109 protein-coding genes and 1 tRNA gene (2 of these 110 running past the window's edge) are annotated in these 111,716 nt (G+C 65.3%); 55 read left to right on the forward strand and 55 right to left on the reverse strand.

Annotated features, from left to right (window positions below; all coding sequences use genetic code 11):
• The 3 genes from Cte04_RS03600 to bamC form a co-directional block, all read left to right on the forward strand.
• Window positions 1–1,462, forward strand: partial view of a DUF6630 family protein gene (locus tag Cte04_RS03600; RefSeq protein WP_066472177.1) — the 3' portion only. 677 nt of this gene lie to the left of the window's left edge; 1,462 of the gene's 2,139 nt are visible here — the last part of the coding sequence; the start codon falls outside the window, past its left edge; its stop codon occupies window positions 1,460–1,462.
• Window positions 1,463–1,649: 187 nt separating this feature from the next.
• Window positions 1,650–2,546: a 4-hydroxy-tetrahydrodipicolinate synthase gene (dapA, locus tag Cte04_RS03605; RefSeq protein ID WP_066472180.1), complete on the forward strand. Its 897-nt coding sequence runs from the start codon at window positions 1,650–1,652 to the stop codon at window positions 2,544–2,546.
• Window positions 2,547–2,609: 63 nt separating this feature from the next.
• Window positions 2,610–3,728: an NlpB/DapX family lipoprotein gene (bamC, locus tag Cte04_RS03610; protein ID WP_066472182.1), complete on the forward strand. Its 1,119-nt coding sequence runs from the start codon at window positions 2,610–2,612 to the stop codon at window positions 3,726–3,728.
• Between the two features lie 253 nt (window positions 3,729–3,981).
• Here the strand turns inward: bamC and Cte04_RS03615 are convergent, their stop codons facing one another.
• From Cte04_RS03615 to Cte04_RS03625, 3 genes are all read right to left on the reverse strand, one after another.
• Window positions 3,982–4,254 (reverse strand): hypothetical protein, encoded by a 273-nt coding sequence (locus Cte04_RS03615; protein ID WP_083526491.1) that lies wholly within the window; start codon window positions 4,252–4,254, stop codon window positions 3,982–3,984.
• Between the two features lie 373 nt (window positions 4,255–4,627).
• Window positions 4,628–5,758 (reverse strand): JmjC domain-containing protein, encoded by a 1,131-nt coding sequence (locus Cte04_RS03620; protein WP_066472188.1) that lies wholly within the window; start codon window positions 5,756–5,758, stop codon window positions 4,628–4,630.
• Between the two features lie 186 nt (window positions 5,759–5,944).
• Window positions 5,945–6,919 carry an AraC-like ligand-binding domain-containing protein gene (locus Cte04_RS03625; RefSeq protein WP_066472192.1) on the reverse strand — a complete coding sequence of 325 codons (975 nt, stop codon included), beginning with the start codon at window positions 6,917–6,919 and terminating at the stop codon, window positions 5,945–5,947.
• A gap of 226 nt (window positions 6,920–7,145) precedes the next feature.
• Between Cte04_RS03625 and Cte04_RS03630 the strand changes: the two genes are divergently transcribed.
• From Cte04_RS03630 to Cte04_RS03655, 6 genes are all read left to right on the forward strand, one after another.
• Window positions 7,146–8,393, forward strand: coding sequence for an amino acid ABC transporter substrate-binding protein (locus Cte04_RS03630; protein ID WP_066472195.1), 1,248 nt, complete (start codon window positions 7,146–7,148; stop codon window positions 8,391–8,393).
• 143 nt (window positions 8,394–8,536) lie between these two features.
• Window positions 8,537–9,412 carry a branched-chain amino acid ABC transporter permease gene (locus Cte04_RS03635; protein WP_066472198.1) on the forward strand — a complete coding sequence of 292 codons (876 nt, stop codon included), beginning with the start codon at window positions 8,537–8,539 and terminating at the stop codon, window positions 9,410–9,412.
• Entirely contained in the window at window positions 9,409–10,338 is a 930-nt protein-coding gene (locus Cte04_RS03640) for a branched-chain amino acid ABC transporter permease (RefSeq protein WP_066472201.1), read from the forward strand. Before Cte04_RS03635 ends, Cte04_RS03640 begins: the two co-directional genes overlap by 4 nt.
• Window positions 10,335–11,102, forward strand: coding sequence for an ABC transporter ATP-binding protein (locus Cte04_RS03645; protein ID WP_066472204.1), 768 nt, complete (start codon window positions 10,335–10,337; stop codon window positions 11,100–11,102). The genes Cte04_RS03640 and Cte04_RS03645 overlap by 4 nt, the downstream gene beginning before the upstream one ends.
• Complete coding sequence (locus Cte04_RS03650) at window positions 11,095–11,808, forward strand: ABC transporter ATP-binding protein (RefSeq protein ID WP_066472206.1); 714 nt, start codon at window positions 11,095–11,097, stop codon at window positions 11,806–11,808. Before Cte04_RS03645 ends, Cte04_RS03650 begins: the two co-directional genes overlap by 8 nt.
• A gap of 64 nt (window positions 11,809–11,872) precedes the next feature.
• The gene (locus Cte04_RS03655; RefSeq protein WP_066472208.1) at window positions 11,873–13,324 is read left to right on the forward strand and encodes an aldehyde dehydrogenase; all 1,452 of its coding nucleotides are present in this window, start codon (window positions 11,873–11,875) and stop codon (window positions 13,322–13,324) included.
• A 73-nt stretch (window positions 13,325–13,397) separates the two neighbouring features.
• Here Cte04_RS03655 and Cte04_RS03660 read toward each other — a convergent pair whose 3' ends face one another.
• Window positions 13,398–14,141, reverse strand: coding sequence for a DUF2076 family protein (locus tag Cte04_RS03660; protein ID WP_066472211.1), 744 nt, complete (start codon window positions 14,139–14,141; stop codon window positions 13,398–13,400).
• Window positions 14,142–14,349: 208 nt separating this feature from the next.
• On the opposite strand from Cte04_RS03660, the gene Cte04_RS03665 reads away from it, so the two are divergent.
• The gene (locus tag Cte04_RS03665; protein WP_066472214.1) at window positions 14,350–14,871 is read left to right on the forward strand and encodes an FKBP-type peptidyl-prolyl cis-trans isomerase; all 522 of its coding nucleotides are present in this window, start codon (window positions 14,350–14,352) and stop codon (window positions 14,869–14,871) included.
• 73 nt (window positions 14,872–14,944) lie between these two features.
• Here Cte04_RS03665 and Cte04_RS03670 read toward each other — a convergent pair whose 3' ends face one another.
• The gene (locus Cte04_RS03670) at window positions 14,945–15,505 is read right to left on the reverse strand and encodes an outer membrane lipoprotein (protein WP_066472216.1); all 561 of its coding nucleotides are present in this window, start codon (window positions 15,503–15,505) and stop codon (window positions 14,945–14,947) included.
• A gap of 215 nt (window positions 15,506–15,720) precedes the next feature.
• A complete protein-coding gene (locus Cte04_RS03675; RefSeq protein WP_066472218.1) occupies window positions 15,721–16,089 on the reverse strand; it encodes a PepSY domain-containing protein in 369 nt (122 codons plus the stop codon).
• Between the two features lie 169 nt (window positions 16,090–16,258).
• On the opposite strand from Cte04_RS03675, the gene Cte04_RS03680 reads away from it, so the two are divergent.
• Genes Cte04_RS03680 through Cte04_RS03690 form a run of 3 tightly spaced genes read left to right on the forward strand, consistent with a single transcriptional unit; the run spans window position 16,259 to window position 18,823 of the window.
• Window positions 16,259–16,618 (forward strand): PepSY domain-containing protein, encoded by a 360-nt coding sequence (locus Cte04_RS03680; RefSeq protein ID WP_066472220.1) that lies wholly within the window; start codon window positions 16,259–16,261, stop codon window positions 16,616–16,618.
• Between the two features lie 19 nt (window positions 16,619–16,637).
• On the forward strand, window positions 16,638–17,342 hold the full coding sequence (locus tag Cte04_RS03685) for a response regulator transcription factor (protein ID WP_066472235.1): 705 nt from the start codon (window positions 16,638–16,640) through the stop codon (window positions 17,340–17,342).
• Window positions 17,339–18,823 carry a sensor histidine kinase gene (locus Cte04_RS03690; protein ID WP_066472243.1) on the forward strand — a complete coding sequence of 495 codons (1,485 nt, stop codon included), beginning with the start codon at window positions 17,339–17,341 and terminating at the stop codon, window positions 18,821–18,823. Before Cte04_RS03685 ends, Cte04_RS03690 begins: the two co-directional genes overlap by 4 nt.
• Before the next feature lie 137 nt (window positions 18,824–18,960).
• Here Cte04_RS03690 and dut read toward each other — a convergent pair whose 3' ends face one another.
• From dut to coaBC, 3 genes are all read right to left on the reverse strand, one after another.
• Window positions 18,961–19,410, reverse strand: a complete 450-nt coding sequence (gene dut / locus Cte04_RS03695) for a dUTP diphosphatase (RefSeq protein ID WP_066472245.1) — start codon at window positions 19,408–19,410, stop codon at window positions 18,961–18,963.
• A 129-nt stretch (window positions 19,411–19,539) separates the two neighbouring features.
• Window positions 19,540–20,088, reverse strand: coding sequence for a hypothetical protein (locus Cte04_RS03700; RefSeq protein ID WP_066472248.1), 549 nt, complete (start codon window positions 20,086–20,088; stop codon window positions 19,540–19,542).
• Window positions 20,085–21,332 (reverse strand): bifunctional phosphopantothenoylcysteine decarboxylase/phosphopantothenate--cysteine ligase CoaBC, encoded by a 1,248-nt coding sequence (gene coaBC / locus Cte04_RS03705; RefSeq protein WP_066473883.1) that lies wholly within the window; start codon window positions 21,330–21,332, stop codon window positions 20,085–20,087. Before coaBC ends, Cte04_RS03700 begins: the two co-directional genes overlap by 4 nt.
• A 136-nt stretch (window positions 21,333–21,468) precedes the next feature.
• Here coaBC and pyrG point away from each other — a divergent pair, with 136 nt between their 5' ends.
• The 7 genes from pyrG (at window position 21,469) to Cte04_RS03740 (ending at window position 27,005) form a co-directional block, all read left to right on the forward strand.
• On the forward strand, window positions 21,469–23,127 hold the full coding sequence (pyrG, locus tag Cte04_RS03710) for a CTP synthase (protein ID WP_066472250.1): 1,659 nt from the start codon (window positions 21,469–21,471) through the stop codon (window positions 23,125–23,127).
• Window positions 23,128–23,239: 112 nt separating this feature from the next.
• Complete coding sequence (kdsA, locus tag Cte04_RS03715; RefSeq protein ID WP_066472252.1) at window positions 23,240–24,097, forward strand: 3-deoxy-8-phosphooctulonate synthase; 858 nt, start codon at window positions 23,240–23,242, stop codon at window positions 24,095–24,097.
• A 2-nt stretch (window positions 24,098–24,099) separates the two neighbouring features.
• A complete protein-coding gene (locus Cte04_RS03720; protein WP_066472255.1) occupies window positions 24,100–24,390 on the forward strand; it encodes a DUF1330 domain-containing protein in 291 nt (96 codons plus the stop codon).
• A gap of 20 nt (window positions 24,391–24,410) precedes the next feature.
• A complete protein-coding gene (locus Cte04_RS03725) occupies window positions 24,411–24,671 on the forward strand; it encodes a hypothetical protein (protein WP_157081826.1) in 261 nt (86 codons plus the stop codon).
• A gap of 46 nt (window positions 24,672–24,717) precedes the next feature.
• Entirely contained in the window at window positions 24,718–26,004 is a 1,287-nt protein-coding gene (eno, locus tag Cte04_RS03730; RefSeq protein WP_066472259.1) for a phosphopyruvate hydratase, read from the forward strand.
• 139 nt (window positions 26,005–26,143) lie between these two features.
• Window positions 26,144–26,422 carry a cell division protein FtsB gene (gene ftsB, locus Cte04_RS03735; protein ID WP_066472263.1) on the forward strand — a complete coding sequence of 93 codons (279 nt, stop codon included), beginning with the start codon at window positions 26,144–26,146 and terminating at the stop codon, window positions 26,420–26,422.
• Between the two features lie 121 nt (window positions 26,423–26,543).
• Window positions 26,544–27,005, forward strand: a complete 462-nt coding sequence (locus Cte04_RS03740; RefSeq protein ID WP_066473885.1) for a hypothetical protein — start codon at window positions 26,544–26,546, stop codon at window positions 27,003–27,005.
• Between the two features lie 62 nt (window positions 27,006–27,067).
• Here the strand turns inward: Cte04_RS03740 and hslO are convergent, their stop codons facing one another.
• Window positions 27,068–28,075, reverse strand: coding sequence for an Hsp33 family molecular chaperone HslO (hslO, locus tag Cte04_RS03745; RefSeq protein ID WP_066472266.1), 1,008 nt, complete (start codon window positions 28,073–28,075; stop codon window positions 27,068–27,070).
• A gap of 38 nt (window positions 28,076–28,113) precedes the next feature.
• Entirely contained in the window at window positions 28,114–28,638 is a 525-nt protein-coding gene (locus Cte04_RS03750; RefSeq protein ID WP_066472269.1) for a gamma carbonic anhydrase family protein, read from the reverse strand.
• Between the two features lie 138 nt (window positions 28,639–28,776).
• Here Cte04_RS03750 and Cte04_RS03755 point away from each other — a divergent pair, with 138 nt between their 5' ends.
• The 3 genes from Cte04_RS03755 to Cte04_RS03765 all read left to right on the forward strand — a co-directional run bounded on the left by Cte04_RS03755 (window position 28,777) and on the right by Cte04_RS03765 (window position 32,312).
• Window positions 28,777–29,583 (forward strand): ferritin-like domain-containing protein, encoded by an 807-nt coding sequence (locus Cte04_RS03755; RefSeq protein ID WP_066472271.1) that lies wholly within the window; start codon window positions 28,777–28,779, stop codon window positions 29,581–29,583.
• A gap of 211 nt (window positions 29,584–29,794) precedes the next feature.
• Complete coding sequence (locus Cte04_RS03760) at window positions 29,795–30,997, forward strand: EAL and HDOD domain-containing protein (protein WP_245633306.1); 1,203 nt, start codon at window positions 29,795–29,797, stop codon at window positions 30,995–30,997.
• 40 nt (window positions 30,998–31,037) lie between these two features.
• The gene (locus tag Cte04_RS03765; RefSeq protein WP_066472277.1) at window positions 31,038–32,312 is read left to right on the forward strand and encodes an EAL and HDOD domain-containing protein; all 1,275 of its coding nucleotides are present in this window, start codon (window positions 31,038–31,040) and stop codon (window positions 32,310–32,312) included.
• Between the two features lie 113 nt (window positions 32,313–32,425).
• Here the strand turns inward: Cte04_RS03765 and Cte04_RS03770 are convergent, their stop codons facing one another.
• Entirely contained in the window at window positions 32,426–33,421 is a 996-nt protein-coding gene (locus Cte04_RS03770; protein WP_066472280.1) for a Bug family tripartite tricarboxylate transporter substrate binding protein, read from the reverse strand.
• A 268-nt stretch (window positions 33,422–33,689) separates the two neighbouring features.
• On the opposite strand from Cte04_RS03770, the gene Cte04_RS03775 reads away from it, so the two are divergent.
• Window positions 33,690–34,331, forward strand: a complete 642-nt coding sequence (locus Cte04_RS03775) for a molybdopterin-dependent oxidoreductase (protein WP_066472283.1) — start codon at window positions 33,690–33,692, stop codon at window positions 34,329–34,331.
• A gap of 16 nt (window positions 34,332–34,347) precedes the next feature.
• On the opposite strand, the gene xerD is transcribed toward Cte04_RS03775, so the two are convergent.
• Window positions 34,348–35,271 carry a site-specific tyrosine recombinase XerD gene (xerD, locus tag Cte04_RS03780; protein ID WP_066473888.1) on the reverse strand — a complete coding sequence of 308 codons (924 nt, stop codon included), beginning with the start codon at window positions 35,269–35,271 and terminating at the stop codon, window positions 34,348–34,350.
• Between the two features lie 282 nt (window positions 35,272–35,553).
• A complete protein-coding gene (locus tag Cte04_RS03785) occupies window positions 35,554–36,534 on the reverse strand; it encodes a tripartite tricarboxylate transporter substrate binding protein BugE (protein ID WP_066472285.1) in 981 nt (326 codons plus the stop codon).
• A 224-nt stretch (window positions 36,535–36,758) separates the two neighbouring features.
• Between Cte04_RS03785 and Cte04_RS03790 the strand changes: the two genes are divergently transcribed.
• Window positions 36,759–37,439, forward strand: coding sequence for a GDSL-type esterase/lipase family protein (locus Cte04_RS03790; RefSeq protein ID WP_245633285.1), 681 nt, complete (start codon window positions 36,759–36,761; stop codon window positions 37,437–37,439).
• 8 nt (window positions 37,440–37,447) lie between these two features.
• Here the strand turns inward: Cte04_RS03790 and queG are convergent, their stop codons facing one another.
• Entirely contained in the window at window positions 37,448–38,506 is a 1,059-nt protein-coding gene (gene queG, locus Cte04_RS03795; RefSeq protein ID WP_066472288.1) for a tRNA epoxyqueuosine(34) reductase QueG, read from the reverse strand.
• A 12-nt stretch (window positions 38,507–38,518) separates the two neighbouring features.
• On the opposite strand from queG, the gene tsaE reads away from it, so the two are divergent.
• The 3 genes from tsaE to Cte04_RS03810 all read left to right on the forward strand — a co-directional run bounded on the left by tsaE (window position 38,519) and on the right by Cte04_RS03810 (window position 40,974).
• A complete protein-coding gene (gene tsaE, locus Cte04_RS03800; protein WP_066472291.1) occupies window positions 38,519–39,040 on the forward strand; it encodes a tRNA (adenosine(37)-N6)-threonylcarbamoyltransferase complex ATPase subunit type 1 TsaE in 522 nt (173 codons plus the stop codon).
• On the forward strand, window positions 39,037–40,530 hold the full coding sequence (locus tag Cte04_RS03805) for an N-acetylmuramoyl-L-alanine amidase (protein ID WP_066472294.1): 1,494 nt from the start codon (window positions 39,037–39,039) through the stop codon (window positions 40,528–40,530). Before tsaE ends, Cte04_RS03805 begins: the two co-directional genes overlap by 4 nt.
• Before the next feature lie 213 nt (window positions 40,531–40,743).
• Window positions 40,744–40,974: a YMGG-like glycine zipper-containing protein gene (locus Cte04_RS03810; RefSeq protein ID WP_066472297.1), complete on the forward strand. Its 231-nt coding sequence runs from the start codon at window positions 40,744–40,746 to the stop codon at window positions 40,972–40,974.
• 67 nt (window positions 40,975–41,041) lie between these two features.
• On the opposite strand, the gene Cte04_RS03815 is transcribed toward Cte04_RS03810, so the two are convergent.
• Window positions 41,042–41,701 (reverse strand): DedA family protein, encoded by a 660-nt coding sequence (locus tag Cte04_RS03815; RefSeq protein WP_066472299.1) that lies wholly within the window; start codon window positions 41,699–41,701, stop codon window positions 41,042–41,044.
• Between the two features lie 401 nt (window positions 41,702–42,102).
• On the opposite strand from Cte04_RS03815, the gene Cte04_RS03820 reads away from it, so the two are divergent.
• The 7 genes from Cte04_RS03820 (at window position 42,103) to Cte04_RS03850 (ending at window position 49,889) form a co-directional block, all read left to right on the forward strand.
• The gene (locus Cte04_RS03820; protein ID WP_066472301.1) at window positions 42,103–42,342 is read left to right on the forward strand and encodes a YMGG-like glycine zipper-containing protein; all 240 of its coding nucleotides are present in this window, start codon (window positions 42,103–42,105) and stop codon (window positions 42,340–42,342) included.
• A gap of 138 nt (window positions 42,343–42,480) precedes the next feature.
• Window positions 42,481–44,634 (forward strand): DNA mismatch repair endonuclease MutL, encoded by a 2,154-nt coding sequence (gene mutL / locus Cte04_RS03825; protein WP_066472303.1) that lies wholly within the window; start codon window positions 42,481–42,483, stop codon window positions 44,632–44,634.
• A 162-nt stretch (window positions 44,635–44,796) separates the two neighbouring features.
• Entirely contained in the window at window positions 44,797–45,708 is a 912-nt protein-coding gene (locus Cte04_RS03830; RefSeq protein ID WP_174522887.1) for a MurR/RpiR family transcriptional regulator, read from the forward strand.
• A gap of 503 nt (window positions 45,709–46,211) precedes the next feature.
• The gene (gene gdhA / locus Cte04_RS03835; protein ID WP_066472306.1) at window positions 46,212–47,558 is read left to right on the forward strand and encodes an NADP-specific glutamate dehydrogenase; all 1,347 of its coding nucleotides are present in this window, start codon (window positions 46,212–46,214) and stop codon (window positions 47,556–47,558) included.
• A gap of 325 nt (window positions 47,559–47,883) precedes the next feature.
• A complete protein-coding gene (locus Cte04_RS03840; RefSeq protein ID WP_370671019.1) occupies window positions 47,884–48,897 on the forward strand; it encodes a porin in 1,014 nt (337 codons plus the stop codon).
• A 147-nt stretch (window positions 48,898–49,044) separates the two neighbouring features.
• A complete protein-coding gene (locus Cte04_RS03845) occupies window positions 49,045–49,413 on the forward strand; it encodes a cupin domain-containing protein (protein WP_066473910.1) in 369 nt (122 codons plus the stop codon).
• A gap of 104 nt (window positions 49,414–49,517) precedes the next feature.
• Window positions 49,518–49,889, forward strand: a complete 372-nt coding sequence (locus Cte04_RS03850; RefSeq protein WP_066472314.1) for a YfeK family protein — start codon at window positions 49,518–49,520, stop codon at window positions 49,887–49,889.
• Between the two features lie 39 nt (window positions 49,890–49,928).
• Here Cte04_RS03850 and Cte04_RS03855 read toward each other — a convergent pair whose 3' ends face one another.
• A complete protein-coding gene (locus Cte04_RS03855; protein WP_066472317.1) occupies window positions 49,929–50,801 on the reverse strand; it encodes a methylglyoxal synthase in 873 nt (290 codons plus the stop codon).
• Between the two features lie 172 nt (window positions 50,802–50,973).
• On the opposite strand from Cte04_RS03855, the gene Cte04_RS03860 reads away from it, so the two are divergent.
• The 6 genes from Cte04_RS03860 (at window position 50,974) to Cte04_RS03885 (ending at window position 58,762) form a co-directional block, all read left to right on the forward strand.
• Window positions 50,974–51,891, forward strand: coding sequence for an alpha/beta hydrolase (locus tag Cte04_RS03860; protein ID WP_066472319.1), 918 nt, complete (start codon window positions 50,974–50,976; stop codon window positions 51,889–51,891).
• Window positions 51,892–52,010: 119 nt separating this feature from the next.
• Entirely contained in the window at window positions 52,011–53,015 is a 1,005-nt protein-coding gene (miaA, locus tag Cte04_RS03865; protein ID WP_066472321.1) for a tRNA (adenosine(37)-N6)-dimethylallyltransferase MiaA, read from the forward strand.
• Window positions 53,016–53,037: 22 nt separating this feature from the next.
• Window positions 53,038–53,781, forward strand: coding sequence for an ABC transporter ATP-binding protein (locus Cte04_RS03870; RefSeq protein ID WP_083526493.1), 744 nt, complete (start codon window positions 53,038–53,040; stop codon window positions 53,779–53,781).
• A gap of 9 nt (window positions 53,782–53,790) precedes the next feature.
• Window positions 53,791–56,439 (forward strand): ABC transporter permease, encoded by a 2,649-nt coding sequence (locus Cte04_RS03875; protein ID WP_066472323.1) that lies wholly within the window; start codon window positions 53,791–53,793, stop codon window positions 56,437–56,439.
• 82 nt (window positions 56,440–56,521) lie between these two features.
• Window positions 56,522–57,598 carry a PLP-dependent cysteine synthase family protein gene (locus Cte04_RS03880; protein ID WP_174522889.1) on the forward strand — a complete coding sequence of 359 codons (1,077 nt, stop codon included), beginning with the start codon at window positions 56,522–56,524 and terminating at the stop codon, window positions 57,596–57,598.
• A 6-nt stretch (window positions 57,599–57,604) separates the two neighbouring features.
• Window positions 57,605–58,762 carry a lipocalin-like domain-containing protein gene (locus tag Cte04_RS03885; protein WP_083526494.1) on the forward strand — a complete coding sequence of 386 codons (1,158 nt, stop codon included), beginning with the start codon at window positions 57,605–57,607 and terminating at the stop codon, window positions 58,760–58,762.
• 203 nt (window positions 58,763–58,965) lie between these two features.
• On the opposite strand, the gene Cte04_RS03890 is transcribed toward Cte04_RS03885, so the two are convergent.
• From Cte04_RS03890 to rpsO, 28 genes are all read right to left on the reverse strand, one after another.
• Complete coding sequence (locus Cte04_RS03890) at window positions 58,966–59,259, reverse strand: DUF4279 domain-containing protein (protein WP_245633308.1); 294 nt, start codon at window positions 59,257–59,259, stop codon at window positions 58,966–58,968.
• A gap of 201 nt (window positions 59,260–59,460) precedes the next feature.
• Window positions 59,461–60,453: a branched-chain amino acid ABC transporter permease gene (locus Cte04_RS03895; RefSeq protein ID WP_066472331.1), complete on the reverse strand. Its 993-nt coding sequence runs from the start codon at window positions 60,451–60,453 to the stop codon at window positions 59,461–59,463.
• 12 nt (window positions 60,454–60,465) lie between these two features.
• Window positions 60,466–61,350, reverse strand: a complete 885-nt coding sequence (locus Cte04_RS03900) for a branched-chain amino acid ABC transporter permease (protein ID WP_066472336.1) — start codon at window positions 61,348–61,350, stop codon at window positions 60,466–60,468.
• A gap of 59 nt (window positions 61,351–61,409) precedes the next feature.
• A complete protein-coding gene (locus Cte04_RS03905; protein WP_066472340.1) occupies window positions 61,410–62,606 on the reverse strand; it encodes an ABC transporter substrate-binding protein in 1,197 nt (398 codons plus the stop codon).
• Window positions 62,607–62,684: 78 nt separating this feature from the next.
• Entirely contained in the window at window positions 62,685–63,404 is a 720-nt protein-coding gene (locus Cte04_RS03910; protein ID WP_066472342.1) for an ABC transporter ATP-binding protein, read from the reverse strand.
• An 88-nt stretch (window positions 63,405–63,492) separates the two neighbouring features.
• Entirely contained in the window at window positions 63,493–64,263 is a 771-nt protein-coding gene (locus Cte04_RS03915) for an ABC transporter ATP-binding protein (RefSeq protein ID WP_066472346.1), read from the reverse strand.
• 671 nt (window positions 64,264–64,934) lie between these two features.
• Window positions 64,935–65,429 carry a DUF1178 family protein gene (locus Cte04_RS03920; protein ID WP_066472352.1) on the reverse strand — a complete coding sequence of 165 codons (495 nt, stop codon included), beginning with the start codon at window positions 65,427–65,429 and terminating at the stop codon, window positions 64,935–64,937.
• Window positions 65,430–65,487: 58 nt separating this feature from the next.
• Window positions 65,488–65,793 (reverse strand): DUF2818 family protein, encoded by a 306-nt coding sequence (locus tag Cte04_RS03925; protein ID WP_066472355.1) that lies wholly within the window; start codon window positions 65,791–65,793, stop codon window positions 65,488–65,490.
• Between the two features lie 54 nt (window positions 65,794–65,847).
• A complete protein-coding gene (gene nuoN, locus Cte04_RS03930) occupies window positions 65,848–67,341 on the reverse strand; it encodes an NADH-quinone oxidoreductase subunit NuoN (RefSeq protein ID WP_066472361.1) in 1,494 nt (497 codons plus the stop codon).
• Window positions 67,342–67,365: 24 nt separating this feature from the next.
• On the reverse strand, window positions 67,366–68,841 hold the full coding sequence (locus Cte04_RS03935) for an NADH-quinone oxidoreductase subunit M (protein WP_066472363.1): 1,476 nt from the start codon (window positions 68,839–68,841) through the stop codon (window positions 67,366–67,368).
• Between the two features lie 16 nt (window positions 68,842–68,857).
• A complete protein-coding gene (nuoL, locus tag Cte04_RS03940; protein ID WP_174522890.1) occupies window positions 68,858–70,897 on the reverse strand; it encodes an NADH-quinone oxidoreductase subunit L in 2,040 nt (679 codons plus the stop codon).
• Window positions 70,898–70,927: 30 nt separating this feature from the next.
• On the reverse strand, window positions 70,928–71,236 hold the full coding sequence (gene nuoK / locus Cte04_RS03945; RefSeq protein WP_066472374.1) for an NADH-quinone oxidoreductase subunit NuoK: 309 nt from the start codon (window positions 71,234–71,236) through the stop codon (window positions 70,928–70,930).
• Window positions 71,233–71,907 carry an NADH-quinone oxidoreductase subunit J gene (locus Cte04_RS03950; RefSeq protein ID WP_066472376.1) on the reverse strand — a complete coding sequence of 225 codons (675 nt, stop codon included), beginning with the start codon at window positions 71,905–71,907 and terminating at the stop codon, window positions 71,233–71,235. Before Cte04_RS03950 ends, nuoK begins: the two co-directional genes overlap by 4 nt.
• A gap of 34 nt (window positions 71,908–71,941) precedes the next feature.
• Window positions 71,942–72,451 (reverse strand): NADH-quinone oxidoreductase subunit NuoI, encoded by a 510-nt coding sequence (nuoI, locus tag Cte04_RS03955; RefSeq protein ID WP_066472379.1) that lies wholly within the window; start codon window positions 72,449–72,451, stop codon window positions 71,942–71,944.
• A gap of 12 nt (window positions 72,452–72,463) precedes the next feature.
• Complete coding sequence (gene nuoH, locus Cte04_RS03960; RefSeq protein WP_066472382.1) at window positions 72,464–73,540, reverse strand: NADH-quinone oxidoreductase subunit NuoH; 1,077 nt, start codon at window positions 73,538–73,540, stop codon at window positions 72,464–72,466.
• Window positions 73,537–75,657 carry an NADH-quinone oxidoreductase subunit NuoG gene (gene nuoG, locus Cte04_RS03965; protein ID WP_066472385.1) on the reverse strand — a complete coding sequence of 707 codons (2,121 nt, stop codon included), beginning with the start codon at window positions 75,655–75,657 and terminating at the stop codon, window positions 73,537–73,539. The genes nuoH and nuoG overlap by 4 nt, the downstream gene beginning before the upstream one ends.
• Window positions 75,658–75,680: 23 nt before the next feature.
• Complete coding sequence (nuoF, locus tag Cte04_RS03970) at window positions 75,681–77,045, reverse strand: NADH-quinone oxidoreductase subunit NuoF (protein ID WP_066472393.1); 1,365 nt, start codon at window positions 77,043–77,045, stop codon at window positions 75,681–75,683.
• Entirely contained in the window at window positions 77,042–77,533 is a 492-nt protein-coding gene (nuoE, locus tag Cte04_RS03975) for an NADH-quinone oxidoreductase subunit NuoE (protein ID WP_066472396.1), read from the reverse strand. Before nuoE ends, nuoF begins: the two co-directional genes overlap by 4 nt.
• The gene (locus Cte04_RS03980) at window positions 77,530–78,783 is read right to left on the reverse strand and encodes an NADH-quinone oxidoreductase subunit D (RefSeq protein ID WP_066472402.1); all 1,254 of its coding nucleotides are present in this window, start codon (window positions 78,781–78,783) and stop codon (window positions 77,530–77,532) included. The genes nuoE and Cte04_RS03980 overlap by 4 nt, the downstream gene beginning before the upstream one ends.
• 29 nt (window positions 78,784–78,812) lie before the next feature.
• Window positions 78,813–79,424: an NADH-quinone oxidoreductase subunit C gene (locus tag Cte04_RS03985; protein WP_066472405.1), complete on the reverse strand. Its 612-nt coding sequence runs from the start codon at window positions 79,422–79,424 to the stop codon at window positions 78,813–78,815.
• Between the two features lie 9 nt (window positions 79,425–79,433).
• A complete protein-coding gene (locus tag Cte04_RS03990; protein ID WP_066472408.1) occupies window positions 79,434–79,913 on the reverse strand; it encodes a NuoB/complex I 20 kDa subunit family protein in 480 nt (159 codons plus the stop codon).
• 22 nt (window positions 79,914–79,935) lie between these two features.
• Window positions 79,936–80,295, reverse strand: a complete 360-nt coding sequence (locus tag Cte04_RS03995; protein ID WP_066472410.1) for an NADH-quinone oxidoreductase subunit A — start codon at window positions 80,293–80,295, stop codon at window positions 79,936–79,938.
• Between the two features lie 74 nt (window positions 80,296–80,369).
• Window positions 80,370–80,454: transfer RNA gene (locus Cte04_RS04000), tRNA-Leu, on the reverse strand.
• Between the two features lie 121 nt (window positions 80,455–80,575).
• A complete protein-coding gene (secG, locus tag Cte04_RS04005) occupies window positions 80,576–80,959 on the reverse strand; it encodes a preprotein translocase subunit SecG (RefSeq protein ID WP_066472414.1) in 384 nt (127 codons plus the stop codon).
• A gap of 57 nt (window positions 80,960–81,016) precedes the next feature.
• Window positions 81,017–81,763 (reverse strand): triose-phosphate isomerase, encoded by a 747-nt coding sequence (tpiA, locus tag Cte04_RS04010; RefSeq protein ID WP_066472422.1) that lies wholly within the window; start codon window positions 81,761–81,763, stop codon window positions 81,017–81,019.
• Window positions 81,760–82,767: an NAD(P)H-quinone oxidoreductase gene (locus tag Cte04_RS04015; protein ID WP_066472425.1), complete on the reverse strand. Its 1,008-nt coding sequence runs from the start codon at window positions 82,765–82,767 to the stop codon at window positions 81,760–81,762. Before Cte04_RS04015 ends, tpiA begins: the two co-directional genes overlap by 4 nt.
• A 114-nt stretch (window positions 82,768–82,881) precedes the next feature.
• On the reverse strand, window positions 82,882–85,128 hold the full coding sequence (gene pnp / locus Cte04_RS04020; protein ID WP_066472427.1) for a polyribonucleotide nucleotidyltransferase: 2,247 nt from the start codon (window positions 85,126–85,128) through the stop codon (window positions 82,882–82,884).
• A 204-nt stretch (window positions 85,129–85,332) separates the two neighbouring features.
• The gene (gene rpsO / locus Cte04_RS04025; protein WP_011804393.1) at window positions 85,333–85,599 is read right to left on the reverse strand and encodes a 30S ribosomal protein S15; all 267 of its coding nucleotides are present in this window, start codon (window positions 85,597–85,599) and stop codon (window positions 85,333–85,335) included.
• Between the two features lie 616 nt (window positions 85,600–86,215).
• On the opposite strand from rpsO, the gene Cte04_RS04030 reads away from it, so the two are divergent.
• From Cte04_RS04030 to Cte04_RS04070, 9 genes are all read left to right on the forward strand, one after another.
• A complete protein-coding gene (locus Cte04_RS04030) occupies window positions 86,216–86,803 on the forward strand; it encodes a GspH/FimT family pseudopilin (protein WP_083526495.1) in 588 nt (195 codons plus the stop codon).
• A 54-nt stretch (window positions 86,804–86,857) separates the two neighbouring features.
• Window positions 86,858–87,442, forward strand: a complete 585-nt coding sequence (locus Cte04_RS04035; RefSeq protein WP_174522891.1) for a GspH/FimT family pseudopilin — start codon at window positions 86,858–86,860, stop codon at window positions 87,440–87,442.
• On the forward strand, window positions 87,430–88,086 hold the full coding sequence (gene pilV, locus Cte04_RS04040; RefSeq protein WP_083526496.1) for a type IV pilus modification protein PilV: 657 nt from the start codon (window positions 87,430–87,432) through the stop codon (window positions 88,084–88,086). Before Cte04_RS04035 ends, pilV begins: the two co-directional genes overlap by 13 nt.
• A gap of 2 nt (window positions 88,087–88,088) precedes the next feature.
• A complete protein-coding gene (locus Cte04_RS04045; protein ID WP_066472437.1) occupies window positions 88,089–89,021 on the forward strand; it encodes a PilW family protein in 933 nt (310 codons plus the stop codon).
• Between the two features lie 18 nt (window positions 89,022–89,039).
• A complete protein-coding gene (locus Cte04_RS04050; protein WP_066472440.1) occupies window positions 89,040–89,807 on the forward strand; it encodes a pilus assembly PilX family protein in 768 nt (255 codons plus the stop codon).
• 92 nt (window positions 89,808–89,899) lie between these two features.
• Window positions 89,900–93,439 (forward strand): pilus assembly protein, encoded by a 3,540-nt coding sequence (locus Cte04_RS04055; RefSeq protein ID WP_066472443.1) that lies wholly within the window; start codon window positions 89,900–89,902, stop codon window positions 93,437–93,439.
• A 31-nt stretch (window positions 93,440–93,470) separates the two neighbouring features.
• The gene (locus tag Cte04_RS04060) at window positions 93,471–93,944 is read left to right on the forward strand and encodes a type IV pilin protein (RefSeq protein WP_083526498.1); all 474 of its coding nucleotides are present in this window, start codon (window positions 93,471–93,473) and stop codon (window positions 93,942–93,944) included.
• Between the two features lie 21 nt (window positions 93,945–93,965).
• The gene (gene ribD, locus Cte04_RS04065; protein ID WP_066472446.1) at window positions 93,966–95,075 is read left to right on the forward strand and encodes a bifunctional diaminohydroxyphosphoribosylaminopyrimidine deaminase/5-amino-6-(5-phosphoribosylamino)uracil reductase RibD; all 1,110 of its coding nucleotides are present in this window, start codon (window positions 93,966–93,968) and stop codon (window positions 95,073–95,075) included.
• 108 nt (window positions 95,076–95,183) lie between these two features.
• The gene (locus Cte04_RS04070; RefSeq protein WP_083526527.1) at window positions 95,184–96,983 is read left to right on the forward strand and encodes a phospholipase D-like domain-containing protein; all 1,800 of its coding nucleotides are present in this window, start codon (window positions 95,184–95,186) and stop codon (window positions 96,981–96,983) included.
• On the opposite strand, the gene Cte04_RS04075 is transcribed toward Cte04_RS04070, so the two are convergent.
• Complete coding sequence (locus Cte04_RS04075) at window positions 96,943–97,989, reverse strand: tRNA dihydrouridine synthase (RefSeq protein WP_066472449.1); 1,047 nt, start codon at window positions 97,987–97,989, stop codon at window positions 96,943–96,945. The genes Cte04_RS04070 and Cte04_RS04075 overlap by 41 nt on opposite strands.
• A 273-nt stretch (window positions 97,990–98,262) precedes the next feature.
• On the opposite strand from Cte04_RS04075, the gene Cte04_RS04080 reads away from it, so the two are divergent.
• The gene (locus Cte04_RS04080) at window positions 98,263–98,805 is read left to right on the forward strand and encodes a hypothetical protein (protein ID WP_066472452.1); all 543 of its coding nucleotides are present in this window, start codon (window positions 98,263–98,265) and stop codon (window positions 98,803–98,805) included.
• A 7-nt stretch (window positions 98,806–98,812) separates the two neighbouring features.
• On the opposite strand, the gene Cte04_RS04085 is transcribed toward Cte04_RS04080, so the two are convergent.
• The 6 genes from Cte04_RS04085 to Cte04_RS04110 form a co-directional block, all read right to left on the reverse strand.
• Entirely contained in the window at window positions 98,813–99,973 is a 1,161-nt protein-coding gene (locus tag Cte04_RS04085; protein ID WP_066472457.1) for a methyltransferase, read from the reverse strand.
• Between the two features lie 72 nt (window positions 99,974–100,045).
• Window positions 100,046–100,567: a GNAT family N-acetyltransferase gene (locus Cte04_RS04090; RefSeq protein WP_083526499.1), complete on the reverse strand. Its 522-nt coding sequence runs from the start codon at window positions 100,565–100,567 to the stop codon at window positions 100,046–100,048.
• 320 nt (window positions 100,568–100,887) lie between these two features.
• Window positions 100,888–102,339, reverse strand: coding sequence for a coniferyl aldehyde dehydrogenase (locus Cte04_RS04095; RefSeq protein ID WP_066472463.1), 1,452 nt, complete (start codon window positions 102,337–102,339; stop codon window positions 100,888–100,890).
• A gap of 178 nt (window positions 102,340–102,517) precedes the next feature.
• A complete protein-coding gene (locus Cte04_RS04100) occupies window positions 102,518–102,886 on the reverse strand; it encodes a hypothetical protein (protein WP_066472465.1) in 369 nt (122 codons plus the stop codon).
• 105 nt (window positions 102,887–102,991) lie between these two features.
• On the reverse strand, window positions 102,992–105,604 hold the full coding sequence (clpB, locus tag Cte04_RS04105) for an ATP-dependent chaperone ClpB (RefSeq protein WP_066472467.1): 2,613 nt from the start codon (window positions 105,602–105,604) through the stop codon (window positions 102,992–102,994).
• A gap of 170 nt (window positions 105,605–105,774) precedes the next feature.
• Window positions 105,775–106,698, reverse strand: a complete 924-nt coding sequence (locus Cte04_RS04110) for a helix-turn-helix domain-containing protein (RefSeq protein ID WP_066473924.1) — start codon at window positions 106,696–106,698, stop codon at window positions 105,775–105,777.
• Window positions 106,699–106,859: 161 nt separating this feature from the next.
• On the opposite strand from Cte04_RS04110, the gene Cte04_RS04115 reads away from it, so the two are divergent.
• Entirely contained in the window at window positions 106,860–107,753 is an 894-nt protein-coding gene (locus Cte04_RS04115) for a DMT family transporter (protein ID WP_066472469.1), read from the forward strand.
• Window positions 107,754–107,841: 88 nt separating this feature from the next.
• Here Cte04_RS04115 and Cte04_RS04120 read toward each other — a convergent pair whose 3' ends face one another.
• Entirely contained in the window at window positions 107,842–108,300 is a 459-nt protein-coding gene (locus tag Cte04_RS04120) for a molybdenum cofactor biosynthesis protein MoaE (RefSeq protein ID WP_066473926.1), read from the reverse strand.
• 53 nt (window positions 108,301–108,353) lie between these two features.
• Here Cte04_RS04120 and Cte04_RS04125 point away from each other — a divergent pair, with 53 nt between their 5' ends.
• The gene (locus Cte04_RS04125; protein ID WP_066472471.1) at window positions 108,354–108,608 is read left to right on the forward strand and encodes a hypothetical protein; all 255 of its coding nucleotides are present in this window, start codon (window positions 108,354–108,356) and stop codon (window positions 108,606–108,608) included.
• Window positions 108,609–108,619: 11 nt separating this feature from the next.
• Window positions 108,620–108,943, forward strand: coding sequence for a hypothetical protein (locus Cte04_RS04130; RefSeq protein WP_066472474.1), 324 nt, complete (start codon window positions 108,620–108,622; stop codon window positions 108,941–108,943).
• A gap of 102 nt (window positions 108,944–109,045) precedes the next feature.
• On the opposite strand, the gene Cte04_RS04135 is transcribed toward Cte04_RS04130, so the two are convergent.
• Window positions 109,046–109,396 carry a recombinase family protein gene (locus tag Cte04_RS04135; RefSeq protein WP_066472478.1) on the reverse strand — a complete coding sequence of 117 codons (351 nt, stop codon included), beginning with the start codon at window positions 109,394–109,396 and terminating at the stop codon, window positions 109,046–109,048.
• Window positions 109,393–110,817, reverse strand: a complete 1,425-nt coding sequence (locus Cte04_RS04140; protein ID WP_066473928.1) for a short-chain fatty acid transporter — start codon at window positions 110,815–110,817, stop codon at window positions 109,393–109,395. Before Cte04_RS04140 ends, Cte04_RS04135 begins: the two co-directional genes overlap by 4 nt.
• Window positions 110,818–111,275: 458 nt before the next feature.
• Between Cte04_RS04140 and Cte04_RS04145 the strand changes: the two genes are divergently transcribed.
• Window positions 111,276–111,716, forward strand: the start of a protein-coding gene (locus Cte04_RS04145; RefSeq protein ID WP_217997566.1) for a hypothetical protein. It continues 780 nt past the right edge of the window; only the first 441 of its 1,221 coding nucleotides appear in the window; the start codon lies at window positions 111,276–111,278; the stop codon falls past the right edge of the window.

Consider the following 111,716-nt stretch of genomic DNA (forward strand, 5'->3'; position numbering starts at 1 on the left):
AGGCGAGAAACTGCCCGGCGAAAACGAGCGCGGCAACTGGCCTGTGGGTCTGGTCACGCCCTATGGCCGCTGGCTGGTCAAGCCTGTCGAAGGCGCTTGCGGTGCCTACACATCAGGCGGCCACATCAATGTCCGCTACCCTGAAGCCAGGGAAGGCGAAGGCGAGAAATCCGGCATCAAGGACTTGAACGGCAACTGGCTGGTACCGCCATCCGCGGGCTACCTCAATGCCTATGCCATCACGCCGCGGGTCATGGCCTGCCAATCGGCACTGGGCCAGGGCGAAGACCTGCGCAGCCTGCCGGGCCTGGAGCTGTTGCACGAGGGCGTCTACAACATCCTCCACAACGAGGAGCAGGACGCCTTCATCCGCGCGCTCGCCGGCCCGCAGGAGGCGCCGCGCATGCTGCTGCTGGACCTCCACGGCAAGCCCGTCTTCGACAGCAGCCGCTACGAGCACGTGAGCGACTTCAACGCCAAGACCGGCCTGGCCGTGGCCCGCATCCGCGTGCCCTGCACCGACGACAACGGAGAGGGCAGCTGCCGCATCCATGAAGGCGTGGTCCACATCAGCGGCAAGGAAATCATTCCCTGCGAATACGAGCTGATCGAGCGCGGCTTCTCGGACTCTCCGCCCAGGGTGCTGCCCGGCGGCAAGCTGCTGGCCTTCACCCACCAGGGCCAGCCCCGCGTCTACAGCACCCGGGGCAAACTGCTGGCCGCACCCGACATCTGGTGCCCGCCGCTGCACCGCGACCTCAGGAAGAACGAACTGCTGTGCTTCATGGGCGAAGGCGACGAGGCCGAAATGGGCATGTTCTCCATCAAGGACTTCGACTTCGTGCGCACGGGCGAGACCTGGCAGGACTACCGCGCTGCCCTGAAGGGCATGTTCAGAGGCCTGGACGGCCAGGCCGTGGAAACCCGCAGCATGACCCGCAAGGAACTGCTGGAGGCCGAGGACCATGACTGGATGCAGGACCTGGCCCGCATGCTGTGCCTGGACAACGCGGACGAGGCCGCCGAGCTGTTGCAGCAGTGGCGCGACTGCGTGGCCGACCCCGATCCTGCCGAACTGGGCTGGGATGAGAATGCGGAGGAATTCGACCCCGAGCTGATGCAGATCAGCGGCGACGAGAACGCGCTCACGCTGTACTGGGTGCACCTGCTGGCCGTTGCCACGCAATTCGCGCGCTTCGACTGGAAGGATGCCGACGGCATGGCCGACACCCGCTGGCTGCCCGGCACCGACGACTGGCACTGGGACACGCCGGCCGACGGCATGGAAGCGGGCCTGGAGCACATGGCCGAACACCTGGCCGCGCGCGGCCTGGCCCTGGTCAGGCTGGCCACCGATGACGACAGCCTGCGCATCACCGTGGTGCGCGCAGGCGACGCCGAGGCCTTCATCGAGCGCCTGGCCCAGGCCGGCATCCGTGCCTGGAGCCATGCCTGCGCCTGACGAACGTCGTCTTCCACATCACAACAATATGACGCAATAACATTTAGAATTCATACATATCGTCATTTATTAACAACATATCGGCGAAAAATCATATTTGCTCTCAGCATGCACCGGCAAACCACACAAGCCGGTGCAAGCCTGTTTGTAGAATGGCTTTTTCCTGTTTCAGCCTCAGATTGCGGACATGACATCTTCCTCCGTCGCCCTCACTGGCAGCATTGTTGCCCTCATCACGCCCATGCACGAGGACGGTAGCGTCGACTACCCGAGTCTGCGCAAACTGATCGACTGGCACGTTGCCGAGGGCACCGACTGCATCGGCGTGGTGGGCACCACCGGCGAATCGCCCACGGTCAACGTGGAAGAGCACTGCGAGATCATCCGCGTGGCGGTGGAGCAGGCTGCCGGCCGCGTCTCCATCATGGCCGGATGCGGCGCCAACAGCACGCACGAAGCCATCGAGCTGGCCCGCTACGCCAAGAAAGTCGGCGCCGACAGCCAGCTGCAGGTTGTGCCCTACTACAACAAGCCCACGCAGGAAGGCCAGTACCAGCACTTCAAGGCCATTGCCGAAGCCACCGGCGATCTGCCCGTGGTCCTGTACAACGTGCCCGGCCGTTCCGTGGCGGACATGCAGCACGACACTGTGCTGCGCCTGGCCCGGGTTCCCGGCATCGTGGGCATCAAGGAGGCCACGGGCAACATCGAGCGCGCGCAGTGGCTGATCCGCGAAGTTCCCGAGGGTTTCGGCGTCTACTCGGGCGACGACCCGACCGCCGTGGCCCTGATGCTGTGCGGCGGCCACGGCAACATCAGCGTGACAGCCAACGTGGCGCCGCGGCTGATGAGCGAGCTGTGCAAGGCGGCACTGGCCGGCGACGTCAAGCGCGCCATGGAAATCCAGTTCAGGCTCATGCCGGTGCACAAGAGCCTGTTCGTCGAAGCCAATCCCATTCCCGTGAAGTGGGCAGCGGCGCGCATGGGCCTCAGTGGCCCTACCATGCGCCTGCCCATGACGCCCTTGAGCCAAAATCTTGAGCCTGTCGTTGAGGGTGCTCTACGCGAAGCCGGGCTGCTGTAATCAGCTTGAGATAAGCTAGCGGCTTTTCGCTCACTGCATGAACGCTACCCAAGGACAATCCGCGTGAAACAACACACTGCACGTTTAGGCCTGCTCAGCATCGCCCTGGGCCTTTCGGCTTGTACGACGACGTTTCAAGAAACCAAGATCGACTACAAGAGCGCTGGCAAGTCGCAGACTCCCAGCCTGGAAGTGCCACCGGACCTGACCCAGCTGTCCCAGGACTCCCGCTACACCGTCCCCGGCGGTGTGGTTTCCGCAGCAGCCATGCAGGCCAATGCCCAGGCCGCCAAGCCCACCAGCAGCAACACGGCCACCAATGCCATTGGCGATGTCCGCATCCAGCGCGACGGCAACCAGCACTGGCTGGTGGTCAGCCGGCCTGCCGACAAGCTATGGGAGCCCGTGCGCGATTTCTGGCTGGAAAACGGCTTCATCTTCGTGAGCGAAGATCGCCAGCTGGGCATCCTGGAGACGGACTGGGCCGAAAACCGCGCCAAGCTGCCGCAGGACATCATCCGCAAGACCCTGGGCAAGGTGTTCGACTCCCTGTACTCCACCAGCGAGCGCGACAAGTTCCGCACCCGCCTGGAGCGCGAATCCGACGGCACGACCCATATCTATGTGACCCACCGCGGCATGGAGGAGGTCTACACCAGCAGCCAGAAGGACAACACCATCTGGCAGCCCCGGGCGCGCGATCCCGAGCTGGAAACAGAATTCCTGCGCCGCATGATGGTCAAGCTCGGCGTGAGCGAAGAGCAGGCAGCTGCCGTGGCCAAGGCCGACCGTGCTGCTGCCGTGACGGCCGTCAACGGCGGCGTGCGCATGGATACGGTCAACGGCCAGCCCGTGCTGCAGATCGACGAAGACTTCGACCGCGCCTGGCGCCGCGTGGGCGTGGCTCTGGACCGCACCGGATTCACCGTGGAAGACCGCGACCGCAGCCGCGGCATCTACTTCGTGCGCTACGTGGATCCCAACGCCAAGGTCGAAGCCAAGGGTTTCTTCAGCAAGATCTTCAGCCGCGGTGCCGAAGCTGCGGCTCCGGTCAAGTACCAGGTGCAGGTCAAGGGCGAAGGCAGCAAGTCCAGCGTCACGGTGCTCAACACGCAAGGCCAGCCCGAGACATCGGCCAATGCCCAGCGCATCATCCGCGTGATCACCGACGACCTCAAGTAAGCGGCCCGCATCGCTTCATAGAGCAAAGCCACCTGCCTGCGCAGGTGGCTTTTTGCTTTCCCGATCCAGGTTGCGAAAGCCGGCACCGGCACGCAACGTCACGTCCTTGAAACCTGAAACACAGACCCATTCCAGTCCGCAGCGCCGTCAATTGCCATGACGCAAGCCCCTGCGATGAAGAGCCGCCAAAAACAAAAAACCGCACCAGGGTGCGGTTTTTTTTGCTGGGCCTGAGCCCGCTGCAAGCAATGGATTACTTGGCGGTAGCTTGGCCGGCAGCGGCGTCAGCGTTGGCCTTGGCAGCGTCGGCATCAGCAGCGGGGGCAGCGGGAGTTTCGGCAGCGGGAGCGGCAGGTGCTTCGGCAGCGGGAGCGGCAGGAGCTTCGGCAGCAGGAGCGGCGGGAGCAGCAGGTGCGGGAGCTTCAGCAGCAGGTGCGGGTGCGGGAGCAGGTGCTTCTTCCTTCTTGCCGCAAGCGGCCAGAGCTGCAGCAGCGATCACGGTAGCCAGAATGAGAGAGTTCTTCATCACAATTTCCTCAAGTAGGTTCAGCAGACAGTATTTGCATCGCCATTACGGTCAGCCTGTTGCAGCTATTGATCGCTTTGGCAGATCACGTCAAACAGTAAATTCGACTCGGAACGCATTATAGGGAAGTTTTGTCAATGCTGACTAATACTGACAGCATCTGAACAATTCCGCACAAATCGGTCCTGCTCCGATTCACCGGGACAGGCGGGGCCTGTCTTGGGTAACACTGTGAACCACAAATAGTTTTCTGTCAATTTACTGACGGACAGTACGCAATTCTTTACACAATCTTTGCGTACTCCAGCATGTCAGCAAAAATCATGACGCCAGCGGATATGCGAACTTAGCATTCGCGCCCGCTTGATGTCTGTCAGACAGCATCTGCTGAGCGCACCCAGCCGGCATCGAACCACGATGACAGCAGCTCCAGGGCATCGTCGCTGGCCCGCGCCAGATCGGTGCGCGAAAGACGGCGCGTGTCGGCCAGCTTGCGCATCAGCGTGGCATCCCTGCCTGCGGCCAGGTAGCTCTCGCCATTGATAAAGATGTGTTTGGCGTCATACATCATGCGCGTGCGGCGGTCGAGCACCACGCTTTCGAACATGCCGTTTTCCTCGCCATGCTCGAACCAGACATTGGATTTGGGTTCTGTCAGGTATTCGCCCAGCGCACGCTCCAGCGCCAGCGGCTCGGCCAGCGCACGCTCCAGCGCAGACCGCGCGAAATCGTGCAGGGCCCGGGGGATCTCGCCGGGCGTTTCCACGGCGGGCTGGTCCGCATCGCGATAGACCACGGGGGCTTCCGGTTCATCGGGCTCGTCGGACAGGCGCAGCAGCAGCTCGCGCGCCAGCTCTTCGCGGGCCGGCGAGCGAAAGCCGATGGAGTAGGTCATGCACTCGCCTTCGGCCACGCCGTCGTGCGCCCACTTGGGCGGCAGATACAGCATGTCGCCAGGTTCGAGCACGAACTCTTCTTCGGGCTCGAAGTGCGAAAGTATCTTGAGCGGGACATCGGGCTGCAGCGACAGATCCTTTTGCCTGCCGATGCGCCAGCGGCGCTTGCCGTGGGTCTGCAGCAGGAAAACGTCGTAGCTGTCGAAGTGCGGGCCGACACCGCCCTGGTCGGTGGCGAAGCTGATCATCAGGTCGTCCAGGCGCGCTTCGGGGACGAAGCGGAACTGCTGCAGCAGCTGGTGGACTTTGTCGTCGTGCAGGTCCACGCCCTGCACCAGCACCGTCCAGCCCGGCGTGTCCAGCGAAGGCAGGCCGCGGCGCGACAGCGGGCCGTGCTTCATCCTCCAGCTGCCGTCGTCCTGGTGCTGGATCAGGCGCGATTCCACGCCGTCCTCGCCGGCCATGGCCAGCAGCCTGGCGCGTGGTATCAGGGGTTTCATGCCCGGGATGGCCTGGCGCACCAGCAGCGGTTTTTTGTGCCAGTGGCGGCGCATGAATTGGGAAGCTGTCAGCCCGCCCAGCAGGGGCAGCGGTTGGTTGATGTCCATGGGAAAGGCAGTCCGCTCGTCAAGAGCAATAAAAAGCGATGGGGCGCATTGTCCTATGAGTGCCCGCGCCCGGCAGCGGCGGCGGGCAAGGCCAGGTGGCAAGGCCAGGTGGCAACGCCAGCCAGCCGCTTTCATTTCGATAGCCTTCAGCGCTTCCCCATCAAGGGGAAAAGGCATATTCAAGGCTCAGTTGAGCGAGGTCATCCCGGCCGCACTCTGCGCAGCGCGGAACTGCGCCGGCGTCAGGCCCGTGTGCTGCTTGAACAGACGGCTCAGGTGCGCGCCGCTGGCAAAGCCGCAGGCCAGCGCCAGCTCCGTCAGCGTGCAATGCTGCAGCCCGGGCTGCAGCAGCTCGCGCTGGAACAGGGCCACGCGCTCGGCCCAGATGAACTGGCCGATGGAATGCGGCTCGTCGGCAAACGCGTTGTAGAGATGGCGCTTGCTGCAGTTGAGCGCTGCGGCGATGCCCTCCACGCTCAGGCCGGGGTCTCGCAGATGCTGGCGCACATAGGCCTTGATGCGGCTGCGCAGCAACTGCGCGGGCGTGAGCATGGCGGCCCGGCCGCAGGCATCGAGCAGCGACAGCTGGATGAGCTGCACCAGCGTGTCCGCCACATGCAGGGCCAGGCCCTCGCCCATGGTCCGGCATTCGGCAAAGGTGCCGCGCATCACGTCCAGCGCAATGCGCGAGACCCCCTCGCTGCCGCCCACATAGCTGCCGACCAGGGCGTCGACGGCGCGGCCGTGGTCCTGGAAACGGCTCTTGGGCAGGGTGATGATGAGGTGCTCGCTCCACTCGGGGTTGAGCACCTCGTATTCCTGCGTGGTGTCGTAGATCAGCCACTGGCCGCTGCGCGCGCGGGCCTCGCGGCCGTTCTGGCGCACGGTGGCGCAGCCCTGCCAGGGCGCCACGATCTTGAGGAAGTCCGTGCGGCGGCTGGCCATGGCGTCCGAAGTGCGGCGCACGCGATGGCGGCCGGCCTCGATCTTGGTCATGCCCACGCGCCCTAGCGCCAAAGTGCCCAGCCGCGCGCAGAAATGCGCATCGCCATAGGCGTCGCTCTCCAGTCCGTAAAGCGTGGACATCCATTGCTGCCACGCGCCAATGGCCCGGGCGCCCTGCATCTCGGTCATCTGGTAGGCGGGTGAGGCGTGAGGCATGGCTTCTCCTGAAGCGGCAACAGGATGCTTCATTATCCATAGCACCTGCCATGCTGGCGCAGCAGAGACCGGCGGCAACCGGGGAAATCGGTGTTTACCCATATGCGACTGCACTGCGGGACAAGACGTTGTGCACGCCCAGACAAACCCCTGCCGGCGCGATTTCCTAGGATGAGGCGACAAACGGCCAGCCCATGAGCCGGACCGATCCACCGAGGAGACATCCATGCCACCGTCGAACAAGCGCCTTGTCCTCAAACGTCGTGCCCTCAAGGGCCTTGCCGCCGCCATGGCCCTGGCAGGCCTGGGCGGCCTTTCCGCCAGGGCTGCCGCCCAGGAGGCACCCAAATCCGTGCGCATTGGCTGGGCCATTGCCAAGACCGGCGTGAACGCGGGCGGCACGGCCGCCACCGTCACGCCCAACTACAGGCTCTGGGTCAAGGAGATCAACGACGCGGGCGGCATTTTGCTCAAGGCCTACAACAAGCGCGTGCCCGTCGAGGTCGTCGAATACGACGACCGCTCCAGCACCGAGGAAGCCGTGCGCGCCACCGAGCGCCTGATCACCCAGGACAAGGTGGACTTCGTGCTGCCGCCCTGGGGCACGGGCACCAACCTGGCCGTGGGCCCCACCTACGAAAAGCACAAGTACCCGCTGCTGGCCGCGACCTCGGTGACCGACAAGGCGCCCGAGCTGGCCAAGCGCTGGAAGCACGCCTTCTTCCTGCTGGGCACGGGCGGCGAATATGCCGAGGACCTGGTCGCCACGCTGGAAAAGGCCAAGACCGAGGGCAGGATCAACAACAAGATCGCCATGGTCAACATCGCCGACGGCTTCGGCGTGGAGCTGGCCAATGCCACGCGCAAGGCCGCCAAGAAGCACGGTTTCGAGCTGGTCTACGACAAGAGCTATCCCATCGGCACGCAGGACATGACGCCCGTGATCAACGAGGCCAAGGGCAAGGGCGCGGACACCTTCGTCGCCTACTCCTACCCGCCCGACACCATGCTGATCACCGAACAGGCGCGCACGCTGGGCCTGGCGCCCAAGGTGATGTTCACCGGCGTGGGCACGCAGTTCCCCATGTTCAAGGGCAAGTTCGGCAAGGCCGCCGAAGGCATCATGGCGCCCGGCGGCATCGACGCGGCCAGCCCGCAGATGCAGGCCTACCTTCAGCGCTTCAAGGAAGCCACGGGCCAGGAATCCGACCGCTTTGCCAGCCCCATCGTCTACGCCTCGCTGCAGATGCTGCAGCAGGCCCTGGAGCGCGTGGGCAGGATAGACCGCGCGGCCGTGACCGAGGAGATCCGCAGCGGCAGCTTCGAGACCGCGATCGGCACCGTCAGGCTCGAAAACCAGATGCTCACCAGGCTGTGGCATGTGGGCCAGTGGCAGGGCGGCGAGTTCAATGCCATCGCTCCGACGAACCGCGCCGGCGCCAGGCCGGCCGTGATTCCCAAGCCCGGCTGGTGATGCACGCCACGGCCTCCTGCTGCTGCGCGGGTGCCGTGCAAGCGGCTCATGGACTATCAAAAAAAATAGCTGCCAGCGCACGCCTGCAATTATTTCTGAAATGAATAAATCACAAGAACCATGAATTGCCAGCGTCAAGCGCTATGAATCTGATAGACATTCTTCTCGCGGGCGCCATGCTGGGCGGGCTCTACGGGCTGGTGGCCATGGGGCTGACGCTGCAGTACGGCGTGGCCCGCATCATGAATCTCTCGTATGGAGAATTCCTGATCGCGCCGGCCTTTCTCGCCTACTTCGCCGTCACCTCCCGGGGCCTCTCGCCCCTGTGGCTGCTGGTGCTGGCCGTGCCCCTGGGCTTTGCCGTGCAGTGGCTGATCTACCAGTTGCTGCTCACGCCCCTGGTGCGCCGCGCCCGCGGCGGCCCGGCGCTGGAGGCGGACTCCATACTCGCCACCTTCGGCATGCTGTTCGTGGTGCAGGGCCTGATGCTGGCGGGCTTCGGCGGCGACTACCACAGCTACACCTATCTGGCCGATCCCGTGGAGGTCCTGGGCAGCAAGGTCGCCGCCAACCGGCTGCTGGTGCTGGCCGTGGCCCTGGTGCTGGGCGGCGGCCTGTACCTGCTGCTCACGCGCACCCGCGCCGGCGCCGTGGTGCGCGCCGTCGCTGTGGCGCCGCAGTTCGCGCACCTGGTGGGCATCAACGTGCGCCAGACGGCGGCCCTGGCCTTCGGCCTGGGCGGCGCCCTGGTGGCCGCCAGCGGCGTGCTGGTCAGCATGTTCCTGCCGTTCTCGGCCAGCATGGGCACCATGTTCGCGATGAAGGCGCTGATCGTCGTCATCATGGGCGGCGTGGGCAATCTCCTGGGCTGCCTGGCCGCAGGCATGCTGCTGGGCTTTGCCGAGACGCTGGTGGCCTCCTTCGTCGATCCCGGCCTGACGCTGGCCGTGAACTACGGCGTCTTCCTGCTGGTGCTGCTGCTGCGGCCCACGGGCCTGTTCGGGAGGAGCGCGCGATGAGCCGCAAGGAAATCCTGGCCTGGGCCGCCGGTACCTGCGTGCTGCTGGGCCTGGCCCTGCTGCCGCGCTGGCTGGAGGACGACTACTACCTGTCCCTGCTGATCAGCATCCTCATGTACTGCGTGCTGGCCACGTCCTGGGCGCTGTTCTCGGGCCCCACGCGCTATGTGTCGCTGGCCACCGTGGCCTTCTTCGGCCTGGGCGCCTATGTGACGGCCGTGTTCGGCGAGCAGTTGCCCTGGGCCGCGGTGCTGGCCATCGCCGCGGGCGCGGGCCTGGCTGTGGCGCTGGTCGTGGGCCTGTCCACGCTGCGCCTGTCGGGCGTGTACTTCGTGATCTTCAGCTTCGGCCTGGCCGAACTGGTCAAGCAGCTGGTGACCTGGTGGGAGGTGAACGTCACCAAGGACCTGGGCCGCTACGTGTTCGTGGACATCACCCAGCTCGACATCTACTGGCAGCTGCTGGCCCTGCTGGCCCTGGTGCTGGGCCTGCGCGCGCTCATCCACCGCTCGCGCCTGGGCCTGGCCCTGCGCGTGATCGGCGAGGACGAGACCGTGGCCAAGCACGTGGGCATCAACACCACGCATGCCAAGGTGCTGCTGTTCACCGCCAGCGCCGTGTTCATGACGGTGACCGGCGCCATCATGGCACCGCGCTGGACCTATATCGACCCCAGCATCGCCTTCGCGCCCGTGATCTCCTTCCAGACGCTGATCATGGCCCTGCTCGGCGGCGCGGGCGCGCTGCTGGGACCCGTGCTCGGCGCCGTGCCGCTGGTGCTGCTGTTCGAGTACCTGGGCGCGCACTTTCCCAACCACTTCTCCATCCTGCTGGGCCTGGTGTTCATCGTGATCGTCTACTTCGTGCCCCAGGGCCTGTCGGGCTGGACCACCCGGTTCTCCCGCCGCAAGAAAGGGCGCCCATGACTGCGGCCCACACCTGCACGCTGCTGTCCGTGCGCTCGGCCACCCGGCGCTTTGGCGGCCTGGTCGCCGTCAACCAGCTGAGCTTCGACCTCTACCCCGGCGAGGTCGTGGGCCTGCTCGGCCCCAACGGTTCGGGCAAGACCACGGCCATGAACCTGATCTCGGGCGCCCTGCCCGCCCATGGCGGACAGATCCTGTTCAACGGCCAGCCCATACACGCGCTCAAAAGCCACCAGATCGCCCGCCTCGGCATTGCGCGCACCTTCCAGCTGGTGCGGGTGCTGGGCCCGCTCAGCTGCCAGGACAACGTCATCGCCGGCATGGCCTTCAAGCCGCGGCCGCTGTTCGGCAAGGCCGCCGCGGCGCACGCGCAGGAGCTGCTGCAGCGCGTGGGCCTGGAGCGGCACGCCGCCCTGCCCGCCGGCGAGCTGACCTATATCGACCAGAAACGCCTGGAGCTGGCCCGCGCCCTGGCGCTGGAGCCGCGCCTGCTGCTGCTGGACGAGTGGCTGGCCGGCCTCAACCCCACCGAGCTGCAGCAGGGCATCGCGCTGATCCGCCAGCTGCAGGGCAGCGGGCTGACGATTCTCATGGTCGAGCACGTGATGGACGCCGTGCATGCGCTGTGCAGCCGCTGCGTGGTGATGCATGCCGGCACCCGGATCGCCGAGGGCGCAACCGCCCAGGTGCTGCGCGACCCCGAGGTCGTGCGCGCCTATCTGGGCGGCGAAGAGGACGACAGCCGGGAGGCCGCCCATGCTTGAGGTACGCCATCTGTCCGTGCGCTACGGCAAGCACCAGGCACTGCACGAGGTGGCGCTGCAGGTCCAGCCGGGCGAACTGGTCGTGATGCTGGGGGCCAACGGTGCCGGCAAGTCCAGCCTGCTCAAGGCCCTGGGCGGCATGGTCGCGGCCGATGCCGGCGCCAGCGCCCGCCTGGCCGGCCAGGAGCTGATGCAGCTGCCCGCGCATGCCATCGTGCAGTCGGGCCTGGCCCTGGTGCCCGAAGGGCGCGGCGTGTTCGGCGACCTGAGCGTGAAGGAAAACCTGCAGCTGGGCGCCCAGCCGCGGCGCGCCCGCGTCGGCGAGGCGCAGAATCTGGAGCGCGTCTTCACCCTGTTTCCCAAGCTGCGCGACCGGCTGGCCCAGACCGTGCGCACCATGAGCGGCGGCGAGCAGCAGATGGTGGCCGTGGGCCGCGCGCTCATGAGCCAGCCGGATATCCTGCTGCTCGACGAGCCCTCGCTGGGCCTGTCGCCACTGATGTGCAGGGAGCTGTTCGCGGCGCTGGCGCGCATCAAGACCCTGGGCATGGGCGTGCTGCTGGTGGAGCAGAACGCGCGCCAGAGCCTGGCCATCGCCGACCGCGGCTATCTGCTGGAGACCGGCCGCATCGTGGGCGAGGGCTCGGCCCGGGAGCTCAGCGGCAGCCCCGCCGTGCGCCGCGCCTACCTGGGCGGCTCACACTGAAAAGCATTCATGGCGCCCGGATGGACGGGCGCCCACTTCTGAACCTTCCCAAGGAGATATGGCAATGATTGAACAGAAAATGCTGATTGCCGGAGCGGCATGCGAAGCCGGCAACGGCGCCACTTTCGAGCGCCAGAACCCGCTCGACGGCTCGGTGGCCACGCGCGCGCCTGCCGCCACCACCGAGGACGCCGTCCGCGCCTGCAACGCGGCCGCGGCCGCGTTTCCCGCCTGGTCCAGGCTGGGGCCCACGGAGCGCCGCCAGATGCTGATGAAGGCGGCACAGGCGCTGGAGGCCAAGGCCGAGGCCTTTGCCGCCGCCATGGCCGCCGAGACCGGCGCCTCGGGCATCTGGGCCGGCTTCAACGTGCACCTGGCCGCCAACATGTTCCTCGAAGCGGCTTCGCTGACCACACAGATCAGCGGCCAGATCATTCCCTCGGACGTGCCCGGCAGCGTGGCCATGGCCGTGCGCCAGCCCGCCGGCGTGGTGCTGGGCATCGCGCCCTGGAACGCCCCGGTCATCCTGGCCACGCGCGCCATCGCCACGCCGCTGGCCTGCGGCAACACCGTGATCCTCAAGGGCTCGGAGCTGTGCCCCGCCACCCACGGCCTCATCATCGAGGCCCTGCAGGAAGGCGGCCTGCCGCCGGGCGTGGTGAACTTCGTGACCAATGCGCCCGAGGATGCGGGCGCCGTGGTCGAGGCCATGGTGGCCCACCCTGCCGTGCGCCGCGTGAACTTCACGGGCTCCACGCGCGTGGGCCGCATCATCGGTCAGACTTGCGCCAAATACCTCAAGCCGGCCATCCTGGAGCTGGGCGGCAAGGCGCCGTTCCTGGTGCTGGACGACGCCGACATCGACGCCGCCGTGGCCGGCTGCACCTTCGGCGCCTTCGCCAACTCGGGCCAGATCTGCATGTCCACCGAGCGCATCATCGTGGACGAGGCCGTGGCCGAGGAATTCATCGCCAAGCTGGTGGCCCGCGCCCAAACCCTGCCCCTGGGGGATCCTCGCCAGGGCCCGGTGGTATTGGGTTCGGTAGTGGACATGAACACCGTCACCCGCGTCAACGCGCTCATCGACGATGCTGTGAGCCAGGGAGCCCGGATCCTCTGCGGCGGCAAGGCAAGCAACACGCTGATGCCCGCCACGCTGATCGACGGCGTGACGCCCGGGATGCACATCTTCCGCGAGGAAACCTTTGCGCCCGTGAAGGCCATCGTGCGCGTGCGCGGCGAAGACCAGGCCATTGCCATGGCCAACGACAACGAGTTCGGACTGTCCTCGGCCGTCTATACGCGCGACACGGCCCGCGGCTGGCGCGTGGCCGCGCGCATCGAGGCCGGCATCTGCCATGTCAACGGCCCCACGGTGCACGACGAGGCGCAGATGCCGTTCGGCGGCGTGAAGAACTCGGGCTACGGCCACTTCGGCGGCCAGGCCGGCATCGACGCCTTCACCGACACGCGCTGGATCACCCTGCAGACCGAACCGCGCCATTACCCGTTCTGACGCCGCGCGCCATGAAAAAGCCGCCTTTTCAGGCGGCTTTTTCGATCAGGCACGGCCCCCGGGGCCGCCTTGCTCAGGCAAAGCTGTCGTCGTCGAAATAATCGCCGCCGTCCAGGCTGTTGCTGCTGGCGGTGTCGAAGATGCTGTCGATGCCGGCATCGCGCGCCAGCTGGTCGGAACCGCCGCTGTCGCCATAGAAGTTCTGCGTGATGTTCTCCTGCACGGCCGGCTGGCCCGCGCTGCCGCCGCCGAAGAGCCCGCTGCCCGCTCCGCGGTGGCCGCCCAGCAGGCTTTCCAGCCCGTTGAACAGGAACATGCCGCCGGCCACGCCGGCAGCCGACGCGGCGGCGCTGCTCAGAAAACTGCTGCCTGCCGAGGCGGCCGGGGCCGGCGCATAGGTCGGCGCGGGCGCAGCCGCAGGCCTGGGCGCGGCGCCAAACCAGCGCTCGCGCCAGCCCGAAGGCTGCTGGGGCGGGGCGCCGCGGTAGCCCGCATATTCGGATTCCTGCTCATAGCCTCGCTCAGGCGTGCGGCCGAACTGCGTGCCCAGCCCCCCCGAAAGAAAGCTGCCGGCGCCTTGCTGCGTGCCAGCGCCGGCCTGGGCCGCCTGCTGCTGCAGCTGGGCAATCTGCTGCTGCGCCTGCTGCAGTCCCTGCTCCAGCAGCAAGGTGCGCTGGGCCAGCCAGTAGGCTGCGTCGGGCACCGCCGCCAGACCCTGGCGGATTTCCGCCTCGGCCTGCGGGTCCTTGGGAGTGCCCTGGGCCTGTGCCAGGCGCTGGAACAAATCGTGCAGCAGTTGCTGTTCTTGAGAGGTCATGGTCCTTGTCCTTTCTGCCGAGCAGATAGGGTCAGTATGCGCGGCAGCAAGAGCCCATTTGTGAAGGCTTCCCGCATGCTGGTTGCACGGTGTAACAGCGCCTGCGCCCCGCCCGCAGCGCAGGCTGCTGCGGGGCGCTGCAAGGCTTTGGTCCACATGGGACAATGGCGGCCATCGCGCCCCGGGCGCCAATGCACAAGCAACAACCATGGAAGTTACCGAACAATGCGTGGTCGCACTGACCTGGACGCTGAAAGACACACTGGGCGAAGAGCTGGACGTGCTCGACGAACCGGTCGAATTCCTGGTCGGCGGGGATGACCTGCTCAAGCGCGTGGAGGATGCGCTGCAGGGCCATACCGCGGGCCAGACGCTGGACCTGCACCTGGAGCCCGAAGAGGCTTTCGGCGACTACGACGAGAACCTGATCTTCCTCGAGCCGCTGGCACTTTTCCCCAAGGAAATCGAGGAAGGCATGACCTTCGAGGCCAGCGCCCTGCCCAAGGGCTGCAGCCAGGTGCCGGCGGACCTGCTCTATACCGTGAGCGAGATCTACCCCGAGCATGTGGTGCTGGACGGCAACCACCCGCTGGCCGGCATCGCCCTGCGCCTGCACCTGAAGATCGAAGGCGTGCGCGAAGCCACCGAGGAAGAGATCGGCCGCGGCACCGTGGGCACGGGCTTTTTCCGCATCGCCCCCATGGCGCCGGGCAACGACACGCTGCACTGAGCGGACGGACCGCGCCCATGAAAAAGGGACTCCGCCGGAGTCCCTTTTTGCTGCGCCGCGCCGGCCCTGTGGATCAGCGGTAGATCTGGTTGCCGTCCACGCGCACGTATTCGCCGATGTTGAGCTGGGGCGGCTGCTGGTAGTCGAAGGCGCGCACGCTGCCGTCGTTGAGCTGCACGGTCACGCGGTAGATGTCGCGCACGCTGCCGCCGCCCATGCCGTTTTGCACGGCATTGCCCGCCAGTGCGCCGCCGACCACGCCGGCAATCGTGGCCAGCGTGCGGCCCGAGCCCTTGCCCACCTGGTTGCCCAGGACGCCGCCGATCACGCCGCCGGCAATGGCGCCGCCGGCACCCACGCCGCTGGAGTCCTGCACGCGCACGGTCTCGATGTTGAGCACGCGGCCCTGCTGGGCATAGTTGCCGTTCTGGTAGCCGTAGCCGCCGTTGTTCGCGGGATAGGCGGGGTAGGTGCTGGCCTGGTAGCCGCCGGTCTGATAGCTGCCTGTCTGGTAGGTGTTGGTCTGGTAGCCCTGGGCGGGATAGCGGCCCTGGGGATAGGCAACACATGCCGAGAGCATGGCCACCACGGCACCTGCAGCGGCAAGACGGCTCCAGCGTTGAATGGCTTGCATCGAGAAATCTCCTGTGGTCGAAAGTAGCGGACAGGCCCCTGGCAGCTGCGCCGGTGCAGATGCGCGGGAATCCGCTGTTCCCGGCTTCTACGGCACCCGGCCGCGATCCTGTCCCGATGATGCTCTATCAACGCGGCCTCTGCCGTAGGCGACGACAGCGCTCACATTTGCTCACCAAAAAGGCGCGCTGCAACACCTGCCTGCACAAGCGGCACTCAGCGGCGCGTGTGCACATCCACCAGCGTGCCGCTGCGGGCGTCCACATAGAGCTTGACCGCCCGGCCGTCGGCGCTCGTGGCCTTGAGCTTGTACAGGCCGTCGGCCCAGCGGATCTCCTGCAGATCGCGGTATCCGATATGCACCAGGCGGTCGCGGATCTCGCTGGCCGGTAGCGTGCTGGCTGCGGCCCCTGCCGGTGCGCCGGTTGCGCCGCTCTGTGCCGGGGAAGGCGCCGCCTCGGCCTGGACCGCGGCCGAAGCCAAGAGCATCAGCGCCGCGCCGGTGGCCAGCACCGCGCGGCGCAGCTGCTGCGCCAGGGTGCCGCAATGGGTATCGATGCGCGCGGTGCAGGTCTGGAAATCCATAGGTCTCCTTCAGGGACGTGTTGCGGGTGAAAGACAGCCCCAATGCCGCAATGCCAAAAAGGCCGGGAAGCCGGGCTGCATGGGTGCCATTGTTCGAAAACCTGCCTGAACGCCGCCTGAAGCGCCTGTTCAGCCTGCGTTCATCCTGGCTCCGCTATAAGCCTGAACCATGACTGCCTGCCCGCCTTCCCGCCTTGCCCCACCCACCTGCCGTGTCCGCCGGCTCGTGCAGGCCGCCGCTCTGGCCTGCGCCCTGCTGCCGTCCGCCTGGCTGCAAACGGCCCAGGCCGGCAGCGACGACCACGAACTGGCCCGCCAGGCCCTGCAGCAAGGCAAGATACTGCCTTTGCGCACGGTGATGGACCGCGTGGAGGAGCAATACCGGGGCCAGGTGATCAAGGTGGAATTCGAGCGCGACGACGGCCTGTTCGTCTACGACATCCGCCTGCTGCAGAACGACGGCAAACTGGTCAAGCTCAAGCTCGATGCACGCGACGGCAGCCTGATCAGCATGAAGCGCAAGAACTGAGCCGCGAAGAGAGGAAAGCATGCGAATCCTGTTGGTCGAGGACGAACCCACGCTGCGCGGGCAGCTGCTGCAGGCGCTGCAGCAGGCAGGGCACACGGTGGAAACCGCCGCGGACGGCGCCACGGCCCAGTACCTGGGCGAAGTCGAGGACTTCGACGCCGCCGTGCTGGACCTGGGCCTGCCCGTGCGCGACGGGCTGACCGTGCTGCGCGCCTGGCGCGAGCAGGGCCGGCCCATGCCGGTACTCATCCTCACGGCCCGCGCGGCCTGGCACGAGAAAGTGGCCGGCATGGACGCCGGGGCCGACGACTATCTGGCCAAGCCCTTCCACATGGAGGAACTGCTGGCGCGGCTGCGCGCGCTGCTGCGGCGCCTGAGCCCGCATGCCAGCGCACACTGGCAGTGCGGCCCCATCGTGCTCGATTCGCGCCAGGCCCGCGTCACCGTGGACGGCCGGGCGCTCACGCTCACCAGCCATGAATTCAAGGTGCTGGCCCTGCTCATGCAGCGCGCCGGCGCCGTGGTCTCGCGCACCGAGCTGTCCGAGCACATCTACCCGCAGGACAGCGACCGCGACTCCAACACCATCGAAGTCTTTGTAGGCCGCCTGCGCAAGAAGCTGCCCCCCGGCAGCATCGCAACCGTGCGCGGCCTGGGCTACCGGCTCGTGGACACCGCCGGGGCCGGCCAAGCCTGGGCCGCCGGCACGCCGCTGAGCGCATGAGCGGCGCCCCCGGCTTCGCGCCCTGGCGCCTGGCGGGCTGGCGCGGCTCGCTGCGCCTGCGCCTGTTCGTGGGCACGCTGGTCTGGGTGCTGATGGCCATTGCCGTGGCCGGCTGGGGCCTGCGCGCGCTGTTTGCCGAGCACATCGCCCAGCAGCTGCGCAGCCAGCTCGTGCTGCAGCTGGACCGGCTCAGCGCCGGCGTCAACCTGCAGGGCGACGGGCGCATCGGCGTCCAACCCGCGCCCAGCGACCAGCGCCTGCAGCAGCCGTTGTCGGGCCTGTACTGGCAGATCGACCAGCTCGATGCCGCGGGCCGCGGCACCGCGCATGCGGGCGTGCAGCGCTCGCGTTCGCTGTGGGACCAGACGCTGGACTGGTCGCGCTTCGCGCCGCAAGGCGGCGCGGCAGCGCTCGTCCACGGGCGCCTGCCCATGGCGCAAGGCCAGCCCGGCAAGGCGGACCGGTGGCTGGAAGTGGTGTCCCGCGAGCTGCAGCTGCCCGAGGCCGGCGCGCCGCCGCTGCGCCTCATGGTCGCGGCCGACGGCAGCCTGCTGGCCGAGCCGCTGCAGCGCTTCACGCGCATGCTGGCCATGGCCCTGGGCACGCTGGCGCTGGGGCTGATCGCGGCCGTGGCCATCCAGCTGCAGCTGGCGCTGGCGCCGCTGGCGGCCATCCGCCGGCAGCTGGCGGCGATACGCCAGGGCGACGCCGCCGAGCTGCAGGGCCGGCACCCGAGCGAGCTGATGCCGCTGGTGCAGGAGTTCAACCATGTGCTGCAGACCAATGCCGAGATGGTGCAGCGCGCGCGCACCCAGGCCGGCAACCTGGCCCACGCGGTCAACACGCCGCTGACCATTCTGGCCAATGCCGCCGCGCAGCAGGACTCTGCGCTGGCCGAGCTGGTGCGCGAGCAGGTGGCCAGCGCCAGCCGCCAGGTGGAGCACCATCTGGCGCGCGCGCGCGCCGCAGCCACCCAGGCCGCCGGCCTGCGCACGCCGCTGCAGCCGCCGCTGCAGTCGCTGGTGCGCACCATGGCGCGGCTGCATGCGGGCCGCGGCATCCGCTTCGAGATCGAGGGGAGGCCCGAGGACTGGGACTTTCGCGGCGATGTGCAGGATCTGATGGAGATGCTGGGCAATCTGCTCGACAACGCGGGCAAATGGGCGCGCTCCACGGTGCGGCTGCAGGTGCAGGGCCAGGACCAGTGCGTGGTGCTGTGCGTGGACGACGACGGCCCGGGCATAGAGCAGCAGGCGCGCGAGCGCATTTTCGAGCGCGGCCGGCGCCTGGACGAAAAGCGCCCGGGCACGGGCCTGGGCCTGGATATCGTGCGCGATCTGGTGCAGTCGTATGGCGGCCGCATCGAAGCCCGCACCGCCCCGCTGGGCGGCCTGCGCATGCGGCTGGAGCTGCCCGCCATTCCGCATGCGGATACGCCAGCCAGGCCGTCTATCCAAGGGCAGGACTCAACAAAAGCATAGCTGCTTGCGCTTTCTGCACCTTGGATTCATGCAGAAACTTGGTTGTTTCTTATGTCCATCAGGCGCTGCAAGCTCCTTGAAGCATAGCAACCCGGCATGGGCTGCCCGACGCTTTCCTTGGTCAGCGGCTCTGGCCCCTACTGCTTGCCGGTCGAGCCGTAGCCACCCTCGCCGCGCTCGCTGGCATCGGCGAATTCCTCGACCAGATTGAAGCGGGCCTGCACCACGGGCACGATGACCAGCTGGGCCAGGCGGTCCATGGGCTGCAGCGTGAAAGCGGTCTGCGAGCGGTTCCAGGCGCTGACCATGAGCTGGCCCTGGTAGTCCGAATCGATCAGCCCGACCAGGTTGCCCAGCACGATGCCGTGCTTGTGGCCCAGGCCCGAGCGCGGCAGGATCATGGCGGCATAGCCGGGGTCCTGCAGATGCATGGCCATGCCGGTGGGGATCAGCTGCCACTGGCCGGGCTCCAGCACCACGGGCGCGTCGATGCAGGCGCGCAGGTCCAGGCCGGCGCTGCCGGGCGTGGCATAGGCGGGCATGTTCTCGCGCAGGCGCGCATCCAGAATCTTGACATCTACTTTCATAACAACCTTTGCTGGCGCGCCGCCGCTGCGGCGCGCTCTCGGATCTGCAAACGCCTTTCCCGCCACGGCCCGCAGGGCGGGCGGAAAGGCAAAGGGCGCCATTGTGCCTGCCGCCGGGAGCCGAATCGCTTATCTGCCCCGGAGCTTGGCGATCAGATTGCCCAGCAGCGAGAACCAGGCCATCAGCGACACCGCGGTGCCCAGGGCCGGCGAGACCCGCGTCAGCATCGCGCCCGCCACGACCATGAACAGCACGAACGGCGAAACCCAGGGACGCCGCCGGGGGGCGGCCTGCGCCTTGCGGCTGTCGATCTCACGCTCGATTTCCTGAAAGCGGCGCCTGGCCTCGGCTTTGGACAGGCGGGCGGCGGAGTTGCGGTCCGCGCCCTGCGCGGCGGGCCGGGCGCGCGCCGCGCTGGCGACGGCTCCTGCAGCGCCCAGGCGACGGGCCTGATCCGGCTGAGCCGGCTGCAATGGCTGGGCGGCCTCGCGGGCCTGCTGCAGCTTCTCTCGCATCTGGGCCAGCGGGGATTCCGACTGGCTGCCCGGCGTGGCCGAGGCCTGCATCACGGCACTGGCAATGCTGTGGCTCGTGCGGCGGAACTCGGGACTGGCGCGCAGCAGCTTGTCGACATAGGCCACATAGTCGCCATTGCGCGGGCCTTCGTAGGGGTTCACGGGCGCTCCTCCTTGCGCGCTGCCCCCCGGGCGGCGAGGCGCTGCGCAATGTCCTCGACCAGCTGGCGCGCCAGCACGGCCTTGGACGCATGGGGCAGCTCCTTGCTGCCGTGCTCGTCGATCAGCAGCAGGGCGTTGTCGTCCTTGCCGAAGGTGGCCGGCCCGATATTGCCCACCAGCAGCGGCACGCCCTTGCGCTTGCGCTTGGCGCTGGCGTGCTGCAGCAGGTCATGGCTCTCGGCCGCGAAGCCCACGCAGTACAGCTGGCCGCTGCGCGCGCGTTCGGACTGGGCGACCGTGGCCAGGATGTCGGGGTTCTCGACAAAGGCCAGGGCCGGCACGTCGCCCGATCCGTCCTTCTTGATCTTCTGGTCCGAGAATTCCGCCGGGCGCCAGTCGGCGACGGCCGCCGTGGCGACGAACACCGAGGCATCGCCGACGCGCGCCTGCACCGCCTCCAGCATCTGCCGGGCGGACTGCACATTGACGCGCGCCACGCCGCGCGGCGTGGCCAGGTGCACGGGGCCGGCCACCAGCGTGACCTCGGCCCCCGCCTCGCGCGCCGCGCGCGCAATCGCAAAGCCCATCTTGCCGCTGGAATGGTTGGTGATGCCGCGCACCGGATCGATGGCCTCGAAGGTCGGGCCGGCCGTCACCAGCACATGCTGGCCCTGCAGGCGCTTGGGCGTGAAGAAGGCTGCCAGTTCCTCCATGATCTCCTCGGGCTCCAGCATGCGGCCGTCGCCGGTCTCGCCGCAGGCCTGGCTGCCGTTGCCCACGCCCAGCACGGTGGCGCCGTCCAGCGCCACGCGCGACAGATTGCGCTGCGTGGCCGGGTGGGCCCACATCTCGCGGTTCATGGCCGGCGCCAGCAGCAGGGGTACGCGCTCCATGGGGCGGGCCAGGCACAGCAGGCTCAGCAGCTCGTCCGAGCGGCCCTGCACCAGGCGCGCGATGAAGTCCGCGCTGCACGGCGCGATCAGGATGGCGTCGGCTTCGCGGCTCAGGTTGATGTGGGGCATGTTGTTGGGTTCGCGCACATCCCACTGGGAGGTGTAGACTGCGCGGCCTGAAAGCGCCTGCATGGTGACCGCAGTCATGAACTGCTCTGCCGCCTCGGTCATCACCACCTGCACGGTGGCGCCGGCCTGCACCAGCAAACGGCACAGCTGCGCCGATTTGTAACAAGCCACGCCCCCGGAGAGACCCAGCACCAGATGTTTGCCTGCGAACACTTCAGTCATGGCGCGCAATTTAGCAGACCCGCGCCGCCGCCGCTGCAGCGCGAAAAGGCTTTGAACGGCCCGCTAGCACCCCTGCGCGCCACGCCGAAATTGGCGGCGCACCTATAATCCTGTTTTACCACCACCAAAAAAAGACATGACCAAGTTCGTCTTCGTCACCGGCGGTGTGGTGTCTTCCCTGGGCAAGGGAATCGCCTCAGCCTCCCTTGCAGCGATTCTGGAATCGCGCGGCCTCAAAGTCACCCTCATCAAACTGGACCCCTACATCAACGTGGACCCGGGCACCATGTCGCCCTTCCAGCACGGTGAGGTGTTCGTGACCGACGACGGTGCCGAGACGGACCTGGACCTGGGCCACTACGAGCGTTTCATCGAAACGCGCATGCGCCAGACCAACAACTTCACCACGGGCCGCATCTACCAGTCCGTGCTGGAAAAGGAGCGCCGCGGCGACTACCTGGGCAAGACCGTGCAGGTCATTCCCCACGTCACCAACGAAATCCAGGAGTTCATCAAGCGCGGCGCCGGCATCGGCACCGAGCATGAAGTGGATGTGGCCATCTGCGAGATCGGCGGCACCGTGGGCGACATCGAGTCCCTGCCCTTCCTCGAAGCCGTGCGCCAGCTGGCGCTCAAGCTGGGCCCCAACAACTCGGCCTTCGTGCACCTGACCTACCTGCCCTTCATCGAGACGGCCGGCGAGCTCAAGACCAAGCCCACCCAGCACACCGTGCAGAAGCTGCGCGAGATCGGCATCCAGCCCGATGCGCTGCTGTGCCGCGCCAAGCACCAGGTGCCCGGCGAGGAGAAGGAAAAGATCTCCCTGTTCACCAACGTGCCCGAATGGGGCGTGATCTCCATGTGGGACGTGGACACCATCTACAAGGTGCCGCGCATGCTGCACGAGCAGGGCCTGGACGGCCTGATCTGCGACAAGCTGCGCCTGAACACGCCGCCCACCAACCTCAAGCGCTGGGACGACCTGGTCTACGAGACCGAGCATCCGCAGGGCGAGGTCAAGATCGCCATGGTGGGCAAATACGTGGAGCTGTCCGACGCCTACAAGTCGGTCAACGAAGCGCTCAAGCACGCCGGCCTGCGCAACCACACTGGCGTGAAGATCACCCATGTGGACTCGGAGACCATTACCGACGCCAACGCCAAGCAGATGCTCAAGGAGTACGACGCCATCCTGGTGCCCGGCGGCTTCGGTTCGCGCGGCGTGGAGGGCAAGATCTCCACGGCCCGGTTCGCCCGCGAGAACAAGGTGCCCTACCTGGGCATCTGCCTGGGCATGCAGGTGGCCACCATCGAATATGCGCGCCATGTGGCCGGACTCGAGCAGGCCAACTCCACCGAGTTCGACCCCAAGACGCCCAACCCCGTGATCGCGCTGATCACCGAGTGGAAGGACGCCGACGGCACGATCAAGACCCGCGACGAGAACTCCGACCTGGGCGGCACCATGCGCCTGGGCGCCCAGTCCTCGGACGTGCAGCCCGGCACGCTGGCGCACAGCATCTACGGCGACGTGGTGACCGAGCGCCACCGCCACCGCTACGAAGCCAATACACAGTACCTGGGCAAGCTGCGCGAAGCAGGCCTGGTGATCTCGGCTCTGACCCAGCGCGAGCAGCTGACCGAAATCGTCGAGCTGCCCAAGGAAGTCCACCCCTGGTACATCGGCGTGCAGTTCCACCCCGAGTTCAAGTCCACGCCCTGGAACGGCCACCCGCTGTTCAATGCCTTCGTGAAGGCCGCGATGCAGCATCGCCAGGCCGCCAAGAAGGCATAAAAAAGAGAGCGGATCGCGCTTGATGAGTCACACTTGTCAAGCGCTTTTACATTGAGAGCGGCTTGCAGCAAGCGCAGGCCGCTACCATTTCCAAGTTTCCGAGGAACCCACCATGAAACTCTGCGGCTTCGACATCGGCCTTGACCAAAGCTTTTTCCTGATTGCCGGCCCCTGCGTGGTCGAGTCCGAGCAGCTGCAGATGGACGTGGCCGGCCAGCTCAAGGAAATCACCTCTTCGCTAGGCATTCCCTTCATCTTCAAAAGCAGCTTCGACAAGGCCAACCGCTCCTCGGGTACCAGCTTTCGCGGCCCGGGCATGGAAAAAGGCCTGGAGATCCTGGCCAAGGTGAAAAAGGAAATCGGCGTGCCCGTGCTCACCGACGTGCACACCGAGGCCGAAGTGCCCCATGTGGCCGCCGTGGTGGACGTGCTGCAGACGCCGGCCTTCCTGTGCCGCCAGACCGACTTCATCCGCGCCTGCGCCCAGTCCGGCAAGCCCGTGAACATCAAGAAGGGCCAGTTCCTCGCACCGCACGACATGAAGAACGTCATCGACAAGGCCCGCGCCGCCGCCAGGGAAGCCGGCCTGCCCGAGGACAGCTTCATGGCCTGCGAGCGCGGCGCCAGCTTCGGCTACAACAACCTGGTCAGCGACATGCGCTCGCTGGCCATCATGCGCGAGACCGGCGCCCCCGTTGTGTTCGACGCCACCCACAGCGTGCAGCTGCCCGGCGGCAACGGCACCAGCAGCGGCGGCATGCGCGAGATGGTGCCCGTGCTCTCGCGCGCGGCCGTGGCCGTGGGCGTGGCGGGCCTGTTCATGGAAACCCACCCCGATCCCTGCAACGCCCTCTCGGACGGCCCCAACGCCGTGCCGCTCAGGCACATGAAGGCGCTGCTCGAAACCCTGGTGGCGCTGGACGGCATCACCAAGAAGAACGGCTTCCTCGAAAACAGCTTCGGAGTCTGAACATGGCCAGCGGCTACATCATCGCCCACGTGGATATCACCCGGCCCGAGCAATACGACGAGTACCGCAAATGGAGCACCGCCGCCATGCAGGCGCATGGCGCCGAAGTCTGCGTGCGCGGCGGCCGGATGGCCGTGCTCGAAGGCGACTTCGCGCCGCAGCGCGTGGTCGTGCTCAAGTTTCCCAGCTTCGAGGCGGCCCAGGCCTTCTACGACACGCCCGAGTACCGCAAGGCGCGCCAGGCGCGCGAAGGTGCGGCCCTGATGCGCATGATCTGCGTGGAAGGCGTCTGAGACAAAGAATGCAGGCAGGCATGGCAGACACGATCAACCGTGGCGTCATGCCTTTTTTGCGCCGGCTGCCTGTAACCGTTGTTTCGCAAAACATGAAACTCGATTACAGCCTCACGTCAAGGCTAAAGCGGCCTGTCAAATTTGTGCACAATAGCCGCCACTGCCTCTTTCATACTGTTCGCGTGCATGGCGCGCGCAGCCGGCGGAAGGCAACCAGCTTCACCAGTTTTAGTAGCAGCTTGCGCTTGATGCACAAGCGCTTGGGCGAGATTTCACGGTAGAAATCAGCCTGCACGTACCGATTTCAGAAACCTCAAAGGAAATGCAATGAGTGCCATTGTTGACATCGTAGGCCGCGAAGTGCTGGACAGCCGCGGCAACCCCACCGTCGAATGCGACGTGCTGCTGGAGTCGGGCGTGATGGGCCGCGCCGCCGTGCCCTCGGGTGCCTCGACCGGTTCGCGCGAAGCCATCGAGCTGCGCGACGGCGACAAGAGCCGCTACCTGGGCAAGGGCGTGCTCAAGGCCGTCGAGCACATCAACACCGAAATCTCCGAAGCCGTGCTGGGCCTGGATGCTTCCGAGCAGGCTTTCCTGGACAAGACCCTGATCGACCTGGACGGCACCGACAACAAGAGCCGCCTGGGCGCCAACGCCATGCTGGCCGTGTCCATGGCCGTGGCCCGCGCCGCCGCCGAGGAAGCCGGCCTGCCGCTGTACCGCTACTTCGGCGGCATGGGCGGCGTGCAGCTGCCCGTGCCCATGATGAACGTGATCAACGGCGGCGCCCACGCGAACAACACGCTGGACCTGCAGGAATTCATGATCATCCCCGTGGGCGCGCCGAGCTTCCGCGAAGCCGTGCGCTGGGGTGCCGAGGTGTTCCATGCACTGAAGGCCATCATCCACCACAAGGGCATGTCCACCGCCGTGGGCGACGAAGGCGGTTTCGCGCCTTCCGTGGAAAACCACGAAGCCGCCATCCAGCTGATCATCGAAGCCATCGAGAAGGCCGGCTACAAGCCCGGCGAGCAGATCGCCCTGGGCCTGGACTGCGCCGCCTCCGAGTTCTACAAGGACGGCATGTACGTGCTGGAAGGCGAGGGCAACCTGACGCTGACGGCCGCCCAGTGGACCGACATGCTGGCCGGCTGGTGCGACAAGTACCCCATCATCTCCATCGAGGACGGCATGGCCGAAGGCGACTGGGATGGCTGGAAGGTGCTGACCGAGCGCCTGGCCTCCAAGGTGCAGCTGGTGGGTGACGACCTGTTCGTGACCAACACCAAGATCCTGAAGGAAGGCATCGAAAAGCGCATCGCCAACTCGATCCTGATCAAGATCAACCAGATCGGCACGCTGACCGAGACCTTCGCCGCCATCGAGATGGCCAAGCGCGCCGGCTACACTGCCGTGATCTCGCACCGTTCGGGCGAAACCGAGGACAGCACCATCGCCGACATCGCCGTGGGCCTGAACGCCGGCCAGATCAAGACCGGCTCCATGAGCCGTTCGGACCGCATCGCCAAGTACAACCAGCTGCTGCGCATCGAGGAAGACCTGGGCGACGTGGCCGAGTACCCGGGCCGCGCGGCCTTCTACAACCTGCGCTGATAAGGAGCACCCCCTGAGCCGCTTCGCGCCTTCCCTCTTGAAAGGGGACGACACTCTCGCTGCGGGGCGGCGCGGCCTGCCCATGCCCTTGCTCGGAGTCCCTCACTTGGACCGCGCCACTTTCTGAGTGCCCTTTCCTATGGTCAATCGCGTCGTTTCCGTTGTCTTGCTGGCCCTGCTGGCCGCCATCCATGCCCAGCTCTGGCTGGGCCATGGCAGCGTGGCCTACGTCAAGGAACTGCAGCAGCAGATCAAGGACCAATACGCCGCCAACGCCCTGGAAAAGGCCGAGAACGACCGGCTGGCCTCCGAGGTCAACGACCTCAAGGACGGCCTGTCGACCGTGGAGGAAAAGGCCCGCAGCGAGCTGGGCATGGTCAAGTCCAACGAGATCTTCGTCCAGGTGACCAAGCGCTGACAGTCCGCAGCCTGTGCTCCTGTCACCCAGCCAGCGTACGCTGGCTTTTTTGTTGAAACCGATGCGCGCCTGCCCTCCTCCCGTCGTCCTGCTGTCAGTGCCCCCCGCCCTGGCCCGCTCCATGGCGCATGCACTGATGCGGGCGCGCCAGGCGCATGGCGAGCAGGAAAATGGTTCGCCGGCAGCCCTGCAGGACTGGCAATGCCTGGCGCCGCAGCCGGGCCAGGCCTGGCCGGCCGGCGCGCTGGTCTACCTTCTGGGCCGCGACTGGCGGGAACAGGGCAAGGATCCGGCTGCAGACGAGGCGCTGGCACGCCAGCTCTCGGACTGGCGCCAGCAGCTGCATGCGCAGAACCGGCCCTATGTGGTGCTGTACGGCTCGCCGGCCGCGCAATGGCAGCAGCTTGCGGACTCTCTCAAGACCCTCGCTGCAGACGCCGACTGGAGCTGGATTTCCGCCCAGAATCCCTGGAAGCCCAGCGCACGCATGCGGCGCCCCGGATGCGAGCAATGCTCGGACCCCGATTGCGAGCGCCGCCTGTTTGAGGGCCTTTCCCTGGGGCGCTGCGCACCGTCCTCCTGAGGAGGGTGTCTTCGCCTGGCGCAGCTCGGGCTGCGGGACTGCGCCACGGACTTGCCAGGCGCCTATTGCACCGAAGACGAGCTGGGCGGCTGGATGCCCGCGGCGGTGAACAGCTGCGCGGCATCGATGGCGTCGAAAAGATACTGCTGGCCGCAGAAATCGCAGCCCACGTCGATCTGGCCGCGCTCGGCGATGATGGACTCCACCTCTTCCTCGCCCAGCGAAGTGAGCATGGAGGCCACGCGGTCGCGGCTGCAGGTGCAGGCAAAGCGCGGGGCCTGCTCGTCGGCCTGGGGCGCGAAGCGCAGCAGCTTCTCCTCCCAGAACAGGCGCCGCAGAATGGTTTCCACATCCAGGGTCAGCAGCTCGTCCTGGGTCAGGCTGGCGGCCAGCGTGGCGATGCGGTTGTATTCCTCGTTCAGGCCCAGCGCATCCTGCTCGGCCTCGCCGCTTTCCGTCGCGGCTGCCAGATTGGCCTCGCCCTTCACCGGCATGCGCTGCACCATCAGGCCGGCAGCCACCTGGTCATTGGCGGCCAGCACCATCACCGTGTCCAGCTGCTCGGACTGCATCATGTAGAACTGCAGCGCATCCGACAGGCGCTCGAAGCGACCGCCGGCGGCATCGTTGAGCGGTACCACGCCCTGATAGGGACTCTGGCCGGGCTGGCGGTCCTTGGGGTCCAGCGTGACGGCGCAGCGGCCGCTGCCATGGGCATTGACCAGCTCCGCCAGCGGAGCCAGCTGCCCGCGCAAAGGCCGGTTCGCCTCGCCCACCAGCGATGCCGTGGCGCGCAGGCTCAGATCCGACTGCACTTCAGCCACGGCCAGCTTGACCGGGCCGTCGCCCATGATCTGGAAGACCAGCGCGCCGTTGAACTTGATGTTGGACTGCATGAGCACGCCGGCAGCCGTCATCTCCCCGAGCAGGGCACGCACGGCCTGCGGATAGGCGCCGGTGTCGTTGTTGCCGGCGCGGCGCTGCAGGATCTCCTGCCAGGCATCGGTGAGGCGGACAATGGCACCGCGCACCGGCAGGCCGTCGAAAATGAATTTATGCAGTTCAGACACGCAAAAGGTTCCAGTAAAGCACCGGGCCGAACGGCGGTTCAGCCCAGCTTGCGCAGGCCGCTCTTGAAGCGGCGCGCATTGTCGATATAGTGCCGTGCGCTCTGGCGCAAGCCCTCGATCTGCTCGGGGCTCAGCTGGCGCACCGCCTTGGCGGGGCTGCCGATGATCATGGAGCCGTCGGGAAACTCCTTGCCCTCGGTCACCAGCGCACCCGCCCCCACCAGGCAGTTCCTGCCGATCCTGGCGCCATTGAGCACCACGGCACCGATGCCGATCAGCGACTCGTCGCCGATCGTGCAGCCATGCAGCATTACTTGGTGGCCCACCGTCACATTGCAACCCACGACCAGCGGTTTTCCGAAATCCGCGTGCAGCACGCTGGCGTCCTGGATGTTGCTGCCCGCGCCGATGGTGATGCTCTCGGTATCGCCGCGCACCACGGTGCCGAACCAGACGCTGGCATCCTCGCCCAGCGTCACCCTCCCCATCACTTCGGCGCTGTCGGCCACCCAGGCGGACTCGGCGATCTTCGGCGCCACACCATCGAGTTCGTAAATTGCCATCTGCTCGGTCTCCGTGGATTGTTGCCAGAGCCGGCACGCACGGGAAGGCACAAGGCATTGCCGCGGGGCAAACGCCTTGCCGCCGCCCGATTCGCGTCGGCCGTGGCTGGTTATGTCAGCAAACCTACAATTGTAGGGATGGAGCTACGTCACCGCGCACTAGAGGTCTTGTGCCTTTCCGATCCCGAGGAAAAAGCCGCTGCAGCCATCGACCTGCATACGCGCAAGGCCCTTTATTCCATCGCCGAGCAGGCACCCGCGCTCCCCCTTCCCGAAACCGGGCTGCCCGGCCGCCCGGCGCGCCCCGAGCTGCGCCACCATACCGCGGTGGCACGCCGCTCGCCGGCCACGCCCGAGGGCCGTGCCGTGCTCATGCATGCGATCGCGCATATCGAATTCAACGCCATCAACCTGGCGCTGGACGCCGTCTGGCGCTTTGGCGGCATGCCGGCGCAGTACTACCACGACTGGCTGCAGGTCGCGGCAGAGGAGGCCAAGCACTTCAGGCTGCTGCGCGACCACCTGCGCACGCACCTGGGTCACGACTATGGCGACTTTCCCGCCCACCAGGGGCTGTGGACCATGTGCGAGAAGACCGCGGGCGACATCGTGGCCCGCATGGCGCTGGTGCCGCGCACGCTGGAGGCACGCGGGCTCGATGCCACGCCGCAGATCCAGCACAAGCTGCGCAACGTGGCCACGCCGGACGCGCTGGCCGCCGTGGCCATCCTGGACATCATCCTGCGCGAGGAAGTGGGCCATGTCGCCATCGGCAACCACTGGTATCGCTGGCTGTGCGAGCGCAACGGGCTGGAGCCCGAATCCCACTACCAGGAACTGACCGCCCGCTACGAGGCGCCGCGCCTGAAGCCTCCGTTCAACGAGCGCGCCCGCCGCGCGGCCGGTTTCACCGAAGCCGAGCTGGCCTGGCTGCAGCAGGTCTGAGGCCCGCGCCGTGCGGCTTGAGGCCGGGCAGCCAATCCCGGCAAACCGGCGACACCATTTTTCTGACAGCATGCCCGCTTCATTCTTACAATCAAACACAGCTCACATTCCTGATGCCCGCGCTTGAGGCTTCACACACTGCATGAATTCCATCTCGGTTGGCTCGACCTCCAGGACCGCCTCCTCCACGGCAAGCGCCGCGGGCAGGGGCATGATCGCGCGCCAGCCCATCGTCAACGACAGGCATCAGGTCGTCGGCTATGAACTGTTCAACCGTGCGCGCGCACCCTACGGCCATACGGCGGACTCCGATGTCACGCTGGTGTTCACCGCGCTGTCGCATGCGGGCGAGGAGGAGCTGGTCGGCACCAAGCTGATCTTTGTCAACTGCACGCACGAAAGCCTGTCGGGCGAGCACCTGGACCTGCTGCCGCCGGAGCGCGTGGTGCTCGAGGTTCCGCCGCTCGGGCATACCGCGGCCAGCGAAGTCAATGCCCGCCTGCCGATCCTGCAGTCGCTGCGCGAGCGCGGCTTCTCGCTGGCCTTCAACCACTCGGTGCTGGAATCGGCCTATGCCGCCTGGCTGCCGCTGGCCGACTACATCAAGCTGGACCTGTCCCTGCTCGCGCCGGACCAGCTCACCGTCATGGTGCGCTTCGCCAGCCGCCACAGCCATGCCGAGCTGATTGCCGAGAAGGTGGAAAGCGCCCAGCAGCACGAGCTGGCCTCGCGGCTGGGCGTGGCGCTGTTCCAGGGCTACTGGTTCGCACGCCCCTCCGTCATGCAGACCAAGCTGCTGACGCCCGCGCAGCAGAACATCGTCCAGCTCATCACGCTGGTGCGCGAGCAGGCCAGCACCGAGGCGATCGAGGAAGTGCTCAAGAAGGACGCGGGTCTGGCCTTCAATCTGCTGCGCCTGATCAACTCGGCCAGCTTCGGCATGCAGCGCGAGATCACCTCGTTCAAGCAGGCGGTGCTGCTGCTGGGCATGAAGAAGCTGTTCCGCTGGGCCGCCATGCTGCTGACCGCCTCGCGCGAGGGCGGGCCGCCGCCGGCCATTGGCCAGACCGCCGTGATCCGCGGGCGCCTGATGGAGCTGCTGGCCCGGGATTCGCTCAGCCATATCGACACCGACCAGGCCTTTGTCTGCGGCATGTTCTCCATGCTGGACCACATGCTGGGCCTGCCGCTGCCGACCGCCATGGCGCTGATTCCCGTGCCCGATGCCGTGGCCGCCGCCGTGCTGCACCGCGAAGGGCCGCTGGGCGAGCTGCTCATCCTGGCCGAAGCCTGCGAGAGCCGCGACAACCTGCTGTACCAGCGCAGCGCCGAGGCGCTGCAGCTGGACCTGGAGCGGATCAACGGCGCGCACCTGCAGGCCATGGCCTGGACCGATCATCTCGCAGACCTCTAGGCCATGGCGGCCGGGCTGCACTCACATCATTTGCGACACCATGGGCACTCCTGACGAAACCCTAGTCCCCCCCGCCAGCGGCAAAGACGAAGCCAACGTGGCCCGCATCGCGCGCCAGGCCATCGTGGACGAGGCGCGCAATGTCTACGGCTACGAGCTGTTCGACCGCTCCACGGCCGTCAACGCCCATACCGCGGCCACCGATGCGGCCCTGCTGTTCAACGCACTGTCCTACGCCGGCACGGAGGCCCTGGTCGGCAAGAAGACCGTCTTCATCAACTGCACGCACGAGAGCCTGACCGGCGGCCACCTGGAGCTCATCCATCCGGACAAGGTGGTGCTGGAAGTGCCGCCGCTGGGCGAGAGCGCCACGGCGCTGGACATCGAAGCCAGCCTGGCGACCTTCAATGCGCTGCGCCAGCGCGGCTTTCGCCTGGCCTTCGACCAGAATCTGCTGCGCCGCGCCTATGCGAGCTGGCTGCCCATGGCCTCCTTCATCAAGCTGGACATGCGCAGGCTCTCGCCGGCCGATGCCGAAGCACTGGTCAAGTTCGCCCGCAGCTACACGCACGCCCAGATCGTGGCCGAGAAGGTGGAAACGGCCGAGCAGTTCGAGCACATGCGCAGCCTGGGCATCAAGCTGTTCCAGGGCTTCTGGTTCGCGCAGCCCCAGCTGGTCGAGGCGCGCACCATCCGCCCCACGCAGGCCACCATCATCCAGCTGATCAACCTGGTGCGCCAGCAGGCCAGCACCGACGAGATCGAGGAGCTGCTCAAGAAGGACCCGACGCTGTCGTTCAACCTGCTGCGCTTCATCAACTCCTCGGGTTTCGGCCTGTCCTGCGAGATCACGTCCTTCCGCCACGCAGTCATGATCCTGGGGCTCAAGAAGCTGTTCCGCTGGGCCGCCCTGCTGCTGACCACCTCGCGCACGGACGGCTCGCCGCCGGCCGTGGGCCAGACTGCCGTGGTGCGCGGCCGCCTGATGGAGCTGCTGACCTCGGAGCTGCTGCCGCCCGAGGAATGCGACAACGCCTTTGTCGTCGGCGTGTTCTCACTGCTGGACGTGATGCTGGGCCAGCCCATGGAAAAAGCCCTGGCCTCCGTCGCCCTGCCACAGCCCGTGATCGATGCGCTGGTGCACAACAGCGGCGTTTTCGCACCGTTCCTGGAACTGACACGGGCCTGCGAATCCGGCGACGAGGAAAGCTTTGCCCGCGCGGCCAATGCGCTGCAGCTGTCCAACCACCAGGTCAACTGGGCCCACCTGCAGGCCCTGGCCTGGGCCGACAACCTGGCGCTGGACGTGGCCTGACTCCCGGCCGGCCGGGTCATGGCGCTGGCTTATCGGATCCGGGAGCGTGCGACGCAAACAGCACAAGGGCTGGCAGCCCATCGGGTTGCCAGCCCTTGTACATTCGGCCGCACTCAGTTGAGCTGAATGTGCGCGGCGCGGATGATGCGCGCATTGGCCTGCGATTCGGCCTCGATCTGCCGCGCGAAATCCACGCCCTTGCCGCCCGTGGGCACGTTGTCCGTGGCTTGCAGGCGCTGGCGGATGTCGGGCTGGGCCAGGGCCTTGTTCACCTCCGCATTGAGGCGCTCCACGATGGCGACCGGCGTGCCGGCAGGCGCGAAGATGCCGAACACCGAGGTCATGTTGGCGCTCTTGTAGCCGAGCTCGGCCAGGGTGGGCACATGGGGCAGCGATTCCAGGCGCGCCGGCGCGCCGACGGCCAGCGCCTTGAGCTTGCCGGCCTTGATGTGCTGGATCACGGCCGGGCCGGCATTGGTGGACAGCACCTCGAACTGGGCGCTCAGGCCGTCGTTGAGCTGCTGGCCGCCACCTTTGTAGGGAATGTGGGTGATCTGGACCTTGCCCTGGTCGGCAATCTGCTCGAGCATGATGTGGCCCAGGGAAGCCAGACCGGCCGTGGCCCAGCGCACCTCTCCGGGATGGGCCTTGGCCTGGGCCATCAGCTCCGCAAAGCTTGCGGCCTGGGTGCGGGCCGTGCCCAGCAGCAGCACGGGCGAATACATCACGCTGACCACGGGCACCAGATCCTTGTGCGGGTCGAACAGGGGCTTGCCCAGGTGGGGGCTCAACGTCAGCGGGCTGATGGAGGAAAATCCCAGCGTATAGCCGTCCGCAGCCGCCTTGGCCACCTGGTCCAGGCCGATGGCGCCGCCGGCGCCGGCCTTGTTGTCCACCACCACCGACTGGCCCAGCGCGGCCGAGAGCTTCTCGCCCAGGGCGCGAGCCACCACATCGCTGACGCCGCCCGCCGGGTAGGACACCACCATGCGTATCGGGCGCTGAGGCCAGTCCGCCTTGTCGGCAGCCTGCACGTTCGCGGTCATCACGGCAGGCATCAGCGCCGCCGCAGCACAGGCCAGCAAATGCCGGCGCAGAAAATCAGTCATTACCAATGAACCTATCAACAACAATCCCGCCATTCTTGCCCATCCGCCAAACCCCTGGCAGGCCCTGCAATGCTTCGTCGCAAGCAAGCTCCAGCCCTTGCATTCCGATGAGGCATTTCGACTGATTGAGTACGCCAAAGCAATCAATCATCCAATCGGCGCTTGCACCAGACGGAACGGCGGCAGCCGCACCCCGAAGAAGGCCACGGTGAAAGCGCCGTGCAGACAAGCCACTACACTGCATGCATCCGTAGAACAAAGCACCGCCATGACCGATCGCCCAACGATTTCACGCCGCGCCCTGTTCGCCGCCACCGGCGCAGCCACTCTGGCGCCCCTGGCACAGGCTACCCCCGTGGCCACGCGCACCTGCTTCTTCAACGGCCTGCAGCCCGTGGTGCTCACCGTCAGCGGCCAGGGCATCGAGCCCAACCGCGGCGGACTCGATGCCGCGCGGGACCGCATGCTGGTGCAGCATGGCAACCGGTTCGATGCGGCCTGGTCCTGCAGCCTCGACGCGATTGCCAGCCTGCAGGAGCACAGGATGCGCATCCGCATCGAATACGACGAAGCCATGCACGAACTGGGCGGCCCCCGGCTGGAGACCGTGCTGCAGGCCGCCGGCATCGACATCGCCAGGGCCATGCGCGACGGCCACTGGATCACCATGCAGGCCATAGACGGCTACCGCGTGCAGATGCCGCTGGTCCAGGCCATGCGCTGGGGCTTTCTGGTGGCCACGCAGATGGACGGCCAGCCGCTGTTCACGGGCGGCCTGGGGCCGCTATGGGGCATCTATGACGCCCAGGCCATCGCCGAACTGACCGACACGCCCTTCAAGAGCCGTTTTGCCAAGGCGGCCTGGGGCCTGTACTACATCCACATCAGCGAACGGCAGCCCCAGGGCTGAGCCACTGCTGCGGGGATCAGCCCCGGGGATGATGCCTGGCGTGCAGGGCCTTGAGCCTCTCGCGCGCCACATGGGTGTAGATGGTGGTGGTCGAGATGTCGGCATGGCCCAGCAGCATCTGCACCACGCGCAGGTCCGCGCCGTGGTTGAGCAAATGCGTGGCGAACGCGTGGCGCAGCGTGTGCGGCGACAGCGGAGCGGTGATGCCCGCCATCCGCGCGCATTTCTTGACGATGACCCAGAACATGACCCGGCTCATGCCCGCGCCGCGCTGGGTCACGAACACGGCATCGCTGTGCTGGCCGTTCAGGATCAGGGCCCGCGCCTCGCGCAGATAGCGCTCCAGCCACCACTGGGCTTCCTGCCCGAACGGCACCAGCCGTTCCTTGCGCCCCTTGCCGGTCACGCGCAGCACGCCCGAGCGCAGGTCCAGCTCATGCATGCGCACGCCCACCAGCTCGCTCACGCGCAGGCCGCTCGCATACATCAACTCCAGCATGGCGCGGTCGCGCAGGCCCAGCGGCGTGTCGGCATCGGGCGCCTGCAGCAGGGCTTCGACCTGCGCCTGGGTCAGCGTCTTGGGCATACGCGGCGCCTGCCGGGCCGCCAGCAGGCGCACGGTGGGATCGGCCGCCACGCGTTTTTCGCGCAGCGCCCAGCGGTAGTAGCGGCGCAGTACGGTCAGGCGCCGGTTCGACGATGTGGCCTTGGTGTCGTCCACCCGGGCCGCGAAATAGCCCTGCAAATGAACCTCGGCCGTCGCATCCAGCGCCAGCGGCGGCTGCTCGCGCGCCAGCCAGCGCGCGAAGGCCACCATGTCGCGCCGGTAGGCGGCCAGCGTGTTGCGCGACAGGCCATCCTCCAGCAGCAGCGCATCGACGAAGGCGTCGATGGCGTCCAGACTCTCGGGCAGCGGCTGCGGCCAGTCGTCGGGACGCATGGCCGGCGCGGCCGGCCTGGCTGCGGCGCGGGCATCTTGGACATCGGGAGAAGGCATGGCGGTCTGCGGCATATGCCAAGCCTACACGCTCCGGGCCGCATTCAGGATGTCGAACGCGCCCCGGCCGCCCTGCCCTTCGGATGCAGGGAGCATCTTGACAGAAACAGCATCAAGCCCTTGCGGCACAAGCGCTGGCAGCTATCAAATTTCAGATCCAGAAAAAGAAAACCCGAAGGACTGCCTTCGCAGCACTTCGGGTTCCGCAATGGCGCAGGCCGCAAATCAGTCCAGCGTCAGCTTCTGCTTGGCCACCACCTGCTTGTAGGTTTCGAACTCATCCTTGAGCTCCTTGGCGAACTGCTCGGGCGTGTTGGCCACGACCAGCGAGCCGGTGTCCTCGATGCGCTTTTTCACCGCCGGATCCTGCAATACCTTGCGCACGGCGGCGTTGATCTTGTCCACCACGGCCTTGTCCATGCCCTTGGGCCCGATGATGCCGTAGAAGGCCATGCGGTTCACGGGCTCCAGTCCCACTTCCTTGAAGGTGGGCACATCGGGCAGCACGGCCAGGCGCTGGGGTGCGGCCACGACGACGGCGTTCAGGCGCTTGTCCTTGATGAAGGGCAGGGCCGATGGCAGGTTGTCCAGGATCATGGGAATCTGGCCGGCCACCGCGTCATTGAGGGCCGGGCCCGCGCCGCGGTAGGGCACATGGGTCATCTGGATGCCGGTCAGGCTCTTGTACAGCTCCATCAGCATGTGCTGGATGCCGCCCGTGCCCGAGGAACCGTAGGAATACCTGCCGGGATTGGCCTTGAGCTCGGCCTCGAAGGCCTTGTAGCTGGCCGCGCCGGCGAACTTGGGATTCACGGCGATCACATTGGGCGTGGCCGCGATGTTGACGATGGGCGTGAAATCGGTCAGCGGGTTATAGGCCGTCTTGGGGTTGATGGCGGGGTTGGTGGCCATGGTCGACACCGTGGCAATGCCCAGGTTGTAGCCATCGGGCTTCTGGCGGGCCGTCTCCAGCGCACCGATCACGCCGCCGCCGCCGCCCTTGTTGTCCACCACCACGGACTGGCCGAGTTCCTTGCCCAGCGGATCGGCGATGACGCGCGCAATGATGTCGGTAGTGCCGCCTGCGGCAAAGGGAACCAGCAGCTTGATGGGCTTGTTGGGAAAGCTGGCATCGGCCATCGCGGCAGTCGAAACACCTGCGGTTGCAAGAGCCATGGTCAGGCCCAGCCATAGGCGACGGTTCATAAAGGGTCTCCTCATGAGGTCTGTAAAAAGAACTAGGGATACTAAAAGCCGTGCGCCGGCTTGGCCTGCCCTCACCTGTGACAATTTGTCAGTGTTTTCCCGAGTTTTGCTGCAGATACCGAACTTGCACCCATTCAATACGGCTCTAGGCACCGGGCTTGCACTGCGGCCTTTACCATCCCTTCTTCCTATACTGGCTTGAAACCATGACAAAGGAGGGAATCTTGCCAATATTTGCAGCCAACACCACGCGGCGGCGCCATCTCCAGGACTGGGCCGCGCTTGGCCTGCTGATGGGCCTGACCACGAGCCTTGCGGCCTGCGGCAAGAAGAGTAGCGGCAGCGGCCCGGTGATTGCAGCCGGCGCCACGGTGCTGGCCCTGGGCGATTCACTGACCTTCGGCACCGGCACCACGCCAGACAAATCCTGGCCTAGCCTGTTGCAGCAGCACAGCGGCTGGAGCCTCGTCAACGCCGGCGTGCCTGGCGAAACTTCGGCCCAGATCAGTGCGCGCATGGCCGGCCTTCTCGACGAGCATCGCCCCGCCCTCGTGATCCTGTGCGCCGGCGGCAATGACTTTCTCCAGCAGCGAAACTCTGGCGAAACACGCGACAATCTGCGCGCCATGCTGGCCGCACTCAAGGCTCGGCAATTGCCCGTGCTGCTGGTATCGGTACCACAGATGAGCCTGATGACAGCGGCCACGGGCAGGTTCAAGGACCATCCGCTATTTGCGGAAGTGGCCAAGGAGGCCCGGGTGCCGCTGCTGGAGAACGCATGGTCCGAGGTCCTCAGCCAGGCCAGCTTGCGCGCCGACCAGGTGCACGCCAATGCAGAGGGCTATGCCCTGTTTGCCGACAGACTGCAGACCCAGCTGCGCACTTCCGGCTTTCTCGGATCCTGAGCGACTCTCTATGCCTGCGGCGCCTGGGCCAGGGCCCAGGCCACATGCTCGCGCACCACTGCGCTGTCGTGCGCGGCACGGCTGGCCAGCGCGGCCTGCAGGCCAGCACGCTCGGCGGCATCGGTGCTCGCGCGCAGCGCATTGCCCAGGGCCACGGCCACGTTGCGCAGCCAGCGCGCATGGCCTATGCGCCGTATCGGGCTGCCTTCGGTCAGGCGCAGGAAGGTGGCCTCGTCCCAGGCAAAGAAATGCACGAGCTGCGTGCCGGCCAGGCCCGCACGCGCATCGAAGTCGGGCAGCGTGCTGGTCCCGGCAAACTTGTTCCAGGGGCAGGCCAGCTGGCAATCGTCGCAGCCGTAGATGCGGTTGGCCATGAGCGGGCGCAGCTCGACGGGAATGGCGCCGGGATGCTCGATGGTCAGATAGGAAATGCAGCGGCGCGCATCCACGCGGTGCGCGGCCACGATGGCGCCGGTGGGGCAGGCATCCACGCAGGAGGTGCAGCTGCCGCAGTGCGCGGACACGGGCTCCGTAGGCTCCAGTGCCACGTCCACATAGATCTCGCCCAGGAAGAACATGGAACCGGCCTCGCGGTGCAGCACCAGCGTGTGCTTGCCGCGCCAGCCCAGCCCGCTGCGGCTGGCCAGCTCGGCCTCCAGCACCGGCGCCGAGTCGGTGAAGACGCGGTGGCCGAACGGCCCGATTTCCTGCGCGATGCGGTCGGCCAGCTTCTGCAGCCGGTTGCGCAGCACCTTGTGGTAGTCGCGGCCGCGCGCATAGACGGAGACGATGCCTTCGCCCGGCCGCTGCAGGCGCGACCATTCCACCGCCTGCCAGCCTGCGGGCGTGTCGCGGGGAAGATAGTCCATGCGGGCCGTGATCACGCTCACGGTGCCGGGAACTAATTCGGCCGGACGCGCTCGTTTCAAGCCATGGGCCTGCATGTAGTGCATCTCGCCATGGAACCCCTGCGCCAACCATTGCTCCAAACCCGGTTCGGCCGAGGACAAATCCACACCAGCCACACCAATTTGGGAAAATCCCAGCTCGCGAGCCCAGGCTTGCATCAAAGGAACCAATTGACTGCTGCTCACCATATTCCCCCGATTGTAGAAAGCACGGCGCCCGCGCCCCTGCAGGAGCTGCGCATGGCCTGGCACGACGAAGAGGACACTGCGCGCTTTGCCCGGACCCTGGCGGCCCAGTCTCCGCTGCGCCATGCCTACGTCACGCTGCATGGCGACCTGGGGGCGGGCAAGACCACGCTGGTGCGCCACTGGCTGCGCGCCCTGGGCGTGCAGGGCCGCATCAAGAGCCCCACCTATGCCGTGGTGGAGCCGCACGAAGCGGACGGCCTGTCGATCTGGCACTTCGATTTCTACCGCTTCGACGATCCGCGCGAATGGGAAGACGCCGGTTTTCGCGACATTTTTGCCAGCCCCGGCCTCAAGCTGGCAGAATGGCCCGAAAAGGCCGCAGCGGTTACACCTGTTGCGGATATAGCTATCCATATCGAAGCAATCGACGACTCACGGCGGCAGGTGACGCTCAAGGCATTCACACCGGCCGGCTGCACCGTGCTTGACGCATTCAAGGCATGAGCAAAGCCCTACCTACTCCCGTTCCGTTCGGACTCTCGCGCCGCGGCCTGCTGCAGGCGGGCTCCATCGTGCTGCTGCTGGGCCGCCAGCACATCGCCCAGGGCGCCAGCATCGTGGCCGTGCGCGTCTGGCCTGCGCCCGACTATTCGCGCGTGACCATCGAGTCCGACATCCCGCTGACGGCCAAGCCCATCTTCGTGCCCACGCCGCCACGCCTAGCCGTGGATATCGAGGGCATAGACCTGAACCCGGCCCTGCGCGAACTGGTGGCCAAGGTCCGGCCCGACGATCCCAACATCTCGACGATCCGCGTGGGCCAGAACTCGCCCAGCGTGGTGCGCCTGGTGATCGACCTCAAGCAGGAGGCCCGTCCCCAGGTCTTCACGCTGGCGCCGATCGCGCCCTACAAGAACCGCCTGGTGCTGGACCTCTATCCGGCCAAGGCCGTGGATCCTCTGGAGGCACTGATCAGCGAGCGGCTGCGCGATGCCGGCGCGGGTGCCGCCCCTGCGCCTTCTTCATCGCCCATCGCCACGCCGCCGCCCGCCATTGCCGCAGCGCCCCAGCCCGACCCGCTGGGCGACCTGATCGCCCAGCACAACCGCCCCGGCGCCGTACCGACACCTGCGCCGGCACCAACCGTCACGGCCCAGGCGCCGTCACCGGCACCGGTCAGGCCGGTGCCGGCTCCCCCTGCCCCCGCACCCGCGCCGACGGCTCCTGCGCCCTCGGCACCCGCCGTCAATCTGGCCACCTCGCGGCGCACCGACCGCATCATCATCGTGGCCCTGGACCCCGGCCACGGCGGCGAGGACCCCGGCGCCACCGGCCCTAGCGGCCTGCGCGAAAAGGATGTGGTGCTCAAGGTGGCCCATCTGCTGCGCGAGCGCATCAACAACTCCCGCGTGGGCGGCAATCCCATGCGCGCCTTCATGACGCGCGACGCCGACTTCTTCGTGCCCCTGGCCACCCGCGTGGAAAAGGCCCGCCGCGTGCAAGCCGACCTGTTCATCAGCATCCATGCCGACGCCTTCACCACGCCCGCCGCGCGCGGCGCCAGCGTGTTTGCGCTCAGCGAGCGCGGCGCCTCCAGCACCGCTGCGCGCTGGCTGGCCAACAAGGAAAACCAGTCCGATCTGGTCGGCGGCCTGAACATGGGCGCGCAGGACCAGCACGTGCAGCGCATGCTGCTGGACATGAGCACCACGGCCCAGATCAAGGACAGCCTCAAGCTCGGCACCTCGCTGCTCGGCGAGATCGGCGGCATGGCGCGCCTGCACAAGGGCAAGGTGGAGCAGGCCGGCTTTGCCGTGCTCAAGGCACCGGACATCCCCAGCGTGCTGGTGGAAACGGCCTTCATCAGCAACCCCGAGGAAGAGGCCAAGCTGCGCAGCAGCACCTACCAGGAGCAGCTGGCCGATGCGCTGATGAGCGGCATCCGCAAATACTTTGCCCACAACCCGCCGCTGGCCCGCAGCCGGTCGGTATAGGCGGCGTCCGACATCCGGCCCGCACAAGCCGGCGGGCCCGTGCCACTGCCCGCCCACGGCGGCGCCGGCTGGCTTCGGCGGGCGTTTTGCGCCCATCTCCTACCATGGCCCGCGCGCAGCCATGGCACCATGAAAGCGTGTTCCACCTGGAGTGAGGGCTTGCACAATCACCCGCCCCAAGCGGCCTGCCTCGCTCCCACCAAGGAGATGGATATGAAGATACGAACCGGCTCTTCCCTTGCTGCAGCTGCACTGCTGAGCCTTGCCCTGGCGGGCTGCTCCTCCAACCCGACCAACGCCCAGATCGGCACCGGCGTGGGCGCCGTGGCCGGCGGCGTGGTGGGCGATGCAGTCTTCGGCTCCACCCTGGGTACCGTGGGCGGCGCCGCAGCTGGCGCCCTCATCGGCAACGAGGTGGGCAAGCGCAACGACCGCCGCTACTGACGGGTCGCGCGCCCATGAAAAAAGCCCCGCATCGCGGGGCTTTTTTCATGGTGGAGCGGCCGGCCCGCTACAGCGCGGAAACCTTGGCCTTGCCATCCCGGCCGGCACGCCAGGCGCCGAAGATGGCCAGCAGGCCGGGGACCAGGATCAGCCCCCAGATGATCTTCTCCAGATTGTTGCGCACCCATTCCAGGTTGCCGAAGAAGTAGCCGGCCGTGCTGATGCCCAGCACCCAGATCAGCGCGCCCACGATGTTGAACATGCTGAAGCGGGCCCGGCTCATGTGCGCCACGCCGGCCACGAAGGGCGCAAAGGTGCGGATGAACGGCATGAAGCGCGCCAGGATGATGGTGATGCCGCCATAGCGCTCGTAGAACGCATGCGCCTGGTCAAAGGCCCTGCGGTTGAACCAGCGCGAGTCCTCCCACTGGAAGACCTTGGGCCCGAGGGTGCGGCCGATGGCATAGTTGCACTGGTCGCCCAGGATGGCCGCCAGCAGCAGCACGGCCACGGCCAGCGGAAAGCTCATGAAGCCCGCGCCGCACAGCGCACCGGTGATGAACAGCAGCGAATCCCCGGGCAGGAACGGCATGACCACCACCCCCGTCTCCACGAACACGATGATGAACAGCAGGGCATACACCCAGGGCCCATAGGCCACGACAAAGGCTTCCAGATGCTTGTCGATATGCAGGATGAAGTCGATCAGGAACTGAATGATTTCCAAGGCGCAATCCTCTTGATTTCCGCAGGGCGGCTACGGCGGCATGCCGATATTGCCGCTCATGCGGCCTGTAATGTACTGCGCAAAACCTGCCATTTTGCGCCCCGGTCTTCCGGCAGGCCAGCGTGCGCAGGCACCTTGCAACAACGGTCACAGCTGCTTGCATCCGGCAACAATCGTGCCCACGGGCACTCACCCTGTTACAAGTTTTGTTAAATCTATACTTGAATCTCATCCAAGCCCCGGATTTGTGCAGGCACAGTGGAGGCGTGTCAGAGCCATGTGCAAATCCTGTGCGACGACGCAAAGTCCGGAACCCGATGTCGTGGTTCTGCTGCTTCACTCATCCGGGATGAGGTGCACAGCAGTTCTCCCCCAACAAGCAAGATGAGAGGAATTCAAAAATGATCAAGAACACTCTGAAGAGCGGCAAATCCCTGGTGCTGGCGGCTGCCGTGGTCGGCACCCTGGCCCTGAGCGGTTGCGCCCATGGCCCCAGCAATCGACAGCTCGGCATCGGTGCGGGTGCCGTGGCCGGCGGCGCCGTCGGCAATGTGCTGTTCGGCGGCCCCGTGGGCACCATCGGCGGTGCCGCAGCCGGTGCGCTGATCGGCAACGAAATGACCAGCGGCCGCCGTCGCTGAAGCCTCCGGATGCTCTCTCAGGCCGCGGCATCAGCGGCCCGGGCGTGAAAAGGAGCTGCACATGCAGCTCTTTTTCATTTCCGCAGCCACAGAAAGCTCACTGCAAAGCCGTCTTGTCCCCGCGCCTAGAATGCTTGCGTGAACGCATCCAGTCCTGACACCTTCCCTGCTTCCACAGAAGCCCTCCCGTCCCGCCGCCCCATCCGCGACCTGCCCGACGAGCTGATCAGCCAGATCGCTGCCGGCGAGGTGGTGGAGCGCCCGGCCTCCGTGGTGCGCGAACTCGTGGACAACGCGCTGGACGCCGGTGCACGCCAGGTCACCGTGCGCCTGCTCGCGGGCGGCGTGCGCCTGATTGCCGTGGAAGACGACGGCGGCGGCATTCCGCGCGACGAGCTGCCCGTGGCCCTGCGCCGCCACGCGACCAGCAAGATCGCCGATTTGCACGACCTGGAAACCGTGGCCACCATGGGCTTTCGCGGCGAAGCGCTGGCTGCCATCGCCTCGGTGTCGGAAGCCTCCATCCTCTCGCGCCCGGCCGGACAGGAATCGGCCTACCTGCTCGATGCGCGCAGCGGCGAGCTGCGGCCTGCCGCCCGCAACCAAGGCACGACGGTGGAGGTCAAGGAACTGTTCTTTTCCACGCCGGCGCGGCGCAAGTTCCTCAAGACCGATGCCACCGAACTGGCCCACTGCATCGAGGCCGTGCGCCGCCATGCGCTGGCACGCCCCGACGTGGGCTTTGCCATCTGGCACGAAGGCAAGCTGGTCGAGCAATGGCGGGCGGCGGCCGCGGACGGGACGGATGCCGAAGCCGCGCTGGCGCGCCGCCTGTCCGATGTGCTGGGCGACGGCTTCGTTGAAAAATCGGTGACCGTGGACCACTGGTCGGGTGCCGTGCACGTCACCGGCCGCGCCGGCATCCCCGACGCTGCGCGCTCGCGCCCGGATCACCAGTTCTGCTATGTCAACGGCCGCTTCGTGCGCGACAAGGTGCTCACCCATGCGGCCCGTGCGGCCTACGAGGACGTGCTGCACGGCAACAGGCAGCCGGTCTATGCGCTGTATGTGGAGATCGATCCGGCGCGCGTGGACGTGAACGTGCACCCGACCAAGATCGAAGTGCGCTTTCGCGACAGCCGCGAAGTGCACCAGGCCGTGCGCCATGCGATCGAGAATGCGCTGGCGGCGCCGCGCGCCGCCGCCGTGGTCGAAGCCGCCGCACAGGAAGCCGCACGCCAGCCGGGCCTGATTCCCGAAGCCGGCCAGGCTGCTGCCCCCGCTGCCGCCAAGGCCGCCGCGCCGGTCTGGCCGCAAACCCGCATGGCTTTCGGCGAAGAACGCGCCGGCCACACGGTACGCGACCTGGCCGGCCTGTGGGCGCCGATGCGCGAGGCCGTGCCTGCGGCACTCGCCGCACCGGATGCGGCCACCGCCACAGCGGAAGAAGCCACGGCAGCCGCATCGCCTGTATCGGCGCCCGCGGTTGCCGACACCGCCGCACAAGAGAATGCAGAGGCCGCAGCCGTCAAGCTGCGTCCTTCGGGGCAAGCCAGCTATTTCAGCGCCGCAGCGGCAGAGCCTGCCGCCATGCCGCGCACAGCGGCAACCGGTACGCCCGTGGTGGAAGAGGCCCCGCCAGCGCCGCTGGCCTCCACCGCACCGGCCCTTGCCGGCAGCGCCGCGCCGGACAATGCGGCGCCCGTGTGGCCGCTGGGCCGTGCCGTGGCGCAGATCCATGGCGTCTATATCCTGGCCGAGAACAGCCAGGGCATGGTGGTGGTCGACATGCATGCGGCCCACGAGCGCATCGTCTACGAACAGCTCAAGAACGCCATCAACGGCGACGACCGCATTCCCAGCCAGCCGCTGCTGATTCCGGCCACCTTTGCCGCCACGCCCGAGGAAGTGGCCACGGCCGAAGCCCAGGGCGAGACGCTGCTGACCCTGGGCATGGAAATCTCTCCCTTCTCGCCCAAGACCCTGGCCGTGCGCGCCGTGCCGGCCACCCTGGCCCAGGGCGATGCCGTGGAGCTGGCGCGCAGCGTGCTGGCCGAGCTGGCCCAGCACGACGCCAGCACCGTGGTGCAGCGCGCGCGCAACGAGATCCTGGCCACCATGGCCTGCCATGGCGCCGTGCGCGCCAACCGCAAGCTCACCCTCGACGAGATGAATGCGCTGCTGCGCCAGATGGAAGTGACCGAGCGCTCCGATCAGTGCAACCACGGCCGCCCCACCTGGCGGCAGATGACCCTGAAGGAAATGGACGCGCTCTTTCTGCGCGGCCGGTAGACAGCGCACATCCCGGCGGAAAGGGAGTGCCGGGCACAGAGCGGAGGCGAGAGCGAAAGCCTGCGGACAGCGGCAATGCGGAAAGCTTGCCGCAAAGGCATTGCCTGTTTGGCGCTTTGCCCTTAGCCTCGGCTGTCTTTGTTTTTGCACCGATGCGCCACCATGCTTGCTGCCAAGCCTTCCCCTTCCACCCCTCCCAGCGACGAGGCAGCCGGCGCATCCGCGCCGGCCGGCAGCATGTCCTTCATCGCCCGGGTGCGCGCGGCGCTGCCGCAGTTGCCGCCCACGGAGCGGCGCCTGGGCGAGTTCCTGCTGGACTTCCCGGGCAACCTGTCCAGCTATGCGGCGCTGGAGATCGCGCAGCTGACCGGCGTGTCCAACGCCACGGTCACGCGCTTCATCCGTCGGCTCGGCTATGAAGGCTACGAGGATGCGCGCCGCCATGCGCGCCAGCAGGAAGGCAGCGGCTCGCCGCTGTTTCTCCCGGCCTCCGCCGCGCAGGGCACGCCCACCAGCGAGCTGATCGCAGCCCACCTGCGCCAGGCCAGCGACAGCCTGGCCACCACCATAGGCCAGCTGTCCGCCGAGCAGCTCGACGCCATCGCCCAGGCCCTGGTCGGCGCACGCCAGCTGCTGTTCGTAGGCTATCGGCAGAACCGCAATTTCGCGGCCTACCTGCGCTGGCAGTTGCTGCAGGCGCTGCCCATGCCCTCGCAGGTGATCCCGGGCGCCGGCGAGACCCTGGGCGAATACATTGCCCAGCTGTCCGAGCAGGATGTGGTCATCGTGTTCGCGCTGCGCCGCAGCGTGCGCGTGGTCAGCGAGTTCGCGGCCCAGGCCCGGCGCCAGGGCGCGCGGCTGCTGTGCATCACCGACCATGCCAGCCCGGCCATGCCCGCGGACTGGCTGCTGCGCGTGCACACCGCCGCGCCCGGCCCGCTGGACAACCATGCGGCGCTGTTCATGCTCAGCCACCTGATTGCCACGGCCACGCTGCAGCAAAGCGGCCAGCCCGGCCGCCGGCGCATGGCCGCCATCGAGGCCGGCCATGATGCGCTGGGCGAATTGCTGTAGCCCGCTATCCAATCGAGAGCTTTTACCGCTTTCTGTTATTGGATTCCATAGCCTTTTGCGCTTGAAATCATTGAATGACAGGCGCAAGCAGCTATCCATCCGATAGCTGCAGAATCTGCGCATCCCTGATGCAGGCCGACGGATACGCTTCCTCCCCGGCGCGACGGCCCGGTGCACTTTCACCCTCTCTTTCGCCTGCTGCCTAGCACCATTGGAGCGCAGCGCCGGCCGCACCGCCGCGGCTGTCTTCGCGGGACCGGCTTCGCCTCAAAGTGAAAACTCAATTGCATTCGCCGGCCATGCACCAATCCGGCTCGTACGCAACTTTGCAAGTGCCTGTTTTCCAAAGGGAAACGGTTTTTTCATGCACCAAACCATGGCATGGACGCACCAGAACTGCGCGAGCCTCGCCCCAAAAAGAAGCATGACGGCATAACTTTTTGGCATAATTTTGGTTTGCACAATTTGTCTGCAGCCCGTTTTTAGTCAGAAAGTTCTCTCATATGAAGTACGAGTCCGTCGGCCAATTCCTGGAAGAAGTGGCACAACGCAACCCCGGCCAGCCCGAATTCCTGCAAGCCGTCACCGAAGTGATGGAAAGCCTCTGGCCCTTCATCGAGAAGAACCCCAAATACGCTGAAAACGCCCTGCTGGAGCGCCTGGTCGAGCCCGAGCGCATCATCCAGTTCCGCGTGAGCTGGACCGACGACAAGGGCCAGGTGCAAGTCAACCGCGGTTTCCGCATCCAGCACAGCATGGCCATCGGCCCCTACAAGGGCGGCCTGCGCTTCCACCCCTCGGTGAACCAGTCCGTGCTGAAGTTCCTGGCTTTCGAGCAGACCTTCAAGAACGCGCTGACCACCCTGCCCATGGGCGGCGGCAAGGGCGGCTCGGACTTCGACCCCAAGGGCAAGAGCCCTGCCGAAGTCATGCGCTTCTGCCAGGCCTTCGTGAGCGAACTGTTCCGCCACGTGGGCCCCGACACCGATGTGCCCGCCGGTGACATCGGCGTGGGCGGCCGCGAAGTCGGCTTCATGGCCGGCATGTACAAGAAGCTGTCCAACACCGCCGGCAGCGTGTTCACGGGCAAGGGCCTGTCGTTCGGCGGCTCGCTGATCCGCCCCGAGGCCACCGGCTACGGCACCGTGTACTTCGCCCAGGAAATGCTGGCCACCCGCGGCCAGACCTTCGAAGGCAAGACCGTGTCGGTCTCCGGTTCGGGCAACGTGGCCCAGTACGCCGTGGAAAAGGCCCTGCAGCTGGGCGCCAAGGTCCTGACCGTGTCCGACTCCTCGGGCACCGCCTACGACCCTGAAGGCTTCACGCACGAGAAACTGGCCATTCTGATGGACGTCAAGAACCACCACTACGGCCGCGTGAGCGACTACGCTGCCAAGGTGCCCGGCGTGCAGTTCCTGGCCGGCCAGCGCCCCTGGTCCATCAAGGTGGACGTGGCCCTGCCCTGCGCCACCCAGAACGAGCTGGACGAGAACGACGCCAAGACGCTGATCGCCAACGGCGTGCTGTGCGTGGCCGAAGGCGCCAACATGCCTTCCACCATCGAAGCGGCCAAGGCCTTCGAAGCCGCTGGCGTGCTCTACGCTCCCGGCAAGGCATCGAACGCCGGCGGCGTGGCCACCTCGGGCCTGGAAATGAGCCAGAACGCCATGCGCCTGTCCTGGACCCGCGACGAGGTCGACGCCCGCCTGCTGGTGATCATGCAAGGCATCCACGCGGCCTGCCTGAAGTACGGCAAGCGCGAGGACGGCACCGTGAGCTATATCGACGGCGCCAACGTGGCCGGCTTCGTGAAGGTGGCCGACGCCATGCTGGCCCAGGGCGTGATCTGAGCGCCGGGCGCTTTCGTCCCTGAACAAAAAAAGGCCCTGCGGGGCCTTTTTTGCTGCCTGGCTTCGTCCGCGCCAGCGCTTGCAAGCGGCGGCGCGCCATGCGGCCAGGCCCCCGCACCGCAGTCCGGCTCCGGGCCCGCGCAAAAACAGCATGCCGCACAGCGGTATGCAGCGGCCACCGGCCACAATCCAAGGGTTTTCACTAGGATGCACGTCCTTGCCGCACCTGCCCTGGCGCATGCCCCGCCGCACGCCCGCAGCAGGTCCTCTCGTTCGCCCGCTTCCAGATAGATCAGTGACTGCCTTGCCCCGCTGGCGCCCGGCCCTGGCCGGCCGCACCGCCCTTTCGTCCGTTCTCGCCCTCCCCGCGCTCGCCGCAGCCCTTTTCTCCTTGCCTTCTGCCGCCCAGCAGGCGCCCCTGGGCACACTGCAGATCTACGGCCGCCTCAACACCTCGGTCGAGCGCTCCCGCGTGCAGGGCCGCACGGCCGCCACCGGCCTGCTCAACAACGAATCCTTCTGGGGCCTGCGCGGCCAGGAAGACCTGGGTGGCGGCATGCAGGCCGGCTTCATCCTCGAAAACGGCTTCGAGCTGGACACGGGCAGGCCTTCGGAACGCGCCTATTTCAACCGCAAGAGCGAAGTCAACCTCAGCGGCCGCCTGGGCATGCTGCGCATGGGCCGGCTCATCAGCGAGGCCTATTACGCCACGGCCGACGTGGTCAACATGCACAACTTCGACACCGGAACCTCCGCCGATGCGCTCTACGCCTGGGTTTCCAACGGTGGCGACCATGTGTCCTGGCGCCTGCCCCCGTGGCGCGGGCTCACCGTCGAGATCGGCAGCAGCCTGCATGAAAAGCGGGAGCAGCCCGCGCACAACGCCTGGGACCTGGCCGCCCATTACGAGCATGGCGCCCTGAGCCTGGGCCTGGGCTACGGCCGCTGGGGCGCCGCCGAGCAGGCCACGCTGCGCGCCACCTATGTGCAAGGTCCCTGGACGCTGACCGGCTACCACCAGACCAGTACCGGCTGGGACAATGCCAGCCATCAGGTCGATAGCAGCCAGCGCAGGCGCCATCTGACACGCCTGGCAATCCAGTACGCCGACGGCCCCAGCGAATACCATGCCAACCTCGGCCATGCCGGCAAGGCCGGAGGCCAGGCGCGGACCCAGGCGCTGCAATGGACGCTGGCCTACAACTACCACTTCAGCAAGCGCACCAAGCTCTATGCGCTCTACACCCGGCTCGACAACCGCGCCGGCGCCCACTACCTGACGGGCGAGGACGGCGTGGGCTTCAGCTCCGTGGCCCTGGGCATGCGCCACTATTTCTGAGGCGGGCCAGGCAGGGCAAGCCCGCATGGCAGCCGGCCCGGGCGCAGGTACAAACGACAAGCCCGACTTCTTTCCCCACCTGCCGCAAGGAGAGCCATGCCATCCCGCCTTCTTTTTTCCCGCCTGCTGTGCACCGGCGCCGCCTTCATGCTGTTCAACGGCCCGGCCATGGCCCAGGCCAATGCGCCACAGGCCAGCGGCCTGTCGCGTACCCTGGTGGGCAGGGCCGATGTCTCGGTCCCCGGCCGCGAGGCCGTGGTCGCCAAGGTCGAGGTCGCGCCGGGCTCGCGGGCCGGGCGCCATACCCATCCGGGCGACGAGATCAGCTATGTGACCGACGGCGAAGTCGACCTGCTGGTCGACGGCCAGCCCGCGCGCACCCTCAAGGCCGGCGAATCCTTCGTGATACCGGCCGGCGTGGTGCACGATGCCCACAATGCCAGCGGCGCTCCCGCACGGCTGGTGGGCGTCTATGTGGTGGAAAAAGGCAGGCCGCTGGCCACGCCCGTGCCCTGAGGCACTTGCTCCATCCCGGGCCGTAGCGCCGGGCCTGGCACCCCATGTTTTGGGCAGATTGATCGCCCCGGCTACCATGGCGCGATGCTTGCCGGAAACACGCCATGAAACCACTCGCCTCGCTTGTCCTCGGCCTTCTGTGCGCACTGCCGCCGGCCGCCCGGGCAGAACAGCCTTCGCCGGCTGCCGCCCAGGAAATCGAACACCTGATCGGCTACCTGCATGATTCGGGCTGCGAATTCATGCGCAACGGCAGCTGGTATGGCAGCACCAAGGCGGCCGACCATCTGCGCCAGAAGTACGACTATCTGCGGAAAAAAGGCTGGGTCGCGACAGCCGAGGACTTCATCGCCCGCGCGGGCAGCGAAAGCAGCATGAGCCACAAGCCCTATGCAGTGCGCTGCGCCGACCAGCCCGCCGAGCCCAGCGGCCCGTGGCTGCAGGCCGAACTCAGGCGCTACCGCAGCGCCCGATGAGGCGAGCCGGACGGCCACGCGCCAGGCCTGCGCCGCACGTCACTTGCGGCGCATTGCCGCATCGCACCAGCGCTGCGCCACCCGGGGCGAGGTGCTGCATACGGCCTCGTGCGTGACGGTGGTCACCGCACGCTCCAGCAGCTGGATGTCGGCCTCGTGCTGGCGCGCCACATGCGGGTCCTCGAAGAAGATGGCGCGCTGGCAGCGGCGCTCCAGCACCAGGTCGGCGATCTGCGCATCGCCGCCCAGCGGGCCGCTGTTGAAGCGGTCCACCCACGGCCTGTCGGCAGGCCAGCCCTTGCTCCAGGCCAGCTCGTTGAGCTTCTGGCCCGTGGTGCCCGTGCCCACGCGGCGGCGGTAGCGCGACAGCAGCTCGAAGTTGCGGTCCGCGAACTCCAGCATGGTGGGCTTCATCGCATCGTGGGCGATCAGCGCCAGCGTCTGGTTCTCATAGTCGTAGAAGCGGTCGGCATTGCGGTCGCGCGGCAGGCCGGCATGGATGCGCTCCATCTCCACCCAGTCCCGCGCCGAGGCCACGGTGGACAGGAAGGGCTTGCCGTGGATCACGCACTGGCGCTTCAGGGCCAGCGCCTCGGGAAAGATGGAGGAAGGATCGACGGGATCGGCCAGGTAGATGGCGCCGTCGAGCTGGCGGCCGTCGCCCTCCATGCCCACGACTTCGGCCACCAGCTTCATCAGCCCGCCTTCGCGCCCGTAGGGATAGCGCACCAGGCCCTTGTAGCCGTGGAGCATGCTGGCCGCCGTGATCGCGTCATAGGTGCGCCCGATGGCATGAAAGCCCAGCTGCAATTCGCGTATGCCCGCCTCGCAGGCCCTCAGGAAGGAGAACAGCGCGGCATCCTCGTTCTGGTGGTGAAGTTTGTTCGCAGCAAGTCCCAGGCAAATCGGCATTTCCAAGCATCCACAAAACAGGAGTTCAAAGGGCCATGCCCCGGGCATGCAGGGTGGCCGCCTACCGGGAGCAAGAAAACACCCCAAGAATATCGCCAATTGGCAGCATGACTCATGGGATGGCTGTGCTTGCAGCCATACTTGCGCAAACACTTGACGCCTTCCGAAGTTCATGCCTTTCCTGTCATCGTTCCGGAACCGCCGCCGCGCGCATGTGACGGCCATGCTGGCAGCCGTGCTGGCCGGCGCGGCCGTCGCCGTCAGCACCGGCTGCTCGGCGCTCGACGCCAAGCAGCGCAGCTGGATCTTCCAGCCCAGCAACCGCAGCTGGGGCCAGGCCGATACGGCCGGCATGCAGGATGTGTGGATCGCCTTTCGCAGCGAGGACGGCAGCGATGCCAGGCTGCACGGCCTGTGGATGCCGGCGGCCGGCAGCCAGGCGCCGCTGCTGCTGTACCTGCATGGCGCACGCTGGAACGTGGGCACCTCGGCGCCGCGCATACGCCGTCTCAACAGCCTGGGCTTTTCGGTGCTGGCCGTGGACTACCGGGGCTTCGGCGAGAGCAGCGCCGCCCTGCCTTCCGAGCAGTCGGCCCGCGAGGATGCCCGCGCGGCCTGGAACTGGCTGGCCGGCCAGGCGCCCGGCCGGCCGCGCTACCTGTTCGGCCACTCGCTGGGCGGCGCGATTGCCATCGATCTGGCCAGCCAGACCGACGACGAGGCCGGCGTCATGGTCGAGTCCACCTTCACCAGCATTGCCGACGTGGTAAGCACCATGCGCTGGGGCTGGCTGCCGGTGGGGCCGCTGATCACGCAGCGCTTCGCATCGGCCGACAAGGTGGCCGCCATCCGCTCGCCGCTGCTGGTCGTCCACGGCACGGCCGATGCACTGATTCCCTCCGACCTCGGCCGCCGGCTTTACGAGGCCGCGAGCGAACCCAAGCGCTTCATCCTGGTGGATGGCGGCACCCACCACAACACCCAGGCCAGGGCCATGCAGCAGTACCGCGCGGCCCTGAAGGACTTGTTCGGCCTGCAGCCGCCGCAGGACAAGACCGCCAGGGCCCGGCCCATGGCGGCCGGCGGATAAAAGGCCGCGCCGCAGCCGGGCCGGGCATATGGCGTTATGCTCCGCCGCCTGCACCGCAGCACCGGCGCATCGGCCAGGCATCCGCTTGGCACGCTGCGCCGCCAAGATCCACAGTTTCCATGACAGCCCATTGCACCCTTCCCTGCATCGCCATCGCCGGCCCCACGGCTTCGGGAAAGACCGCGGCCGCGCTGGCCCTGGCGGCATTGCTGGAGCGGCGCGGCCGGAAGGCGGAAATCATCAGCGTGGACTCGGCGCTGGTCTACCGCGGCATGGACATCGGCACGGCCAAGCCGTCCCGCGAAGAACTGGCCGCCGTGCCCCACCACCTGATCGACATCATCGACCCGCTGCAGGCCTATAGCGCGGCCGAATTCGTGCGCGACACGGTGCGTCTGACGGCCGAGATCCGCGCGCGCGGCGCCCTGCCCCTGCTCGTGGGCGGCACCATGCTGTATTTCAAGGCCTTGATGGACGGCCTGGACGACATGCCCGCCGCCAGCCCCGGGGTGCGCGCCGCGCTGGACGCCGAAGCCGCCCGGCTGGGCTGGCCCGCCCTGCATGCCAGGCTGGCGCAGGTGGACCCCGTCACCGCCGCGCGCCTGGCCCCGGGCGACAGCCAGCGCATCCAGCGCGCACTCGAGGTCTGGGAGGTGTCAGGCAAGCCGCTGTCGAGCTTTCACACTTCCAAAAAGGAAGCAGGCTACGCAGGCCCCATCGGCCTCAGGGCGCTTTTTTCTCTGGAACCGCAAGATCGCGCCTGGCTGCACCAGCGCATTGCGCTGCGCTTTGACCTGATGCTGGAGCAGGGCTTCATCGACGAGGTGCGCATGCTGCGCGCGCGCGGCGACCTGCACCCGGACCTGCCCTCGATCCGCTGCGTGGGCTACCGCCAGGCCTGGGAAGCGCTCGACGCCCTCGAAGCCGATCCCGCAAGGCCACTGGACCTGAACGGCCTGCGCGAGCGCAGCATCGCCGCCACGCGCCAGCTGGCCAAGCGCCAGATCACCTGGCTGCGCAGCATGCCCTCCCGCCAGCCCATTGCCTGCGACGCCCCCGACGCCCAGCAGCAGTTGCTGGCGGCGGCCCTGGCCGCCATAGACGCAGCACAACAGGCCGGCTGAGCGCGGCGCTTAAGATGGGGTCATGCCTTTTGCCGCCGCCTCTGCCGCACCTTCCGATCCCACTGTCGATGCCACTGCCCGCGCCGCTCCCCTGGTGCTGGTAGACCGCCTGGCCAAGCGCTATGGCCAGGTGCCGGCATCCACGGTTTTCGAGCAGGTCAGCTGCGCCGTCCAGCCCGGCGAATTCGTGGCCGTGGTTGGCGATTCGGGCGTGGGCAAATCCACGTTCCTCAATTGCCTGGCGGGGCTGGACACCTGGCAGCAGGGCCGCGTGGTGCATGCGGGTGTGGACCTTTCCACGCTGGACGAGGCGCAGCGCGCCGTCTGGCGACGCCGGCACCTGGGCTTTGTGTTCCAGGCCTTCCATGTGCTGCCGCACCTGGACGTGGCGCAGAACATTGCCCTGCCGCTGATGCTGCTGGGCCGCCGCGGCGCGGAGAACCGGGAGCGCGTCCGGCAGGTACTGCAGGCCGTGGGCCTGGACGGCCTGGGCGGGCGGCTACCGCAGCAGCTCAGCGGCGGCCAGCTGCAGCGCGTGGCCATCGCACGCGCCCTGGTCCACGCGCCGCCGCTGCTGCTGGCCGACGAACCCACGGGCAATCTGGACCCCGGTACGGCCCGCCAGATCATGGATCTGCTGCTGGCCCAGACCCGCGAGCGGCAGACGGCGCTGGTGCTGGTCACCCACTCCATGGACGCCGCCCGGCGTGCGGACCGCGTGCTGCGGCTGACGGCGCAGGGCATGCGGCCCGAGACCGACTGCTGAAGGCCTGCCATGTGGTCCCTGCTCTGTACTTTCTCCTGGCAGGAACTGCGCCGCCATCCATGGCGCGCGGCCACGGCCTGGGTCGCCATCCTGCTGGGCGTGGCCCTGGGCTTTGCCGTCCATGTGATCAACCAGTCGGCACTGGACGAGTTCTCGCGCGCCGTGCGCAGCGTGGGTGGCCAGCCCGACCTGCAGCTCCATGCCATGCAGGGCGGCCTGCCGCTGGCGCTGTACCGGCAGGTGGCTCAGGCCCCGGGCATCGCGCGCGCCATGCCCTGGATCGAAACCTCGGTGCTGCTGCCGCGGGCCGATGCGGGACAGGGCCTGGACGGCCCCACGCGGCAGACCCGCGGCGCGGCGCAGGGTACGGCGCTGCGCGTCCTGGGTGGCGATGCCCTGCTGATGGCCGCCGTGGCGCCTGCGCTCATGCCACGCCTGGCCGAGGGCAGCAGCCGCCTGGACCTGTTCGCGCCCGATGCGGTGTTTCTCAACGCCGCCGCGCTCCAGGCCCTGCACCTGCCGGCCAATGCGCCGTCCGGCACGCCCGTAACATGGCTGCAGAACGGCCAGCGGCAGACGCTGCGCCTGGCCGGCACCGTGGCCGCCGCCGCGGGGCCGGTGGCGGTCATGGACATTGGCGCTCTGCAGGACCTGATGCAGCAGTGGGATACGGTGGACCGCATCGACCTGCAGCTGGCCGACGGTGCCGCGCGCAGCGATGCCATCGCCGCGCTGCGCAAGCTGCCCGGCTGGCAGCCGCAGATCCTGGTGCAGCAGCCGGGCGACGAGCAGCAGCGCGTGGGCGAAATGTCGCGCGCCTACCGCGTCAATCTCACGGTGCTGGCGCTCGTGGCCCTGTTCACGGGCGCTTTCCTGGTGTTCTCGGTGCTGGCGCTCAGCGTGGCCCAGCGGGCACCGCAGTTCGCGCTGCTGGCCGTGCTGGGCACCACGCCGCGCCAGCGCATGGGCCTGGTGCTCCTGGAAGCCCTGGCTCTGGGCCTGCTCGGCAGTGTTGCCGGCATCGCGGCGGGCACGGGCCTGGCCTGGCTGGCCCTGCACTGGCTGGGCGGCGATCTGGGCGGCGGCTACTTTGCCGGCGTCAGCCCCGCACTGCAATGGAACCCCGTGGCCGCGCTGGTGTTCGGCCTGCTGGGCGTTGCCGCCACCGTGGCCGGCGCCTGGTGGCCGGCCCGCCAGGCCATGGAACTGCCACCGGCCGCCACGCTCAAGGGCATGGGCGGCGGCACGGAGTCGCGCGCCCGGGCCTGGCCTGCAGTCGCACTGCTGGCAGCCAGCGTGCTGCTGGCGCTGGTGCCGCCCGTGGCCGGCGTGCCGCTGGCCGCCTATGTGGCCGTGGCATTGCTTCTGCTGGGCGGCATGGCGGCGCTGCCCTGGCTGCTGGCCCTGCTGCTGCGCAGTCTGCCCCCGGCTTTGCTGCAGCGGGCGCTGCCGCTGCTGGCCGTGGAACGTGCACGCCGCATGCGCCGCGCCACCACGGTGGCCGTGGGCGGCGTGGTGGCCAGCCTGTCCCTGGCCGTGGCCCTGACGGTCATGGTCACCAGCTTTCGCTCCAGCATGATGGAGTGGCTCGATGCCGTGCTGCCCGCGCCCTGGTACGTGCGCGCCGCGGGCGGCTCCAGCCGCGTCGATGCGGCCCTGCTGCCGGCCCGCGCGGCAGGGGCCATCGGCGCACTGCCCGGCGTGGAACGGGCCCAGGCCATGCGCACCGGCAGCCTGCAGCTGCTGACCGACCAGCCTGCCGTCAGCCTGCTGGTACGCCCTCTGCACGGCCCGCAGGCCCAGCAGCTGCCATGGGTCCAGGCACCCGACCCGAAGTTGGTGCGTGAGGGGATTGCCGTCTATGTCAGCGAGGCCATCGCCCAGCTCTACCACCTCGGCGTCGGCGATGACTGGCCGCTGCTTTCCAAGGCTTTCAGCCATGAAACCAAGGACATGCAAGCGCCAGTAGCTTCTTTTTATGTAGCAGGCATCTGGCGCGACTACATCCGCCAGTTCGGCGCGGTGGCCATGGACTGGCAGGACTATCTGCGCCTGGGCGGCAGCCCGCAAGCCAGCGAGATCGCCATCTGGCCGCAGTCCGCACCGGCCCCGTCGTTCGCCGAAATGCAGGCCCGCGTCGAACAGGCCGTGCAGGCCAGCCAGGAGACCGGCGCATCCGATGCCCCGCCGGCCCTGGAATTCGTGAGCAGCCTGGCCTTGCGCGAACGCTCGCTGCGCATCTTCGACCGCAGCTTTGCCGTGACCTACTGGCTGCAGGCCGTGGCCATCGGCATAGGGCTGTTCGGCATTGCCGCCAGCTTCAGCGCCCAGGTACTGGCCCGGCGCAAGGAATTCGGCCTGCTGGCGCACCTGGGGCTGACGCGCGCCAACATCCTGGCCGTGGTCGCCGCCGAGGGCCTGGCCTGGACCGCGCTGGGCGCCGTGGCCGGCACGCTGCTGGGCCTGGGCGTGGCCGTGATCCTGGTGCATGTGGTCAACCCGCAGAGCTTTCACTGGACCATGGACCTGCGCGTGCCGGCGCTGCGGCTCGCCGCCCTTTGCGGCGCCGTGGTGCTGGCGGGCACCGTCACCGCCTGGCTGGCAGGGCGGCAGGCCGCCGGTACCCAGGCCGTGCTGGCCGTCAAGGAAGATTGGTAGCGAACTCTTTCGCGCGCTTGCGCTCCCATGCTGAAATACATTCCACTGATTCCATAGCGCCATGATGAACCACCCGAACACCATGACCTCCGCTCCCCCTGCCTGCGGCCAGGACGGCTGGCAGCATGCCGCCATCGCTCGCATCGAGGCCGACTACCAGCGCAGCGCCGACACACACCTGATCCCGCTGCCGCTGCCCGGCTACGCCCGCCATGGCATCGACCTTTATCTCAAGGACGAATCCACCCATCCCTCGGGCAGCCTCAAGCACCGGCTCGCGCGCTCGCTGTTCCTGTATGCGCTGTGCAATGGCTGGATACGCGAGGGCTCGACCATCGTCGAAGCCTCCAGCGGCTCCACGGCCGTGAGCGAAGCCTATTTCGCGCGCCTGCTGGGCCTGCCCTTCGTGGCCGTGATGCCGCGCACCACCTCGGCCGAGAAGATCGCACTGATCGAGTTCTACGGCGGCTGCTGCCACTTCGTGGACGCGGCCTCCGAGGTCTATGACGCCGCACGCACCATCGCCCGCGAAAGCGGCGGCCATTACATGGACCAGTTCACCTATGCCGAGCGCGCCACCGACTGGCGCGGCAACAACAACATCGCCGAAAGCATGTTCCAGCAGATGCAGCGCGAGCGCTTTGCGGTGCCGCGCTGGATCGTGGTGGGCGCGGGCACGGGCGGCACCAGCGCCACCATCGGCCGCTATGTGCGCTACCAGCAGCATGCCACCCGGCTGTGCGTGGCCGACCCCGAAGGCTCGGTATTCAGCGCTTACCACCGCACGGGCGACGCATCGCTGACGGCGCCGGGCTCGCGCATCGAGGGCATAGGACGGCCGCGCGTGGAGCCCAGCTTCATCCGCACCCTGGTCGACCGCATGGAAGAAGTGGCCGACGACGAATCGGTGGCCGGCATGCAGCTGCTGTCGGGCCTGCTGGGAAGGCGGGTCGGCCCTTCGACAGGCACCAACTTCGTGGCCATGCTGCGCCTGGCCAATGCCATGCGCGATGCGGGCGAGCAGGGCTCCATCCTGTCGCTGCTGTGCGATGCCGGCGAGCGCTACCTGCCCACCTACTACGACCCGCACTGGGTGGAGCGCAGCCTGGGCGACTGCCTGGCTGCGCGCTCGCGGCTGGAGCGGCTGCTGGCTCCCTGATGCGCCATGCCGCCTGCCGCACCATCTTTCGCATGGCCGTCCATGCGCCGGCGTGACTGGCTTGGACTGGCCGTCATGGCCAGCGCCGGCATAGCCACGCCCCGGGCCTGGGCCTTGCCGCCCAAGACCCTGGTGTTCCCGCGCGATTTCGGCAGCCATCCCGATCTGCAGACCGAGTGGTGGTACATCACCGGCCAGGTCCGCGCCGGCGGCAGGCCCTGGGGCTTTCAGCTCACGTTCTTCCGCTCGCGCGTGGCCGCCACGCAGAACATGCGCTCGGACTTCGCGGCCCGGCAGCTGATCTTCGCGCATGCGGCGCTGTGCGACGTGCAGGGCCGCCGGCTGCTGCATGACCAGCGCATGGCGCGCGCGGGCATGGGGCTGGCCGATGCCGCCACCGGCGACACCCGGGTCCACATCCAGGACTGGCAGCTGCAGCGCCAGCCCGTGGCAGGGCAAAGCGCCGACCAGGCCAGCCGCTACCAGGCGCGGCTCCCGGCCCGGGATTTCACGCTCGACCTGCAGTTCGACACCACCCAGCCCGTTTTATTGCAGGGCCGCAACGGCCTGTCGCGCAAGGGCCCCGACAGCGACCAGGCCAGCTACTACTACAGCCAGCCACAGTTGCAGGTCAGCGGCAGCATCACCGTGCAGGGCCAGCGCCTGGCCGTGGAAAGCGCGGCCCAGCACCCCCATGCCAACCGCGCCTGGCTGGACCATGAGTGCAGCGAGGCCCTGCTGCACCGGGAAGCCCAGGGCTGGGACTGGATAGGCATGAACCTCGACGACGGCAGCGCGCTCACGGCCTTCCATCTGCGCCGCCCGGACGGCTCCGCGCTCTGGGCCGGGGGGTCGTTCCGCGCAGCCGGCCGGCCCGTGCAAAGCTTTGCACCGCAGCAGGTGCGGTTCGAGCCGCTGCGCTACTGGAGCAGCCCGCTGAGCCGAGCCCGCTATCCCGTTGCCTGGCAGGTGCAGACGCCGGCGGGCCTGTTCGAAGTCCAGGCTCTGGTGGACGACCAGGAACTGGACAGCCGCGCCAGCACCGGCGCCATCTACTGGGAAGGCCTGTGCGAACTACTGCGCGTAAGCGCCGATGGCAGCCGCAGGCATGCCGGCAGCGGCTATCTGGAAATGACGGGCTATGCCGATGCGCTGAAGCTGTAAGGTGAGGAATATTGCGCGAATATTAGGGTGAGGTCGGCTCATGACCCGAAGCTGGACTAGCGTTTATTCAATTGCTGACATTGGTGGACCAAACTAAGCCTGCGGCATGCCCTTATGAGCATCCGACACATCCCGTTCGTAGATGTCGAGCGACAACATGATGCCGCGCTGTCCTAATGCAAGCATGGTCTCGGGCGAAATTTTCACGCCCTCATTTCCACTGCCCATGAACCAACCGCAGAACAAATCAACGCGAAACCGCGTCGCGATGTCCCCCAGACCGATAGGTCTGACGTAACTTGACCAAGCAACTCAGAGACCTGACCGTCCAAGTCTTCCGGTTCGGCCTCCTTTGCCCTTAGACGCCACATGCCCGATTTCTTCGTAGCAATGCGGCCCGATGAGCCCGAAGGGTACTGATGCCCTTTCGCATAAGCTGACGTTGGCACTGCACTGAGCAGCTTCGAAATCTCCTCGGGCACAAGTTCTTCACCCATGATGCGCAACGTTGCCACAGACCGTTCGAGATGGGCCACTAGTGAAACCTATTCAGATTGACGAAGGACCGCTACTGACTCCATTGTGCCAATGGAGCGAATATCTGGTTATGGCCGATAAGACTCATTCAATCAGGCACTCCTCAAAATGCAAACCCAGGGATTGATTCTTTCCCTGGGTTTTCTTGAAGCAGACAACCACTATTTCCTGCGCTGCAGTCGGGCGATCAGCTCGCCCATGATGCCGCGGCGGAACAGCAGCACGCACAGCACGAAGATCAGGCCGGTGACGATGGTCACGGACTCGCCCAGCGTGGAGAACCATTCGATGCCCGTGGTGCGCGCCATGAAGGTGCCGAAATCGCCGATCTTGTTCTCCAGCGCCACGACCACGGCAGAGCCCAGCAGCGGGCCCGAGAGCGTGCCCAGGCCGCCCATCAGCGTCATGAGGATCACATGGCCCGACGTGGTCCAGTGCACGTCGGACAGCGTGGCAAAGCCCAGCACCATGGTCTTGAGCGAGCCGGCCAGGCCCGTGAGCGCGGCCGAGATCACGAAGGCCAGCAGCTTGAAGCGGTTGACGTCGTAGCCCAGCGAAATGGCGCGCGGCTCGTTTTCCTTGATGGCCTTGAGCACCTGGCCGAACGGCGAATGGATGGTGCGCACGATGAGCAGAAAGGCCAGCACCACGATGACCAGCGTCACGTAGTACATGGTCAGGTCGCTGTCCAGGTCGAGCAGGCCCAGCAGCTTGCCGCGCGGCACGCCCTGCAGGCCGTCCTCGCCGCCCGTGAACGGCGCCTGCAGGGCGCCGAAGAACAGCATCTGGGCCAGCGCCAGCGTGATCATCGAGAAATAAATGCCCTGGCGGCGGATGGCCAGCCAGCCGAACACCAGGCCCAGCACGGCACCGAAGGCCGTACCCAGCAGCATGCCGATCTCTGGGGTGACGGCCCAGGCCTTGACGGTATAGCCCGTGATGTAGGCCGCGCCGCCGAGAAAGGCCGCATGGCCGAAGGACAGCAGGCCCGTATAGCCGAGCAGCAGGTTGAAGGCCGAAGCGAAGAGTGCGAAGCACATGAGCTTCATCACGAACACGGGATAGGCGCCCAGGAATGGCGCGGCGATCAGGCCCAGCAGCAGCAGGCCGTAACCCCAGGGCGCAATGCGTTGAACAGGCATCTTGGATTTCATGTAGCGCCCCTCTTATTTTTCTTTGCCGAAGAGGCCTGCGGGGCGAATCAGCAGAACGATCACCATGATGAAAAAGACGACGGTGGACGAAGCCTCGGGCCAGAACACCTTGGTCAGGCCCTCGATCACGCCCAGCCCCAGGCCGGTGACGATGGAGCCCATGATGGAGCCCATGCCGCCGATCACCACCACGGCGAACACCACGATGATGAGGTTCTGCCCCATCAGCGGCGTGACCTGGTAGACCGGTGCGGCCAGCACGCCGGCGAAGGCGGCCAGCGCGGCGCCGAAGGCATAGGTCAGCGTGATCATGACGGGCACGTTCACGCCGAAGGCCTCGACCAGGCGCGGATTCTCGGTGCCCGCGCGCAGGTAGGCGCCGATGCGGGTCTTCTCGATCACGAACCAGGTCGCGATGCAGACCACGATGGAGGCCAGCACCACCCATGCGCGGTAGTTGGGCAGCACCATGAAGCCCAGGTTGGTGGCGCCTTCGAGCAGTTCGGGCGTGTCGTAGCCCAGGCCCGAGACGCCGTAGACCGAGCGGAAAACGCCCTCGATCAGCAGCGACAGCCCCAGCGTGAGCAGCAGGCCGTAGAGATGATCGAGCTTGTAGATCCAGCGCAGCAGAAAGCGCTCTATGAGCACGCCGAAAAATCCCACCAGCACGGGGGCCAGGATCAACATCACCCAGTAGTTGATCTCGAAATAGCTCATGGCCATCCAGGTGAACATGGCCCCGAGCATGAACAGTGCGCCGTGCGCAAAGTTGATGACGTTGAGCAGGCCGAAGATCACGGCCAGGCCCAGGCTCAGGATTGCGTAGAACGAGCCGTTGACCAGCCCCAGGAGGAGCTGGCTCATCAGGCCCGGCAATGAAACACCGAAGATTTCCATGAGAGGTACGCTGGTGGGTAATCGATAAACGCGGTGAGCGTCAGGGCCGGGGCGTCAGATCACTTCCAGGCCGCGCACTTGGTCTCGGCCTTGGTGGTCCAGACGGTGTCGGCGGGCAGGGTCTGCAGCACCTTCAGGTAGTCCCAGGGCTTCTTGGACTCGCTGGGCTTCTTGGCTTCCACCAGGTACATGTCGTGCGCGAAGGTGCCGTCGGGACGGATCGAGCCCTTGGCGTAGAAGTCGTTGATGGGCGTGCTCTTGAGGTAGGCCATCACCTTCTCGGCATTGGTGGTCTTCACGGCCTCGACCGCCTTCAGGTAGTTCATCACGGCCGAGTAGTCGGCGGCCTGCACGTCGGTGGGCATGCGCTTGGTCTTGGCAAAGAACTTGTTGGCGAACTTGCGCGTCTCGTCGTTCATGTCCCAGTACCAGCTGGTGGTGTGCAGCAGGCCTTCGGTGTTCTTCAGGCCCAGGCTGTGGATGTCGGTCAGGAAGACCAGCAGGCCCGCGGTCTTCATGGTCTTGTTGATGCCGAATTCCTTGGCCGCCTTGATGGCGTTGATGGTGTCGCCGCCGGCATTGGCCAGGCCCAGGATCTGGGCCTTGGAGTTCTGCGCCTGCAGCAGGAAGGACGAGAAGTCCGAGGCGTTGAGCGGGTGCTTGACCGAACCCAGCACCTGGCCGCCCTTGGCCTTGATCACGGCCGTGGTGTCGGCTTCCAGCGCGTGGCCGAACGCGTAGTCGGCCGTCAGGAAGAACCAGTTCTTGCCCCCGCGGTCCACCACGGCGCCGCCCGTGCCCTTGGCCAGTGCCACGGTGTCATAGGCATAGTGGATGGTGTAGGGATTGCACTGCTCGTTGGTCAGCGCCGAGGAGCCCGCGCCGTTGTTGATGTGCACGCGCTTTTTCTCGTTGGCCACCTGCGAAACGGCCAGGGCCGTGCCCGAGTTCGTGCCGCTGAACACCAGCGAGATGTTCTGGGTATCGATCCACTCGCGCATCTTGGATGCCGCGATGTCGGCCTTGTTCTGGTGGTCGGCCGTCAGCAGCTCGATGGGCTGGCCCAGCGCCTTGCCGCCGAAGTCCTCGATGGCCATCTGCATGGCGACCACGCCGTTCTTGCCTTCCACGTCGGCATAAAGGCTGGACATGTCGGTCACGAAGCCGATCTTCACCTTTTCCTGGGCCTGCACCAGGGGGCTGGCCAGGCCGGCGGCCACCAGCATGCACGACAGGACGCTCAACTTTGCTTTCATCACGGTCTCCTTGGTTTGGGGTGGTTTGTTGTCAGCGGGTCAATGAAGCACCAACTCTGTGAATCCATGGCGAAAGGCTCAGACGCCCAGCAGCTCGTTGAGCACCGGCATCTTGGCCTCCAGCTCGGCGGCGCCGAAGCGCTCGACCACATGGCCGTGCTCGACCACGTAGAAGCGGTCGGCCAGCGGCGCGGCAAAGCGGAAGTTCTGCTCCACCATGACCACGGTGTAGCCCTTGGCGCGCAGCGTGGTGATCATGCGCGCCAGCGCCTGCACGATCACGGGCGCCAGGCCCTCGGAAATCTCGTCGAGCAGCAGCAGCCGCGCGCCGGTGCGCAGGATGCGGGCCACGGCCAGCATCTGCTGCTCGCCGCCCGACAGGCGCGTGCCCTGGCTGTGGCGGCGCTCATGGAGGTTGGGGAACATCTCGTAGATTTCCGCGATGCTCATGCCGGCCTCGCCCGTCTTGAGCGGCGGCGGCAGCATCAGGTTTTCCTCGCAGGAGAGGCTGGCGAAGATGCCGCGCTCCTCGGGGCAGTAGCCCACGCCCAGGTGGGCGATCCTGTGCGTGGGCAGATGGATGGTCTCCACGCCGTTGATCCGGATCGAGCCCTTGCGCGAACCGGTCAGGCCCATCACGGCGCGCAGCGTGGAAGTGCGCCCGGCCCCGTTGCGGCCCAGCAGCGTGACCACCTCGCCGGGCTGAACCATCAGGTCCATGCCGTGCAGCACATGGGATTCGCCGTACCAGGCGTTCAGCCCCTTGATCTCCAGCGCCGGAGTGCTTGTCTGATTCATTGTTCGTCGGTCCAAGGCATATCGTTCAAAACAGGCATGGCCCAAGCCCGCTCCATCCATGGAGCAGGCGGCTCAGGAGGGACATATGTCAATGCCCTCCCTGCAGCTGGCCTTCGGTCGTCCCCATATAGGCTTCCATCACCTGCGGATTGTTCGAGACTTCTTCGTAAGGCCCTTCGGCCAGCACCGCCCCGCGCTGCAGCACCGTGATGCGGTCGGCGATCGTGGAGATGACCTTCATGTTGTGCTCCACCATCAGGATGGTGCGGCCGGCCGAGACCTTCTTGATCAGCTGGGTCACGCGGTCCACGTCCTCGTGGCCCATGCCTTGCGTGGGCTCGTCCAGCAGCATGAGCTCGGGCTCCATGGCCAGCGTGGTGGCGATCTCCAGCGCGCGCTTGCGGCCATAGGGCAGGTTGACGGTGACTTCATCGGCCAGGTCCTGCAGGCCCACTTCGGTCAGCAGCTCCATGGCGCGATCGTTGAGCTGGTTCAGCGTCTTTTCGCTGCTCCAGAAATGGAAGGCCGTGCCCAGCTTGCGCTGCAGGCCGATGCGCACGTTCTCCAGCAGCGTGGAATGCGGGAACACGGCCGAGATCTGGAAAGAACGGATCACGCCGCGGCGCGCGATCTGGGCCGGTGCCTCGCGCGTGATGTCGGTGCCGTTGAACAAAATGGTGCCGGAGGTGGGCTCCAGGAACTTGGTCAGCAGGTTGAAACAGGTGGTCTTGCCTGCGCCGTTGGGGCCGATCAACGCATGGATGGAGCCGCGGCGCACGGCCAGGTCGACCTTGCTGACAGCCGTGAAGCCCTTGAACTCTTTGGTGAGGTGATGGGTTTGGAGAATCAGTTCGCTCATCAGTTAACTCATCCGTGCGCGCGCCAGGCCGCAGATCGTGGAAACCTCCAGGAAGCCGGCCCGTGCGGGCATTGCCCACGCAGCCGGTCCACAGCGTCGCATCTTGGCCCTGCGTGCTGCAGCGCCGCAGCGGGAAACTCCTAGGGTCCACGCCATTTCACGCCTGAAACGGCACCATGTTTTCCCTAGGTAGGCTGCTATGGCTTGCCTAGCATGGAAGCACTCGCTCACATACGATGCGCCAGGCAAACGCGCCTTCGGCTCGGCCGGCAAGCGGTGGCGGCGGTTGTCAAGAAGCCGACATATCAAGCGACAGCAGCCTGCGTGCGCGCCGGTTTGCTATGGATAAAAGAGCAAAAATCCAGGGTCCAGGGCCGCGGCCTCTGCCAAACCCGCATGCGGAAAACCCCGAGACTGCAAAGCCCCTCGTCCACCCCGGGGCTGCTGGCAAGCGGATGCAAAATGTGCTTGAGTTTGTCGCCGATTGCGCGAAAGGCGACAAAGATGAAGAGTTCGCTATGAATAGCGAAGCTCACAGCGCAAGCTATGCGCAGATTTCCAGTCTATTCAATACCGAATTGCAATCCCGGCAGGCGCCGGAAGCTACTGAATCAAGAGCGCATCGGCTGCAGCGTGCCGGCTGGCAAAAAGCCATGCCGACCCAAACCGGTCTATTGCAGCTTGCCGCTGCCGCCTTCGGGCAGGGCAAGGGGGATGACGCCTATGCCCTCTTCCATCAGCTCCATGGCCTGCCGGGGACTGGCCTGGCCGCGGATGGCGCGCTCGTCGATCTCGCCATAGTGCATGCGGCGGACTTCCTCGGCAAAGCGGTCGCCCACATTTTCGGTATTGGCCGCAACCTTGCGCGACCACTGCATCCAGGCCGCCTGCAGGGCCTGCAGGTGTTCGCGGGCCTGGGGACTGAGCTCGGCGGCAGGAGGCAGCTGCGCGGCAGCCTCGCGGCCGGAACCCGCTGGCGTGCGCGGGGCGGACGGCTGCGCGCCCAGGTTCAGGCGCGGCGCGCTCAGGCGCTTGGTCACGTCATGGTCGCCGCAAACCGGGCATTGCACCAGCTTGCGCTGCAGCTGGTTCTGGAAATCATCTTCCGAAGCGAACCAGCCTTCAAATACATGGCCCAGCGGGCAATGAAGGTCGAGCACTTTCATGATGGTCTCTCGGGCAGCGCAAGCGGCGCCTCGCTGCCCAGTATGCGCTTTTATGCAATCAGTCCCGGCGGTGCACCAGATAGCGGTACACGAAGCCGGGAAAAGCCAGGGTCAGGAACAGCGCACCCGTGACGGCGTAGAACTCCCAGCCCTGGGGAGCGATCTGGCCGGCACGGCGCTCCAGCAGCAGGGCCAGGCCGCCTACCAGGAAGTACAGCACCAGCATTTCCAGCAGGCGCGCCCACATGGGCTTGCGCCCCTGGGTGACCGGGCCGACCACGGCCCAGCGCTGGTTGATAAAAGGCAAATTGGCTGCCACAAGGGCAGCCAAGATCACAAGCCAGATGGAAGCGGTAATGGACACGCTAAGGCATTCCTCGGAAAAGCGGCGCGGACTGGAGCCGCGCCGCGTTCAGCATCAGGAGGCCAGGGCACGCACGATGGCGTCGGCACACAGGGCCATCAGGCCGCCCGGCAGGATGCCGAGCAGCAGCACCAGCGCACCGTTGACGGTCAGCACCACGCGCACATCCAGGGGCGCCGAGACGCTGGTGGCCGTGATGGGCTCGTCGAAGTACATGACCTTGACGACGCGCAGGTAGTAGAAGGCGCCGATCAGCGACATGACCACGGCGAACACGGCCAGGCCAATGTACAGGCTGCTGCCCGAGGCCACCAGTGCCTGCAGCACGGACAGCTTGGCGTAGAAGCCGACCAGCGGAGGAATACCGGCCATGGAGAACAGGCAGATGGCCATCACGCCGGCATACAGGGGGCTGCGCTGGTTGAGGCCGGCCAGATCGGAGATCTCGTCGCTCTCGAAGCCTTCGCGGGCCAGCAGCAGGATGATGCCGAACGATGCCAGCGCCGTCAGCACGTAGGTGACCACGTAGAACATGGCCGAGCTGTAGGCGTTCTCGATGGTCGCGGGATCCACCTTGCCGTCCACCACGCCCGACATCAGGCCCAGCAGCACGAAGCCCATCTGGGAGATCGTCGAGTAGGCCAGCATGCGCTTGAGGTTGGTCTGCTGCAGACCGGCCAGGTTGCCGATCAGCAGCGAGGCGACGGCCAGGACCATCAGCATCTGCTGCCAGTCGATGGCCAGGGGCAGCAGGCCGTCCACCAGCAGGCGGATGGTCATGGCGAAGGCCGCCAGCTTGGGTGCGCCGCCGATCAGGATGGTGATGGCGCTGGGCGCGCCCTGGTACACGTCGGGAACCCACATGTGGAAAGGCACCACGCCGAGCTTGAAGGCCAGGCCGGCCACCACGAACACCAGACCGAAGACCAGCACCTGGTGCTTGATCTGGCCGGAGTTGATGGCCTTGAACACTTCGCCGATGTCCAGCGAGCCGGTCGCGCCGTAGAGCATGGACATGCCATACAGCAGGAAGCCCGAGGCCATGGCGCCCAGCACGAAGTACTTCATCGCGGCTTCCACCGAGGTGGCATGGTCGCGGCGCAGGGCCACGAGCGCGTAGCTGGACAGCGTCAGCAGTTCCAGGCCCAGGTAGATCACCAGGAAGTTATTGCCGGAGATCATGATGAACATGCCCAGCAGCGCCAGCAGGGACATGGTGAACAGTTCACCGCCACGCAGCATGTCGCGGTCGCCCGCATAGGGGCGGCCGTAGACCAGGGTGACCATCATGGCCACGGTGGCGAAGCACTTGAGCCAGTTGCCCATGGCGTCGGAAACCACCATGTTGCCCCAGCCGTAGAAGGTGTTGCCGCTGGCGGCGTACATGCCTTGCATCACGGCCACGACCAGCAGGGTCAGCATCGTCAGAACATAGGTGCCCGTGCGGCGCGCGCTCGTCACGCCCAGGTCCACCAAGGCGATCACGCAGGCCATGACCAGGAGTGTGATCTCCGGGTAGACCGCCAGCCAGCTGAAGTTGTCAATCATCTCGAGTCTCTCGTTTCAGTCTGGTCAGTGGAGCTTGCTCACAGCCACATGCTTGATGAGCTCAGCCACGGACACATCCATCACATCTGTGAAGGGCTTGGGATACAGGCCCATGTAGAGCACTGCGATCGCCAGCACGCCCAGCACCAGGAATTCGCGGCCGCCGATGTCCTTGAGCGCGGCGACGTTGTCGTTGCCCACGGGACCCAGGTAGACGCGCTTGTACATCCACAGGGTGTAGGAGGCGCCGAAGATCAGGGCTGTCGCGGCACCCAGGCCGATCCAGAAGTTGTAGTCCACCGCGCCCAGGATCACCATCCACTCGCCCACGAAGCCAGCCGTTGCAGGCAGGCCGCAGTTGGCCATGGAGAACAGCAGGGCAAAGGCCGCGAACTTGGGCATGGTGTTGACCACGCCGCCGTAGGCCGCGATTTCACGCGAGTGCACGCGGTCGTACAGCACGCCGATGCACAGGAACATGGCGCCCGACACGAAGCCGTGGGCGATCATCTGCACCAGGCCGCCAGAGATGCCCAGGTTGTTGAACATGAAGAAGCCCAGGGTCACGAAGCCCATGTGCGCCACGGACGAGTAGGCCACCAGCTTCTTCATGTCCTTCTGCACCAGGGCCACCACGCCCACGTAGATCACGGCGATCAGCGACAGGGTGATGATCAGGCCGGACCACTCGTGCGCCGCATCGGGGGCGATGGGCAGCGAGAAGCGCAGGAAGCCATAGGCGCCCAGCTTCAGCATGATGGCGGCCAGCACGGCGGAACCGCCGGTGGGCGCTTCCACGTGCACGTCGGGCAGCCAGGTGTGCACCGGGAACATCGGCACCTTGACCGCGAAGGCCGCGAAGAAGGCGAAGAAGATCAGCGTCTGCGCCGTGCCGGACAGAGGCAGCTTGTGCCAGTCCAGGATCTCGAAGCTGCCGCCCGACTGGGTGTACAGGTAGATGATGGCCACCAGCGTGAGCAGCGAGCCCAGCAGGGTGTACAGGAAGAACTTGAAGGCCGCGTAGATGCGGTTCGGTCCGCCCCAGATACCGATGATCAGGTACATCGGGATCAGCGTGGCTTCGAAGAACACGTAGAACAGCATGCCGTCCAGCGCGCTGAACACGCCGACCATCAGGCCCGACAGGATCAGGAACGCGCCCATGTACTGGTTCACGCGCTCGGTGATGTTCTCCCACGAGGCGATCACCACGATCACGGTGATGAAGGCCGTCAGCGGCACGAACCACATGGAGATGCCGTCCACGCCCAGGTGGTAGTGGATATTGAAGCGCTCAATCCACAGGGCGTTTTCCACGAACTGCATGCTGGCCGTGGTGGTGTCGAAGCCGGTCATGACCGGAATCGTCACCGCGAAGCCCAGCAGGGCTCCGAGCAGGGCCATCCAGCGCACCGCGCCGGCCTGCCCTTCCCGGCTCAAGGCCAGGAGGAAGATGCCGAAGGCGATCGGCACCCAGATAGCAAGACTCAACAATCCCATTTTTGTTATTCCCCTACTACTTGTTGAGCCACACGAAGTACGTCATGAGCGCAAAGATGCCCAGGATCATGACCAACGCGTAGTGATAGAGATAGCCCGACTGCAGGCCGCGCACCCACTGGCCGAACTTGGCCATGAGTTTCCAGGAACCGTTCACGATGGCGCCATCGATGATGGCCTGGTCGCCGACCTTCCAGAACAGCGTGCCGAAGGCGCGGCCGCCGCGGGCGAAGATGTTCTCGTAGACCCAGTCCACGCCGTACTTGCCTTCCAGCACCTGGTACAGGCCGATCTTCTTGGAGAAGGCCATGATGGCGGCCGGAATCCCGGGCTTGACCATGTAGAACACATAGGACACGAGCACACCGGCCAGGGCCAGCCAGAACGGTGCGGCCGTGAAGCCGTGCAGCGCCATCGGCACCCAGCCGTGGATCTCTTCGGCCAGCTCGGCCATCGCATGGTGCTTGGCGCCGTCGACGAAGATCACATCCTTGAAGAAGCCGCCGAGCACCATGGTGTCCAGCGCCATGGCACCGATCACCACCGAGGGAATGGCCAGCAGGATCAGCGGCACGGTCACGACGGCAGGCGACTCATGCGGCTTGGCATCGTGGCCATGGCCGTGGTGGTCGTCATGACCATGGTGGTCATCGTGATGCGCGTCGGGATTCTGGTCGTAGCGCTCCTTGCCGTGGAAGACGATGAAGTACAGGCGGAAGGAGTAGAAGGCCGTGATGAACACGCCGGCCAGCACCGCGAAGCTGGCAAAGCCGGCTCCGGGCAGGTGCGATGCATGCACCGCTTCGATGATGGCGTCCTTGGAGTAGAAGCCCGAGAAGAACGGCGTGCCGATCAGCGCCAGGTTGCCCAGCAGAAAGGTGATCCAGGTGATGGGCATGTACTTGCGCACGCCGCCCATCCAGCGGATGTCCTGGTTGTGGTGCATGCCCATGATGACCGAACCGGCGCCGAGGAACAGCAGGGCCTTGAAGAAGGCGTGGGTCATCAGGTGGAACACGGACACCGAGTAGGCGGAAACGCCCAGCGCCACGGTCATGTAGCCCAGCTGCGACAGCGTGGAGTACGCGATCACGCGCTTGATGTCGTTCTGGATGATGCCCAGGATACCCATGAACAGTGCCGTGATGGAGCCGATCACCAGGATGAAGTTCAGCGCCACGTCCGACAGCTCGTACAGCGGCGACATGCGCGAGACCATGAAGATGCCGGCCGTCACCATGGTGGCGGCGTGGATCAGCGCCGAGATGGGGGTCGGGCCTTCCATGGAGTCGGGCAGCCAGGCGTGCAGCGGGAACTGGGCCGACTTGCCCATCGCGCCCACGAACAGGCAGATGGCCGTCACGGTCACCAGCATCCAGCCCGTGCCGGGCAGCTGGGTGTTCTGGATCTCGGGCAGCTTGGCGAAGATTTCCGAGTAGTTCAGCGTGCCGGTGTAGGCAGCGATCAGGCCGATGCCCAGGATGAAGCCGAAGTCGCCGACGCGGTTGACCAGAAAGGCCTTCAGGTTGGCGAAGATGGCCGATTCCTTCTTGAAGTAGAAACCGATCAGCAGGTAGGACACCAGGCCCACGGCTTCCCAGCCGAAGAACAGCTGCAGCATGTTGTTGCTCATCACGAGCATCAGCATGGAGAAGGTGAACAGCGAGATGTAGGAGAAGAAACGGTCGTAGCCGTCGTCTTCGGCCATGTAGCCCATGGTGTAGATGTGCACCATCAGCGACACGAAGGTCACCACGCACATCATCATGGCCGTCAGGGAGTCGATCAGGAAGCCGACCTCCATCTTCAGGCCGCCGACCACCATCCAGGTGTAGATGGTCTCGTTGAACTTGGCGCCGTCGAAGACGACGCTCTGGAAAACCAGGGCCGACAAGATGAAGGCGACCAGCACGCCCAGGATCGTCAGGGAGCTGCTGCCGGTGCGACCAATCTTGTTGCCGCCGAAGGCGGTGCCCCAGATACCCGCGAGCGCGGAGCCGGCCAGCGGCGCCAACGGCACCGCGAGCAGCATGGATGCAGAAAGGGTTTGACTCATTCTTGAGAACCTTGCAAGTAACGGGCGGACTCAGCCCTTGAGGGCGTTGAGATCTTCCGCATCGATACTGCTCTTGTTACGGAACAGCAGCACCAGGATCGCCAGACCGATGGCCGACTCAGCGGCAGCCACCGTCAGGATGAAGAACACGAACACCTGTCCGTTCATGTCGCCCAGATAGCTGGAGAACGCCACGAAGTTCATGTTCACGGCCAGCAGCATCAGCTCGATGGCCATGAGCAAGACGATCAGGTTCTTGCGGTTCAGAAAGATGCCAACCACGGCGAGCGCGAACAGCATGGCGCCCAGCGTCAGAAAATGGCCCAGAGTCAGCGTCATGCTTTTGTCTCCACGGCAGGCGCCACGGCTTCGGCGGCAGGTTGTTGTGGGGGCTGGGTGACCGGCTGCTTGACCAGCTTGATGCGGTCCTGGGCACGTACGCGGATCTGCTGCGCCGGGTTGACGGCCTTGCTGTCCTTGCGCTTGCGCAGCGTCAGGGCGATCGCGGCAATCATGGCCACCAGCAGGATCACGGCAGCGATTTCCACCGGATACAGGTACTTGGTGTACAGCAGCTTGCCCAGCTCCTGGGTGTTGGAGTACTGCACCGCCTGGCCGGCCGCATTGACGGCGGTCGCCGCCCCGGCCTTGGACTCTTCGACGTCGCCGAAGCCGCCCATCAGCACCATGCCCATTTCAAAGGCAATCAGTGCGCCGATCAGCGCGGCGAACGGGAAGTGCTTCCAGAAGCCGCGGCGCAGCGCATCGATGCGGATGTCCAGCATCATCACGACGAACAGGAACAGCACCATCACGGCGCCCAGGTAGACCAGCACCAGGGCGATGCCCAGGAACTCGGCCTTGAGCAGCAGCCAGATGGCCGCGGCCTGGGAGAAGGCCAGGATCAGATTGAGCACGGCATGCACGGGATTGCGGGCCGTGATCACCCGGAAGGCTGCGAACAGCAGCACTGCCGAGAACAAATAGAAAAAACCAGTTTTGGCGTCCATGGATCGAATCTTTTCAAGTGATCAGGCAGCCGCTTCAGCGGTACTTGGCATCGGCTGCCTTGTTGGCAGCGATCTCGGCTTCATAGCGGTCGCCTACGGCCAGGAGCATGTCCTTGGTGAAGTAGAGGTCACCGCGCTTTTCGCCGTGATATTCGAAGATGTGCGTCTCCACGATGGAGTCCACCGGGCAGCTTTCCTCGCAGAAACCGCAGAAGATGCACTTGGTCAGGTCGATGTCGTAACGCGTGGTGCGACGCGAACCGTCGTCGCGAACGTCGGATTCGATGGTGATGGCCATGGCCGGGCAGACGGCCTCGCACAGCTTGCAGGCAATGCAGCGCTCTTCGCCGTTGTCATAACGGCGCAGCGCATGCAGGCCACGGAAGCGTGGCGACAGGGGAGTCTTTTCCTCGGGGAACTGCACCGTGATCTTGCGACGGAAGGTGTAGCGGCCGGTCAGGGCCATGCCCTTGGCCAGCTCCCAGAGCATGAAGCTCTTGAGGAAGTCTTTGAAGGAAAAAGGAGTTGCAGCAACCGCAGACATACGTACTCCGCTTTAGTTCCAGATGTTCCAGGGCGAGTACAGCCAGGCACCCACAACGATCAGCCACACCAGGGTGACCGGAATGAAGATCTTCCAGCCCAGGCGCATGATCTGGTCGTAGCGAAAGCGCGGGAACGTTGCGCGGATCCAGATGAAGCAGGACACGACCAGGAAGGTCTTGATGGCCAGCCAGATCCAGCCCGGGATGAAGCCCAGGAAGTCGACCGGAGGCAGCCAGCCGCCCAGGAACATGATCACGGCCAGGATGGACACCAGCCACATGCTGGCGTATTCGGCCAGGAAGAAGACCGCGAAGCCCATGCCCGAATACTCGACCATGTGGCCGGCCACGATTTCGGCTTCGCCTTCCACCACGTCGAAGGGGTGGCGGTTGGTTTCGGCCACGACCGAGATCAGGTAGACGATGAAGATGGGCAGCAGCGGCAGCCAGTTCCAGGACAGGATGCCCACGCCCATGGAGGCGAACTGGCCATGCGCCTGGCTCATCACGATCTGCGTGAGGTTCATGCTGCCCGTGACCATGATGACCACCAGGAAGCAGAAGCCCAGCGCGATTTCATAGCTGACCATCTGTGCCGAGGCGCGCAGCGCGCCCAGGAAGGCGTACTTGGAGTTCGATGCCCAGCCGGCGATGATCACGCCATAGACTTCGATCGAAGTGATGGCCATCATCAGCAGCAGGCCGGCGTTGACGTTGGTCAGCGCCACTTCGGGGCCGAAGGGGATCACCACCCAGGCCGCCAGGGCCGGCATGATGGCCATGACGGGGCCCACGTAGAACAGGCCCTTGGCTGCGCGCGTGGGCTGGATCAGTTCCTTGGTCAGCAGCTTCAGGCCGTCGGCCAGAGGCTGCAGCAGGCCCATGGGGCCCACGCGGTTGGGGCCCAGGCGGATCTGCATGAAGCCGAGCAGCTTGCGTTCCCACAGCGTCAGGTAGGCCACGGCGCCCATCAGCGGCGCCACGATGGCCACGATACCCAGCAGAATCCAGATGACGGGCCAGGCCACGTCGGTCCAGAAAGGGGCCGTGGACAAGCCGGCGCCCCAGACTTTCAATGCGTCGATCATGCGGCGCCTCCCTCACGAACCTGACGGGCATCGGCCGTCAATTGCAGCGACGTTGCGCGGCGCACAATGCTGTCGAGCTGGTAAATGCTTGCCACCACCGGTGCAGGCATGCTGCCGGCGGCCGGCAGGCTGCTCACGGCCTTGGCGGCATTGCTGAGCTGGCCGGCAGGCACTTGGGCGACTCCGCCCGTGGCAGCGGCCAGCACTTCCTGGGAGGTCTCGTAGTCCACGCCGGAAATGCCCAGCAGATTGGACAGCACGCGCAGCACCTTCCAGGCCGGACGGGTGTCGCCCAGCGGCTTGACCACGGCGTGGAAGCCCTGCACGCGGCCTTCGGCATTCACGAAGCTGCCGGAGGTTTCGGTGAACGGCGCGATGGGCAGCAGCACGTCGCTGAATTCCATGTTGGCCTTGAACGGGCTCAGGGTCACGACCATTTCGGCCTTGGCCAGCGCTTCGCCAGCGGCCTTGCCGGCAGCGCTGTCGAACTCGGGTTCGTTGTTCAGCAGGAGGGCTGCCTTCAGGCCGCCAGCCAGCATCTGGCCGGCGTTCTGGCCGTTGGCGCCAGGGACGGCCTTGACCCACTGCGCGCCCACGGTGTTGGCGGCTTCGGTCAGGTAGCCAACGCTGGCACCGGTCTGCTCGGCAATCCAGTTGGCCAGGGCCAGCAGCGTGGAAGCCTGTGCGTGGTGCGCGGCGGCATTGCCCAGCAAAATGGCCTTGTGCTCGCCAGCCAGCAGCGCGGCAGCGATGGCCTGCGCCTCGTTGTGGGCGGTCGCAGCCACCGGCGCGTCCACGCCCTTGGCCTGCGCCACGGCAGCAGCCACGTCGGCCAGGGCCTGGGCCCAGTCCGCGGCAGCAACCACCGAAGCGTTGACGGGCAGGGCCCAGTCGTACACGCGCTCGTTGATGGCAAAAACCTTGCAGCCCTTATTGGCAGCCTGGCGGATGCGCTGTGCGAACAGCGGGTGATCCTTGCGCAGGTTGGAGCCGACGACCAGCGCCGACTGCAGGGTCGACAGGCCGGCGATGGGCAGGCCCAGCCACTGCACGCCCTGGGCGGCAGCGAACTCGGCATTGCGCAGGCGGTAGTCGATGTTCTCGCTGCCCAGGCCGCGCACCAGCTTGCCGGCCAGATACAGTTCTTCCAGCGTGCTGTGCGGGCTCACCAGGGCGCCGATGGCGCTGGCGCCGTGCTGGCTCTTGATCTGCTGCAGGCCGTTGGCCACGTATTCCAGGGCTGTCTGCCAGTCGACTTCCTTCCACTCGCCGCCCTGCTTGAGCATGGGGCGGGTCAGGCGCTCGTCGCTGTTGAGGGCTTCGTACGAGAAGCGGTCACGGTCGGCGATCCAGCACTCGTTGACTTCCTCGTTCTCGAAGGGCACGACGCGCAGCACCTTGTGGTTCTTGACCTGGACGATCAGGTTGGCGCCGGTGGAGTCATGCGGAGAGACCGACTTGCGGCGCGACAGCTCCCAGGTGCGGGCGCTGTAGCGGAAGGGCTTGCTGGTCAGCGCGCCCACGGGGCAGATGTCGATCATGTTGCCCGACAGCTCGGAATCCACGGTATCGCCCACCACGGTGGTGATCTCGGAATGCTCGCCGCGGTTGATCATGCCCAGCTCCATGACGCCGGCCACTTCCTGGCCGAAGCGCACGCAGCGTGTGCAGTGGATGCAGCGGCTCATTTCCTCCATGGAAATCAGCGGGCCCACGTTCTTGTGGAACACCACGCGCTTTTCTTCCTCGTAGCGCGAGCTGCTGGCGCCATAGCCCACGGCCAGATCCTGCAGCTGGCATTCGCCGCCCTGGTCGCAGATGGGGCAGTCCAGCGGGTGATTGATGAGCAGGAACTCCATCACCGACTGTTGCGCCTTGATGGCCTTTTCGCTCTTGGTGCGCACGATCATGCCTTGCGTCACGGGCGTGGCGCAGGCAGGCATGGGCTTGGGAGCCTTTTCAACGTCCACAAGGCACATGCGGCAGTTGGCCGCAATGGAGAGCTTCTTGTGGTAGCAGAAGTGAGGAATATAGGAGCCGGCCTTCTCGGCAGCATGCATGACCATGCTGCCTTCCGAGACCTCCACCTTTTTTCCGTCCAGTTCAATTTCAACCATATGCTTGTCTCGCGATCAGGCGCTTACGCGGCCTGCTTGGAAGCGTTCTGGATCTTCGCTTCAAACTCGTGGCGGAAGTGCTTGATCATGGCGCGCACCGGCATGGCTGCCGCATCGCCCAACGCACAGATCGTGCGGCCCATGATGTTCACGGACACCGAGTCCAACAGCTCGATATCTTCCGGACGGCCTTCGCCGTGCTGAATACGATTGACCACGCGCCACAGCCAGCCCGTGCCTTCACGGCAGGGCGTGCATTGGCCGCAGGACTCGTGCTGGTAGAAGTACGACAGGCGCAGCAGGCTCTCGACCATGTCGCGCGAATCGTCCATCACGATCACCGCCCCGGAACCCAGCATGGAGCCGGCCTTGGCGATGGAGTCGTAGTCCATGGTGCATTCCATGATGATGTCGGCCGGCAGCACGGGCGACGAGGAGCCGCCGGGGATCACGGCCTTGAGCTTGCGGCCGGTGCGCACGCCGCCTGCAAGCTCCAGCAGCTTGGAGAACGGCGTGCCCAGCGGGATCTCGTAGTTGCCGGGCAGGTTCACGTCGCCGCTGACCGAGAAGATCTTGGTGCCGCCGTTGTTGGGCTTGCCGCACTCCAGATAGGCCTGGCCGCCGTTGCGGATGATCCAGGGAACGGCCGCAAAGGTTTCGGTGTTGTTGATGGTCGTCGGCTTGCCGTACAGGCCGAAGCTGGCCGGGAACGGCGGCTTGAAGCGGGGCTGGCCCTTCTTGCCTTCCAGCGATTCCAGCAGCGCGGTCTCCTCGCCGCAGATATAGGCCCCGAAGCCATGGTGCGCATGCAGCTGGAAGCTGAAGCTGCTGCCCAGGATGTTGTCGCCCAGATAGCCGGCGGCACGGGCTTCCTCCAGAGCGGCCTCGAAGCGCTCGTAGACCTGGAAGATCTCGCCGTGAATGTAGTTGTAGCCGACGCTGATGCCCATCGCATACGCGGCAATGATCATGCCCTCGATCACGATGTGGGGGTTGAACATCAGGATGTCGCGGTCCTTGCAGGTACCGGGCTCGCCCTCGTCCGAGTTGCACACCAGGTGCTTCTGTCCGGGGAACTGGCGGGGCATGAAGCTCCACTTCAGGCCGGTCGGAAAGCCCGCGCCGCCACGGCCGCGCAGGCCGGATTCCTTGACGGTGGCGATCACCTGATCCTGGGTCAGGCCTTCGCCGCCGTCCTTGCCCAGGATCTTGCGCAGCGCCTGGTAGCCGCCGCGTGCCTCGTAGTCCTTGATGGACCAGTTGCTGCCGTTCAGATCCGCATAGATCTGCGGATTGATATGGCGGTCGTGGAAGCAGGTTTCGTTGCCCGAGGAGGCGAACCTGGCCAGCACCGCATTGGCGGCGGGATTGTTCAGAATGGTGCTCATGCCTTGCCCTCCGCAGCGCGCAGGCCGTCCACCAGCTCGTCGAGCTTCTCGTTGCTCATGAAGCTGCACATGCAACGGTCGTTGACCAGCATCACCGGGGAATCGGCGCAGGCGCCCAGGCACTCCGACTGCTGCAGCGTGAACAGGCCGTCGGGCGTGGTTTCGCCCATCTTGATGCCCAGCTTGTGCTCCAGGTGGTGCAGCGCCTTGTAGCCGTCGCGCAGCTGGCAAGGCAGGTTGGTGCAGACGTTCAGCTTGTACTTGCCAACGGGGCGCTGGTTGTACATGTTGTAGAAGGTGGTGACTTCGTGCACCGCGATTTCGGGCATGCCCAGAAATTCGGCAATCACGGCTTCGCTCTCGGCGCTCACCCAGCCCTGCTCCTGCTGCACGATGGACAGGCAGGCCATCACGGCAGACTGTTTCTGGTCAGCCGGATACTTGGCCACCTCACGCGCAAAGCGTTCCTTGGTCGCTTCGGTAATCATCGGTCAACGTCTCCAAACACGATGTCCAGGGTACTGAGCACCATCACGGCGTCAGCCAGCATGTGGCCACGGCTCATCTCGTCGAGAGCGGCCAGGTGCACGAATCCTGGTGGACGGATCTTCAGGCGATAGGGCTTGTTGGCGCCATCGCTGATCAAATAAATGCCGAATTCACCCTTGGGGTGTTCCACGGCTGCATAGGCCTCGCCTTCGGGCACCTTGAAGCCTTCGGTGAAGAGCTTGAAGTGGTGGATCAGCTCTTCCATGTTGGACTTCATGGCCTCGCGGGACGGCGGAGCCACCTTGTGGTTGTCCGTGATCACCGGGCCGGGATTGGCGCGCAGCCAGTCCACGCACTGCTTGATGATGCGGTTGGACTCGCGCATTTCGGCCACGCGGACCAGGTAGCGGTCGTAGCAGTCGCCGGTCGCGCCCACGGGCACGTCGAAGTCGACCTTGTCATAGGCATCGTAGGGCTGCGACTTGCGCAGGTCCCAGGCCACGCCGGAACCGCGCAGCATGGGGCCGGTCATGCCCAGGTTGATGGCGCGCTCGGCAGTCACCACGCCGATGTCGACGTTGCGCTGCTTCCAAATGCGGTTGTCGGTCAGCAGGACTTCGTATTCGTCGCAGCACTTGGGGAAGCGCTGCGTGAAGGCGTCGATGAAGTCCAGCAGCGAGCCCTGGCGGGTTTCGTTGAGCTGCTCCAGCGCGCGCGCATTGCGCACCTTGCTGGCCTTGTACTGGGGCATGGTGTCCGGCAGGTCGCGGTACACGCCGCCGGGACGGAAGTAGGCCGCGTGCATGCGCGCGCCCGAAACCGCCTCGTACATGTCCATGAGGTCTTCACGCTCACGGAAGGTGTAGATCAGGATGGTGGAGCTGCCGGCGTCGTTGCCGCTGGAACCCAGCCACATCAGGTGGTTCATGATGCGGGTGATTTCCGAATACATCACGCGGATGTACTGGGCACGGATGGGCACCTCGAGGCCCAGCAGCTTTTCGATGGCCAGGCAGTAGGCGTGCTCGTTGCACATCATGGACACATAGTCCAGCCGGTCCATGTAGGGCAGCGACTGGATGTAGGTCTTGCTTTCGGCCAGTTTCTCGGTCGCGCGGTGCAGCAGGCCGATGTGGGGGTCAGCACGCTGCACCACTTCGCCGTCGAGCTCCAGCACCAGACGCAGCACACCGTGCGCTGCCGGGTGCTGCGGACCAAAGTTCAGGGAGTAATTCTTGATTTCAGCCATGGTCTTCCGTCAGAAGGCGACTCGCGCCCTCAGTGCAGGCCTCCGCCGTAGTTTTCCTCACGGATGATGCGCGGAGTGATTTCACGCGGCTCGATGGTGACAGGCTGGTACACCACGCGCTGCTGCTCGGCGTCGTAACGCATTTCCACATAGCCCGACAGGGGGAAGTCCTTGCGGAACGGATGACCGATGAAGCCGTAGTCGGTCAGGATGCGGCGCAGGTCGTCATGGCCGTCGAACACGATGCCGAACAGGTCGAACGCCTCGCGCTCGAACCAGTTGGCCGAATTCCAGATGCCGTTGACCGAAGGCACGACGGGGAAATCGTCGTCGGGGCACAGCACGCGCACGCGCACGCGCTGGTTGAGGGTCAGGGACATCAGATGGGACACCACGGCAAAGCGGGCGCCTTCCCTGCCCACTTCCGCATAGGTCGAATAGTCGACACCGCACAGGTCCACCAGCATCTCGAACTTGCAGTCCGGCGCATTGCGCAGGGTCTGCATCACGTCCAGATACTTGTCCGCGGAAACCTCCACCGTCACTTCATCGAGTGCCAGCGTGACGCTGCGGGCCTTTTCGCCCAAGGCAGCAGTCACCACATCCCGAAGCTTTTCGGGGTGAATTGCGATTGCAGTCATCTCAGCCCTTTAAACGCGAGCGATGGTGTGGGTACGGCGGATCTTCTGCTGCAGCTGAATGATGCCGTAGATCAACGCTTCCGCTGTCGGAGGACAGCCGGGCACATACACATCCACCGGAACAATGCGGTCGCAGCCGCGCACCACCGAGTAGCTGTAGTGGTAGTAGCCGCCGCCGTTGGCGCAGGAGCCCATGGAGAGCACCCAGCGCGGCTCGGACATCTGGTCATAGACCTTGCGCATGGCCGGAGCCATCTTGTTGCACAGCGTGCCGGCAACAATCATCAGGTCCGAGTGACGCGGGCTGGCGCGGAACACTTCCGAGCCGAAGCGGCCGATGTCATAACGCGCAGCAGCGGCATGCATCATTTCCACGGCACAGCAGGCCAGGCCGAACGTCATGGGCCAGATCGACCCTGTCTTGGCCCAATTCACCACCGTGTCGTAACTGGTGGTGATAAAGCCTTCCTTCATCACGCCTTCGATCATCGTGTCACCTCAGAGAAGCCGTTCATTCCCAATCCAGGGCGCCTTTTTTCCACTCGTAGGCAAAGCCCACGACCAGAATGGCCAGGAAAATCAGAACGGCAACGAAACCCGCACCGCCGACTTCCTTGAGCGCAACGGCCCAGGGCAGCAGGAATGCGATTTCCAAATCAAACAGGATGAACAGAATGGCGACGAGGTAGTAGCGCACGTCGAACTTCATGCGCGCGTCTTCAAAGGCCTCAAAGCCGCATTCGTAAGGGGAATTCTTGGCAGCGTCAGGACGGTTGGGACCGAGGATGTAACCCAGGGTCAGGGGCACAACGCCCACCGCCATGCCAATGAGAATGAACAATAGAACGGGAAGGTACTGATCGATGTTCATCGTGTGGGCCTTGTGTGAAAGACATGCCCTACAGATCACTGCCTGATCAGCAGGGCAGGCTTTTAGTTATGTGTTGGTGCCGTCGGCGAGACTCGAACTCGCACAGCTTTCGCCACTACCCCCTCAAGATAGCGTGTCTACCAATTCCACCACGACGGCTTCGCCTCAAAGTCCGGCAACCTCGGAAACCTTCATTGCAAAGATTTTGATCCCCAGACAATCCCTAGATTCTACCCTGAAAAACACGGTGCTTCCGAAGTTCGCCAGGGTTTTCTTTTAATTATTTGGTGGGAATCTGCGCAGCACCCTCGGCCCCGGCGGCCGGTGCTGCAGGCACGTCGCCAGCAGCAGGCTGAGCGGGAGCTGCGGGCGCGGCAGGCGCCGTCACCGCGGCGCCTTCCAGCAGGCTGCCGGAGCTCACCGGGCGCGAGTTGCCCAGGTAGGCCAGCGCCAGAGTGGCCACGAAGAACACCGAAGCCAGCACGGCCGTGGTGCGCGACAGGAAGTTGGCGCTGCCGGAGGCGCCGAACAGGCTGCCGGAGCTGCCGCCACCAAAGGATGCCCCCATGTCCGCACCCTTGCCGTGCTGGATGAGGATCAGGCCGATCATGCCCAGTGCTGCAAGCATCTGGACCGCGAGAATGACGCTGGACAAAACGTTCATAAGAAACCCTGTAATCGTATAAGTGCCGCTGCCCGGCCCGAAGAGGCCGGCAAGCCTTTATTGAGCTGCAGCAACAATGGTCAAGAAATCGGCCGCCTTGAGGGAAGCACCTCCCACCAGGCCGCCATCGATGTCGTTCTGGGCCAGCAACTGGGCCGCATTGGCGGCATTCATGCTGCCGCCGTAGAGCAGCGGCACGCGGCCGGCATGCTCGGTTGCCGCAGCCAGCTGCGCACGCAATACGGCATGCACCGCCTGCGCCTGCTCGGGCGTGGCCGTCTTTCCGGTGCCGATGGCCCAGACAGGTTCGTATGCCACGACCAGTTCGCTCACGCAGGGGCCGACCTGATGGATCACGGCCGCCAGCTGGCGCTTGACCACGGCTTCGGTCTGGCCCGCCTCGCGCTCCTGCAGCGTCTCACCCACGCAGACGATGGGCGTGACGCCCTTGGCCAGCGCGGCTTGCGCCTTGGCCGCCACCACGGCATCGGTTTCGCCATGGTACTGGCGGCGCTCGGAATGGCCGACCAGCGCATAGCGCACGCCGAACTCCTTGAGCATGGCTGCCGAGACTTCGCCGGTGAACGCGCCCTGCTCGTGCTGCGACACGTCCTGCGCGCCGATGCCGATGGAGGAACCCGACAGCTCGACCTGCAGCTGCGCCAGATAGACGGCAGGCGCCGCCACGGCCACACCCGCCTTGCCGCCTGCGGGCAGCCCCTGCTTGAGGGCCTGCAGCAAGGCCGCGTTGGCAGCCAGGCTGCCGTTCATCTTCCAGTTGCCGACAATGAGTTTTTGCTTCATTTTTCCCAGGTCAAAACGATTTTTCCGGTGTGCTGGCTCGACTCCATCAGCGCATGGGCCTGCGCCGCGTCGGCTGCATCGAATTCGCGGTAGATGGCGGGACGCACCTTGCCGGCCTCGATCATGGGCCAGACATGGCGGCGCAGCGAATCGGCGATCGCGGCCTTGAACGCCACGGGACGCGGCCGCAGCGTGGAGCCGGTGATGGTCAGCCGCTTGCGCAGCACCAGTCCGGCATCCAGTTCGGCCTTGATGCCGCCCTGCACCGCAATGATGACCAGGCGGCCGTCGGCTGCCAGGGATTGCACCTCGCGCGCCACATAGCTGCCGGCCACCATGTCGAGAATGACATTGACGCCCTCGCCCGCGGTGATGCGCTGCACCTCCGCGACAAAGTCCTGCGTCTTGTAGTTGATCGCATGGTCGGCGCCGAGCTTGAGGCAATCCTCGCACTTGGCATCCGAGCCCGCCGTCACGACGACTTGCGCGCCCCAGGCCTTGGCGATCTGGATGGCCGTGACGCCGATGCCGCTGCTGCCGCCCTGCACCAGCAAGGTCTCGCCGGGCTGCAGGGCACCCCGGTCGAACACATTGCTCCAGACCGTGAAGAAGGTCTCGGGCAGCGCCGCAGCCTCGACATCGCTCAGCCCCTGCGGAACGGGCAGGCATTGCGGCACGGGCGCCACGCAGTACTGCGCATAGCCGCCACCAGCCACCAGGGCACAGACCCGGTCGCCCAGCTTGAAGCCGGCCTTCGCCATGGCAGCCTCGTCGCCGGCCACGATGACGCCCGCCACCTCCAGGCCCGGCAGATCCGAAGCGCCGGGCGGCGGTGCATAGTGGCCCTTGCGCTGCAGAACGTCCGGTCGGTTGATGCCGCTGGCCGCCACGCGAATCAGGACTTCGCCCTCGGCGGCCACGGGCATGGGGCGCTCGCCCATGCGCAGCACCTCGGGCGCACCGAAAGCGGTGATCTCCACCGCACGCATTGTTGCTGTATCCATGTAGCAGACCTTTGGCGACTATGAAACAAATACGGCTGCAGCGCTTGCCCAGCAAGCGCAGGCAGCTATCAAAACAATGGCGGAGCCAGCCAATCGGCCGGCTCCGCACCTTGCTTATTGCTGTTGCTGCTGTTGCTGCTCGTCGGCGTTGCCGCGGCTTTCGCGCGGCTCGCGCGCTTCACGGGGCTCGCGATTCTGGCGGGGAGCACGCTCGCGGTACTCACGGGGTTCGCGCGGCTCGCGGGGTTCACGCTCGGGCATGCCGGCGGGACGCTCGGTCAGCGCCTTCATCGACAGCTTGACGCGGCCCTTCTCGTCGGTTTCCAGGACCTTGACCTTGACGACCTGGCCTTCCTGCAGGTAGTCGGCGACCTTTTCCACGCGCTCGTGGGCGATCTGGCTGATGTGCAGCAGGCCGTCCTTGCCGGGCAGCAGGTTGACCAGCGCGCCGAAGTCCAGGATCTTGGTGACCGGGCCTTCGTAGACCTTGCCGATTTCGACTTCGGCCGTGATCTCCTCGATGCGGCGCTTGGCTTCGTCGGCCTTGGCACCGTCGTTCGACGCGATGGTGATGGTGCCGTCTTCGGCGATGTCGATCTGGGTGCCGGTCTCCTCGGTCAGCGCACGGATGGTGGCGCCGCCCTTGCCGATCACGTCGCGGATCTTCTCGGGGTTGATCTTCATCGTGTACAGCTTGGGGGCGAACGACGAGATCTCGGCCTTGGCCTCGCCCATGGCTTCCTGCATCTTGCCCAGGATGTGCATGCGCGCTTCCTTGGCCTGGGCCAGGGCGACCTGCATGATTTCCTTGGTGATGCCCTGGATCTTGATGTCCATCTGCAGGGCCGTGATGCCGTTGGTCGTGCCGGCCACCTTGAAGTCCATGTCGCCCAGGTGGTCCTCGTCACCCAGGATGTCGGTCAGCACGGCGAAACGGTTGTCTTCCTTGATCAGGCCCATGGCGATGCCGGCCACGTGCGCCTTCATGGGCACGCCGGCGTCCATCATGGACAGGCAGCCGCCGCAGACCGAAGCCATGGACGAGGAGCCGTTGGACTCGGTGATTTCCGACACCACGCGGATGGTGTAGGGGAACTCTTCCTTGGAGGGCAGGCAGGCGGCCAGCGCACGCTTGGCCAGGCGGCCGTGGCCGATTTCACGGCGCTTGGTCGAGCCCATGCGGCCCACTTCGCCGGTGGCAAAGGGAGGCATGTTGTAGTGGAACAGGAAACGGTCCTCGAATTCGCCGGCCAGCGCATCGATGCGCTGCGCGTCGCGCTCGGTGCCCAGCGTGGAGACCACCAGCGCCTGGGTTTCGCCGCGCGTGAACAGGGCCGAACCGTGGGTGCGGGGCAGCACGGAGTTGCGGATCTCGATGGGACGCACGGTGCGCGTGTCGCGGCCGTCGATGCGGGGCTCGCCGGCCAGGATCTGCGAACGCACGATGCGGGCTTCGATCTCGAACAGCAGGCCTTCCACCTTGACGGCATCGAATTCCACACCCTGCTCGGCCAGCGCGGCCTTGACGCCGGCATAGGCTTCGCGGCAGGCTTGCGTGCGGGCCTGCTTGTTGCGGATCTGGTAGGCAGCGCGCAGCTTTTCTTCGGCCAGTTCGGTGACCTTGGCGATCAGGGCCTCGTCCTTGGCGGGCGGGGTCCAGTCCCAGACGGGCTTGCCGCCTTCGCGCACCAGATCGTGGATGGCGTTGATGGCGATCTTGCCTTGCTCGTGGCCGAACACCACGGCGCCCAGCATCACGTCTTCAGGCAGCTGCAGGGCTTCGGACTCCACCATCAGAACGGCAGCTTCGGTACCGGCGACCACCAGATCCATCTGCGAATCCTTGCGCTGGGTCTGGCCGGGGTTGAGCACGTATTCGCCATTGATGTAGCCCACGCGTGCGGCACCGATGGGACCGTTGAACGGGATGCCGGACACGGCCAGCGCGGCCGAGGTCGCGATCATGGCGGCGATGTCGGCGTCCACTTCGGGGTTCAGCGAGATGGTGTGGATGACCACATGCACGTCGTTGTAGAAGCCCTCGGGGAACAGCGGGCGGATCGGGCGGTCGATCAGGCGGCTGGTCAGGGTCTCGAGTTCGCTGGGCTTGGCTTCACGCTTGAAGAAGCTGCCGGGAATCTTGCCGGCGGCATAGGTCTTCTCGATGTAGTCCACGGTCAGCGGGAAGAAATCCTGGCCGGCCTTGGCCTGCTTGGAACCCACCACGGTGGCCAGCACCACGGTGTCGTCCATGTTCACGAGCACGGCACCCGAAGCCTGGCGTGCGATCTCGCCGGTTTCCATGGTGACCGTGTGCTGGCCCCATTGGAATGTCTTGGTCACTTTGTTGAACATCGTCATATTGACTCCTTGTTGGATAGCTGGATGCGCACATCCAGTCTGTGTTTGGAGCACAAACAGAACACGATGCCATTCCAGTGCTGCGCTAAGTGCTATAAATAATGCAGCATTGGAATGACACAGCTTCGCTCTGTCTTGCACTCTCCGAAGTAAAAAACGCCTGAGCTAGCGGGCTAACTCAGGCGTTTCGATCTCTCACCGTGCTTACTTGCGCAGGCCCAGCTTGGCGATCAGTGCGGTGTAACGGTCAGCGTCCTTGGCCTTCAGGTAGTCCAGCAGCTTGCGACGGCGGCTCACCATGCGCAGCAGGCCGCGGCGACCGTGGTGGTCCTTGGCGTGCTGCTTGAAGTGGGGAGTCAGTTCGTTGATGCGAGCGGTCAGCAGAGCCACTTGCACTTCAGGGCTGCCAGTGTCGTTGGCAGAGCGTGCATTGGCCTTAACAACTTCGGCCTTCACGGAGGAAGCGATCATTTGGTTTTCCTTAGGATTTGGCGCCCGCCAGGGGACGCCTTGGTTACTTGCGCCAAGACTGGAAAGGCCTCGGCGTGCGTCTTGCACCATGCAAAACCCGAGGATTATAACAAGAGCCGAAATTCCTCTGCACCACGAGCAAAGCCGTCGTTCAATCCCCGGGGGCATGCCAAGGCAAACCCTGATTTTGCAGACCCTACTCCCCACCACAATGAACGCCATGAATGCCAGAGAGGGTTCCCATGCACCAACCCACCACTCTTTCTCGCCGCAGAGCCATTTATGGCCTGTTAGCGCTCTCCGGTTTGACTGCACTGCAACCGGCTCAAGCCCGCAAAAGCAGGGCCAGGCATCCTACTGGTGAAACTGCCGGCAGTTCACGCGTCAGGATACAAGGCACCCGCAGCAGTTCCGAAGAAACCAGTGCGGAGCGGGATCGACGGCTCTACAGGGAATGCCAGGGACGCCCGAATTCGGGTGCCTGCGCAGGTTACACGCAAGCGCCACCGAGCCGACGGCGTTAAGGCCGAACAGCCCCGGCACCATTCATCTGCCGCCAGAGGCCGCCTATCCGAAACGGACACCGGCCTGCCGACGGCAGGCCTACCATCGGCGCATGCTGCGCCCCTCCGCCTTTTCTCAACGCTCCCTCTCCCGCCTCATTCGCGGATTCACTGCAATTGAACTCATGGTGACAGTGGCCATCCTGGCCATCCTGGCTGCATTGGCAGCCCCAAGCTTCACGCCGCTCATGGAGCGCTGGAGAGTTCGGCAAATTGCCGAAGAATTGCAGTCCACCTTGTATTACGCACGCTCGGAAGCCATCAAGCGCGGAGGAAATATCACTATCGCCCGCCACACCTCGGGCAGCGATTGCAGCGACATCAGCACCAGCCCGGCGCTATGGAATTGCGGCTGGACGGTATTTTTCACAGCTCCCGGCACCACCACAGCAACTGCATTGCAAGAAGCACCTGCGCCTTCCCGTTCCCGCATCGAGATCAGGGACAGCCAGGACAACGCCCTCGGATCCGACTCGCCCATCAGCATCGACCGCTGGGGACAAATCACTCTTAGCAGCAATGCCAGCTTCGACTTCCTAATCTCTCCAGAAAACTCCAGCAGCACCCACACCGCCAAGCTATGCATCTATGCCGGCGGCCGCATCAAGAGGCTTGATACCGGCAGCAATTCCTGCAGCTAATACACAGACTAGCTTTTTTCATCGATTTCTTGCTGTTATTGAGGAGGTACAAGCATGTATAGCGCTACTTACTTTCCGTCTCACCACCACTTGGTGAGGATAGGCAGTCATGGAGTCACCAGTATCGAATTACTGATCACCTTGGCCATATTGGGGGTGCTGGCCGCACTGGCTGCGCCCGGCTTCAAGCCATTGATAGATCGCTGGCGTATCAGACAGGTTACCGAAGGGCTCAAAGCCGCACTGTATTTCGCACGCTCGGAGGCCATCAAACGAGGTGGAAACATCACCATTCAAAAACTTCCCAATAAAACTGGTAACTGCAACACAGCCATCGACACCAGTGATTGGGATTGCGGCTGGCTTGTTTGCCTAGACAGCAATAACGACGGCACTTGCGCCGCCAAAGAAGTTGTTTTGCAACGCTACGACGCCCCTGCCAATGTGCAAATCACTCGCACCAGCGGCTCGGCCAGCATCAAGTTCAACCGCTGGGGCTTGGTCGATGGCAAGTGGCCAGGTTTTAGCCTTGTTCCAATGAACCAATCAACGATGAATCCGGCAGCTCTAGGCCTCTGCATGAGTTCCGGCGGACGCATTCGCGTCATCCCCCCAGAAGCTATCCCATGTTCCCCATGAAAACCAGATTTCCATACCGCCAACGCGGCATCACGCTGATCGAGTCCCTGATCGCAATTGTCATTGCAGCCCTTGGAATTCTGGGCATTCTGGGAGTACAGATGCGCACGCTGACTGATACCCAAACCACAGTGCGCCGCGCTCAGGCCATTCGACTGATTGAGGATTTAAGCGAACGCATGAAGGTCAACCCCAATGCTCTGGCCGACCTCAAAGCCTACACCTCGGCTTTCAGCGATCAGCCTGCAATAGGTGATTGTCAGACCAAGGCCTGTACCCATACTCAACTGGCCGCATACGACTTGGGCCTTTGGAAGCAAAGCGTCGCCAACACACTCCCTCTGGGTCAGGCCAATATTTTTCTGGCTCCTGGCGAAAGTGTCGACGCCAATCGCCGCCAATTAGGCGTCATGATCAGCTGGCGCGAAAACGAAAGAGATATTTCCAATACAAGCGACAAGGCTCTTTACAAAAACAACATTGACGCCACAAAAGTCCGTGCCGCCGATGGAACTCTCAGCTCTGGCTCCGACCAATCCTGCCCCACTGATCATACCTGTCATCTGCAATACATATCGGTTGCAGCACGCTGCGCACCATATTTAGGTGGCGGCACCACACAGTTTTTCTGCCCGGGAGCCTGATCATGCGCTTAAAGACTAATGCCATTCATGCATCTGCCAAGCGCCTTGGCAAGCATTCGCAACAAGGCGTCACCTTGCCGGAGCTCATGGTCGGCATTGCCGTGGGCTTGCTGGTTGTCGCCGTGGCTATGGGCGCACTCATGGCTTCGCGAGGGATATCAGGAACCGTAAGTGATGCTACCGGCATTCAGCAGCAGGCGTCCTATACCATGCGCACGATCGGTCAGCAACTGCGCCAGGCGGGGTCACTCTACCTCAACCTCAACCCCAGCAATGTTTCAGTGCAAGACACAGCCGTTGCCGCAGCGACTCCGGTTGCATTTGAGGCTTCTGCAACTGCATCAGGTTCGGGCAACACCTTCACTCCAGCCACCGACACACTGACAGGTACCGACACCACACTGACTGTGGGCTATCGCCGCTATGCGGAAACCGTCTTCAGCAGCACCTCCACCACACCCACCCTGCAATCCTTGATGCGCAATTGCCTGGGTGGCCCAGCCGACACCAGTACCGACCAACGCCTGGAGAGCATTTTCACGTTCAACAGCAGCAACGGAACACTACAGTGCGCTGGCAATGGTGCAGCAGCCCAACCTATCATGCAGAACGTTGCCGATTTCCAGGTTCGCTATCTGCTGCAGGACAACACGGCGCTAGGCGACACCAAAATCCAATACCTTACCGCTGGTGATGCAGTTAACGGCAATTGGGGCAAGGTACAAGCCGTCGAAGTCTGCCTTGTACTCTACGGCGACGAGCCTCTTGACCTCCCCCTGGGCAGTAGCTACACAGGCTGCGGCAACAACGTCGATCCCAGCAAAAACAAAATCGATATGACAACCCTCACTGGATCGAGAGCGCGTCGCATGCACATCGCCTTTCGCAATGTCTTTCAGCTGCGCAGCCAGGGCTTGATAGGCACTGTGCTTTAAACCTTTCAAGAAAAAGACATGCAACGCATGCCATTTAGCTATTCCAAAAAGACTCAGCGCGGCGTTGCGCTGTTCGTCGTCATCGTGTTCGTCATGCTGTCCATGCTGCTGGCTCTTTGGGCATCTCGTACTTCGCTGTTCAATGAAATGGTGGTGGGCAATGATGCCGATTACCAGCGAGCCTTCGAAGCTGCTCAGGCTTTGCTGCAGGATGCCGAGCTGGATATCCGCGGCGAAAACGCGGACGGCAGCAGTTGCACCGGCAGCAACGATGCTTGCCGCACGGCCACGGCCGAAAAGATCCCGCTGGAGGCCAAGGATGTGGGCCCTTTGCTGTCCATGCTGACAGACCAGGATCCGGCCGCAACAGCACGCACCACTGAAATGAAGTCCACTTTATGTGGCCATGGTCTCTGCGCCAAGCGCGCAGATAAGCAGGATTTCTGGAACGATTCCGCTACGCTGGCACTGATGACGACACAAAGCGTGGGCGCGCGCTATGGTCAGTACACGGGAGCCGCCGCAGGCAGCAGCGATAAACCCGCCAACCCCATACTGTCGGACACCAGTGCCAACAATCGTGGCGGCTGGTACTGGATAGAAGTCCTGCCCTATGACGAAAGCAGCAAGACCTCGGGTCTCATTGTGGGCAATACCAACAATTTGCTGCCGCTCAACCTGACGCCCAGCGTGGTGTACCGCATCACCGCCCTGGCCTACGGGCGCAAGCCCAGCACGATAGTGGTTCTGCAGCAGACCTATGCCCAGCAAAAGCGCAAGGATTAGGACAGCCCCTCCACAAAAGTAGCCATAGACACCGATGCCAGGCATTGGTGGCCTATTTCTTGAATAAACAGAATCACACCAGAGGAGAAGCCGTGCACCACAATACTCCCCCTCGCTTTCGCAAGACTCTATTTGCTCTGGCCGCTGGCGCCGCCATGGCACCTCACGCCACCTGGGCCTTGGACTTGACGCAGGCACCTCCCGGCACCAAAGAGCCCTATGTAGCGCCGAACGTGATCATCTCGATCGACGATTCGGGCAGTATGAATTTTCGCTTGAATGAATCGACCGGAAGCCCCGCTGCGGATACTACGATCAAGGCTCCAAACCCAACAACGGGAGCCTGGGACGTCAGGGCTCCACGTGTAAACATCCTCAAGTACGCGCTCAATCAAGTTTTCAATGACACCAGCCTGCTGCCAGACAATAAAATTCGCCTAGCTTGGCAGGCCATGTGGAATAACGGCAAGTCACCCAATGCTGCGAATGTAGACAGCGCCAACATGAATGAGAATTCGATGCGCGTCCTGCAAGGCACACATCGCACGAATTTCCTCAATTTCGTCAACAAAATAACTCCCGGCAACGGTACTCCCACCCATCAAATGTTCAGCCAAGCCGACAGCTATATGCGTCGCAACCTTGGCACAAACAGTCCCTGGGCTTCTATTCCCGGAACTACCGGCGCTCCTTATCTTGGATGCCGTCGCAACTATCACATCATGTTTACTGATGGACGTTGGAACGGCACGGTTTCCGGCGGCTCGCAGGACAGCAATAGCCAAGACATCACCTTGCCCGACGGCACGCTCTATGGAAGCAAAAGTGCTGCCAGCCGGCCCAATAACCAACTCTATAGCGATACCTATGCCAATACCCTGGCAGATTGGGCCTTCTACAGTTGGTCCAAACCGCTACAGACATCGGGACTGACAGGTGCTCCACAGCCAAACGCCGAATACCGCAAAGCACCTGCGACGGAAACTTTCGGCAAGGACAGTGCCGGCAGAGATGCAACGCTCGATAGATACTGGAATCCTCGCTACGACCCCGCCACTTGGCCGCACATGGTGACCTATACCATCGGCATCAGTACGGACGCGACTACTTGGCCAGGGGCCAGTTCTATCAAAGCCCCGACACAGCAAGTGCCATTTGGTTACGACAACAGCTTTCTCAATCTCGCGACTGGCAATCAAAAATGGCCCGACATGAGTACAGGAGAAAACGTTCGGGCACTGGACCTCTGGCATGCCGCACTTAATGGGCGCGGGCGCTTCTATGCGGTGATGACGGGTCAGGATCTGGAAAAGGCTTTCCGTGAAATCATTGGTCAGATTAATACCCAGACCGACCCGGACCTGACATCCACGGCGACTAGCGGTGCCAACAACACACGTATCGACGTGGGCAAGTTCACCGGAGCCTACGAGCCCCTGAATGCCTGGAAAGGCTTCATCACTGCCGAGACCGTGCAAATTGATGGCACCACCGTGCCATCCTCTAGCTGGGGTGGCAAAAACACGGCTGACAAATTGGATGCCATAGCCAACCTGGATAGCCGCCTGGTCCTGAGCTGGAGCGACCAATGGAACAATAACGGTTACAAGGGAGGGGTCGCATTCCGCTGGAACGACAACGGCACGAGTTATCTGAGCACTGCACAGAATGCGCTGCTGGGCCTCAATACCAATGCCACCGGTGTAACCATGGCGACCAACGGCCAGAACAAGCTCAATTACATCCGCGGCGACCGCACCCTCGAAGGCTCGGACTCCTCTGGATATACCGCAGCCAAACCGTTTCGCGAGCGCAAGAGCCGCCAGGGCGACATCATCAACTCCGTGATTTGGTATACGGGAGCGCCCGCGAGCAACTATGCCCTCAATGGGTATGCGGCTTTCACGAGGAGCAACGCCTCTCGCGCAGCCATGATTTACGTGGGTGGAAATGACGGCATGCTGCACGGTTTTTCCGCCGCCGATGGCAGCGAAAAACTCGCCTATGTGCCGCGCGGCGTCATTCCCACCTTAAGCCAATTGACCGCCCCTGCGTTCAACAGCACGCATAAATACTTCGTGGATGGCTCTCCCATGACCGGCGACGTAGACCTGGGAACAGGCAGTCCGGGCGACGACAGCTATACCCCGGATTGGCGCACCTTGCTCGTAGGAACACTGGGCGCTGGCGGCAAAGGCTATTTTGTGCTGGATGTGACCAACCCTGCGGCCTTTGCAGAAAGTAATGCCCAACAACTGGTCAAGCTGGATCGCACCCGCGGCTCGACGGAAGCAAACCCCGACTGCAACCAGGCAACGATGAGCACAGCACAAAAAACGGCGTGCAACGCTGCTCTAGAGGAAGACAAGGATATAGGCCACATCACCGCACGTCCGGTGCTTGATGAGAACAACCTGATGCGCACGACGCAGATAACGCGCATGAACAACAACCGCTGGGCCGTGGTCATGGGCAACGGTTATAACAGCGCCAATCAACGCCCGGTGCTACTGATTCAGTATCTGGATCAGAACCGTGAACTGCTTCGCATTCCTGCCACAACAGACGCAGCAGGAACCGGCAAGGCTGCCGACAACGGACTGTCCGCTCCTCGTCTGCTGGACCTCAATGGCGATGACCGCCCCGATGTAGCCTACGCAGGCGATAACCTGGGCAATATGTGGAAGTTCGACCTGACCAGCGCAAACCAAGACAATTGGAGCGTGGCCTTGGGAGGCCAGCCATTATTTACCGCAACGGGCCCAACAGCCCTGAATGCATCCACACGTCCCAATATTCAGTCCATTACTGTAGCTCCCACCGTCCGCGCCAATGACCGCAGCATGATCGTGGGCAGCGGCAGCAATGCCAAAAGCCTGTCCGTAGGAGGCTTGATGGTTGCGTTCGGCACAGGACGGAATGTAACGCAAGACGATCCGAACAGCGTACAGGTGCAGAGCTTGTATTCGGTACTGGACAACACACGCTATAGCAGCGTCGATACATCCCTTGGCAAACGCCTGCAAGTACATCCAGGTGACAGCAGTTGCACCCTGCCCACCAACGGCTGCATCCCAGCGCCCAAAGCACTTGGAACAGGCGTTGTCAACGCCAGGCTGGCCGAACAGAAGATCACCGAAATAGGCAACGGCGATTTTGCCACTGTCGCCGCCAAGGATGCCACCAATGAACTGAACAAGGACACCTGGGCCAATTTCAATGGCTGGTACATGGATCTGCCCGCTGTTGGAGAGCGCCTGCTCAAGCCCATGGAGTTCTACGATGGCAGCAATATCCTGGCCGTGTATTCTCAGGTGCCCGCCAAAGGCTCGAATGTGGATGTCAATGTGGAAAGCTGTGACTCCATATCGGTCGACGAAGAACGCCAGTACCGTACTTTGATCAACATCATGGATGGCAAGCGCCCCTCGGTGCAAATCGTCGACAAAAATGGGGATGGTCTCTACAACGCTAGCGACCTGTTTGTCTCCCGAGTCAAGGTATCCAAAGGCTCGCATACCTTGATCACACAGAAAAACAGAGTCACAGACATCGATACCAAGAACAACAAAGAACTGCTTGCCCGCATGCCTGAACAATCGCTGCGCCCCAGCTGGCGCCAATTGAAGTAAGGGCTAAATCTGCCAGCCAAAGGGAAAATACATGAAACACAAAAACCAAGGCTTTACCCTGATCGAATTGATGATCGTCGTGGCCGTCGTCGGCATCCTCAGCGCCATCGCCTATCCGAGCTATACGGAGTATGTGCGCCGAGGCCACAGGGCTGATGCCCGGGCAGGTCTGCTGCAGGCCCAGCAATGGCTGGAGCGGGCTGCAACCGCAACGGGAGTCTACCCCACGACTTCGGCAGGCATCACCACACTGCCGGCTGCGCTGACCTGGGCTACCGATACAAACAAACAGTACACCATTGGTTTTACTTCCGATGCCCCTCTTAATAACCCTGCTCGGTGTGCTAGCAGCAATAATAGTTGCTTTACATTGATCGCAACCCCCAAGGCTGGAGGGTCTCAGGCAAACGATAAATGCGGCAACTATCTACTGACACATACAGGTCAGCGAGGTAACACCAATCTTGTTACAGGCACGACTTCAGTAGACTGCTGGCGCAAATAGCCTTGCCTTACCATCCAGGGCATGACAGACCATGCCCACTTCATGAACAAAGCGCTTGAGCAGGCCGCCCAGGCGCTTTTTCTTTCTTCGCCCAATCCGCGCGTCGGCTGCGTTCTGGTGGACGCCGACGGCAGCGTGATCGGCCAGGGCTTCACCCAGCAGGCCGGCGGCCCGCATGCCGAGGTCATGGCGCTGCGCGATGCGGCGGCCCGGGGAAATGATGTGCACGGCGCAACGGCCTACGTGACGCTGGAGCCCTGTTCCCACCATGGACGCACGGGCCCCTGCTGCGATGCGCTGATCGCCGCCGGCATCGGCAAGGTTGTGGGTTCCTTGACGGACCCCAATCCGCAGGTGGCCGGCCAGGGCTTTGCGCGGCTGAGGGCGGCGGGCGTGCAGGTGGAGGTCGGCCCCGGCGCCGCCGCATCGCGCGAGCTCAACATCGGTTTTTTCAGCCGCATGGTGCGCGGCACGCCGTGGGTCCGGATGAAGGCTGCCAGCTCGCTCGACGGCGTGACGGCCCTGCACAACGGCCGCAGCCAGTGGATCACTTCGCCCGAGGCGCGTGCCGACGGCCATGCCTGGCGCGCGCGCGCCTGCACGGTGCTGACCGGCATAGGCACGGTGCTGCAGGACAACCCGCGCCTGAACGTGCGCGAGGTGGAAACGCCGCGCCAGCCTCGCGTGGCCGTGGTCGACAGCCAGCTCGAGACACCGCCTGACGCTCATGTTTTGAAAGCACCTAGCGGTTGCCTGATCTACACTTGCAGTACGAATCAATCCAGAATCGAGCAATTGCAGGCGCAAGGTGCTACGGTTATTCATATGCCCAATGCGCAGGGCAAGGTGAATCTGGCCGCCATGCTGCGGGATCTGGCGGCCCGCGGCACCAACGAGCTGCATGTGGAGGCGGGCTTCAAGCTCAACGGCTCGCTGATCCGCGAAGGGTTGGTGGACGAATTCCTGCTGTATCTGGCGCCCAAGCTGCTGGGTACGGCCGGCATGGGCATCGCCAACTTCGGCCCGCTGGACGAGCTGTCCCAGGCGCTGGCGCTGCAGTGGCAGGGCGTGCAGCCGATCGGGCCAGATCTGCGCGTGATCGCACGCGTGCAGGGCCGCGCCGATTTCTGAACCTGCGCCCGCCCCTGCATCCCCAGGCGGCCGGCGGCCCCCAACCTTTGATCCGGTAGCCGCTGCCGTCTGACATTTGCGCCGACCGTCTTGCACTACAACTGCGGCATGCAATTTTCACCTACGGCCTTTCAGTCCCGGCGTTCAACGGATTCGGCGGGGCGGCGCCATGGCCGCATCCGCGGGCTTTTGCTGCGGGCCTGGGTGCTTCCGCTGGTGGTCGCAGCGCCGCTGCTCACGGGCTGCGCGGCGGCGCTGCCCAAGAATGTGGAGCGCCCCGTCTCCACGGCCTATGCCACGCCGCAAGACACCGCGCTGGGCCAGATGGTCGACAAGGCGCGGCCGGCCGCGGCCAAGCCCATGGCGTCGGCCTTTTCGCTGCTGGCCGGCCCGCAAAACGCCTATAGCAGCCGCCTGAGCCTGGTGGAAAACGCCCAGAAAACACTGGATCTGCAGTACTACGCCATCCATGCCGACGAAAGCACGGCCCGGCTGCTGCGCGGCATCGTGCAGGCCGCCAGGCGCGGCGTGCGGGTGCGCGTGCTGCTGGACGATTTTCACAGCACCGGGCCCGATGCCCAGGTCATGCGGCTGGCCTTCGTGCCCAACATCGAGATGCGCATGTTCAATCCGCTGGCGGGCTCGCGCGCTTCCACCATCGGCCGCGCCTGGACCATTCTGACGGACTTCCAGCGCGCCCAGCAGCGCATGCACAACAAGCTGTTCGTGGCCGACAACGTGATGGCCGTGATGGGCGGCCGCAATCTCGGCGATGCCTATTTCGACGCGGCCCAGGACAGCAACTTCGTGGATCTCGACGTGCTGGTGGCCGGGCCTGTGGTCAAGGCGCTGTCCAGCAGCTTCGACAGCTACTGGAACAATGTGCGCGCCTACCCCGTGCAGTCGCTGATCAGCCTGCAGGAGCTGCGCCAGCTCAAGGCCCGCTTCGATGCCGAGGATGCCAGCGCCGCCAGCACGGCCGCCGCAGGCGCAAGGCGCACGCCCGGCAACGCGGCAATCTGGGATGAAAAGCCCATGGACCTGGGCCAGGTGCCATGGGTCTGGGCCCAGTCCGCGGTGCTGGCCGACCGCCCAACCAAGATTCCCGGCGACAGCGAGGAGTTCCACACGGAAGACCGCGGCGATGCGCCTGCCGATGCCGGCGCCGGCCACAACGCCGGCACGCTGCAGCTCAACCACCCGCCGGCCGCCTGGCGCCATGCCGCCGCACCCGTGCTGCAGGCCGATTCGGTGGTGGACGGACTGCTGGCACTGGTGCGCTCGGCCCGCAAGGATTTGCTGGTCGTCTCACCCTACTTCGTGCCCGGGCCGGAGATCATGGCCGCCTTTCGCGCCGCGCGCGACCGCGGCGTGCGCGTGCGCGTGCTGACCAATTCGCTGGCCTCCAACGACGCGCCCCTGGCCCATGCAGGCTATGCGCGCCACCGCAAGGCCCTGCTGGAGATGGGCGTGCAGCTGTACGAGCTGCGCAGCGAGCCCGCCACCATGCGCTCGGCGCTGCGCTCGGGCACCGGTGGCTCCAGCGGCGGCAGCAACGGCGGCTCCACCGGCATCTCTCGCGCCATGCTGCATTCCAAGCTGCTGGTGATCGACGGGCGCCTGGTGGTCGTCGGCTCCATGAACCTGGACATGCGCTCGCAGCTGCAGAACACCGAGATCGCGCTGCTCATCGCCAGCCGCGCCTTCAGCCAGCAGGCCACGGACAGCATCGAGGAGGGGCTGCCCGAGAACAGCTGGCAGGTGGAGATCGACCCGCAAGGCCGGCTCGTCTGGCGCGCGCCGCAGGACAGCGGCCTGGAGGATGCCTACACCGAGCCCGATGCCAGCCTGGGCCTTCGCCTCATGCTCAAGCTGCTGGGTCCGCTGGCGCCGGACAGTCTGCTGTAGCAGGGCTTTCCGGCCACGCCCATTCGCAAGCCAGGTCGCGCTGCGGCAATGCCGCCACCCAGGCACTGATGGCACGCTGGTCGGTCTGGGTGCGGACCTCCTGGTAAGCGGCCTCGGCCTCGGCGAAGCGCCGGCGCATCAGATTCAGCCACTGCTTGAGCCGCCCGGCCCGCTGGCGCGGCTCCAGGTCCTCGCAAACCATCTGCCAGAAACGCTGCACCTGCGGCACCAGCTGCGGCCAGCCTATGGCGGCGGCCTGCGGGGCAGCGCCGCCGCCCTGTCGTGCCACGGCCGCGCGGATGGCCAGCGCCAACCCGGGGTCGGCCACGATGCCGCGCCCCAGCATCAAATCGTCGCAGCCCGAAACCTCGCGGCAGCGCAGTGCATCCTGCACGGTCCAGATCTCGCCGTTGGCCACCACGGGCACGGAAACCGCCTCGCGGATGCGCGGAATTTCCTCCCAGTAGGCGGGCGGCCGGTAACCGTCGAGCTTGGTGCGCGCATGGACCACGATTTCGCAGGCCCCGCCGTCCTCCATGGCCCGGGCGCATTCGATCATCTTCAAGCGGTCGTTGAAGCCCAGGCGCATCTTGGCCGACACCGGCAGCTGGGCCGGCACGGCCTGGCGCACCGCCGCCACCACGCGTGCGATCTGCTCCGGATCCTGCAGCAGCGAGGCGCCGCCGCCATGGCGGTTCACCACCTTGGCCGGACAGCCGAAGTTCAGGTCGATGCCTTCGGGCCCCAGCCGCGCCAGGTTGGCCGCGTTGTCGGCCATGCTGGCCGGGTCCGAACCCAGCAGCTGGGCGCGCACCGGCACGCCGGCCAGCGTGCGGCTGCCGTTGCGCAGCTCGGGCATGGTGCGCAGATACACCTTGTCCGGCAGCAGCGAGCCCGTGATGCGGATGAACTCGGACACGCAGCGGTCGGCGCCGCCCACGCGGGTCAGCACGTCGCGCAGCACGAAGTCAAGCAGCCCTTCCATGGGCGCAAGCAGCAATTTCATTTCTTCACCAGTGGCTCACCTGCGGCGGGCACTTTCCATTTCATTCATCAAAAAAGCCTCAAGCGCTTTCCTGGCAAGCGCATCCAGCTATCTTCTGCATAGCAGCCACAACCGCACCGTTTGCGTTGGCGCAAATTGTGCGCGATGCCGCGCTCCTGGCCAGCCGATAAGGCGCAGATTCACACCGCTGTCATGGTTGTGGCTTGCAATAGCGCTTTCCGCCACCGCTTCCAATGCCACCACCACGCCGCCCGCCGGGCGGCGGCCCTTTCCATGCTGCTGCAGAAAACCGCCAAAGCCCATGAAGAACTTCAGCCCGGCAAGCGCCAGTTGCCGCTGCGCGAGCGCTCCGTGCTGCTGATGGCCGGCGGCAAGACAGTGGCGCAGCTGCAGCAGTTGCTGGGCCAGGAACATGCGGGCCTCGTCCAGGACTTGATCGCCCGCGGCTATCTGCAGGCACAACCGGCCACCCCGGGCGCATCGCCGCGCCCCACGGACCAGGCGGCCCACCCCATGCAAGCGGCCGCGGCCACAGCTGCACCCCACCGGCAGACGCCCCCTCTGGCGGGCACACGCATGTACCTGTTCGACCTGTGCGAGCGCATGTTCGCCAACCGCCACGAGAGCCTGGCGCAGGAGCTGCGCGCCCGGTTGCGCGAAGCGCGCGATCTGCCGGCGCTGCGCAGCGCCGGCCTGGCATTGCTGGATGCCGTGCAGCAGCATGCGGGAGAGGAACGCGCCGCCTTTGTACGCGAGCAGCTGGCGGGCCTGCTTGGGCCCACCCCGGAAACCGAACCGGAAGCCGTGCCAGGCTAGCGGGCCGCTAACGCACGCCCAGCCGCCACAGCGAGGTCACCTCGGCCGCGCGTGCTGCATGCAGGGCATCGCCGCCATCGTGCGCCTTGCCGTGGCGCGGGCGTATATCCTCGCGCCCCAGCACCTGCAGTCCGGCTTCGTCCATCCACGCCAGCAGGTTTTCGCGCGTGCGCAGCTTCAGGTGTTCGGCCAGGTCGGAAATGATGAGCCAGCCTTCGCCGCCCGGCAGCAGGTGGCCGGCCAGCCCTTGCAGAAAGCCGCGCAGCATGCGGCTGTCTTCGTCATAGATGGCCTGGTCCAGCAGGGATGCGGCCTTGCCCGGCAGCCAGGGCGGATTGCAGACGATGAGCCCGCACCGGCCTTCGGGAAACAGATCGGTGCGCAGCAGCTCGGCCCGGCGCTCCAGCCCCAGGCGCTGCAGATTATCCCGGGCGCAGGCCAGCGCCCGCTCGCTCATGTCCGTGGCCACCATTCTTTGCACGCCGCGCCTTGCCAGCAGCGCCGAGATCACGCCCGTGCCGGTGCCGATATCCCAGGCCTCGGCCATGCCGGCCGCAGGCAGCGGCGCGCGGGCCACCAGATCCAGGTATTCGCCGCGCACGGGCGAGAACACGCCGTAATGCGCATGGATGCGTGCCGGGGCGCCGGCATGGGTCCCCAGGGCGGGAATCTCCACGCCTTTCTTGCGCCATTCGTGCGAGCCCACGGCACCCAGCAATTCGCGCAGCGGAACCACAGCCCCCTGGCCCGCGCCGGGCAAACTCCCCCAGGCTTGCTCGCAGGCCTGGCGCCAGTCGGGCGCGCGGCGCAGCGCACAATGCCACTGCGCATCGAACTCGATCAGAATGCCCGAAAGCACGCGCGCACGCTGTGCCTGCGTCTGGCGGTGCAGATGGAAGGCATGGGGAAAGTCGACGGGAGAAGCAGCGGAAGCGGTGGATTTGCCGCGGGACTTCCTGTCCAGCCGGCGGCCCAGGGCCAGCATCAGCTGGCGCGCATTGTGGAAGTCGCCGCGCCATACCAGCGCTGTGCCCTCACAGATCAGGCGGTAGGCCTGATCGGCAGGCATGCTGTCGTCGGCGGCCTGCACTTTTGCGGGCATGGCCGTGGCGCTTTCGCTGCGCCACCAGGCCTGGTGCGGCAGGCCTTGTTCCTGCCACTGCAGCAAGGTCCAGGCCGGTACGGATGAAGACTCTGTATTCACGGCAAACCTTGCTGCGAACGCCACCGGGTGGCGCGGTTAGTTGAGAGGACGCTTGAGGCGGACTTCTTCGATCTTGATGCTGCCGATGACGGCGGTCTTGGCCGTGGACATTTCACGCTTGAAGCCGGCCATTTCATGGAAGCGCAGCGCGCGCTCGTTGCGCAGCGGCACCCAGGCGGTCACGTTGGTGCAGCCTTCTTCCAGCAGGCCGTCGCGGGCCGCATCCCACAGCGCCACGCCGACGCCCTGGTTCCAATGGGTGGGCGCAGCATAGATGGCCCAGATCTCGCCAGTGGTCTGGCGGGACTTTTCATCGCGCGAGCGGTCGAAGCCGACAAAGCCCACGATCTTGTCGCCATCGATGGCCACCTGGACCTGGGGCTCGCAATATTCAATGGCTTCGCGCCAGTATGCCTGGCGCTTTTCAACCGACGACATCGATTTCAATTGATCGTCGGGAACCAATCCTCGGTAAGCCTCCAGTGCGGAAGCAGTATGGATTTGGGCAATCGCTTTTGCATCGCGAAGAGTGGCGGGACGAACCTGGATACTAGACATGGAAAAAACGAAACGAAATCATGTGAGAATGTAGAGGGCGCAATTGTCTACAAATTCCGTTTCTTGGCACACAGGCTGCGGGTTAGCCATGCGCGCAAGTACGGCTGTGCGCAATTTCTTGCCCTGCGGTTTTGGATGTGCTATGCGCTCCCCAAAGCAGAGCAGCTGGCACGCATGCAGCAATGGTTTCCACGCCATTTGCATACAAATGTCAAATCCCGGCGAATATCCCTAGCCCTGGAGGGTGCCGCAAAAGAAAAGCCTTGACGCGTGGCGCCAAGGCAACCCCTGTTTCCGACCTCCGGGCGTGTGCCCCGGACTCAGAGCCAGCGCCGGATCCACTCCATCATCCGGTCGAACCGCGCGCCGTAGGGCGGATACATCAGCGACGTGGCCGACCAGCGCGACTGCACGAACACGGCCTTTTGGTGGGTGAAGCGCAGAAAGCCTTGCTCCGCGTGGTAGGCCCCCCACCCGCTTTCGCCCACGCCGCCGAAGGGCAGGTTCTCGTGCGCCACGTGCAGCAGCGTGTCGTTCACGCAGACGCCGCCGCTGACCGTACGCGAGAGCACGGCATCGCGCACGCGCTCGTCCTGACCGAACCAGTACAGCGCCAGGGGCCGGGGGCTGGCGTTGATGGCCTTGATCACATCGTCCATGCGCTCATAGGAGATCACGGGCAGGATGGGGCCGAAGATCTCCTCCTGCATGAGCTGCATTTCGCCCGTGGCGCCGAACACCAGTGCCGGCGCCATCTGGCGCTCCACCGAGTCGCCCCAGGCCATGGCCTGGGTTTCGGCGCCTTCGTCCGGCTGCGCCGCCGCGCCCTCCTGCATCCAGTGCACCTGCGCGCCCAGTCCCTGGGCCTGGCGCAGCATCTGCTTGAGCCGCGCCAGGTGGCGCTTGGTGAGGATGGAGGTGTAGTCCGGATTGCCCGAGATGCGCGGATACAGCTTGCGCACGGCCTCCATGAAGGCCTCGGCAAACTCCGCCTCGCGCCCGCGCGGCAGCAGGACGAAGTCGGGGGCGATGCAGGTCTGGCCGGCATTGACCAGCTTGCCGTGGGCGATCTTGAGCGCCACCTCCCTCAGATTGCAGTCGGCCGCCACGATGCAAGGGGATTTGCCGCCCAGCTCCAGCGTGGTCGGCGTCAGGTGCGCCGCTGCCGCCTGCGCCACGCGCCGTCCCACGGACGTGGAGCCCGTGAACAGCAGGTGGTCGAACTGCAGGCCCGAGAACTGCGTGGCCACGCCCACGTCGCCCTCGATCACGCAGAACTCCTCGGGCGCGAAGAACTGGGAAACCAGGGAGGCCAGCTGCGACGAGGTATGGGGCGTCAGCTCGCTGGGCTTGAGCATGACGCGGTTGCCCGCCGCCAGCGCGGTGATCGCAGGCGCCAGAGCCAGCTGCACCGGGTAGTTCCACGGCGAGATGATGCCCACCACGCCCAGCGGCTGGCGCTCGATCCAGGCCTTGCCCGGCTGCAGCATCAGCGGCGTGCGCACGCGCTGGCGCCCGGACCAGCGCGCCAGGTTGCGCAGCGTGTGCTTGAGCTGCTGGCGCAGCAGCAGCAGGTCCAGCAGCTCGGTCACGCGCGCCGAGCGCATGCCGAAGTCGGCCTGCACGGCCGCGGCCAGGGCCGGGCCGTTCTCGTCCAGCATCTTTTGCAATCGCAGCAGGCGCTCGCGCCGCACCAGCAAGGGAACATCCACCTGCGCACGGCTGGCCTGGTATTGAAGGTCGAAGATGCGATGCAAGTCCATGGAGCTCAAGCTTGTCGTTGTGATTGCGGCAGCGGGAAGGCGCAAGATGTCGCCGTACGGCTGGAGGGGCTATACCTTAACGCCAGAAAAAACAGGGCCTGGCGCTTATGGCGCAGGCCCTTGTTACGGTTTGCGTGATGCACGCCCGCAGCCCCCGCAAGGGCGGCAGGCCGCATGTCCGTCGGCGTCAGGACTCGTGCACCTCGCGGGGCTGCACGTCGGTCACGTCGCCGGCACCTGGCAGGATGCCGCGGCGCGTGCGCGCTTCGCGCTCGGCACGGCCGGACGCCGCATCCGCAGCACCGGACGACTGCGCCATCCACTCGGCGCCCGAACGGTAGACCGTCTGCCAGCCCGCGAACGGGCTCATCGGCCCCATGCGCACGCCCCAGGGCGAAACGGGCTGGCCCGTGAGCTTGGCCCACAGCGCCCGCACGGCCCACAGCAGCGCAAACGCGCTGGCCACGGCCAGCAGGCAGACAAAGAACACCAGACCCACCAGCATCAGCATGATGCGGATGGCCCAGCGGGTAGCGGTGGTGGCGAAATCGTTCAAAACATACCTTTCACGGCCTGTGCCGGACGGGGGGCGCAATGCCCGCCCTGGCGATGCACCGCCGGTGCATCGCCGCCGGCACAGGCTCTATCGGAAGTCCGATCCTCAGGCAGAGCCTGCGGATTCGAACCGGAAGACCCCGGGATGGTTCACCGGGTCCGCTTGTACCCAGATGGTACTCTTGGGCGGGAATTTCCCTTCAAGCAACAGTTTGGACAGCGGGTTTTCTATGCGCTGCTGGATCGCCCGCTTGAGGGGACGGGCACCGAACACCGGATCGAAACCCACCTTGGCCAGCTCGGCCAGCGCCTGGTCGGGCACCTGCAGCGACAGCTCCATCTTCTCGAGCCGGTGCTCGAGCAGCTTGAGCTGGATCCGCGCAATCGCCTCGATGTTCCGGGCATCCAGCGCGTGGAAGACCACGGTTTCGTCGATACGGTTGAGGAATTCGGGTCGGAAATGGTTTTTTAGTTCCCCCCAGACCGCTTCCTTCACCTCTTCCGCATCCTGGCCCACCATGGCCTGTATCAAATGCGAACCGATGTTGCTGGTCATCACGATCACGGTGTTCTTGAAATCCACCGTGCGGCCCTGGCCATCGGTCAGGCGGCCGTCGTCCAGCACCTGCAGCAGCACGTTGAACACGTCCGGGTGGGCTTTCTCCACCTCGTCCAGCAGCAGCACGCTATAGGGCTTGCGGCGCACGGCCTCCGTCAGGTAGCCGCCCTCCTCGTAGCCCACATAGCCCGGGGGCGCGCCGATGAGGCGGGCCACCGAATGCTTTTCCATGAACTCGCTCATGTCGATGCGCACCAGGTGGTCTTCGCTGTCGAAGAGGAAGCCCGCCAGCGCCTTGCACAGCTCGGTCTTGCCCACGCCCGTGGGGCCCAGGAACAGGAAGGAGCCCGTGGGCCGGTTGGGATCGGCCAGGCCCGAGCGCGAACGGCGGATGGCGTTGGCCACGGCGCTGATGGCCTCGTCCTGGCCCACCACGCGCTCGTGCAGCTTGTCCTCCATGTGCAGCAGCTTGTCCTTTTCGCCCTGCATCATCTTGGCCACGGGAATGCCGGTCGCGCGGCTGACCACCTCGGCAATTTCCTCGGCGCCCACCTGGGTGCGCAGCAGCCGGTTGGCCGTGACGCCGCCCTGGCCCTCTTCCTTGGCCTGGGCTTCATGCAGCTGCTTTTCCAGTCCGGGCAGCTTGCCGTACTGCAGTTCGGCCACGCGGTTGAAATCGCCCTTGCGCTTGTATTCGTCGATCTGGAAGCGGATCTGGTCGATCTCCTTGCGGATCTGCTCGGAGCCCTGGGCGCTGGCCTTCTCGGCCTTCCAGATCTCCTCGAGGTCGGCGTACTCGCGCTCCAGGCTCTGCAGCTCCACGTCGATCAGCGCCAGGCGCTTTTGCGAAGCCTCGTCCTTTTCCTTCTTCATGGCCTCGCGCTCGATCTTGAGCTGGATCATGCGGCGCTCGAGCCTGTCCATCTCCTCGGGCTTGGAGTCGATCTCGATCTTGATCTTGGCCGCGGCCTCGTCGATCAGGTCGATGGCCTTGTCGGGCAGGAAGCGGTCGGTGATGTAGCGGTGCGACAGCTCGGCCGCGGCCACGATGGCCGGGTCGGTGATGTCCACGCCGTGGTGGGCTTCGTACTTGACCTGCAGGCCGCGCAGGATGGCGATGGTGTCCTCCACCGAGGGCTCGTCCACGATCACCTTCTGGAAGCGGCGCTCCAGCGCCGCATCCTTTTCGATGTACTTGCGGTATTCGTCCAGCGTGGTGGCGCCGATGCAGTGCAGCTCGCCGCGCGCCAGGGCGGGTTTCAGCATGTTGCCCGCATCCATGGCGCCGTCGGCCTTGCCGGCGCCGACCATGGTGTGGATCTCGTCGATAAAGAGGATGATGCGGCCTTCTTCCTGCGCCACTTCCTTGAGCACGGACTTGAGGCGCTCCTCGAAGTCGCCGCGGTACTTGGCGCCGGCCAGCAGGCCCGCCATGTCCAGCGACAGCACGCGCTTGTTCTGCAGGCTCTCGGGCACTTCGCCGGCCACGATGCGCTGCGCCAGGCCTTCGACGATGGCCGTCTTGCCCACGCCGGGCTCGCCGATCAGCACGGGGTTGTTCTTGCTGCGGCGCTGCAGCACCTGGATGGCGCGGCGGATCTCGTCGTCGCGGCCGATCACGGGGTCGAGCTTGCCGCTGCGGGCCCGCTCGGTCAGGTCCAGCGTGTACTTCTTGAGCGCCTCGCGCTGGCCTTCGGCTTCGGGGCTGTCCATGCGCTGGCCGCCGCGCACGGCGTCGATCGCGGCCTCCAGGCTGGAGCGGCTCACGCCGCTTTGCTTGAGCAGCACGCCGGCGCGCGTGGCCGAGCCCGCGGCATCGGCCAGCGCCAGCAGGAACAGCTCGCTGGCAATGAACTGGTCGCCGCGCTTGAGGGCTTCCTTCTCGGTAGCCTGCAGCAGGCGGGCCAGCTCGGACCCCACCTGCACATCGCCCTGCTGCTGCACGCGCGGCAGGTCCTTCAGGGCTTTTTCGGCCTCGAACTGCAGCTGCTGCACATTGCAGCCCGCACGCTGCAGCAGCGAGCGCGGGCCTTCATCCTGGCGCAGCATGGCAACCAGCAGGTGCAGGGGGTCGATGGTGGATTGGTCGGCACCGAGCGCGAGGGACTGCGCATCGGACAGGGCTTCCTGGAATTTGGTGGTCAGTTTGTCAATTCGCATGGTGTAAGGCTTTCACTCCGTATCAGAGTCACTGAGATTCATCTGATAGCCGAAAGGGGATTTTCAAGACACGGCGATGCCGCCAGGCCGCACAAAAACCCTGCGTGCCTCCACCGTTTGAGCCAGGTCAAACAGCGCGGCACGGCGCCAGCCATGCGCAAACATCGCGTTCAAGCATCACGCCGGCGCTGCGCGAATTGCGTAGGAGTAAGCCCAAAATGCTGGCGAAAGCTGCGCAGCAGGTGGCTCGGGCTGGAAAAGCCCGATTGCCGCGCCACCTGTGCCAGGGTGGGCTGGCGCACGCCGGCCTGCAGCAACTGACGGGCCCGCTGCAGCCGGCGCTGCAGCACCCATTCGTGGACGGTGCAGCCCATGCTGCGGTGGAACATGCGGGCAAAGTGGTATTCCGACAGGCTGGCCACCTGCGCCAGCGCCGCCAGGCTCAGTGCCTTGCTGTCGGCCAGATGGGTCTCCACGTATTCCAGCACCCGGCGCCGCGCGGGCGAGGACAGGCCGCCCAGCGGCTTTTCCAGGGCCCTGCGCCGCTGCGGCGTGGCCGCCTGCAGCACCAGCCGGTCCAGCACCTGCTGGCTCAGGGCATCGGCCTGCAGCAGGCCTTCGTCGCTGCCCCAGTCCAGCCGGGAAAGCGCCTGTGCCCATTGGTAATAGCAGGCGTCCTCGGCATAGATCCGCGGCGCCAGCGTATGGCTGCGCGGTTCGGCATCGAGCAGGCGCACCACGCGGTCGGCCCAGGCGATGTCCGAAACATATAGGTGCAGGAACTGCACGGGCTCCCGCACCAGCCAGTACGACTCATGTTCGGACGGAAAGACGCAAAAGCGCCCTGCGGCGCCCCGGGCATCGTCGCGTCCCTTGAGCTGCGAGCCCTGGCCGCCGGCCAGATAGACCGACAGCGTGTGGTGGCCCTGGCGGCTGTAGTGCACCTCGTCGTCGCGGTTGGCCCAGACGGCCAGCTCCAGCGCCTGGCCCAGCATGGCGCTGCGCTGCAGCTGCGCGCGCGACTGCCCCAGCACGCGGCGCAGATGCTGCGTGTTCCGGGGCGGATTCTGGTCGGAGGCGGCCGGCAAAGTCATGCCGCGCATTGTGGCCCCTGGCGCCACGGTGCGGCCCGCCTGCGCTGCCGCCACGGCACAAAAGCGCAGGAATATGCAATGCCCCCGCGCCTGCCAGCCGCATCATGCAAGGCAGTTTTTTTTTTTGATACGGCGGGACCTGTGCCTGCCTCCTGTTTGCCATGACGATGCCCTTGTATGCCCTGGTCGTCCTGATCTGGGGTTCGACCTGGATTGCCCTGAAGATGCAGCTGGGCGCAGTGCCCGTGGAGCTGTCCATTGCCTACCGCTTCGGCCTGGCGGCCCTGGTGCTGTTTGCCTGGCTGCTGCTGACGCGCCAGTGGCGCGTGCCGCGCGGTGCGGCCGTGCCCCGCGTGCTGGGCCAGGGGCTGTGCCTGTTCAGCCTGAACTTCGTCTGCTTCATGCATGCCAGCGAGACCCTGGCCAGCGGCCTGGCCGCCGTGGTGTTCTCCAGCGCCAGCATCTGGAATGCGCTGCTGGCGCGCCTCCTTTACGGGCGCCGGCTGGCGCCCCATGTGCTGGCCGGCAGCGTGCTGGGCCTGGCAGGCCTGGCCGTGCTGTTCTGGCCCGAGCTGCAGCAGGGTGGGCAGGCAAGCTGGCAGGGGCTGGCCTGGGCGCTGGGCGGCACACTGTGCTTTTCCTGCGGCAACATGCTCTCGGCCTCGCTGCAGGCCCTGGGCTACCGGCCGCTGCACACCAATGCCTGGGGCATGCTGGCCGGCACGCTGCTGCTGGCCGGCTATGCGCTGGCGGCCGGGCTGCCCTGGACTTTCGATGCCAGCTGGCGCTATGCGGGCGCACTGGTCTATCTGGCCGTTCCGGGCTCGGTGATCGCCTTTACTGCCTATCTCACGCTGGTGGGGCGGCTGGGGCCCGAGAAGGCCGCCTATGCCACGGTGCTGTTTCCCATCGTGGCGCTCAATATTTCGGCCGTGGCCGAAGGCTACCAGTGGACGCCGCCGGGCGTGCTGGGCCTGCTGCTGGCGATGGCCGGCAATGTGCTGGTGTTCAGGCCGCCGCGCTGGCTGCAGACGGCTGGTTTGCAAAAAGCATAGCTGTCCTCGCGCACCGATATTTGGCTTCCAACAGCTTCATATCCGAAGCCCAATGAATAACAGCGCTGCCAGCTATCAATTCATAGAGTTACTTCCAGCGCGCCAGCGCGTGTTCGTCGCTCACGCGCGCATCGACCCAGCGCGCGCCCTGTTCCGTCTGCTCCTTTTTCCAGAACGGCGCCAGGGACTTGAGGTAGTCCATGATGTATTCGCAGGCCTCGAATGATTTGCCGCGGTGCGCGCTGGTCACGGCCACGAGCACGATCTGGTCCATGGGCTGCAGCAGGCCGATGCGGTGGATGACGCGCGCGCCGTAGATGCCGAAGCGCTGCACGGCTTCGTCGATGATGGCCTCGATGGATTTTTCGGTCATGCCCGGGTAGTGCTCCAGCTCCATGCTGGAGACGGCATCGCCCTCGTTGCGGTCGCGCACCGTGCCCACGAAGCTGCAGACGGCGCCCACGCGCGCATCGCCCGCGCGCAAGGCGGCAATCTCGGCCGAGAGGTCGAAGTCCTGGGTCTGGATGGAAACACGCGAGGCAGTCATGCCCGCATTGTCGCAGGCCTGCATGGACACATGGGCCGCATTAGCATTGCGCCATGGCCACACAAACCATCAATTTGCCGGAGTACACGCTGTACCCCTCGCCGCGCAACGAGCACCGGATGATTTTCGAATTCCAGCTCTTTGTGCCCTACCCTTATGAGCTGATCCACCTGCCCGACTACAACTTCAAGGGCAGGGCCACGCTGTTCGCCGCGCACCGCAAGCATGACAACAAGTCGGGCCAGCTCATCACCTGCGAGCTGGCCGAGGACCTGGCTCGCTTCGAGCGCCTGTTCGAGCCCAGCTGAGGAGCCGCGCGATGGACGACACCAGCCAGATCCAGCCCCCGCCCAGCTTTGCCGAGCTGTTCCGCACCCGCAGCGGCAAGCTTTCGGCCCCCATCGGCGAGGTGGTGGCCCGCTACGAGCTGTGCGAAGACCTGGCCTGCCATCTCGTAGAGCAGGCTCAGACCCTGTACCACTCGGGCAACTCCTCCGAGGAGCAGGTGCTGCTGGGCATGCATGCCGGCCTGGCCGCCGAAGGCTCGGTGGTCAGCCCGCCCGAGGCCGGCTGGATCGTGCAGCGCCTGGCCGAGCTGCTGGAGTGGCGTGCGCCGCAATTGCCAACCATCGACCCGGAATAAGATTCAAATCAGCCTCAAACGCTTACTCATAAAGCGCAAGCAGCTATAAAAACAAAAGCCGTGCAGTTTCCACCGCACGGCTTTTTTCATGGGAGAGGCAGATCAGGCCTCTCCCGCCTGCGCAGCCTTCCAACCCGCGTAGCGGTCCAGCATGCGCTGCACCTGCCCGTGCGTCCATTCGCCGCCCTTGGCCGCCGCAATGCCGCGTGCGTTGAGTTCGGCCGCCATGGCGCGATGGGTCAGGCCCTGGGCCTGCAGCTCGGCAAACAAGGCCTCGTGCTGCTTGGCAAAGGCGTCGGCCGCCGATTTGCGCCTTTCCACCGTGGCGCGGATATTGGCCGCGCCGGCCGTTCCGAGCCTGACGCCGCGCGCGCGGGCTTCGGACAGGGCCTGGCGCGTGCGCGCGCTGATCTCGGCATTGACGGCGTGGGTGGAGGTTTTCTTTTCGCTCATGGCATGACGGGCGGGATATAGCTCAGGGTCTGGCCCAGGAACCATAGCAGGAACAGCACCAGCGGGATATGCACCAGCAGCTGCACAAAGCTGAAGCCGACCAGATCGCGCGCCTTCAAGCCCAGCACACCCAGCAGCGGCAGCATGTAGAAGGGGTTGATCAGATTGGGCAGCGCCTCGGCCGCGTTGTAGATCTGCACGGCCCAGCCCAGGTGGTAGTGCAGGTCGTTGGCCACCTGCATCACATAGGGCGCCTCGATGATCCACTTGCCGCCGCCCGAGGGCAGGAAAAAGCCCAGCACGGCCGAGTACACGCCCATGAGCAGCGCATAGGTGTCGTGCGACGCCACCTGCGTGAAAAAGGTGGAGATGTGGTGGGCGATGGTGGCCCCGTCCGCGCCCTTGACCTCGGTCATGATGGCCGCGATGGCGCCGTACAGCGGGAACTGGATCAGCACGCCCGTGGTGGTGGGCACCGCGCGCGAGACCGCGTCGAGGAAGCTGCGCGGGCGCCAGTGCAGCAGCGCGCCCACCATCAGAAAGATCAGGTTGTAGGTATTCAGCCCCGAGATCGCCTGGATGAAGGGCTTGCTGCGGAACTCCTCCACCATCCAGCCCGCGGCCAGCAGCACCAGGAAGATGATGAGCAGCGGGCTGTATTCCAGCCACTCGCCAGGGCGCGTGGGCCGGGCCACGGAATGCACTTCCACGGCAGTGTCCACCTCGCAGCTGGCCGCGTCGCGCGCATTGCGGTCGCTGGGCGCGGTGACATAGGCCACGACGATGGAGGCGACCATGAGCACGGCCAGCATGGCCCCCGACTGCCACATGAAGATGGTCTGCGTGAACGGAATCACGCCGGTGATGTTCAGAATGCCCGCGGGCAGGCTGGCCGGGTTGGCCTGCAGCTGCGCGGCCGAGGACGAGATGCCCAGCGCCCACACGGCGCCCAGGCCCAGATAGGCGGCGGCGCCCGCGGCGCGGTAGTCCATCTTCAGGTCGGTGCGGCGCGCCAGCGCCTTGACCAGCAGCCCGCCGAAGACCAAGCTCAGGCCCCAGTTGAGCAGCGAAGCCGTCATGGACACAAAAGCCACCCAGGCCACGGCCGTGCGTCCGTTGCCCGGCACGCGCGCCAGCGCCTCGATCAGCCGGGACGCCGGCCTGGAACTGGCCACCACATAGCCGCCGATCACCACGAAAGCCATCTGCATGGTGAAGGGAATCAGGCTCCAGAAGCCCTTGCCGAAGGCCTTGCTGGTCTCCTGCGCCGGCACGCCGATCGCAAAGGCCGCCAGCACCACGATGAAGATGCCGACCACGGCGAACACCCAGGAATCGGGGAACCACTTTTCCGCCCAGCTCGCACAGCGCATGGCAAAGCGCGCCGAGCGGGTCTCCTCCATATTGACGTGAGTTGTCATGAGTTCAACGCTTTCTTGCTTAAAGAAGCGCTGCATTCTCTGCAACGAAAGTCGCCACCGCGACAAAAATACCCATGGGTTAACCCTGGTAGGTAGTCCCACGGTCGGGATGGAGCTTTCTTGTGTGCTGGGTGCTGGCGGGAAGAGGCCTGACGATAGACGATCTGGGCGGTACGGCGCCCAGGTCATAGAGAGTGTTGCCTTGGAAACGTGTCTCTGCTGCGATTGGACAGAGTTGGCTTGATGGCGGCATTCGACCCTCAACTGTCATTCAGCTAAAACTCGCAAAGCTGTCACCGGATTGGGAACGATCAATGGAATGGCCCAACTTCGTGTGCAAGCTATAGTGTTTCAAACGAATACACTCGCTGGACCGATCCAGTAACCATGCGGTGTGCAACAAGGGAGGGCTGAGGGCTTGATGGCTGAATTTGGTACTGTATTTTTATGCAGTGAACATGTCACCAAACGAAGCTGCAAGCCCCTTGCAGTATTTTCTGCATACCAATTTAGAAAACAAGCGCCAGATATGGTCCGCGGCTGTGAGGCCTCATTCAGCGCAAAGCAGTATTCGGCAGATGAACACATTGCAATCTGACCTTCGTATAGACGCTGAATGGATAGCACTCAGCGCTTTTCGCGAGCTTCTGAAGATTTCGACCAAAGGCAGCATGTCGAAGTCTACTTACGCGGAAGCGTTTGATTTCGGCGCAGCCCTCTACCCAGCACTCCTAGGTAGTGAATCAAGCATTCTTCGTCAGGCGAATGAATCAAACACCGCACGTGAATACCGGCAACGGGCAAGATTGAAGAGCGAAGCAGTCGGCAGTCTGATTCACCCTCTTAGCTTGCTTGACGCCGATATTTCAGAACTCCAGCAACTACTTGATTTAGCCAAA

The sequence above is a fragment of the Comamonas terrae genome (assembly GCF_001544075.1).
Lineage (GTDB): Bacteria > Pseudomonadota > Gammaproteobacteria > Burkholderiales > Burkholderiaceae_C > Comamonas > Comamonas terrae.

Coding starts and splice junctions, on each gene's coding strand:
- dapA (WP_066472180.1), top strand. CDS start 1,650: ATGACATCTTCCTCCGTCGCCCTCACTGGCAGCATTGTTGCCCTCATC.
- Cte04_RS03615 (WP_083526491.1), bottom strand. CDS start 4,254: ATGAAGAACTCTCTCATTCTGGCTACCGTGATCGCTGCTGCAGCTCTG.
- Cte04_RS03620 (WP_066472188.1), bottom strand. CDS start 5,758: ATGGACATCAACCAACCGCTGCCCCTGCTGGGCGGGCTGACAGCTTCC.
- Cte04_RS03625 (WP_066472192.1), bottom strand. CDS start 6,919: ATGCCTCACGCCTCACCCGCCTACCAGATGACCGAGATGCAGGGCGCC.
- Cte04_RS03630 (WP_066472195.1), top strand. CDS start 7,146: ATGCCACCGTCGAACAAGCGCCTTGTCCTCAAACGTCGTGCCCTCAAG.
- Cte04_RS03635 (WP_066472198.1), top strand. CDS start 8,537: ATGAATCTGATAGACATTCTTCTCGCGGGCGCCATGCTGGGCGGGCTC.
- Cte04_RS03640 (WP_066472201.1), top strand. CDS start 9,409: ATGAGCCGCAAGGAAATCCTGGCCTGGGCCGCCGGTACCTGCGTGCTG.
- Cte04_RS03645 (WP_066472204.1), top strand. CDS start 10,335: ATGACTGCGGCCCACACCTGCACGCTGCTGTCCGTGCGCTCGGCCACC.
- Cte04_RS03650 (WP_066472206.1), top strand. CDS start 11,095: ATGCTTGAGGTACGCCATCTGTCCGTGCGCTACGGCAAGCACCAGGCA.
- Cte04_RS03655 (WP_066472208.1), top strand. CDS start 11,873: ATGATTGAACAGAAAATGCTGATTGCCGGAGCGGCATGCGAAGCCGGC.
- Cte04_RS03660 (WP_066472211.1), bottom strand. CDS start 14,141: ATGACCTCTCAAGAACAGCAACTGCTGCACGATTTGTTCCAGCGCCTG.
- Cte04_RS03665 (WP_066472214.1), top strand. CDS start 14,350: ATGGAAGTTACCGAACAATGCGTGGTCGCACTGACCTGGACGCTGAAA.
- Cte04_RS03670 (WP_066472216.1), bottom strand. CDS start 15,505: ATGCAAGCCATTCAACGCTGGAGCCGTCTTGCCGCTGCAGGTGCCGTG.
- Cte04_RS03675 (WP_066472218.1), bottom strand. CDS start 16,089: ATGGATTTCCAGACCTGCACCGCGCGCATCGATACCCATTGCGGCACC.
- Cte04_RS03680 (WP_066472220.1), top strand. CDS start 16,259: ATGACTGCCTGCCCGCCTTCCCGCCTTGCCCCACCCACCTGCCGTGTC.
- Cte04_RS03685 (WP_066472235.1), top strand. CDS start 16,638: ATGCGAATCCTGTTGGTCGAGGACGAACCCACGCTGCGCGGGCAGCTG.
- Cte04_RS03690 (WP_066472243.1), top strand. CDS start 17,339: ATGAGCGGCGCCCCCGGCTTCGCGCCCTGGCGCCTGGCGGGCTGGCGC.
- dut (WP_066472245.1), bottom strand. CDS start 19,410: ATGAAAGTAGATGTCAAGATTCTGGATGCGCGCCTGCGCGAGAACATG.
- coaBC (WP_066473883.1), bottom strand. CDS start 21,332: ATGACTGAAGTGTTCGCAGGCAAACATCTGGTGCTGGGTCTCTCCGGG.
- pyrG (WP_066472250.1), top strand. CDS start 21,469: ATGACCAAGTTCGTCTTCGTCACCGGCGGTGTGGTGTCTTCCCTGGGC.
- kdsA (WP_066472252.1), top strand. CDS start 23,240: ATGAAACTCTGCGGCTTCGACATCGGCCTTGACCAAAGCTTTTTCCTG.
- Cte04_RS03720 (WP_066472255.1), top strand. CDS start 24,100: ATGGCCAGCGGCTACATCATCGCCCACGTGGATATCACCCGGCCCGAG.
- Cte04_RS03725 (WP_157081826.1), top strand. CDS start 24,411: ATGGCAGACACGATCAACCGTGGCGTCATGCCTTTTTTGCGCCGGCTG.
- eno (WP_066472259.1), top strand. CDS start 24,718: ATGAGTGCCATTGTTGACATCGTAGGCCGCGAAGTGCTGGACAGCCGC.
- ftsB (WP_066472263.1), top strand. CDS start 26,144: ATGGTCAATCGCGTCGTTTCCGTTGTCTTGCTGGCCCTGCTGGCCGCC.
- Cte04_RS03740 (WP_066473885.1), top strand. CDS start 26,544: ATGGCGCATGCACTGATGCGGGCGCGCCAGGCGCATGGCGAGCAGGAA.
- Cte04_RS03750 (WP_066472269.1), bottom strand. CDS start 28,638: ATGGCAATTTACGAACTCGATGGTGTGGCGCCGAAGATCGCCGAGTCC.
- Cte04_RS03755 (WP_066472271.1), top strand. CDS start 28,777: ATGGAGCTACGTCACCGCGCACTAGAGGTCTTGTGCCTTTCCGATCCC.
- Cte04_RS03760 (WP_245633306.1), top strand. CDS start 29,795: ATGATCGCGCGCCAGCCCATCGTCAACGACAGGCATCAGGTCGTCGGC.
- Cte04_RS03765 (WP_066472277.1), top strand. CDS start 31,038: ATGGGCACTCCTGACGAAACCCTAGTCCCCCCCGCCAGCGGCAAAGAC.
- Cte04_RS03770 (WP_066472280.1), bottom strand. CDS start 33,421: ATGACTGATTTTCTGCGCCGGCATTTGCTGGCCTGTGCTGCGGCGGCG.
- Cte04_RS03775 (WP_066472283.1), top strand. CDS start 33,690: ATGACCGATCGCCCAACGATTTCACGCCGCGCCCTGTTCGCCGCCACC.
- xerD (WP_066473888.1), bottom strand. CDS start 35,271: ATGCGTCCCGACGACTGGCCGCAGCCGCTGCCCGAGAGTCTGGACGCC.
- Cte04_RS03785 (WP_066472285.1), bottom strand. CDS start 36,534: ATGAACCGTCGCCTATGGCTGGGCCTGACCATGGCTCTTGCAACCGCA.
- queG (WP_066472288.1), bottom strand. CDS start 38,506: ATGCAAGCCTGGGCTCGCGAGCTGGGATTTTCCCAAATTGGTGTGGCT.
- Cte04_RS03805 (WP_066472294.1), top strand. CDS start 39,037: ATGAGCAAAGCCCTACCTACTCCCGTTCCGTTCGGACTCTCGCGCCGC.
- Cte04_RS03810 (WP_066472297.1), top strand. CDS start 40,744: ATGAAGATACGAACCGGCTCTTCCCTTGCTGCAGCTGCACTGCTGAGC.
- Cte04_RS03820 (WP_066472301.1), top strand. CDS start 42,103: ATGATCAAGAACACTCTGAAGAGCGGCAAATCCCTGGTGCTGGCGGCT.
- Cte04_RS03830 (WP_174522887.1), top strand. CDS start 44,797: ATGCTTGCTGCCAAGCCTTCCCCTTCCACCCCTCCCAGCGACGAGGCA.
- gdhA (WP_066472306.1), top strand. CDS start 46,212: ATGAAGTACGAGTCCGTCGGCCAATTCCTGGAAGAAGTGGCACAACGC.
- Cte04_RS03845 (WP_066473910.1), top strand. CDS start 49,045: ATGCTGTTCAACGGCCCGGCCATGGCCCAGGCCAATGCGCCACAGGCC.
- Cte04_RS03850 (WP_066472314.1), top strand. CDS start 49,518: ATGAAACCACTCGCCTCGCTTGTCCTCGGCCTTCTGTGCGCACTGCCG.
- Cte04_RS03855 (WP_066472317.1), bottom strand. CDS start 50,801: ATGCCGATTTGCCTGGGACTTGCTGCGAACAAACTTCACCACCAGAAC.
- Cte04_RS03860 (WP_066472319.1), top strand. CDS start 50,974: ATGCCTTTCCTGTCATCGTTCCGGAACCGCCGCCGCGCGCATGTGACG.
- miaA (WP_066472321.1), top strand. CDS start 52,011: ATGACAGCCCATTGCACCCTTCCCTGCATCGCCATCGCCGGCCCCACG.
- Cte04_RS03870 (WP_083526493.1), top strand. CDS start 53,038: ATGCCTTTTGCCGCCGCCTCTGCCGCACCTTCCGATCCCACTGTCGAT.
- Cte04_RS03875 (WP_066472323.1), top strand. CDS start 53,791: ATGTGGTCCCTGCTCTGTACTTTCTCCTGGCAGGAACTGCGCCGCCAT.
- Cte04_RS03880 (WP_174522889.1), top strand. CDS start 56,522: ATGACCTCCGCTCCCCCTGCCTGCGGCCAGGACGGCTGGCAGCATGCC.
- Cte04_RS03885 (WP_083526494.1), top strand. CDS start 57,605: ATGCCGCCTGCCGCACCATCTTTCGCATGGCCGTCCATGCGCCGGCGT.
- Cte04_RS03890 (WP_245633308.1), bottom strand. CDS start 59,259: ATGGGTGAAGAACTTGTGCCCGAGGAGATTTCGAAGCTGCTCAGTGCA.
- Cte04_RS03895 (WP_066472331.1), bottom strand. CDS start 60,453: ATGAAATCCAAGATGCCTGTTCAACGCATTGCGCCCTGGGGTTACGGC.
- Cte04_RS03900 (WP_066472336.1), bottom strand. CDS start 61,350: ATGGAAATCTTCGGTGTTTCATTGCCGGGCCTGATGAGCCAGCTCCTC.
- Cte04_RS03905 (WP_066472340.1), bottom strand. CDS start 62,606: ATGAAAGCAAAGTTGAGCGTCCTGTCGTGCATGCTGGTGGCCGCCGGC.
- Cte04_RS03910 (WP_066472342.1), bottom strand. CDS start 63,404: ATGAATCAGACAAGCACTCCGGCGCTGGAGATCAAGGGGCTGAACGCC.
- Cte04_RS03915 (WP_066472346.1), bottom strand. CDS start 64,263: ATGAGCGAACTGATTCTCCAAACCCATCACCTCACCAAAGAGTTCAAG.
- Cte04_RS03920 (WP_066472352.1), bottom strand. CDS start 65,429: ATGAAAGTGCTCGACCTTCATTGCCCGCTGGGCCATGTATTTGAAGGC.
- nuoN (WP_066472361.1), bottom strand. CDS start 67,341: ATGATTGACAACTTCAGCTGGCTGGCGGTCTACCCGGAGATCACACTC.
- Cte04_RS03935 (WP_066472363.1), bottom strand. CDS start 68,841: ATGGGATTGTTGAGTCTTGCTATCTGGGTGCCGATCGCCTTCGGCATC.
- nuoL (WP_174522890.1), bottom strand. CDS start 70,897: ATGAGTCAAACCCTTTCTGCATCCATGCTGCTCGCGGTGCCGTTGGCG.
- nuoK (WP_066472374.1), bottom strand. CDS start 71,236: ATGACGCTGACTCTGGGCCATTTTCTGACGCTGGGCGCCATGCTGTTC.
- Cte04_RS03950 (WP_066472376.1), bottom strand. CDS start 71,907: ATGGACGCCAAAACTGGTTTTTTCTATTTGTTCTCGGCAGTGCTGCTG.
- nuoI (WP_066472379.1), bottom strand. CDS start 72,451: ATGTCTGCGGTTGCTGCAACTCCTTTTTCCTTCAAAGACTTCCTCAAG.
- nuoH (WP_066472382.1), bottom strand. CDS start 73,540: ATGATCGACGCATTGAAAGTCTGGGGCGCCGGCTTGTCCACGGCCCCT.
- nuoG (WP_066472385.1), bottom strand. CDS start 75,657: ATGGTTGAAATTGAACTGGACGGAAAAAAGGTGGAGGTCTCGGAAGGC.
- nuoF (WP_066472393.1), bottom strand. CDS start 77,045: ATGAGCACCATTCTGAACAATCCCGCCGCCAATGCGGTGCTGGCCAGG.
- nuoE (WP_066472396.1), bottom strand. CDS start 77,533: ATGATTACCGAAGCGACCAAGGAACGCTTTGCGCGTGAGGTGGCCAAG.
- Cte04_RS03980 (WP_066472402.1), bottom strand. CDS start 78,783: ATGGCTGAAATCAAGAATTACTCCCTGAACTTTGGTCCGCAGCACCCG.
- Cte04_RS03985 (WP_066472405.1), bottom strand. CDS start 79,424: ATGACTGCAATCGCAATTCACCCCGAAAAGCTTCGGGATGTGGTGACT.
- Cte04_RS03990 (WP_066472408.1), bottom strand. CDS start 79,913: ATGATCGAAGGCGTGATGAAGGAAGGCTTTATCACCACCAGTTACGAC.
- Cte04_RS03995 (WP_066472410.1), bottom strand. CDS start 80,295: ATGAACATCGATCAGTACCTTCCCGTTCTATTGTTCATTCTCATTGGC.
- secG (WP_066472414.1), bottom strand. CDS start 80,959: ATGAACGTTTTGTCCAGCGTCATTCTCGCGGTCCAGATGCTTGCAGCA.
- tpiA (WP_066472422.1), bottom strand. CDS start 81,763: ATGAAGCAAAAACTCATTGTCGGCAACTGGAAGATGAACGGCAGCCTG.
- Cte04_RS04015 (WP_066472425.1), bottom strand. CDS start 82,767: ATGGATACAGCAACAATGCGTGCGGTGGAGATCACCGCTTTCGGTGCG.
- pnp (WP_066472427.1), bottom strand. CDS start 85,128: ATGACGATGTTCAACAAAGTGACCAAGACATTCCAATGGGGCCAGCAC.
- rpsO (WP_011804393.1), bottom strand. CDS start 85,599: ATGATCGCTTCCTCCGTGAAGGCCGAAGTTGTTAAGGCCAATGCACGC.
- Cte04_RS04030 (WP_083526495.1), top strand. CDS start 86,216: ATGCTGCGCCCCTCCGCCTTTTCTCAACGCTCCCTCTCCCGCCTCATT.
- Cte04_RS04035 (WP_174522891.1), top strand. CDS start 86,858: ATGTATAGCGCTACTTACTTTCCGTCTCACCACCACTTGGTGAGGATA.
- pilV (WP_083526496.1), top strand. CDS start 87,430: ATGTTCCCCATGAAAACCAGATTTCCATACCGCCAACGCGGCATCACG.
- Cte04_RS04045 (WP_066472437.1), top strand. CDS start 88,089: ATGCGCTTAAAGACTAATGCCATTCATGCATCTGCCAAGCGCCTTGGC.
- Cte04_RS04050 (WP_066472440.1), top strand. CDS start 89,040: ATGCAACGCATGCCATTTAGCTATTCCAAAAAGACTCAGCGCGGCGTT.
- Cte04_RS04060 (WP_083526498.1), top strand. CDS start 93,471: ATGAAACACAAAAACCAAGGCTTTACCCTGATCGAATTGATGATCGTC.
- ribD (WP_066472446.1), top strand. CDS start 93,966: ATGACAGACCATGCCCACTTCATGAACAAAGCGCTTGAGCAGGCCGCC.
- Cte04_RS04070 (WP_083526527.1), top strand. CDS start 95,184: ATGCAATTTTCACCTACGGCCTTTCAGTCCCGGCGTTCAACGGATTCG.
- Cte04_RS04075 (WP_066472449.1), bottom strand. CDS start 97,989: ATGAAATTGCTGCTTGCGCCCATGGAAGGGCTGCTTGACTTCGTGCTG.
- Cte04_RS04080 (WP_066472452.1), top strand. CDS start 98,263: ATGCTGCTGCAGAAAACCGCCAAAGCCCATGAAGAACTTCAGCCCGGC.
- Cte04_RS04090 (WP_083526499.1), bottom strand. CDS start 100,567: ATGTCTAGTATCCAGGTTCGTCCCGCCACTCTTCGCGATGCAAAAGCG.
- clpB (WP_066472467.1), bottom strand. CDS start 105,604: ATGCGAATTGACAAACTGACCACCAAATTCCAGGAAGCCCTGTCCGAT.
- Cte04_RS04110 (WP_066473924.1), bottom strand. CDS start 106,698: ATGACTTTGCCGGCCGCCTCCGACCAGAATCCGCCCCGGAACACGCAG.
- Cte04_RS04115 (WP_066472469.1), top strand. CDS start 106,860: ATGACGATGCCCTTGTATGCCCTGGTCGTCCTGATCTGGGGTTCGACC.
- Cte04_RS04120 (WP_066473926.1), bottom strand. CDS start 108,300: ATGACTGCCTCGCGTGTTTCCATCCAGACCCAGGACTTCGACCTCTCG.
- Cte04_RS04125 (WP_066472471.1), top strand. CDS start 108,354: ATGGCCACACAAACCATCAATTTGCCGGAGTACACGCTGTACCCCTCG.
- Cte04_RS04130 (WP_066472474.1), top strand. CDS start 108,620: ATGGACGACACCAGCCAGATCCAGCCCCCGCCCAGCTTTGCCGAGCTG.
- Cte04_RS04135 (WP_066472478.1), bottom strand. CDS start 109,396: ATGAGCGAAAAGAAAACCTCCACCCACGCCGTCAATGCCGAGATCAGC.
- Cte04_RS04140 (WP_066473928.1), bottom strand. CDS start 110,817: ATGACAACTCACGTCAATATGGAGGAGACCCGCTCGGCGCGCTTTGCC.